78 protein-coding genes (2 of these 78 running past the window's edge) are annotated in these 108,284 nt (G+C 45.6%); 70 read left to right on the top strand and 8 right to left on the bottom strand.

The genetic code is table 11. The features are described 5' to 3' along the window. The 35 genes from csaB to EKN16_RS26090 form a co-directional block, all read left to right on the top strand. A protein-coding gene (csaB, locus tag EKN16_RS25930) for a polysaccharide pyruvyl transferase CsaB (RefSeq protein ID WP_125666694.1) crosses the window boundary here: on the top strand, positions 1 to 306 show its end. Its footprint begins 924 nt before the window's first position; only the last 306 of its 1,230 coding nucleotides appear in the window; the start codon falls outside the window, past its left edge; the stop codon is at positions 304 to 306. Between the two features lie 13 nt (positions 307 to 319). Next, positions 320 to 1,093: a WecB/TagA/CpsF family glycosyltransferase gene (locus EKN16_RS25935; protein WP_125663704.1), complete on the top strand. Its 774-nt coding sequence runs from the start codon at positions 320 to 322 to the stop codon at positions 1,091 to 1,093. Between the two features lie 103 nt (positions 1,094 to 1,196). Next, a complete protein-coding gene (locus EKN16_RS25940; protein ID WP_125663706.1) occupies positions 1,197 to 2,330 on the top strand; it encodes a glycosyltransferase family 4 protein in 1,134 nt (377 codons plus the stop codon). 271 nt (positions 2,331 to 2,601) lie between these two features. Next, entirely contained in the window at positions 2,602 to 6,837 is a 4,236-nt protein-coding gene (locus tag EKN16_RS25945) for an S-layer homology domain-containing protein (RefSeq protein WP_164522998.1), read from the top strand. Between the two features lie 495 nt (positions 6,838 to 7,332). Then, positions 7,333 to 10,350 carry an S-layer homology domain-containing protein gene (locus tag EKN16_RS25950; protein WP_125663710.1) on the top strand — a complete coding sequence of 1,006 codons (3,018 nt, stop codon included), beginning with the start codon at positions 7,333 to 7,335 and terminating at the stop codon, positions 10,348 to 10,350. 126 nt (positions 10,351 to 10,476) lie between these two features. Beyond that, on the top strand, positions 10,477 to 12,960 hold the full coding sequence (locus EKN16_RS25955; protein WP_125663712.1) for a hypothetical protein: 2,484 nt from the start codon (positions 10,477 to 10,479) through the stop codon (positions 12,958 to 12,960). A gap of 23 nt (positions 12,961 to 12,983) precedes the next feature. Further along, positions 12,984 to 13,529 carry a hypothetical protein gene (locus EKN16_RS25960; RefSeq protein ID WP_221226624.1) on the top strand — a complete coding sequence of 182 codons (546 nt, stop codon included), beginning with the start codon at positions 12,984 to 12,986 and terminating at the stop codon, positions 13,527 to 13,529. 91 nt (positions 13,530 to 13,620) lie between these two features. Further along, complete coding sequence (locus EKN16_RS25965; RefSeq protein ID WP_125663716.1) at positions 13,621 to 13,899, top strand: alpha/beta-type small acid-soluble spore protein; 279 nt, start codon at positions 13,621 to 13,623, stop codon at positions 13,897 to 13,899. A 216-nt stretch (positions 13,900 to 14,115) separates the two neighbouring features. After that, positions 14,116 to 15,318, top strand: coding sequence for a methionine adenosyltransferase (gene metK, locus EKN16_RS25970; protein ID WP_125663718.1), 1,203 nt, complete (start codon positions 14,116 to 14,118; stop codon positions 15,316 to 15,318). A gap of 158 nt (positions 15,319 to 15,476) precedes the next feature. Next, positions 15,477 to 19,880 carry an Ig-like domain-containing protein gene (locus EKN16_RS25975; RefSeq protein ID WP_125663720.1) on the top strand — a complete coding sequence of 1,468 codons (4,404 nt, stop codon included), beginning with the start codon at positions 15,477 to 15,479 and terminating at the stop codon, positions 19,878 to 19,880. A gap of 185 nt (positions 19,881 to 20,065) precedes the next feature. Continuing rightward, entirely contained in the window at positions 20,066 to 22,828 is a 2,763-nt protein-coding gene (locus EKN16_RS25980) for a stalk domain-containing protein (RefSeq protein ID WP_232016025.1), read from the top strand. 72 nt (positions 22,829 to 22,900) lie between these two features. Further along, positions 22,901 to 24,061 (top strand): sensor histidine kinase, encoded by a 1,161-nt coding sequence (locus tag EKN16_RS25985; protein ID WP_125663722.1) that lies wholly within the window; start codon positions 22,901 to 22,903, stop codon positions 24,059 to 24,061. Between the two features lie 6 nt (positions 24,062 to 24,067). After that, entirely contained in the window at positions 24,068 to 24,796 is a 729-nt protein-coding gene (locus EKN16_RS25990) for a response regulator (RefSeq protein ID WP_125663724.1), read from the top strand. A gap of 327 nt (positions 24,797 to 25,123) precedes the next feature. Then, positions 25,124 to 25,714: a hypothetical protein gene (locus tag EKN16_RS25995; RefSeq protein WP_125663726.1), complete on the top strand. Its 591-nt coding sequence runs from the start codon at positions 25,124 to 25,126 to the stop codon at positions 25,712 to 25,714. Between the two features lie 167 nt (positions 25,715 to 25,881). Further along, a complete protein-coding gene (locus EKN16_RS33570; RefSeq protein ID WP_260182438.1) occupies positions 25,882 to 26,013 on the top strand; it encodes a hypothetical protein in 132 nt (43 codons plus the stop codon). Between the two features lie 14 nt (positions 26,014 to 26,027). Continuing rightward, positions 26,028 to 28,325 (top strand): ATP-dependent helicase ComFA, encoded by a 2,298-nt coding sequence (locus EKN16_RS26000; RefSeq protein ID WP_232016027.1) that lies wholly within the window; start codon positions 26,028 to 26,030, stop codon positions 28,323 to 28,325. 33 nt (positions 28,326 to 28,358) lie between these two features. After that, positions 28,359 to 28,535, top strand: a complete 177-nt coding sequence (locus EKN16_RS33265) for a hypothetical protein (protein ID WP_232016029.1) — start codon at positions 28,359 to 28,361, stop codon at positions 28,533 to 28,535. A gap of 118 nt (positions 28,536 to 28,653) precedes the next feature. After that, the gene (locus tag EKN16_RS32510; RefSeq protein WP_164522999.1) at positions 28,654 to 29,208 is read left to right on the top strand and encodes a ComF family protein; all 555 of its coding nucleotides are present in this window, start codon (positions 28,654 to 28,656) and stop codon (positions 29,206 to 29,208) included. An 87-nt stretch (positions 29,209 to 29,295) separates the two neighbouring features. After that, entirely contained in the window at positions 29,296 to 29,718 is a 423-nt protein-coding gene (locus EKN16_RS26010) for a TIGR03826 family flagellar region protein (protein ID WP_125663730.1), read from the top strand. A 112-nt stretch (positions 29,719 to 29,830) separates the two neighbouring features. Further along, the gene (flgM, locus tag EKN16_RS26015; RefSeq protein WP_125663732.1) at positions 29,831 to 30,094 is read left to right on the top strand and encodes a flagellar biosynthesis anti-sigma factor FlgM; all 264 of its coding nucleotides are present in this window, start codon (positions 29,831 to 29,833) and stop codon (positions 30,092 to 30,094) included. Positions 30,095 to 30,125: 31 nt separating this feature from the next. Then, positions 30,126 to 30,623 (top strand): flagellar protein FlgN, encoded by a 498-nt coding sequence (locus EKN16_RS26020; RefSeq protein WP_125663734.1) that lies wholly within the window; start codon positions 30,126 to 30,128, stop codon positions 30,621 to 30,623. 14 nt (positions 30,624 to 30,637) lie between these two features. Continuing rightward, positions 30,638 to 32,203: a flagellar hook-associated protein FlgK gene (gene flgK, locus EKN16_RS26025; protein WP_125663736.1), complete on the top strand. Its 1,566-nt coding sequence runs from the start codon at positions 30,638 to 30,640 to the stop codon at positions 32,201 to 32,203. A gap of 22 nt (positions 32,204 to 32,225) precedes the next feature. Continuing rightward, positions 32,226 to 33,146 carry a flagellar hook-associated protein FlgL gene (gene flgL / locus EKN16_RS26030; protein ID WP_125663738.1) on the top strand — a complete coding sequence of 307 codons (921 nt, stop codon included), beginning with the start codon at positions 32,226 to 32,228 and terminating at the stop codon, positions 33,144 to 33,146. Between the two features lie 20 nt (positions 33,147 to 33,166). After that, positions 33,167 to 33,733, top strand: coding sequence for a DUF6470 family protein (locus tag EKN16_RS26035; RefSeq protein ID WP_125663740.1), 567 nt, complete (start codon positions 33,167 to 33,169; stop codon positions 33,731 to 33,733). A 57-nt stretch (positions 33,734 to 33,790) separates the two neighbouring features. After that, complete coding sequence (gene fliW / locus EKN16_RS26040; protein ID WP_164523000.1) at positions 33,791 to 34,213, top strand: flagellar assembly protein FliW; 423 nt, start codon at positions 33,791 to 33,793, stop codon at positions 34,211 to 34,213. A gap of 2 nt (positions 34,214 to 34,215) precedes the next feature. After that, positions 34,216 to 34,446, top strand: a complete 231-nt coding sequence (gene csrA, locus EKN16_RS26045; protein ID WP_125663744.1) for a carbon storage regulator CsrA — start codon at positions 34,216 to 34,218, stop codon at positions 34,444 to 34,446. A gap of 67 nt (positions 34,447 to 34,513) precedes the next feature. Continuing rightward, positions 34,514 to 35,518 carry a Gfo/Idh/MocA family protein gene (locus EKN16_RS26050; protein WP_125663746.1) on the top strand — a complete coding sequence of 335 codons (1,005 nt, stop codon included), beginning with the start codon at positions 34,514 to 34,516 and terminating at the stop codon, positions 35,516 to 35,518. Then, entirely contained in the window at positions 35,515 to 36,624 is a 1,110-nt protein-coding gene (locus EKN16_RS26055; protein ID WP_125663748.1) for a DegT/DnrJ/EryC1/StrS family aminotransferase, read from the top strand. Before EKN16_RS26050 ends, EKN16_RS26055 begins: the two co-directional genes overlap by 4 nt. A gap of 20 nt (positions 36,625 to 36,644) precedes the next feature. Next, entirely contained in the window at positions 36,645 to 37,139 is a 495-nt protein-coding gene (locus tag EKN16_RS26060) for an acyltransferase (protein ID WP_125663749.1), read from the top strand. A 38-nt stretch (positions 37,140 to 37,177) separates the two neighbouring features. Continuing rightward, positions 37,178 to 39,094, top strand: a complete 1,917-nt coding sequence (locus EKN16_RS26065; RefSeq protein WP_232016031.1) for a TPR domain-containing glycosyltransferase — start codon at positions 37,178 to 37,180, stop codon at positions 39,092 to 39,094. A 122-nt stretch (positions 39,095 to 39,216) separates the two neighbouring features. Next, positions 39,217 to 40,014, top strand: a complete 798-nt coding sequence (locus EKN16_RS26070; RefSeq protein WP_125663754.1) for a flagellin N-terminal helical domain-containing protein — start codon at positions 39,217 to 39,219, stop codon at positions 40,012 to 40,014. 57 nt (positions 40,015 to 40,071) lie between these two features. Further along, positions 40,072 to 41,124, top strand: a complete 1,053-nt coding sequence (locus tag EKN16_RS26075) for a glycosyltransferase family 2 protein (RefSeq protein WP_125663756.1) — start codon at positions 40,072 to 40,074, stop codon at positions 41,122 to 41,124. Between the two features lie 70 nt (positions 41,125 to 41,194). Then, the gene (locus EKN16_RS26080) at positions 41,195 to 41,578 is read left to right on the top strand and encodes a flagellar protein FlaG (RefSeq protein WP_125663758.1); all 384 of its coding nucleotides are present in this window, start codon (positions 41,195 to 41,197) and stop codon (positions 41,576 to 41,578) included. Between the two features lie 6 nt (positions 41,579 to 41,584). Continuing rightward, entirely contained in the window at positions 41,585 to 41,968 is a 384-nt protein-coding gene (fliS, locus tag EKN16_RS26085; RefSeq protein ID WP_125663760.1) for a flagellar export chaperone FliS, read from the top strand. Beyond that, entirely contained in the window at positions 41,965 to 42,333 is a 369-nt protein-coding gene (locus EKN16_RS26090; RefSeq protein WP_125663762.1) for a hypothetical protein, read from the top strand. The genes fliS and EKN16_RS26090 overlap by 4 nt, the downstream gene beginning before the upstream one ends. A 56-nt stretch (positions 42,334 to 42,389) precedes the next feature. Here EKN16_RS26090 and fliD read toward each other — a convergent pair whose 3' ends face one another. Together fliD and EKN16_RS26100 are read right to left on the bottom strand one after the other, a co-directional pair. After that, positions 42,390 to 44,207: a flagellar filament capping protein FliD gene (fliD, locus tag EKN16_RS26095; protein WP_125663764.1), complete on the bottom strand. Its 1,818-nt coding sequence runs from the start codon at positions 44,205 to 44,207 to the stop codon at positions 42,390 to 42,392. A 106-nt stretch (positions 44,208 to 44,313) separates the two neighbouring features. Further along, positions 44,314 to 46,269 (bottom strand): glycosyltransferase, encoded by a 1,956-nt coding sequence (locus EKN16_RS26100; RefSeq protein ID WP_125663766.1) that lies wholly within the window; start codon positions 46,267 to 46,269, stop codon positions 44,314 to 44,316. A 227-nt stretch (positions 46,270 to 46,496) separates the two neighbouring features. Here EKN16_RS26100 and EKN16_RS26105 point away from each other — a divergent pair, with 227 nt between their 5' ends. The 5 genes from EKN16_RS26105 (at position 46,497) to ltrA (ending at position 49,535) form a co-directional block, all read left to right on the top strand. Next, entirely contained in the window at positions 46,497 to 46,694 is a 198-nt protein-coding gene (locus EKN16_RS26105) for a cold shock domain-containing protein (RefSeq protein ID WP_125666700.1), read from the top strand. Between the two features lie 243 nt (positions 46,695 to 46,937). After that, entirely contained in the window at positions 46,938 to 47,486 is a 549-nt protein-coding gene (hpf, locus tag EKN16_RS26110; RefSeq protein WP_125663768.1) for a ribosome hibernation-promoting factor, HPF/YfiA family, read from the top strand. A gap of 167 nt (positions 47,487 to 47,653) precedes the next feature. Beyond that, positions 47,654 to 47,902, top strand: coding sequence for a hypothetical protein (locus tag EKN16_RS26115; protein ID WP_125663770.1), 249 nt, complete (start codon positions 47,654 to 47,656; stop codon positions 47,900 to 47,902). Beyond that, positions 47,892 to 48,182: a hypothetical protein gene (locus tag EKN16_RS26120; protein WP_125663772.1), complete on the top strand. Its 291-nt coding sequence runs from the start codon at positions 47,892 to 47,894 to the stop codon at positions 48,180 to 48,182. The genes EKN16_RS26115 and EKN16_RS26120 overlap by 11 nt, the downstream gene beginning before the upstream one ends. Before the next feature lie 24 nt (positions 48,183 to 48,206). Continuing rightward, complete coding sequence (ltrA, locus tag EKN16_RS26125; protein ID WP_125663774.1) at positions 48,207 to 49,535, top strand: group II intron reverse transcriptase/maturase; 1,329 nt, start codon at positions 48,207 to 48,209, stop codon at positions 49,533 to 49,535. 80 nt (positions 49,536 to 49,615) lie between these two features. On the opposite strand, the gene EKN16_RS26130 is transcribed toward ltrA, so the two are convergent. Next, positions 49,616 to 51,079 (bottom strand): IS1182 family transposase, encoded by a 1,464-nt coding sequence (locus tag EKN16_RS26130; protein ID WP_197719110.1) that lies wholly within the window; start codon positions 51,077 to 51,079, stop codon positions 49,616 to 49,618. Positions 51,080 to 51,461: 382 nt separating this feature from the next. On the opposite strand from EKN16_RS26130, the gene EKN16_RS26135 reads away from it, so the two are divergent. The 11 genes from EKN16_RS26135 to argH all read left to right on the top strand — a co-directional run bounded on the left by EKN16_RS26135 (position 51,462) and on the right by argH (position 70,660). Next, positions 51,462 to 57,272 carry a beta strand repeat-containing protein gene (locus tag EKN16_RS26135; RefSeq protein WP_125663776.1) on the top strand — a complete coding sequence of 1,937 codons (5,811 nt, stop codon included), beginning with the start codon at positions 51,462 to 51,464 and terminating at the stop codon, positions 57,270 to 57,272. 181 nt (positions 57,273 to 57,453) lie between these two features. Beyond that, positions 57,454 to 59,961 carry a preprotein translocase subunit SecA gene (gene secA, locus EKN16_RS26140; protein ID WP_125663778.1) on the top strand — a complete coding sequence of 836 codons (2,508 nt, stop codon included), beginning with the start codon at positions 57,454 to 57,456 and terminating at the stop codon, positions 59,959 to 59,961. 54 nt (positions 59,962 to 60,015) lie between these two features. Next, positions 60,016 to 61,123, top strand: a protein-coding gene (gene prfB, locus EKN16_RS26145; protein ID WP_125663780.1) for a peptide chain release factor 2 whose coding sequence is annotated in 2 segments (ribosomal slippage) — positions 60,016 to 60,087 and positions 60,089 to 61,123 — 1,107 coding nt in all. Because the reading frame shifts where the segments join, the coding sequence is not laid out codon by codon here. A gap of 136 nt (positions 61,124 to 61,259) precedes the next feature. Next, positions 61,260 to 62,189 carry a YitT family protein gene (locus EKN16_RS26150; protein WP_179955645.1) on the top strand — a complete coding sequence of 310 codons (930 nt, stop codon included), beginning with the start codon at positions 61,260 to 61,262 and terminating at the stop codon, positions 62,187 to 62,189. Between the two features lie 166 nt (positions 62,190 to 62,355). Next, positions 62,356 to 63,405: an N-acetyl-gamma-glutamyl-phosphate reductase gene (gene argC / locus EKN16_RS26155; RefSeq protein WP_125663782.1), complete on the top strand. Its 1,050-nt coding sequence runs from the start codon at positions 62,356 to 62,358 to the stop codon at positions 63,403 to 63,405. A gap of 98 nt (positions 63,406 to 63,503) precedes the next feature. Next, positions 63,504 to 64,745: a bifunctional ornithine acetyltransferase/N-acetylglutamate synthase gene (argJ, locus tag EKN16_RS26160; protein WP_125663784.1), complete on the top strand. Its 1,242-nt coding sequence runs from the start codon at positions 63,504 to 63,506 to the stop codon at positions 64,743 to 64,745. A gap of 35 nt (positions 64,746 to 64,780) precedes the next feature. Then, positions 64,781 to 65,569: an acetylglutamate kinase gene (gene argB, locus EKN16_RS26165; protein ID WP_125663786.1), complete on the top strand. Its 789-nt coding sequence runs from the start codon at positions 64,781 to 64,783 to the stop codon at positions 65,567 to 65,569. Between the two features lie 18 nt (positions 65,570 to 65,587). Beyond that, the gene (locus EKN16_RS26170) at positions 65,588 to 66,832 is read left to right on the top strand and encodes an acetylornithine transaminase (RefSeq protein ID WP_125663788.1); all 1,245 of its coding nucleotides are present in this window, start codon (positions 65,588 to 65,590) and stop codon (positions 66,830 to 66,832) included. A 30-nt stretch (positions 66,833 to 66,862) separates the two neighbouring features. Next, on the top strand, positions 66,863 to 67,819 hold the full coding sequence (argF, locus tag EKN16_RS26175) for an ornithine carbamoyltransferase (RefSeq protein ID WP_125663791.1): 957 nt from the start codon (positions 66,863 to 66,865) through the stop codon (positions 67,817 to 67,819). A gap of 148 nt (positions 67,820 to 67,967) precedes the next feature. Next, complete coding sequence (locus EKN16_RS26180; protein ID WP_125663793.1) at positions 67,968 to 69,206, top strand: argininosuccinate synthase; 1,239 nt, start codon at positions 67,968 to 67,970, stop codon at positions 69,204 to 69,206. Positions 69,207 to 69,244: 38 nt separating this feature from the next. After that, positions 69,245 to 70,660, top strand: a complete 1,416-nt coding sequence (gene argH / locus EKN16_RS26185; RefSeq protein WP_125663795.1) for an argininosuccinate lyase — start codon at positions 69,245 to 69,247, stop codon at positions 70,658 to 70,660. A 221-nt stretch (positions 70,661 to 70,881) separates the two neighbouring features. Here the strand turns inward: argH and EKN16_RS26190 are convergent, their stop codons facing one another. Then, positions 70,882 to 72,444, bottom strand: a complete 1,563-nt coding sequence (locus EKN16_RS26190; protein WP_125663797.1) for a VanW family protein — start codon at positions 72,442 to 72,444, stop codon at positions 70,882 to 70,884. A 305-nt stretch (positions 72,445 to 72,749) separates the two neighbouring features. Between EKN16_RS26190 and ftsE the strand changes: the two genes are divergently transcribed. The 5 genes from ftsE to EKN16_RS26215 all read left to right on the top strand — a co-directional run bounded on the left by ftsE (position 72,750) and on the right by EKN16_RS26215 (position 78,641). After that, on the top strand, positions 72,750 to 73,436 hold the full coding sequence (gene ftsE, locus EKN16_RS26195) for a cell division ATP-binding protein FtsE (RefSeq protein ID WP_125663799.1): 687 nt from the start codon (positions 72,750 to 72,752) through the stop codon (positions 73,434 to 73,436). After that, the gene (gene ftsX, locus EKN16_RS26200; RefSeq protein WP_125663801.1) at positions 73,426 to 74,334 is read left to right on the top strand and encodes a permease-like cell division protein FtsX; all 909 of its coding nucleotides are present in this window, start codon (positions 73,426 to 73,428) and stop codon (positions 74,332 to 74,334) included. Before ftsE ends, ftsX begins: the two co-directional genes overlap by 11 nt. A gap of 12 nt (positions 74,335 to 74,346) precedes the next feature. Beyond that, entirely contained in the window at positions 74,347 to 75,519 is a 1,173-nt protein-coding gene (locus EKN16_RS26205; RefSeq protein WP_125663803.1) for a murein hydrolase activator EnvC family protein, read from the top strand. A gap of 174 nt (positions 75,520 to 75,693) precedes the next feature. Continuing rightward, positions 75,694 to 77,163, top strand: coding sequence for a S41 family peptidase (locus EKN16_RS26210; RefSeq protein ID WP_125663804.1), 1,470 nt, complete (start codon positions 75,694 to 75,696; stop codon positions 77,161 to 77,163). Positions 77,164 to 77,339: 176 nt separating this feature from the next. Then, on the top strand, positions 77,340 to 78,641 hold the full coding sequence (locus tag EKN16_RS26215; protein ID WP_125663806.1) for a PDZ domain-containing protein: 1,302 nt from the start codon (positions 77,340 to 77,342) through the stop codon (positions 78,639 to 78,641). A 144-nt stretch (positions 78,642 to 78,785) separates the two neighbouring features. Here EKN16_RS26215 and EKN16_RS26220 read toward each other — a convergent pair whose 3' ends face one another. Next, positions 78,786 to 79,571 carry a flagellar motor protein MotB gene (locus EKN16_RS26220; RefSeq protein ID WP_125663808.1) on the bottom strand — a complete coding sequence of 262 codons (786 nt, stop codon included), beginning with the start codon at positions 79,569 to 79,571 and terminating at the stop codon, positions 78,786 to 78,788. Further along, positions 79,555 to 80,349, bottom strand: coding sequence for a flagellar motor protein (locus tag EKN16_RS26225; protein ID WP_125663810.1), 795 nt, complete (start codon positions 80,347 to 80,349; stop codon positions 79,555 to 79,557). Before EKN16_RS26225 ends, EKN16_RS26220 begins: the two co-directional genes overlap by 17 nt. Positions 80,350 to 80,636: 287 nt before the next feature. Here EKN16_RS26225 and uvrB point away from each other — a divergent pair, with 287 nt between their 5' ends. Together uvrB and uvrA are read left to right on the top strand one after the other, a co-directional pair. Beyond that, positions 80,637 to 82,640 carry an excinuclease ABC subunit UvrB gene (uvrB, locus tag EKN16_RS26230; protein ID WP_125663812.1) on the top strand — a complete coding sequence of 668 codons (2,004 nt, stop codon included), beginning with the start codon at positions 80,637 to 80,639 and terminating at the stop codon, positions 82,638 to 82,640. Between the two features lie 84 nt (positions 82,641 to 82,724). Continuing rightward, a complete protein-coding gene (uvrA, locus tag EKN16_RS26235) occupies positions 82,725 to 85,610 on the top strand; it encodes an excinuclease ABC subunit UvrA (RefSeq protein ID WP_125663814.1) in 2,886 nt (961 codons plus the stop codon). A gap of 184 nt (positions 85,611 to 85,794) precedes the next feature. Here uvrA and EKN16_RS26240 read toward each other — a convergent pair whose 3' ends face one another. Then, complete coding sequence (locus tag EKN16_RS26240) at positions 85,795 to 87,405, bottom strand: nitrite/sulfite reductase (RefSeq protein ID WP_125663816.1); 1,611 nt, start codon at positions 87,403 to 87,405, stop codon at positions 85,795 to 85,797. Positions 87,406 to 87,695: 290 nt separating this feature from the next. Between EKN16_RS26240 and EKN16_RS26245 the strand changes: the two genes are divergently transcribed. Both EKN16_RS26245 and EKN16_RS26250 read left to right on the top strand, forming a co-directional pair. Beyond that, complete coding sequence (locus EKN16_RS26245) at positions 87,696 to 87,911, top strand: hypothetical protein (protein WP_125663818.1); 216 nt, start codon at positions 87,696 to 87,698, stop codon at positions 87,909 to 87,911. A 143-nt stretch (positions 87,912 to 88,054) separates the two neighbouring features. Then, a complete protein-coding gene (locus EKN16_RS26250) occupies positions 88,055 to 89,923 on the top strand; it encodes an S-layer homology domain-containing protein (RefSeq protein ID WP_125663820.1) in 1,869 nt (622 codons plus the stop codon). Between the two features lie 56 nt (positions 89,924 to 89,979). On the opposite strand, the gene EKN16_RS26255 is transcribed toward EKN16_RS26250, so the two are convergent. After that, positions 89,980 to 90,948 carry a sugar phosphate isomerase/epimerase family protein gene (locus tag EKN16_RS26255; protein ID WP_125663822.1) on the bottom strand — a complete coding sequence of 323 codons (969 nt, stop codon included), beginning with the start codon at positions 90,946 to 90,948 and terminating at the stop codon, positions 89,980 to 89,982. Between the two features lie 373 nt (positions 90,949 to 91,321). Between EKN16_RS26255 and EKN16_RS26260 the strand changes: the two genes are divergently transcribed. The 10 genes from EKN16_RS26260 to ligA all read left to right on the top strand — a co-directional run. Then, on the top strand, positions 91,322 to 92,434 hold the full coding sequence (locus tag EKN16_RS26260) for a S1C family serine protease (RefSeq protein ID WP_375782105.1): 1,113 nt from the start codon (positions 91,322 to 91,324) through the stop codon (positions 92,432 to 92,434). 43 nt (positions 92,435 to 92,477) lie between these two features. Continuing rightward, positions 92,478 to 94,367, top strand: a complete 1,890-nt coding sequence (locus EKN16_RS26265) for a copper amine oxidase N-terminal domain-containing protein (protein ID WP_125663824.1) — start codon at positions 92,478 to 92,480, stop codon at positions 94,365 to 94,367. A gap of 147 nt (positions 94,368 to 94,514) precedes the next feature. Next, the gene (locus tag EKN16_RS26270; protein ID WP_125663826.1) at positions 94,515 to 97,100 is read left to right on the top strand and encodes a U32 family peptidase; all 2,586 of its coding nucleotides are present in this window, start codon (positions 94,515 to 94,517) and stop codon (positions 97,098 to 97,100) included. Positions 97,101 to 97,342: 242 nt separating this feature from the next. Beyond that, positions 97,343 to 98,842 carry a transposase gene (locus tag EKN16_RS33835; protein ID WP_375782107.1) on the top strand — a complete coding sequence of 500 codons (1,500 nt, stop codon included), beginning with the start codon at positions 97,343 to 97,345 and terminating at the stop codon, positions 98,840 to 98,842. A 235-nt stretch (positions 98,843 to 99,077) separates the two neighbouring features. After that, positions 99,078 to 100,895 carry an AfsR/SARP family transcriptional regulator gene (locus EKN16_RS26280; protein WP_125663829.1) on the top strand — a complete coding sequence of 606 codons (1,818 nt, stop codon included), beginning with the start codon at positions 99,078 to 99,080 and terminating at the stop codon, positions 100,893 to 100,895. After that, a complete protein-coding gene (locus EKN16_RS26285) occupies positions 100,886 to 103,024 on the top strand; it encodes an ATP-binding SpoIIE family protein phosphatase (RefSeq protein WP_125663831.1) in 2,139 nt (712 codons plus the stop codon). Before EKN16_RS26280 ends, EKN16_RS26285 begins: the two co-directional genes overlap by 10 nt. A gap of 22 nt (positions 103,025 to 103,046) precedes the next feature. Further along, positions 103,047 to 103,412, top strand: a complete 366-nt coding sequence (locus tag EKN16_RS26290; protein WP_125663833.1) for an STAS domain-containing protein — start codon at positions 103,047 to 103,049, stop codon at positions 103,410 to 103,412. A gap of 78 nt (positions 103,413 to 103,490) precedes the next feature. Further along, positions 103,491 to 104,216: a heptaprenylglyceryl phosphate synthase gene (gene pcrB, locus EKN16_RS26295; protein WP_125663835.1), complete on the top strand. Its 726-nt coding sequence runs from the start codon at positions 103,491 to 103,493 to the stop codon at positions 104,214 to 104,216. 233 nt (positions 104,217 to 104,449) lie between these two features. After that, positions 104,450 to 106,795, top strand: a complete 2,346-nt coding sequence (pcrA, locus tag EKN16_RS26300; protein ID WP_125663837.1) for a DNA helicase PcrA — start codon at positions 104,450 to 104,452, stop codon at positions 106,793 to 106,795. A gap of 31 nt (positions 106,796 to 106,826) precedes the next feature. Beyond that, positions 106,827 to 108,284, top strand: partial view of an NAD-dependent DNA ligase LigA gene (gene ligA, locus EKN16_RS26305; RefSeq protein WP_232016034.1) — the 5' portion only. The gene runs 588 nt beyond the window's last position; 1,458 of the gene's 2,046 nt are visible here — the first part of the coding sequence; the start codon lies at positions 106,827 to 106,829; the stop codon falls past the right edge of the window.

Here is a 108,284-nt window from a genome sequence, read left to right on the forward strand (position 1 = left end):
GTCAGCCGGTGTGACGCGCTGCTGGGCATGCGCCTGCACGCGTTGATCTACGCGGCCAACCAGTCAGTTCCCATGGTTGGACTCTCTTACGATCCGAAGATCGACCAGTTCCTCAGCCGGATTGGCATTAAGCCGATTGGCACGACGGAATCGCTCGATTCAGCTAGCTTCGTAGTCGAGATGGCTCGGCTGCTGGACGATCCCGCTGCATGGCGAGCGCAGCATCAACAAGCGATTAACCAATTAAAGCAAGAAGCACGCATGCCAGCGAAACAAATTGCTAAGCTGCTGCGTTTAAATAATTGAGGTGACAACAAGAATGAGCCAAGCTGCCATTCAGAGCGTACCTACCGTTTCGATATACGGTATTCGCTTCTCCAAACTAAATATGACCGATACCGTTCAATATTTGATCAATCGGGTGGAACGCCGTGAACCGACTCAGGTCATCACGGGTAATCCGATCATGGTCATGGCTGCGCTGGAGCAGCCGAATTTTCACCGAGTCATGTGTGATGCAGAGCTCGTCGTACCTGATGGTACCGGTGTGGTTTGGGCTGCCAAGCATATCGGCCAGCCAGTTACAGAACGTGTAGCTGGATACGATCTGCTTCACCGATTAATGCAGATTGGGGAGCAGCGCAGCTGGCGCGTTTTCCTACTGGGAACGACACAGGCAATTATTGAGCAGACCGCGATCAAGCTGCAGGAGCAATATCCGGGCGTAACGATAGTGGGCTATCGCAACGGTTATTTCGGTCCTGATCAGGATGAAGAGGTTGTCCAGTACATACGTGCAAGCGAGTCGGATCTCCTATTCGTTGCACGTTCTGTTGATACACAGGAGCCTTGGATAAGTAAGTATAAAGAAGCTTTTGGGGTTCCGGTTATTATGGGTGTTGGCGGTAGTTTTGACGTGATTTCGGGCAATCTAAAACGTGCCCCCAAGATTTTTCAGAAGATGCGTATGGAATGGCTCTACCGGCTTCTTCAGCAGCCATCACGGTACAAGAGAATGTTCGCTCTGCCGAAATTCGTAGTCAAAGTGATGCGAGATAAAGAAAACGTCGGGAAACATCGTCCAACCACCTGAAAAGTTGGATAAAATCGCTGAAAATGCTTGAAAATGAGAGTGGTATTTCTTTTTCAAACAGCGTATAATTCATTCCGGCGGTAGCTTTGAAAGGGAGATGGAGATGACTGAGGTCGTTCTTTATGTGGTAGGGTTCATAATTTCGCTTGTTCTTGCACTTGTACTTACTCCATTCGTTATTAAATTGGCTTACAAAGTCGGGGCTATAGACAAGCCCAATCACCGTAAGGTTCATACGCGTATTATGCCGCGCTTAGGCGGACTTGGGATATATGCAGCATTTATTGGCGCTTATTTCGTCATTAAACCGTTCATTCCAGACGGTTTGCTGCGCAACTACGATACCAACTTAATTAATGCCATGCTTGCCGGGGGATCCATTATCATCGTTATAGGTGCTTTGGATGACCGGTTCGAATTATCAGCTAAAGTAAAACTGCTCGGCCAAATCATTGCCGCGTGCGTTGTTGTGCTCGGCTTTGGCGTCAAAATCGACCTGCTCAACATCCCGTTCGGGGAAGCGATGCAGCCGATTGCTTCATGGATCAGTATTCCGCTGACGATTTTATGGATTGTGGGCGTAACGAACGCGATCAATCTCATTGATGGATTGGATGGCCTGGCAGCGGGTGTCTCTGCGATTGCGATCGGGACAATTATGGTCATGGCGGCTATCATGGGCTTCGCACCTGTTATTCTGCTTAGTGTCCTGCTCCTTGGAGGAATCATCGGTTTTCTCGCCTACAACTTCCATCCTGCCAAAATCTTCATGGGCGACACCGGCTCCTTATTCCTAGGGTTCAGTCTCGCAACGCTCTCCATGCTTGGATTCAAGCAGGTAACGATTGTATCCTTCCTCACACCGCTTCTTATCATTGGTGTACCGCTTTCGGATACATTCTTCGCCATCGTACGTCGCTGGGTGAATAAGAAGCCAATCTTTGCCCCTGATAAGGGTCATCTGCATCATTGCTTGCGTGAACTGGGCTATAGCCATCGGAAGACTGTGCTAATCATTTATGCGATTGCAACCTTCTTCGGCATCTGTGCGATTCTGCAATCCACCATTGTACAATCGACCGCAGCCAACTGGATCACGTTCGCTGTTATCCTGGTGCTCGTCTTTGTTTTACAAATTGGCGCTGAACTCATTGGGATCGTCGATAAGTCTCGCCGACCTGTACTTAGCTTCATTCAGCGTGTGCTTATGCGTACAGAGCAATCCCGTTCCAAATAACCAAACCAATCTAACTGGTAAAATAAAACTCCGCTTCCAAACTGGAAGCGGAGTTTTTGATGTTTTCATTGGGTATGAAGGTAAACCCAAGCCTTAGCTATTAATTGAAAGGAAAGTGGATTACCTTTACGGCAAGGTTATGACAACAGGATATCCTTAGTGGCAATTCATCCAGCTATTTCTCATTGTAATCTAAACTTTTACCATTTTAGCGCCGATAACAAGAGTACAGTAAACTATGAGATTGGTACTCAAGTGGAGGAGGCATATCGTGATTAAGAAATTAGGTACATGGTTCATTTTATTAGCCTTAGTCATCCAACTACTGCCTGCCAGCGGTATCCAGACAGCTACAGCAGCTACAGGGAATTTCACATTCCCAAGTGAAAGTGATCAAATTGGCTCGCCGCGTGTTACTACAGACGAGCGAATAACACTCACGGGTACACTTAATAATGTGGATCCGACATCAATATCTTATAATGTCTATCAGATTATCGACCCTTCTACAGAAAAAATCGGAAGTAAGAGAGAAAATCTGACGAGTAACGTTTCAGTGGCTGGATTTTCTGTTCAAATATTCAACATTCAGCTTTTCCCTGGTTTGAACAAAATCACATTTAAAGGAACACAAGGCGGCGGTGAGGTTACTAACTCCATCTACGTTGAATATCGGAATGGACCTATGCTGTATGATCTTACCGCCAATCTGGACGGTAACAATTTTCCAATCTTAGAGAATGGAACTACAGTTGTTCAGTCCAATGCTTCTAAAGGCCGTTCTACAGCTGATATAAGTATTACAGGTAAAGCACCTAATGCACAATCTGTAACCATCGTTGTTAATGGTAGCAGTAAAACCTACTCTGTTAACAGTGCCAATGGAAATACGTTTGCAGCAGCGCCGATTACTTTGCAAAAAGGGAAGAATTCCGTAAAAATCAAAATATCAAATGGAACACAGGTTATAGAAACTACACGCGATATAGCTTTTTATAATGGCAGTGTAACGTTCTATGATGTGAATTTGAATGAAATCGATTCAGCCAATGCAACAGCCCAGTCACAAGCACTTGAGTATAGTCCTAATTTTGTTTATTCGGATAATGCGAATACACTGACGGTTACAGGTAAAGTAATTGTGCCCAACAGCTATCATGAGGTAGTGACAGACCCAACTACAACTCCACCAACAAAGAAGTTCTTTCCACATCCAGATCCGTATTCAGCTGCTACTGATGCGAACAACTTGAAGGCATCGCTTAAAGCTTCAATGAAACTCGTGAGCGCAGCTCAGTATGATGATCTTACTGGAAGTATTGCGAGTATATCAGTTGTAGGTACACCAGCGGCGACAGACTTGTTCTTTGTTTATGATTATAAAATCAATTTAGGAGCAATAAGTGCATTATCAAAAGATGCTTTGTATAACTTTAAGCTGTCAGCAAGAAATGAAGTTAATGCTCATTTGAATCTAACCCCGACTGAGGAAGGTACTAATAGTTTGTATTTCTCTCTAAGAGACGGTACAAAAGCTTTCATAAGCGATATTAACTACCTGCCAGGATATAAATCCACTTCCTATGAGGGAATAGAAGGCGTCTCTCTAAATGGCAAGAACCTCTACGGTCTTCCTTTGGGTGTTGAAATTCTCGTAGGAAATCCTGCCGGGGGTAGCCAAACTGTTAACGTTGATCGAATCGAGGATTTATATGGCAAGCATATGGACAGCGGAACCCCAGGTACAATTCCTTCAGGGACATATGTTATCAAGCCTGTTAGTCAACCTCTAGTAACCAAGATAGTAAACGGTCAGCTAAAAACGTTCCAGCGTGTTATCATTGAATTTCCTAAGATGCCTTATGAAGGAACACAAACAATCACATTCAGTGTGGCTGGCGGTGCAGGTCCTGAGAAGACGAAATTCACACTTTTGTATGGTCCTTATGTGAACTTCAAAACAGTTTATGATCATATGGAAGTCAAAGATGATTCGACAAAAGCGATTGGTGATCGGATCAACGAAATAATTGGTGGTAACTCTGCAATTATTTCGAAGTTCAACTTATTTGAAGGTGAATTGCAAAACATCAATGACACTAGTGAGATTAGATATAAGGCAGATCCAACAGCGGGACCGCGTACTATGTATTTCTATATTAATAATGTTCCTTTTCAAATAAAAAATGTTGACAGTAATGATATTCATGATACACATTTTACGCTGGATATACCTGATGTTACAGATGCAACAGGGAGATTAACAGCACTAACTTCAGTGATGAAGGCCCTTTATAATGGTGAGAATGTCATTAAACTGGTATTTCAAAGCTCCAAAAGCTATTATGAGAAAATTGTTCGTGTTAATGTAATACCAACCAATCTGCCAATTATACCTGCAGATACAACTGGCGTTTTCCCGTTCACATTTCAAGAGGGCATTAGTGATATTAAACCTATTTACAATGATCCTAAGTTCAAAAAGCAAGGTGCCATATACACAACGAATGAAGCATTCATGAACATTTATGGTACATTTGACTTTATCGACCTCGGAAAGACTTATCAAGAAGTAGAGAGCAAAATGCAATTATTATTAACTGATGATGATCTGTCACCTTCTGTTACTCATCTTCCAGCTAATGATTATATTTTCAAAATTACTGGTGCAGGACTTACATCTGATATTACATGGAGTTTATCTCAACCTTTCATGGTTGTTAACGGTGACGCTAATGTTGGGATTTATCCAAACGGTGGTGCAATCAATGGTAACCTTGTCGTTCGATACGATCTGGCTACACAAGCATTCTCTTTCCTATTGAAGAAACAAGAATTGAATGCCGATGGTAGTTCGAGTGTATACCTCTTTAATGTTTTTAACAGTGGTCTATATGGTCCAAAAGCGACCTACCGCTTAGAAGTTGATCCAACGACTTTACCTTATAAAATTCTTCGTCCTTATTTACCTGCAGAGGGTATCACGAATAAGAACTTTGTAGATGTGATTATTAATGCTAAGGGCGCTGAAAAAGTGACCATTAATAAGCAAGTAGCGGATAAATTCGCATATGATTCGGATAATAATCCCCAGAATGGGATTGAATATCCAAATGCTTTTAAGACGACAGTTACTGGATTGAAACCAGGGCTAAACAAAATTAGTTTCACAATTGAAAGTGCGACTAATAAAGTAAGCAACTACTTTGAAATTAAATACACACCAACTAATATACCTGGTGCAGAGTTTTTAGATGATATGAAGAGTTCAAATAAAGTCTTTGATGGCGCAGTTAGCCTAACGTTCCCAAAAGGCACAGCGCTAATTCGGAGAGACTTTAACGTCCCTGCTAATTTGAAGAATCAAGTGTTTACAGATCATAAGCTCTTGTTTGCAATTGCCAATCCAGAAGATGGTGTAGTGGATCGGCGTGAATATGATAGTCCGCCGGCAGACTTTGACTTAATCATGCAGAACTTTGGTACAAGATTTAAAGTGTCATTCCCGACCCGTTTTGCGAAATCCAGTCCTGTATACTGGATTGACGCAGGTCTTGCTGATGATCCAAGCACATCTGGTTATGATCCATTAAAGATGGGTGTAGATCCTTATCAATATCCAGGGGCTAAGGGACCGGGTGGCACGAAGATACCGACCTACGATGATCGTCCAGATGACAGAGAACTCATCGTATCCAAACGAGGTACATTAACACTTGCATTTGATCCGAATATGCGTGAAGGTGTAGGAACAATTGTTACGGTGTACCGTTATGACGTGAAGAATAAATTCTGGGTAAACTTGGGTGGAACAGTGGATCCCAAGAAGAATACGATTACTGTTCCTTTCGATCAATTCGGTTATTATGTCGTTGCCAAAATGACTTATTCTTTCGCGGATGTAACGAATCATCCGTATGCACGTAACTATATGGAAGCTATTTTCTCTAAGGGTGTCATGAATGCCGCCAATTTCGATGATTTTGGTGCAGACATGTACACAACTCGTGGTGAATTTACGCGTATGGTCGTTAAGGCGCTGAATCTGCCGCTTAACTATGAGCTAAGCAAGCCGCACTTTGACGATGTTCCTCCAATTATTAACCAAGACGCATTATGGGACTTCAGCTATATCGAAACAGCGGCACGCGAAGGTCTTATCCGTGGGACACAGCCTAGAGCATTTGAACCAACGGCCAATCTTACTCGTGGTGACGCAGCAGTCTTCCTTGCTAGGGCATTAAATCTCAAGCTTGAGACAGATCCGGCTAAGATCGATAAGGGCCTGCAGAAGGTCTTCAAGGATTATTCGGATATCAATTACTATGCTAAAGCTGCTGTTCTGGCAATAGCTAAAAAGGGTTACATTCAAGGAGTGCCGATTGATGCTTCTGATTTGAAGAAAGGTTACGTATTCGAGCCCAAGTCAAGTCTTCTTCGTTCTGATGCGGCGATTATTATGGGTAAAGTGCTTGTAGACCTGAAACGACTTCCAAAGATGAATTAAATAGTTGAGCATGGAGGCTGCCCATGATGTTCTGGGCAGCCTCTTCCATTAAAAGGAAGAGGCGTTTAATGATGCTCTTTTCACTTGGGAAATGTTTTCTATCGACGTTGATGAGACTTTTGGGCTATACTTACATTCGTGCTGGACAAGTAGGTAGAAATAGATTTGTCCTCGCAGGATCGACAGAATAGGCGACATAATAAGGATTGAAAAAGTTTTTTTAACAACAACGCAACTTTTTCGAACCTACTGCGTTTAAATACATGTACATAGCGGTAAGAATGAATGGCCCGTGTATTTTTGGAACATATTCACAAATAGCTCTTTACGCTAGAATTAGCCCATTGTATAATATTAAAGTGGCTTTGCTAGTCTACCAATTTTTACAAACTTCTTCTGTTTACAAGTTTCTGCGACAACATTCCACAAGGATGAACGGATCGCAGACATCTTATACGAAATCTGCTCAACTCTGGGAAGGGGGTGAATCGGCTAATGAGACAAAAGGGCAATCAATATTTCATTCAAACATCTCAACAACCGAAGCATTTTAGAGGAGGAGAAACAAAGGTTATGAAAAAAAGTTTATCACTATTAGTAGCTATTGCTATGGTTTTCTCAATGTTCGCTTCCGTAGCATTTGCTGCTGACGCTACAACAACTGCAACTGAAAAAACAACTCAACAAAAGTTTGACGAATTGAAAGCAGCAGGTGTCTTCACTGGTTATCCAGGAGGCGGTGCTGGTCTTGAAAACGAAATGACTCGTGCAGAATTTGCAAAAGTTCTTGCGAAAATTGCTAATCTTAAAGACAACGCAGCAGCTGCTAAAAATTACAGCGACGTTTCAAAAACTCACTGGGCAGTTGGTCAAATTGGTTCCGTAACTGAAGCTGGTTTCATGACTGGTGTAGGCGCATCTAAATTTGCTCCTACTGGTAAAGTAACTCTTGAGCAAGTAGCGAAAATCGCAACTTTGGTTGGTGGTATTCCCCAACTTGACAAAGCAGTTACTGGTAAAGTATCACCTTGGGCAAAAGGTTATGTAGCTGCTGCAATCGAAGCAGGCCTGCTTCCAGAAGCTCCTAGCTACCAAGTAAACGCTAAACGTGGAGCATTGGTAGACGTTGCATACAAACTTTACAGCACTCTTTCTGTAACTGTTAAAGAAGCAAAAGTTATCGACGCTAAAAACATTGAAGTAACTTTCACTGATGGTGGCGTAGTTAAAAAAGCTCTTGACACTGCTCTTGTAGCTGGTACAGCAACAAAAGTAACTGTTGAGTACAATGGTACTAAATATGAAGTTACTGTAACACTTCAAGCTTTGACTGCAACAGCTACTGTTGTAGGCGCTAAAAAAGTAGAAGTGAAACTTAACCAAGCAGTAGATACTGCTAAAGTAACTTTTGAAGTTAAGAACGCTACTAACACTGTAGTTAACGTTGCAAAAACAACTTTCTCCGACGACAAAATGACGGCGACTCTTGAATTTGCTACTAACCTAATTGCTGGTGATTACACAATCGCTGCTAAAGGTGCAACTACTGATGCTTCTGCTAAAATCACTGTTGTAGCAGAAAAAATTGCTAAAATTGAATTTGTAAACGACAAAGCAGTATTCTCACGCACTGATGCTAAAGTTGTTACTTCCACTGTTAAAATCTCTAACCAATATGGTGAAGATGTAACTGCTGCTAAATCTGGTCAATTGACAGTAACAGCTGGTAAAGGTGTTGCGTCATTGGCTACTTCAGGAGTATTGACAATTGATAATAATACTGCTGCTGGCATTGCAGCATCTAACACTGTCTTCGCAAAAGATGAGAAAGTGGCAGTCAGTGCAATTGACTCCGCTTCTAACACATTTGCTTCAGTAGTACTTACTGTTGCTGATAAAGCTCAAGTTGCTGAAATCGCAATTGAAAAATTGTACAATGCTGATAATGAAACTTTGGCTGTTGGTTCAACTGCAGGTAACTTCAAACTTGTAATTTCAGCTAAAGATCAATACGGTAATAAAATCAGCAATGCTACAGATTTTGCAAATGACACAGTTCTTACAATTGCTAACCCTACTGTAACTAACGTTGTTGGTGGTTCTTCTACTCCAACTTATGGTTGGGATGCTAACATTGATGGCGGTAAATTGACATTGACATTGGCTGGTACGCCAGGAGCTGGTACTTCCAAAGTCACTATCATTTCAAAAACTTCTGGTAAACTTGCTTCCTTTGATGTAGTAGTTAAAGAAGCAGTTAAGGTTGACGTTCTTACGTTGAGTGCTCCAGCTGTTGCGGTTGCTGGTGCTGATATTGAAATCCCATTCGTTGCGGTTGATCAATTTGGCGTAGCAATTACATCTGCTAGTGCTCTTAAATCAGCAGGCGCATTGCTTAGCTTGACTTCAAGCGCTGGGAATCTTGATTTCGTACAAGATTATGTTAAGAAAACAGCTAAACTAGTATTGTCCAATGTTACAACTAAAGGTACAGTTGTTGTTGCAGCTGTAACAGGTACTGGTAAAGTTCAACAAGTTACTATCTCTGTTGTAGATGCAGCTGTACCAACAGTTATCTCCGCAACTAAAGATCTAACAACAACTCTTGCAAAAACAGCTGTTGTTGATTTTTCTACTGGTAACGTTGTGGTTAAAGACCAATATGGTCGTGATATTACTCCAACATGGGGTGGAGCTAACTACTCCCTTGATGTAACTAGCTCAGATACTGGGAAAGTAACTTATGCTTCTGGTAAACTAACAGCTGTTGCTAAAGGATCTTCAACAATTACAGTTAAATTGCTTAAAAACAATATTGAAGTAGCGGGTAGCGCATTTACTTTCACTGTTAAAGTGGTAGAAAAAGGCGATATTCAATCTTATGAAGTACCTGATCTTGGTACATTGCTTGACAACGGAAATACTGATCATGATCGTCAAGTCACTGTGAACGGTGTTCTTGCTGACGCTACTAAAGTTGCGGTTCCTAATGATTTCTTCACAGTAGATACAATTACTTCTGGACTTTCAACAACAACACCAACTTCTAACAAATTGCACGCTAGTTTGCCTGGAGCAACTCCATTCGCTAATGGCGATGTAACAGCTACTTTTGTAGTAACTGTTACTGGTGGTAATGGTGAAGTAATCAGCAAAACAGTTAAAGTTTCTAATGCAGCTTCTGTTGCGGATAAACTTGAACTTCAAACTGCTGGTGCTGGCACTAAAGAAGGCGATTTAATTCTTTCTGCTGCTAAAGGTTCTGTTGATACAGTAGCTGAAGTGAATGCATTGGCTACAGCTGTTGTTAAAACTACTGACCAATACGGTGTCGCAATTACTCCTAGTGTATTCACAAAAGTTTACATCACTAACATTTCAAACGGCCACACTATCACTGATGGTGTTGCTCCAGCACCTGTATCCACTATCGCTGCTGGCGACACATTCAATGTTGTTGCAATCACAGCAAACGGTAAAACAATTACTTTCCAAGTAGTTGTAAAAGCTTAGTCTACGACCTTAATAAAAAGCTGAACCGAAGAAATTCGGTTCAGCTTTTTTGTTATTTAATTTCATTGAAACTTTTTGTCAATATATCCGTCTATATCAATAGAACAATAAAAAGGATGATGATAGATGCGATTTATTCAACGTGCTGGCTTCTCCATAGTAATAGCTTCAACAGCACTTCTGCCAATTACACAATTATCATTTACCCCACAAGTTTCGGCAGCGGCCACAATCTCAACTACTACTACATTGAAGGCGTTTAACCTTGGTGGCTCAAGTTCAGCTCAGGTAACTGATTTACAATTCTTGTATGGAAACGAGAAAACAGCTTACTTTACAGTTTCTGTGTATAATGGTTCTTCTAAAGACCTCAATTTTATGGATTATTGGGTTGAGCTCTGGACCAAGAGTGGCAATAAATATACAATTAAGTTAGATGATACAGATGCGAAGAATAGTAAAGTTATTCCTAAATCGACAAAAGACTTTCATTTCTCAGCTAAGGTGAATATGAACTCAAGCTTAACGGATTTTAAGTTCAAATTAATTAAATGGGATTTCAGTCAAGCGTCTTATACCAGAACACTTGGTGAGGTATCTGTTCCGATCGGTTATAATCAAGTTGTAGCGGCAGGCGCAGGAAAAGTCGTAAAATATGATAATAAGAAAATGAGCAGCATCCTCTTGCGCTCTCAATTTGCAGTAATTGGGGGGCAACTTGAAGGTGCCCTTGTATATCGATTAACGAATTATAGCGGTCAAACAATTTCTTTAGCAAACCTTAATTATTACATTAAGCGTTCTGGTGGAACTTTGAGTAAAATGAACGTTGATGCAACTGGTGATCAGCAGCTCTACCCAGGTGGCAGCAAGGAGATTCAACTCTTCGGTAGTCTCCCAATAACTAAGTTAGACCCTAATATGCAGCTTATTGTTACAGCTACTAATCAAGAGTCAAAGGCAGAGACGCCAATAGCTACATATACGATTAAACCTCTTAGTCAACAAGAGATATTTGTTAAACCGAATACAGAAGGTAGTATTTCTATCGATGGTGTGAATATCAAAACGAAGATTAGAGATACGTTCTACGATAGTAACTCTGATAATGAAGCGGTATCGATGTATCTTTCATTAAATAACGGGGGTAAACAAACTGTTAATTTGCCAGCTTACAGTTATTTTTTAATGACAGCTGGAGGGGCCTTATATCCTGCGAAACTCACGCAAACAACTCCAGTAGAACTAGCTCCATCAATTGTAAAGGAACAGTACCTTCAGTTCAGTCTGCCTAATGGGACTAAAATAACTGATCTAAAGCTTGTTATACGTAAAACTAGTGAAGAAAATAAAAAAGGTTATGTAGTTGGATTATTCCAAGTCCCATCTCAATCAACCGATCAAAACGCCAGTCAAAAAGCTATTAAATATGTAACACAACAAGGTCTATTCGAATTCTCAGTAATAAGTGGAGAACGACTTCCTTGGGGCGAGCAAGATTTGGTGAATGCAGTTATTACAATAAGAAATCCGCAATTAAATACAAAATCCTTACCCAATATCAAGGCTTCTTTACTGTTAAATGGATTTAAAGTAGATGACAAAGACATTCAACTCATACCTGTTGATAATACAGTCGCAATAGCGGGTAGTACATATTTTCAATATATCGTAAGCACCAAGGTTCCATACACTTATAATACAAGCGATATAACCGTTGTTTTATCAGAAGCCGCAGGTGCAGATGGTGCTGCTTCGACTCCAATTGGTCGTTTCAAGCTAAGTGGGAATAAAATGATATTACCAGTCTTAAAGCCAACGGATACTATGGATGTTAAAGGCGTTGGTAGAACAGCAGTTCTTATGATAACTCAAGTGAATACTTACGTTGCAGACAATTCTAAGATCTTGTACGCTGAGTTTGACTATAAGAATTTAGAACAACGTTTTGCTAATTTAGCAAATTTGCAAGCTTATTTTAAGACAAAAGATGGAAACTATATTCAGGCAAACTTCCAAAATATTAAAGATAAAGTAAGTTCAAGTAAAAGTTCATTAGTTATGGCCTATGCTAAGTTTCCAGAAAAAAACTATGATTTAACAGGAGTGGAGTTGTGGGTTGGTCAAGGGGTTACACAAGGTAAGTTTACAACAGCCGATGGGATAGCTGATGGTTATGTAAATGCTGTTAATTATCATATGCCTGTAGAAAAAACAGATGTGCAAACAACATTTGATAATCTTAAAATTAATCCTTATAAGATAACTATTGATAACATCTCACAATCACTACAAGATACTTATAAAATCAATTTTGATTTCAAATATGATTTATCAAAGATAGCGGATTACGAGAAAGTAGCAGGTAATCATCAGCTTGTTATTGAATTGGTAGATAAAGATAATAAATTCGAACAGAAATTCGAGTTGGAGAATGGTAATGATGCCCTTAAAATTGGTGAAGATATAAAAGCTTCTGTAGCTTTTGAAGATCAGAAGCTGTGGGGAATTATTTACAGACAATATACTCTAAATATCTATGATGGTTACCAAGGGCATAAGAAACTACTAGCTACACAAACTATGAATAAACCTTTTAGTAATGGTTAGTAGATTTAGGAGGTAAGTCAATTTTGAATGGCAAAATAAAGACGGCGGTTGTAGTTGCAACTCTAGGTGCAGCTATACTTCTGGGTACTGTATTATCTAACCGGGTTGAAGGAGAGGGTGATACCATCACTCCAGGTTCCGTCAACGACCCAGTCGTAACCAAGAGCTACATCGACAAGCAGGTTGCGGACATTGTCAAATCGGAGCTTTCCAAGCAAGGTGTTGACCAGCAGAAGCTTCAAGCTACACTGGACGGGTTCCGTAAGGAGCTAGATAAAGGTCAGAGCGGACAATCGGTTGAAGTGGTCAGTGTTCCGCTCACGAAGCGATTGGTCGCTAAGGATGGCGCTGAATTTGTCGTAAGGGCAGGCAAGGCAGTTGCTTACAGCTCCGATGCGAACGGCATCTCTGATCTTACAGATGGTGCAGATATTACTAACGGTAAGTCCGTACCGAATAATCACCTTATCCTGTTTCCTCGTGGAGGACGTGGCGTACAAGCTGCTGAAGGTCAAAAGAGTGGGCTAACGGTGCTTGTGCGCGGTGCTTATGAACTTCAGCAGCAATAGTTAATTTTACCCGAACTGACAACATATTATGAGCGTCGGAATCATCAGATCGACACATGCTACAAGTATCACATCAGGAGGTGCTTGCAGCATGTCGAATCGTTCAAGGAAAGTCGTTCCTGCTTGTAGCGAAGCATTGAATCAGATGAAATACGAAATTGCTGCTGAACTGGGTCTGACTAATGGTGTCATCACGCAAGATCGGTTCGGTGATACGGAGTTCGCTATGGAATTGGGCGCTTCGGAACCAACAGCAACCCCCGGAGGGGTACAGTGGTCCAAGTTAGCCACGAGGGATGCTGGTTCGGTCGGCGGTCTAATGACACGTCAGCTCATACAACGAGCTGAGGAAGTGTTGAAAGGTTTGTAAAGCAAGTCTGGTGCCATTGACACAAAGCGACAGATTCGGTATCATACTGTTTTAGAGAGTTGTCATGGACCTTTTCCACCTCGGAAAAGGTTCATTTTTTGGAATCGACACGTTCAACGTTAGTTCTTTGGCACGTTGATTTCTTTATAATTCCAGTCTTAAGTGTGTTTTATCCATCATACTTAGATTAATTCAGATGTAGGAGGTTGATGAACAATGTCGTTACAAAAACGTCATTTGTTTACTTCGGAGTCCGTAACAGAAGGACACCCGGATAAGATTTGTGATCAAATTTCTGATGCGGTACTCGATGCTTTTCTTGAAGCTGACCCGTATGCCCGTGTAGCTTGCGAAGTATCCGTAGCTACTGGTTTGGTATTAGTTATTGGCGAAATCAGCAGCAGTGCTGATTATGTTGATATTCCAGCCATCGTACGCCGTACAATCAAGGATATCGGTTACACGCGTGCCAAATATGGTTTTGACTCCAGCACATGTGCAGTTTTGACATCCCTTAACGAACAATCCGCAGATATCGCTCAAGGCGTTAACGCTGCATTAGAATCACGTGATGGTAAAGATGTTCAATTAGAGAATGAAGATATTGGTGCAGGCGATCAAGGGCTGATGTTTGGTTTTGCTTCTAATGAAACACCTGAGCTTATGCCGCTTCCAATTGCACTAGCACACCGCATTTCTCGCCAGTTGTCTGAAGTACGTAAGAACGGTACACTAGACTACCTTCGCCCAGATGGTAAAACACAAGTAACAATTGAATACGTTGACGGAAAACCGAAACGCGTCGATGCGATCGTTGTTTCTACACAGCATGCAGAAGAAGTTACACTTGAGCAAATTCAAGCGGATATTCGCGAGCATGTTATCAAGACAGTGGTTCCAGCGGAATGGCTTGATGCAGAAACGAAATACTTCATTAACCCAACAGGCCGGTTCGTTATTGGCGGACCACAAGGTGATGCTGGCTTGACTGGTCGTAAAATCATTGTTGACACGTATGGCGGCTATGCTCGTCACGGCGGCGGTGCTTTCTCCGGTAAGGATCCTACAAAGGTTGACCGCTCTGCTGCTTATGCTGCTCGTTACGTAGCGAAGAATATCGTTGCTGCTGGTCTTGCTGACAAATGCGAAATTCAGCTTGCTTATGCAATTGGTGTTGCTAATCCGGTATCGATTAACGTCGATACTTACGGAACTGGCCGTGTAGAAGAAGAGAAGCTCGTTGAAGTGATTCAAAAGAACTTTGATCTTCGCCCAGCGGGTATTATCAAAATGCTCGATCTTCGTCGCCCAATCTACGCTCAAACGGCTGCATATGGCCACTTTGGACGTACGGACATTGATCTGCCTTGGGAACGTGTAGACAAAGCAGATAAGCTTAAAGCTGACGCACTAACTTAAATTAATTTATTGCAACTTTATTTTGAAGCCGTCTCTCTAGGGAGGCGGCTTTTGTTGTATACTTTTTATACAATGGAAATTAGTTGTGAGCCCTTCATTTATGAAGGGGATTTACCGAAAAATAGAGTACGAGTGTCTTAATTAGGGAGTGGATATAGTTGGTCCGAAATCATCGCAAATGTATATCTTATTTATTAGTTGTTATTTTAATGGTTCAATTCGGAATTGGTGGCTTCACGTTCAGTCCCACACCAGCAGCAGCAGCGACGGCTGGACCCGTCGTATTAAGTACGTCGCCATCTACCAGCTCTACCAATGTCCCTACCAATGCTAAATTAATTCTGACCTTTGATGAAAATGTGAAAAAAGGAACAGGCCCAGCTACATTAACGATTAAGAGATTGGGTGATAATCAACTCTTTCAATCTTACGTAGTTTCATCAGATAGCAAAGTTTCAATTGGAGCGAGCAGCAAGAACGTAGTAACGATAACTCCTAGTACTAGTTTTGACTTGAATACTAGCTACTATGTGACCATCGATGCCGGTGCGTTCATCAATGAGAGCAATAATGCGAACTATGCAGGAATGAATAGTACCTTGACATGGAATTTCACTACGGTGGCAGTTGCAGATATCATTGCGCCCACGCTTGCTAGCAAGTCGCCTTTTACACCAAGTACAGCTTCAGTCAATACACCACTGACACTGAACTTCAGCGAACCTGTATACGCAGCTAACGGCAGTATTACAGTTACTAATATGAGTGTACCAGGTGACGTTCAATCTATACCCGTTGTTTCAAGTAATGTTACTGGTAATGGTAGTGCTACAATTACGGTGAATCTACCAGGTTTGCTGCAGGGCAGCAGCAACTACGAGGTGATTGTTCCAAGCGGAGCTTTCCAGGATGGGGCAGGAAATAATTTTGCTGGTGTTTCGTCCTCACAATGGCGGTTCATAACGGATGCTCCACCACTTGGAACACCTATTCTTTCACCACTTACTAACTCTTTCTCTGTTAACACAACGGCTAATTTGGTTCTAACGTTTCCCTCTGCGGTTGTTATTAATACAGCAAGTACTGGATCGATTAGAATCAATAAGATTTCTGATAACAGCACGGTACAAACTCTGCCTGTTAACTCCAGTTATGTAACAGTTGATGCGACAGGAACGATTGTAACGATAAATCCTCCAGCTGATTTAGCTGCTAACACGGGATTCTATGTGCTAATTGATTCTGGTGTTTTCAAAGATAAAACAGATAGCACGATTCTTTATCAAGGCATCATCGATGCGACAGCTTGGCATTTTACAACAGATCCAGGCAATGACGTAACGCCGCCAACACTGATTGATCGCAAACCGCTTAATGTGCAGGCTACACCGACCTTGAACCTGGAGATGAATTTCAGTGAGCCCGTCTATCCAGGCAGCGGGAACATTGTGATTAAATCACTACCATCTGGCTCTGTGTTTACGACCATTCCGGTGACCTCTTCTAAAGTGAAAGGCGGAGGTACAAATAAAATAACAGTAGTGGATGCGAATCTTTCGTTTGTTAATAACACGAGTTATTATGTCGAGATTGGCGGACAAGCCTTCCGTGATGCGGCGGGCAATAATTACGCAGGTATTGCAGGTTCCAACGGTTGGTCCTTTATCATAACCCAGGACTCGGTAAAACCAACGCTAACTACTCAAACACCGGCAAATACAAGTATCAATATAGGAATCAATGGTGTTGTGTTAGAAGCTCTTTTTAGTGAACAGATACAGCTAGGTGCTTCAGCTAGTACGGCTGTAAAGGTGAAACGAATATCAGGGACAGGAAACTCACCTCTTTCTACTACGTTATCGATCGACCCACTCAACAACCGGAAGCTGCTCATTGCCATCAATGGGGATATGGCTGCTAACACGGATTATTATGTTGAGATGGCAGAGGGCACTGTTACGGATATGGCGGGCAATCGCTTTGATGGAATTCTCAATCAGTATCAATGGACCTTCAAAACGACGAACACCGCAGCGGGTGCTCCCGTTATCTCCAAAGCGGAAATGGTCGGATACATAAAGGTTAATCTGACCTTTAATAAAGCACTCAATACCAATTCAGTTCCTGTACCAGCCAATTTCTATGTGACGGTAAATGGCTCGGGACGCGCTGTGTCAAGTGTTGCCGTCAGCGGGACTGTAGTCAGCTTGACGCTGCAAAGCAGCGTATCTTACGGCCAAGCGGTTAAGGTATCCTATTCAGCTGGATCGAATGCAATATTAGATTTAACGGGTTTAGCAGCGGCTAATTTCTCGAACCGCGATGTAACGAATGTGCTTGATAATACCCCGCCTGTACAAGTTAGTGGAAGTATTAGCGGTAATCTCATTGTTTTATCCTATAGTAAAGAGCTTGCTGCAGTGAGTCCTTATGCTTACAGTCAGTTTACGGTTTATTTGGATGGCTCAGCTAGAACGGTCACTCAGGTGACAGGAAGCGGAAACGTCTTATTCTTGAACTACAGTGGCAACCCCGTTACGAATGGACAATCGGTCTATGTGTCCTACTATGCATCCTCGTATCCGATTCGGGATCTGGCGGGTAATGCGGGAGCTTCATTCAGCAGCTTCTATATCCAGAATGGACTGGATACGAAAGCCCCATTAATTCAAAGCGTATCTGCGCTGAACAGTCAAATTACTTTGACCTATGATGAAGCGCTGAACTCATCTTTGATTCCGAAGGCTAGCTCCTTCTACGTGCTTGTAAATGGTACAAATAGATCGGTTAGCTACGTCAGCGTATCGGGTACGCAGGTTATTCTTAATCTGGGAGCAGCATTAAACGCCAGTGATAATGTTATTGTTACCTATCTGGGTGGAACACCTGCTATTGCAGATAGCGCAGGTAATGCTGCGGCAGCTTTTAGCGGAATGACAGCGACGGCAGGCGGAAGTTCTTCGGGGATCTCCCTTAATGGTGCTGTGGCTAAAGCAAGTATGATAACCCTAACGTTCTCTACGATTCTTAACCCATCATACGTGCCTTATTCATCTCAGTTCACGGTGAAGGTTAATAATGTTACTCGTCCCGTATCGAACGCGACGATAAGTGGTTCATCCGTTATTCTTACTCTTTATACGCCGGTCGCGATAGGCGATACGATTAAAGTCAGCTATGCCTCCTCGGGGCTATCGCTGCGAGCGTTGACAGGTGCGCTGGTAACGGCCTTTACGGATACCAACGCAGCGAATCAAACGACATGGTCAGATAATATGTCGGGGGATTTTGAAGCTGCTGATGGCGGTGGATTGTCCATCAAGCAAACAGCAGTGACGAAGGTTAATGGCGTATCTCCTGCTGGAAAGTCAGCGAATCAATATGTACTATCGGCTGAGAAAGTGGCAGCTGCTTTCAATACGGTTCGTTCTGTCTCAGGCATGTCGCCGCGTGTCGTATTCACAGTTCCTACTACCGAGAATGCTGGCTTGGTTGCCATTTCGTTAAGCGCATTGGAAGATGCTAAGAAAACGGTATCGAACGGATCGATTGCTATTGTTTATAAAGATACTTCCTATGAAATTCCGCTAAGTGCGCTTAATTTCCCGCAGCTCGCGCAATTGGCGAATGCCAGCAGTGCAGTCGGACAGCTCTATGTGTCAATTGATATGAATGCAACAAATTTAGCGGCACCGTTAACGGCTGCCCTGAATTCCGCGAATGCCCAAATGCTTGTGAGCCCAGTGAGCTTTGACCTGAGCGTGAACAGTAACGGACAATCCAAGTCACTGGATACTTTAAGCGGATTTGTTACACGTACGATCAAGACCGCATCAAATTTGGATGCTAGGTCTACAGCTGTTGTGTGGCTTGATCCGCAAACGAATAAGCTAACTTACGCACCAACACAAGTTGCCCAAGTGAACGGTCAGTCGGTTGTAACCTTCAAGCGTAAAGGCAATAGTGTGTATACCGTGATTAAAGGGGCGGTTAATTTCACTGATATTACGAATCATTGGGCGAGGAATGATATCTTGCTCCTTGCAAACAAATATATCGTTGAAGGTAGCACGTTAACTGCATTCGCACCGGAGAAATCAATTACACGCGGTGAATTCGCGATGTTTATTGCCAAAGGTCTTGGATTAAATGGAGATAAGCAAGCAGCTGCGAAGTTTAAAGATGTGAATACATCAACAACGCTGGCGGCCTATATTGGCGCTGCTAGCAATGCTGGTATCGTTCAAGGGATGACAGACGGTACATTCAAACCGAATCGTACGGTTACACGTGAAGAGATGGCATCAATGATGGTTCGTGCTGCTAGCGCGGCAGAAGTGCAGATTACACTCTCACAGAACGCAACAACGATTTTGAAAAAATTCAAGGATAGCAACAAGATTGGTACATGGGCACAGACCGATGTAGCGAAGGCTGTTCAAATGGGAGTTATTAATGGCTTATCTACCGGTGCGTTCGGTGGCCAAACGGCTGCATCACGCGCACAAGCTGCTGTTATGATCAAACGTCTTTTGGATTACTTGCATTTCATTAATGTGTAAGGTGTAAGGTGTAAGTTGTAGTCATCTATATAGGAATGGAATGAGAAGCTATTTGGTCCTTGGACCAGATAGCTTTTTCTTTTCGCCAAAGCGATATTGATAGGACTCTTCTATCGGACGTAACTTTTCCCGTCGTTTACTAGTCTAATTCTAATAGACTTCAAGATGGGAGAGTTGCTAGAAAGATGCGCAATCTAGAAAAGAACGACCAGAGGTTCATGCTGACAACGGTTAAGAAGGCTATTCATACGAATGTTTACCAACCTACATCTAAACGCTTACTCGTCCTGACATTGGGGGCAACACTGCTTCTTCAGCCCTTATCTATAGTAATACCGACTCTAGCAGCCGCTGCAAGCAGCGAGGAGACTTCGACAGGGTCACAAGCAGCGACGCAGGCCTCGCAGCAGCAGCAACTTGTACAGGTCTCTGAAGAGATGGTTACAGCAGGCGCGAAGCGTATCGATTTTAAGTGGGCGAATAAAGCAGGCACTGGCGCCAAAATCTCAAATGTTCATGTCATAGAGATCGATCTAACCAATCCGTATGTAAAGCTTGACGTCATGAACGGTAAAGCGGGCTCGGTAACGGGCGTAAGCTCAGTTGGCAATATGGTGAACAAGAGTGGAGCCATTGCTGGTGTTAATGCAGATTTCTTCAACGTATCCAGCGGTAAAGGCACACCTATCGGTGCAGAGGTTACAGGTGGGAATCTAACAACAAGTACATCCCAACTGACAGGGATGTATGCCTTTGCTGTGACGAATGATCGCAAACCCATTATTGACTCGTTCGGTTTTGAAGGGAATATTACTGCAGCTGATAGTTCAACCTTTGCCCTGTCAGGTATTAATAAAGCGGCTTACTTAACAGAGCCAGGCAATGGATATAGTCATGCTGATGCGATGTATATATATACGAGCGCATGGACGGTCGGTAGGCCCGACGTGAACGATAGCGCGACGACTCCGACCGAGGTGCTCGTTCAGAATAATGTCGTCATGCAGATTGCAGTTAATTCTATGATTCCTGGTACGCCGCCGGCGGATGGTTACATTCTGAGAACTCATGGTAAAGCGGCTCAATTTGTTCGTGATCATTTACAGGTCGGTCAGACCATTAAGGCCAGCTACAACCTCATCGCTCAATCCAGTGGTGCGAAGGTGGATCCAACAACGCTTCAAATGCTAGTAGGCGGACATACAATACTTGTCGATCAAGGGGCTGCAGCGAAGTTCTCGAGAGATCCAAGCAGTATTAGCCCTGCGAGTAATCGCGCGCGCACAGCTGTGGGTTACTCTAAGGACGGCACGAAGGTGATGCTAGTTACTGTAGAGGACAGCAGCAGCAGCAAGGGAGCGACACTTGTGGAGCTTCAGCAGCTATTGGTGCAGCTGGGCGTTTGGCGGGGTATTAACCTCGATGGAGGCGGTTCGACAACTATGGTTTCGCGTCCATTAGGAGAGACAGGCATCCAGCTCTCATTCCCAACGGAATATGGAGATACGCAGCGTCAGGTTGTTAACGGCATTGGAGTCTTTACGACTGCACCGCAAGGTCAGCTGAGAGGCATAAAGGCCAGCGGCAGCGCAACGGTATTCATTGGTCAGCAATCCGCCTACGCGATGAAGGCTTATGATACCTACTATAACCCTATCGATCCAGGTACCCTATCACCCGTTTGGAAGACCAGTGAAGCACTAGGTACATTCTCTGGGAATACGTTCACTGCAACGAAATCGGGTCAGACAACAGTTACGGTTCAAGCGGGGGCAATAAGTGACAAGCTGCCGATTGAAATCATAGCAGGTGATCAAATTGCGCAGATGACCGTTGATTCAAGCTCGCTGGTATTGGAAGCAGGCAAGACGTTATCCGTTCCAGTCCGGATCACCTTGAAAGACGGACGGAAGCTAACAGTGCCTGCAGAGTCGGTAAAATGGGAACTGCGCGGCTTTACAGGAACAGTAGCGGGGAATTCACTCACGGTTGGCACCGTGAATCCTGCTTCAACGGTTGGATATGCAATCGCACGTTATGATGGTTTCTCCGCGATGGCGATTCTCGCTGGCGGCACAGATAAGAAATTTGAGGATTTTGAGAAGGTCACCTACCCAATTTCGTTCTCAGGTACGAATGGTGTATTGGGCTCTGCAAGTGTTGTGACTGGATTGCCAGGAAATGAAAGTTCAAAGTCGCTTCAGCTTACCTACGATTTCTCGGCGGGTACGGGCACCAAAGCCGCTTACGCCACGTTGAATGGAACGGGTCAGAAGATTGACGGGAGTCCGTCTGCAATGATGATAAGTGTTATGGGTGACAGCAGCTATAACTGGCTCCGTGCGGAGTTCATCGATAAAGCAGGAAAGTCTTACCTCGTTACACTAGCTGATCAGGTTAATTGGTCGGGCTGGAAGCAGCTGAAGGTGAATTTACCGACGGGTACCGCTTACCCTCTTACCTTGAAACGTATCTATGCAGCTTCTCTCGCCGAAGGACAGGATGAGCGGTTGCTGATCGGCTCGCTTGCTTTTGACAATATAAGCTTTCAATACCCGGCGAACGTCCCTGAGCTGCCTAAGACGACCATTGAACTGAAAGTAGGCTCCAAGGTAGCTAAAGTTGCTGGTAAAGCGTATAAGCTCGACGTAGCGCCTCTGGTGTTGAGTAATACGACATACTTGCCCCTTCGTTTCGTAACGGAAGCATTGGGTGCGCAGATTGACTGGGAGGGCACTCTGAAGAGGGTAACTGTTCTGCGTGGGGATAAGCTGCTTGAGATGTGGCTTGGGCGCAATGAATTTATAATAAACGGGACTCGATTGAAGTCTGAAGTCGCACCTATTTCTCGTGGGGATCGTACATTAGTCCCACTTCGTCTTGTATCGGAGCAATTAGGCCTATCCGTAAATTGGGATGGAAAAATGGGCACGATTACCGTCGAATGATATGGACGCGACTGGGCTTTTCTGTGATATGATAGATTAGCAGATTTATGAAGAAAGTGGGCCGAGCCGAACGTGGATTATCGCATAACTGACATTGATCGCGTTATCAAAAATGCTGTCCTTGTGATGGAAGAAAGCAAATATCAAGTCTATGAGATTTGCGAATCTGCCCGTAAGGAATTGTTCGCGCTCGGTCAGGAATTGGCTCAAGTGCTGCGTGAGGCAGCTGAAATTATTGAGAAGGTCGACAAGCTGGAACTCGATTATCGACGGGCGCGGATACGATTAACTGAAGTGAGTCGTGACTTTATCCGATATAAAGAAGAAGATATCAAAATCGCCTATGAGAAAGCCACGCACCTCCAGCTGGATCTAATGATTTTCCGGGAAAAGGAAGTTTATTTGAAAGCTCGGCGTAATGATTTGCAAAAGCGCGTGCGCAATGTGGAGCAATCCATTGAACGGGCGGAGACGATCGCTTCTCAAATTAATGTGGTGCTCGAATATTTATCAGGTGATTTGAACCAAGTAACGCGAATATTAGAATCTGCTAAGAATCGGCAGCAAATAGGTCTAAAGATTATTTTAGCCCAGGAAGAAGAGCGTAAGCGAATTGCTAGAGAGATCCATGACGGTCCTGCTCAGTCACTAGCTAATATAGTTCTTAGGACGGAAATTGCAGAAAGAATGTTGAGTAAGCAGGAATTTCAATTAGTGCAAGAAGAATTAATAGACTTGAAGGGTCAAGTGCGTTCTGGCCTGGAAGAGATTCGCAAAATCATTTTTAATTTGCGGCCTATGGCGCTAGATGATCTGGGATTAATCCCGACACTGAGAAAGTACATCCAGGATTTTGAAGAAAAAAGCAAAATTCGGACGACATTCGACACGTTTGGCAAAGAAGCTCGGCTTCCATCCGCAATGGAAGCCGGCGTGTATCGAATGGTTCAAGAAGCATACAGTAATGCCTTTAAGCATGCGAATCCTTCTTATGTCTCGCTGGAAATAACCTTTCAGGCTCAGATGGTGAAGATTGTTGTAAAGGATAACGGAGTCGGCTTTCATGTTGATCTCATCGAATCCAGAGCCAAGCACAGCACGCATTTCGGTCTTATTGGAATGCGCGAGAGGGTGGAGCTGTTGGAAGGGAGGATGGAGATCGAATCGGCGATTAATGAAGGCACCAAAATTACGATTCATATTCCCATCAATGCGGAGCAACGAAAGGAGTAAATAACGATGGACCTGAGAACGACGAGCCCCAAACGCAAAATTAAAGTGTTAATTGCTGACGATCATCAGCTTTTCCGTGAGGGACTTAAGCGGATCTTGAATATGGAAGATGATTTGGAAGTAATCGGTGAATGTAACGACGGCATACAGGTGCTTGAGTTCTGTAATCAAATTCAACCTGAGGTCGTACTGATGGACATTAACATGCCTATCGAGAACGGGGTTGTAGCTACGGAGCGTCTGCGTGATATTTTCCCGGATGTGAAGGTTATTATTCTATCCATTCATGACGATGAGAGCTACGTATTCGAAACCTTACGCAAAGGTGCATCCGGCTATTTACTGAAGGATATGGAGGCAGAAGCTTTAGCGAATGCCATTCGTTCGGTTGTTAGCGGCTACGCTTATATCCATCCTAAAGTAACAGGCAAGCTCATTAACCAGCTTCGTCGCATGACGTACCTCGATGAGATTGGTGCAAACTCCGGAGCAGCTGCTGGCCGGGAAGCGGGCGTGAAGTTCATTCCAAGCGAGAACAACCCGTTAACGCGCCGCGAAGCAGAAGTGCTGCGGCTGATGGCCGAAGGAAAAAGTAATAAAATGATTGGTGAGTTTCTATTCATCAGTGAAAAAACGGTCAAAAACCACGTCAGCAGCATTTTGCAGAAGATGGAAGTGGATGATCGGACGCAAGCGGTTATTAACTCGATTAAGTTCGGTTGGGTAACGCTGTAGGGGTGTTTATGGAGTATTAAGGATTTATCAAGAATGAAGGAATGTTTACATAGTTTAGGGGCCTCCGCTGATGCGGGGGCTTTTTTTTGACACGCGGCCCTGAAAAGAATACTAGCTGTACTTTGCATGCAGCTGTATAGGATGAAACTGATTTTGCACCTTGTGAATGATTCAGAATCAGATACGATAAACTTTCATAGCAGCTGTTCAATTGAAGGATAGGTGATTCTCCTGTTGACCAATGTCCATTTTTGCGACTTGTCCGTTAATGACCAGCACCCATAGGCTTCAAGCGGCATATGATGTCACAAAAAGGAGGTGGCTGCCATGATTTCAGTCCTGCTGTGGATTGTTGGTTGTTACGCCTTGGCGGCGGCAGCTGTGCACGCGGCTTCTGCGTTAACCTCAAAACGGGAACGCGATGAGAGGCATTTTGTACTTATAGCGGGTAATGAGCAATTGCAGATGGAATGGTATATGAGGTCGCTGCGTCGCTTTTCTTATTTTACAGGTACAGAAGTGAAGGTGACCATTGTCGACGGTGGTTCAGAAGATGAAACGATGGGAATTGTCCGGTTTTTTGCAAGGAATGGAATGAAAGTGGACATAAAGTCGGGAGCTCCGATCGAAGCAAGCATGAATAGGGTGGAGGATGCAAAACAGGGTAATGTGCAAGAGCGTAAGGACGACTTATCGGATCAAGCAGCATCGGAATCCCTTGTTAGTTCGAAATGGCAACGCTTCCTAACAGGATGGGGACGTAAAAAGTGGAAGTCAGTTCATGATAAACAAATTGGGACAGCTGAACCGACTCATATGATGTGGAAGCTTCAAGCAGAAGGTATTATTACACGTTCAGAGCACGCTGTGCTTATTGATTTAAGAGATCCTGCGGATTTATCAAAGCTGCCACTCTGACGATAAAAAGGGTGATTGCTATCTTCGAGGAGGGCGAGGTATAATCGTATTAACTACATTAACGGACGAGTGAAGCACACCCGTAATTCTGCCTTGAGGCAGATTGCGAGTGTGCTTTTTTGTGTCTAAAGGGGTGTGTATGGAACGAGTGGGGATGGTTAGGGTCGGTGTTCGAGATGAATGAGGGTGAAGCTCAGAACAAGGTGCGTGTGAAGCGTGGTGAGCTTCCCATGGTTCCAAAGGCTGTCGTTAAATCGTGCTTGAAGAGTTTGTTAATGATTGCGTTTCTGGATGAGTGACTGGGGGGAGAGTATTGAAGGTTACTTTGTACGTCATTGCAGGGAAAAGAGAGTCAAAGGTATTATGGTCGATTGCACCTGAGATTGATTATGCTTATTGGCTGGATGAGGTGTTTAGGGCTGAAGTGGAGCAGGAGTTAGAGCAGTTTATGCATAGGAAGCACGGACTGACGGGTGGTTGTGATGGAGCTGGTCAGCGTGAAGATAGGAAGCGGGGTGGGGTGGCTGGGAATCAAGTGCTTGGGAGGCATGGACTGAAGCGCGGTAGTGATGAAGCTGGGCAGCGTGAAGATAGGAAGCAGGGCAGGGTGGCCGGGAACCAGGTGGATGGGAGGCATGGACTGAAGCACGATAGTGATGAAGTTGGTCAGCGTGAAGATAGGAAGCGGGGCAGGGTGGCCGGGAACCAGGTGGAGGCCTATGGGGATGTGGGTGATCGAGACTCAGAGCGATTAAACGAGCAAGTGGCGGTTGCTGCTTGGTCGGAGCCATTGCCGCTTGGTATGGCGAGTGATATAGCGGGGCGGTGGCCGAGTTCTGGCGGCCCGGTGAGTGTGGAGGAAGCGCGTGAACGACTGACGCGTTTGGTGAGCGAAGCGGTGGAGGCTGACGCAGGGCGAGGCTTCATGGCGAAGCTGAAGCCGCAGGCACATGCGATGCATGTGCGGGAGCCGTCCGCGAGAATTGCCGCGGACGGGGCTAGGGCGCTGGCGGCGGAAGCTTGCCGCGCCGCTGCGCTTTTGCAGGGCCGAGCGCTGCTCAGCAGCGAAGCGCTCGCCCTGCTCGCGGCCGTAGGCGCGGCAGCACCGGCCGGCGCTGCGCCGCCGGCTTGGAGCGCGGCGGCCCGCGCGCTCCAGCTGGCCGCGCTGCTCGGCCAGCTGCGCCTAGGCGGCGCAATCGCCCCGCAGCCGCAGCCGCCGCTGCTGCGGTGGCGGCAAGCCCTTGGCGCCAAGCCGCGCCAACAGCTCCGCTGCCAGCGATGCGGCAGCGCGGCGGCGCGCATGCGCCGAACGCCATGCGCCGCATGTGGGCGCGCATGCGCGTACTGCGAAGCATGCCTCACGATGGGCCGCAGCAGAGAGTGCGGCCTCCTCATACACGGCACACCCAACATGGGCGCTCCAACAAGAATCAGCGCCCCAACCCCATCACGCCTAACCGCCGCGGATAATCTCGCGGCCCGTTTAGAGCCATGGAAGCTGAGCCCAGCTCAAGAGGCTGCAGCATCGGCCGCGCTTACCTACATAGAAGAAGGTCCAGCTGCTAATCCTCCCTCATGGTGGCGGCGTCTTGTTAGCCGCCAACGTAACACCCCTTCTGCCGCCACCCAGCGCCGCTTCCTCCTCTGGGCCGTAACCGGCGCAGGCAAAACGGAAATGATGTTTCCGCTTGTCGAATCCTGCATAAAACGAGGTGGCCGGGCGTTAATTGCTACGCCCCGGCGGGACGTTGTACTTGAGTTAGATCCAAGGATACGTCGTGCATTCCCGCAAGCGACCGTTGTTACCTTGTATGGCGGCAGTGAGCAGCGATGGGAGTACGGTGATATCACGCTGGCAACAACGCACCAGCTTTTTCGCTTCCGTCATGCGTTTGATTTGGTAGTAATAGACGAGTTAGACGCGTTTCCCTACCACAATGATCCTATGCTCCACTATGCCGCTGACCAAGTCGGCAAGCAAGAAGCAGAGACAATCTATCTATCTGCTACGCCTCCAACCGCCATGAGAAAAGAGGCCCAGCGCGGCAAGTTAGCCCATGTACGCGTCCCAGTTCGCTTTCATCGGCATCCGCTCCCAGTCCCGAATCAAGTTACAATCCCGCCGGTCCGTCAGATGCTGCATAAGCGCAATTTGCCGCGCACGCTTATATCTGCCTTGCAAAGATCCATTAGCCGCGGTGCCCAACTATTTGTTTTTGTTCAGCAAATCCGGGATGTCGAGCCTCTCGTTCGTCGACTAAGAATCGTTTTTCCGGCGATTGTTATTGAGGGCACATCCTCCAAGGACGATGAACGCAGCGATAAAGTTCTCCGTTTTCGTGATCGAAGTATTCGGCTACTCGTTACAACTACAATTCTTGAACGTGGCGTAACCATAGCTAAGAGTGATGTCTTCATCTTGGATGCAGACGGCAAGCTTTTCGATGACGCATCATTGGTCCAGATGGCTGGTCGTGCTGGGCGTTCCATGGATGACCCTGCAGGAGTCGTCTACTTCTTTGCCTCAGCTCGAAATCGCGCACAGCAATCTGCGATCAGACAAATTCGCGGAATGAATCGAATCGCTCGTAAGTGCGGATATCTCCTATAATCGAAGGGAAGGCCGGTAAAAGATGACAGCCTTTTGGAGCAAGCTTCAACGAACGTTGCCACGGGCAATAAGCAGTATGAGCGCCCTATTATCACCCTCTGCTGCCGTTTGTTTAGTCTGCGGCAAATCAGAATATCAAGCATCGAGAACAAACTTCTTGTCGCTATGTTCGAGCTGCAGCCGAGCTATACCATGGATTACACATATTAAATGTTCCATTTGTGGTCGTCCTGAGAGTTGTTCCGATTGTATACGGAGACAGGACACTTCATTCCTACTCAATCGGAGTGCGGTTCGATATGACTCGCTAATCCGTGAATGGCTAGCTTTGTACAAATACCGCGGTCATGAAGCACTCGAGCCCCTGCTATCTGAGATCCTGTTGGCAGCCTACCAGAGACTTCTTCAGGACTTGCGCAAGCGAAATTCATCCTTTCAGATGGATGCTTTCATCCCCGTACCTGTTAGTGAGGAGCGCCTGCTGGAGCGGGGCTTTAACCAAGCGGAACGAATGGCTGCTTATTTGTCCGGGCGAACCGAGACCCAAGTCCATGAGGTCTTGCGCCGAACACTTCACAGCGACAAGCAAAGCTTCAAAACCCGAGGTGCTAGACTTCGTGATACTCAGAAACTATTCACAGTGGACGATCAATCGATTCTGTCTATGTTAAGTGCAATAGATAAACGCGCAGTCTCTCATCAGTCTTCTAATTCTCGTTCAAGTTCACTTGCTCCACCAATCCTTCATCTTCTGATCATCGATGATATCTATACGACCGGAAGCACCGTGAACGCATGTGCAGCAGCAATCTCCGAATCTCTCCAAGCTCTCTGCCTAGAGGTACAAACGGATATTTTTGTCCTTACGCTAGCACGCTCTTAAATACGAACGAAAAAAAGAGTGAATTTTGTCTATTTATGAGTTAATATGGAGAAACCAATCTGCTACCTGGAAGGGAGCACTAGACCTATGAATTTGGATAACTGTCCACGCTGCGGCAAGCTCTATGCGAAGAATTTCCGTGATGTCTGTCCTGCTTGTATGAAATCAATCGATACGGAATATCAGCTTTGTTCTGATTTTTTGCGAAAGAATAAAGGCGCCGATATTACTTTTCTGTCTGAAGAAACGAATGTATCCATTAAACAAATCACCAAATTTATTCGCGAAGGACGTATTTCGCTCATTGGTGTACCCAACTTAATGTATCCGTGTGAAGTTTGTGGAACACTAATCCGTGAGAATAACATGTGTATTGGCTGTAGATCTAAGCTCATACAAGATGTGAATAAGTCGAATAATGCCAAGAGCGACAAAGCTAAAGAAACAGAAAAGGTACCGCCCTCAGCTACGGCGGCTTACCGAATTATGGATCGCCGCGAACGTAATTAGGCGTTTTTTGGGGTGTATTACGATTTCTATACATTTTTAAATAAAAGTGCCGATAATACTCTTATAGAGTTATCGGCTTTTTTATATGGCGGTGGACGTTGGAGGGATTAAGATGAAAATTAATGAAACGCAGCGCATCGGCGCAGTGAATCCTTATCAGAAACAAAATGATAAGCAGGCAGAGAGTGCGAGTCGCAAGCGGAAAAAGGATGAGGTTCAGATCTCAGCGGAAGCGCAAGAGATGCTCTCGTCCAGTCGTGAGAACAGCACAGATCGAACCAAGCTAATAGATTCTTTGAAACAATCGGTTAGCTCAGGTACCTACCATGTGGAAGCGGGCAAAATCGCGGAGAAATTGCTTCCTTTTATTAAGTAAAATCTTGGACAAGAATAGGTGAAACCTCATAATGGTGGAAGCAATCGTTGAAACGCTGGGGAAGCAGGCCCTCTTGTATAGCCAATTATTAGTACTAGCTAAGCAAAAGACGCCCCTACTTGTGAAGAATGAAGTGGAACAGCTTAATGCCATTATGCAGAAAGAAAAGAAACTTCTAAAACAGGTGGAGGAGCTTGAGCAGTTAAGAATGCAGCTGTCTGGGCAGTTCTTCTCCAGTCTCGGGTTGCTTCGCTACAGGGGCGGTAGATTAATCGAGATGATTCGGATAGTAGCCTCTGCACAAGATAAGCAGAAGCTGACGGAGCTTCATAGTGAGCTGACGGAATTATTGGGAGAGTTACAGAACGTTAACGAGTTGAACCAGCAGTTAATCGAACAATCATTGAAATTTATCGATTATTCCATCGATTTAATGGTCGAAGACCCTAATGAAGATATGACCTATCAGCACCCGCTCAGTCCAGGTTATGGCAATGCGCGTAATGGATTATTTGATACAAGAGGATAGGGAGGCAACGCCAAATGAGTTCTACTTTCCATGGAATAGAAACAGCTAAGAGGAGTTTGTTTACTCAAACTGCTGCATTAAACACGACCGGACATAATATCTCTAACGCAAATACAGCTGGGTATTCTAGGCAAGTTGTTAATATGACTGCTTCGAAACCAATGGAATACCCAGGTCTAAACAGGTCCAACATGCCTGGGCAGTTGGGAACGGGAGTAGAGTTTGCTTCCATTACTCGTATTCGTGAGACTTTCCTAGATGATCAATATCGGAATGAAAACAAATCACTTGGAAGCTGGGAAATACAAGGGAATACGCTGAACAAGCTCCAAAGTATTATTAACGAGCCTTCAGATTCTGGTTTGCGCACTGTGCTGGATAACTTTTGGAAATCATGGTCTGATTTAAGTAAAGATCCAGAGAATGTAACGGGACGAAAAATTGTACGTGAGAATGCTATTGCTTTGACAGATGCTTTGAATCAGACCAGCAAACAGCTGAGCGATTTGAATTCTGATCTAACAAACAATATCCAAGTAAAGGTAAATGTTATTAACTCCACAACTACAACCATTGCAAATTTAAATCGAGAAATTCAGCGGGTTGAAGGATTGGGAGACAATGCTAACGATCTAAGAGACCAACGGGATCTGTTAACAGATAATTTATCCAAAATAGTTAATATATCCGTAGCGAACACGCCTCAAGGGTATAATATCTCCATTGGTGGATTAAACCTGGTAACAGGAGGAGAGGCTACGGCAACCTCAGTAGATGCGCTCACCTCTGCGTATGGTGCTGGAGACGGGACCGGAGATTTAAATAATGGTGAGGTATTCGGGCTGCTAGTCTCAAGAGAGAAATATGTGACTGACTACCAGAATCAACTGGACGTGTTAGCCAATACGATTGCGAACGGAGATATAACAGTTACCATTCCGGCAGGATCGGTGATCCCAGATGGTACCACATTGAACAATATTACTTATACGGGTGCGAACAGAACATTAACATCGGACATCAGTGTAACGGTTAAAGGACTTAATGGACTTCATAAATTAGGATATACCTTTGACACTCCTGCAAAAACAGGTGAAGATTTCTTTACAGCTATATCAGGGAATATAACCGCTGGAAATATTCAATTGAATCCCAAGATAGCTGCTGACTCCAGTTTAATAGCGACATCGCTAAGAACAACCGGAACAGGAGTAAGTGAAGTAGCTGTCAAAGGAAATAATACGCTAGCTGTATTACTTGCGAATTTAAAAGATACTTCTTTTCAGTTTAATGCAACAGGCAATGGTGTAACAAACGGAAGTATTGATGATTATTTCAGATCAGTTGTAGGGCAATTGGGTGTCCAAGGGCAAGAAGCTAACCGACAAGTTAATAATCAGCAAACACTTGTGGACCAAGTGGATTCTCAACGTCAATCTGTAAGTGGAGTATCGTTGGATGAAGAAATGTCGAATTTGATTAAATTTCAGCACGCATATGGTGCGGCTTCTCGATTTATGACGACGTATGATCAAATTTTGGACAAGCTTATTAACGGGACAGGTTCGGTAGGACGCTAATTTAAGTTAGGAGGAGATTATATTGGCTTTAAGGATAACTCCAAGTATGATGCATTCTCAGATGCTTAGAAACGTAAATAATAACCTAAGTCGTATGGATACGAATCAAAATATTCTTTCAACCGGAAAGAAAATAAATCGCCCTTCCGATGACCCAGTTGGTATCACATATGCGCTGCGTTATCGCAGTGAGCTTTCAATAAACGAACAATACCAGAAGAATATAGACTCCGCGAAATCATTTGTTGACCATACCGATACTGTGTTATCTCAATTGTCTGATATTCTTCAACGTGCTACCGAGCTGACTACTCAAGGTGTAAACGGTACTAATCCTCGGACTGCATTAAATGCCATCGCACAAGAGATGGGGCAAATTTACGAACAAGCTGTAGCCATTGGCAATGATAAGCTAAGTGGCAAATCAATCTTCAACGGACAAATTACGAATAAAGACCCTTATACTTCGGCCGGAGCGGCTACAGAACAAACGGATACACAAAAAATTTCATATCAATTTTCAGCGGGAATTACCATTCCGATTAATGTTACTGGAGATGAAGTATTCGGCGCAGCTAATCCTGCACCACCAGCAGCGGCCACAACTCCTGATAATCTTTTTTCTGTATTAAGCGGTTTACAGAACGCATTTGCTACAGGAAATCAAGCACAAGCTAAAATATTGATGGGACAATTAAGCAGTAGATTAGATAAAGTATTGGATGTTCGTGCCGAGGTAGGGGCAAGATCCAATCGCATTGATTTGATGGATAGTCGATTGAAAGATTTGACCCAAAATATTACGGAGTTAGATTCAAAGACCGAGGATGCCGATATGGCAGAGACGATAACGAAATTAAAAGAAGATGAAAATGTTTATCAAGCTTCCCTATCTGTCGGAGCCAAAATAATACAGCCTAGCTTATTGGATTACTTAAGATAATCCGAAGTGGGGGGATACCTTTGGAATTTTTACGATTATCGATCCATCAAACAAATGCTCAGATTGGCATACAGACACAATTAGCTGGCCAAGACATTCATTCGCGAGCTGGAGATTTGTCTATTCAACAACCCCCAGCTAAAGTTGAAATGGAATCACCTGCAGGTGAGCTGGAGATTGACTCCTCTGAGGCTTGGGCAGCATTAGGTAAAGGTCCTCATTTGGAATGGCTGAATTCTATATATAGCCAAAGTAAAAGTGTAGCCCTTCAGGCCATCGCGAAGATGGTGGAAGATGGCAATAGAATGGCTCAAATAACCAATCATCAGAATGCGTTTGCTGATCTTGCGCAAGATGTTTATCAACGTAAGAATCCAATTGAATACGCGGGAGAACCCTCCTATTTTAATGTGAAGGTGCATTACCAGTCCCATTCACCAATTATTAATATTGAACCGCAAAAAGCCGAGATCCAATACTCACCTAATAAACCTGAGGTGCAGTATAATCCAGGTTCTGTGGATGTGTATGTAAAGCAAAAGAACGCTATTGATATCCAGGTGAGTCAATATGACTGGTACAAATAAATAATTTGAAATGCTATAGCGCAAGCTATAGCATTATCTGTTAGAGGAGGTATTTCTTTGCTCGATTTCTTGCAGGGCCAGGTCATTCAATTAAAAGGGAGCATTCTCGGGTTCGAGAATTGCAATGCGTTTTCGATATCAGTCGTAGAAGAAAATAGGCATTTTGCTCATCTGCAAAGCATGGAACAGGGAGACATCGGTTTTCTTGTTGTTTCTCCGTTTACGTTCTATCCGGAATATTGGCTCGAAATTGAGGAGAAGGATAACAAGCAGCTTGACATTCAATCGCATGAAGATGTCGTGGTGCTGTCCATTGTGACAACCGGGAAGACCTTTTCGGAATCAACGATGAACTTGCTTGCCCCGATCATCTTGAACATCAGCAACGGCCGAGGCAAACAAATCGTTCTTCCTCCGAAGAGTAAATACGGAACCAAGGAACCACTCTTTATTGCAGCACGAAAGGAGAACGGTGCTTAGACATGCTAATTTTGAGTCGAAAAAAAGGGCAGTCCATTATCATTAACAACAACATTGAAATTGTCATTTCCTCCATCGATGGTGACCAGGTGAAGGTGGGGATTAATGCGCCGATCGAAGTGAACATTTTGAGGAAGGAGGTTTACGACGCCGTACAGGAAAGCAATAGACAGGCGCTGCGAACGAGCATGAATCTGGAGGAATTGAAAAAATGGTCAAATATGGAAAAATAGTAAGATACACTTTTCTTCTGTAATTTCCGATACTAGTTAACATAGCCTAATAGAATGGGGGACTATCATGAAACAACTAGCCGTCGGTGTCATCGGAGCTGGAAATATGGGCATTCACCATATCCGAAACTATTATTATCATCCCAAGGTTCAATTCGTTGGTGTTGTTGACCGGGATGCAAAGAAGCTTTCTGACATCCAGAATAACTTCCCGGTAGATGTATTCTCCGACTACAACGCTATTATCGATCAAGTTGACGCGGTAAGTATCGTGACGCCTACGTCCACTCATTTTCAAATAGCTAAGGAATGCTTATTACGGGGCAAGCATGTATTGCTCGAGAAGCCTATGACATCAAACATGCAAGAAGCCGAAGAACTGCTGGAGTTGGCTGAGAAGAATAAAGTCGTTCTGGCAATTGGTCATATCGAGAGATTTAATCCGGTCATAGGCGAGCTGCAGCATGTACTACAGGGAAACCGTCCTTTGTTTATCGATATTCATAGAGAAAGTCCCTATGATTCTCGTATCTTTGATACGGACGTTATTTCCGATTTAATGATCCATGATATCGATCTACTGTGCTATCTATTAGATGATCCAATCGACGTGAAGTCCGGTTATGGCATCCAGGTGCGTTCGAATGCAAGCGATTTGGTGAATGTGCAGCTTGTTACGACCGGCGGTACGCTTATTAACATAACAACAAGCAGAATAACGCAGCAGAAAATTAGACAATGGAGAATTATATTCAACGAATCTCTGGTCGAAGCGGATTTACTGGAACGAAAGCTTCAGATCATGAGAAAGACTTCGGTCGAAATGGAGCTCTTAAGCAATAAAACCGAAATCAAATACAGACAGGATCAGCTTGTGGAGAAGGTTCTGGTTCCTCATTACGAGCCGCTGCAAATGGAAATTAACGATTTCATAGATTCGATTCTTAATGGTCGCCCTCCCCTTGTCAGTGCTGTGGAAGGTATTAAAGTGCTGGCGCTAATTGAACAGTTGAAACGAAAGATGGTACAAACAAGCAGGTACTTCAATGCTTTGGAGGCACAGACGATATGATTTCAATTGCGAATCCGCGCATAGAAGAAGATGAAATCCAGGCTGTTGTAGAAGTGATGAGGACGGGACAGCTTGCCCAAGGCGAGGTTGTCCAGCGGTTCGAGGATCAATTCGCGGCTCATTTCGGTTATGACTGTGCATCGGCCGTTAGCAATGGAACAACGGCACTTCATGTCGCTCTTCTGGCTGCCGGCGTGAAGCGGAATGATTTGGTTTTAACGACGCCATTTTCGTTTATTGCCACAACGAATGCTATTTTGTACTGTGGAGCTATACCTTGCTTCGTAGATATTGATGGAGATACCTTCAATATAAGTCCTGAGAGGTTAAGAGAGAGCATCAGCAAGTGGCCTTCAGCCAAATATTTGCTGATCCCGCATTTGTTTGGCCTTGCTTGCGATATGGGAGCGATTATGGCCATTGCAAACCTGCATGGTTTGATTGTCATCGAGGACTGTGCTCAGGCCCATGGTGCTCTTTATAACGATCAGCCGGTTGGTTCGTTTGGTTTAGCGGGAACGTTCAGCTTCTACCCGACTAAGAACATGACCACGGGCGAAGGCGGGATGATCGTGTCCAGCGAATTGGACTATATTCGTCTGTGCCACACGTACATTAATCATGGCTCGACGGAACGATATGTGCATGAAGTGACGGGATTCAATTACCGGATGACCAATATGGCCGCGGCGATTGGCATTACACAGCTTTCCAAAATTGATCAATACAATCAAAGACGTAAACAAAATGCGCGGTATTTCTTGGATAACATGAACAATGAATTTATTCGGATGCCGGTATTCGCTGCGAACGCCGAGCATGTTTTTCATCAATTTACGGTAAAAACCGAACATCGGGAAGCATTGATGAAACATTTGTCCAGCCGTGGAATCGGTTATGGCGTCTACTATCCGATTCCTATTCATCTTCAAAAGAATGTCATCGATTATTTTGAAGGCTTAACTCAAACGGCGGAGCTGCCATCATTGCCGGTTACGGAAAAAGTCTCCAAAGAAGTGCTGGCTCTTCCGGTTCATCCCCATTTGGAAGAATACCAGCTCGAACAAATTGTTGCCGCGATTAATGATTTTGATCCAGAATCTTAATTATCGAAGGATGTCATGTCATGGAGACTTATATACACCCCACTGCTGAAATTCATCCGTCATCGCGGATTGGACAAGGAACTAAAGTATGGAACTACGCGCAAATCCGAGAAGATGCTATCATTGGGGAAAATTGTGTTTTAGGAAAAGACACGTATATCGATAAAGGTGTTTCAATTGGTTCAGGTGTGAAAATTCAAAATGGCGTTTCGATCTTTCAAGGCGTTTATGTAGAGGACGACGTGTTTTTAGGCCCCCACATGTGCTTTACAAATGACAAAGTACCAAGAGCCTTTAACAGCGATTGGAAGGTTACGCCTACCTATGTGAAGCAAGGCGCTTCCATTGGCGCTAACGCGACGATTGTTTGCGGTATCGAAATCGGGGAATATGCAATGATCGCAGCAGGCGCTGTCGTCACGAAAGATGTCCCGCCTTGTGGGCTTGTTATGGGGAATCCAGCTGTTTTGAAAGGCTATGTAGACAAAGAAGGAAACCGCGTCATCGTTCGATAATAGGAGGATTTGTCATGCAGCCCCTCATTTCTCTTTGTATGATCGTTAAAAATGAAGAAAAGGTTTTAGAGCAATGTTTGAGCAGCGTTCAAGAGTTGGCGGATGAAATCATTATTATAGATACCGGCTCAACGGACGGTACCAAAGAAATTGCCCTCAAGTACACGGAGCAAGTCTTTGATTTTCAGTGGATTAACGATTTCTCGGCCGCAAGAAACGAAGGCATCAATAAAGCTACCGGCAAATGGATTCTTATTCTGGATGCGGACGAGTACGTAAAGCAAGATGAAGTTGATTCGTTAAGGAATATGCTTAATCTTACGGAAACGGACAAACCTGTCGGCATCGTGGTGGATGTCATGAATTTAACGGGGAATTCCTTAACGAGTACAACGGGTTTCTATCAATCAAGCGGCACAAGGATTTTTACTAATGGACATGGCATCCACTATGAAAATAAAATCCATGAACAGGTTATCTGCCAGGATATTATGGCGCAGTTCAAGGTTTCCTTTACGGTTTTCCACTCCGGATATGTCACACAAATTGCGGAAGAGAAGAAGAAATCGGATCGTAATATGGAAATTTTCAATGAATTGAAAAAAACCGGCAAGAAGTCTGGGCCCTATGAAGATTTCACGATAGCTAATGAGCTGGCAGCTGCAAGGAAGCTCAAAGAATCGGTATACTACTATAGTAAGTGTATTAAACGTTCCAAAATTACTGATCCCTGGTATTCGCATTGCTGTTACCGATTAATAATCATCTTTAAGATTTTAAAGCGCTACAATGAGGCTTATGCCTATATAGAAAAGGGTCTTCAATTATGGGGGCAATATACGGACTTCCATTATCTCAAGGGAGCAGTGCTTAACGAATTTGGTATGTATGAGCAGGCGGTGAAGGCTTTTGAAACCTGCTTAGCAATTGCTGAAGAAAATGGTAAACAAAATAAGCAGTTCTGGTTAATCGATACCGATACGTGCCGACTCTTCCCGTTTATTTCTTTGGCAGAAATTGCATATATGCGCAAAGACATCGGCAAAACCGTATTTTTCTTAACGAAGGTTTTGCAAGAAAACTCCAAAAGCTTCATTCATTTATACCGTTTAACCAGATTGTTGCTGCAATCAGAGCCGCCGGATGAAATTTCAAGGCTCTTGGAGCAGATTTACCCGCAAAATCAACCGTTTAATTGTTATATTGTGTTCAAAGTTTTTTTAGAATTAGGTCACGAATTATTAGCCTCCAAGTACCTTGACAATTGCAAGGCATTGAACTTGTCAATGGAGGCAAACGATATGGTGCGCTATGCACTCTTAACAAGGAACGAGAAGATCGCGAGTGAATGGTTGGAAAAACTCCCTTCGAATTCTGATAGCATGTATTCCAATGCGCTTATTGCAGCGCTTGCTTCTAAAAATCCGAGCTGGATTTATCAATATGTGAAAGATTCGAGCCAACCGTATTATGATATCGGCCAATACGTGATCTGTATTTTAGAGCAAAATCAGGTTGAACAATATGCCGGCAATCATCAGGATCAGCTATATGCTCTTATTGTTGATTTGTTCAAACTGGGTTACTTTGAAGAATTCGATCAGTTGATGAATCTCGTGGAAAACGAAGCGTTACTTAACAAAGTAGCAGATTTTTTCTACGAAGAAAACCTGCTTGAAATCGCGATTCAATACTATTCGGCCCTTATTAATCAAGAAGCACTTTCTGCAGCAGGGTACATGAATGTAGCCAACCTGTATTTGAGCCAGAATGAAGAAGAAGAAGGACTCATGTTTATGCAGAAATCCATTGATATGGATCCAGCAATTGACAGAATACCTTACTTGATTTCTCTTTTGTCCGATACTGAATTAATCTCAGCATATCAAGATAAGTTTGCGGATTTACATGCGGGATATAACCAACTTCCTTTTATTAAGAATTTAAATGCCTAAATCTATCAAAAAAATTTCGATTTGATCTAAACTAATGAAAGTCTTGTCCCGATATATATTATAAGGCTAACAGCCTGATCCACATGGAAGTGGAAAAACAACATTCAGGGAGGAAATTATTCATGATTATCAACCACAATCTTAACGCAATGAACGCACACCGCAACCTTGCTTTCAACAACACGCAACAAGGTAAATCCAGTGAGAAATTGTCTTCCGGATACCGTATCAACCGTGCAGCTGACGATGCAGCGGGTCTATCGATTTCCGAGAAAATGCGCGCTCAAATCAAATCTTTGAGCCAAGCACAACGCAATACGCAAGACGGTATTTCCCTCGTTCAAACAGCTGAGGGCGCAATGAACGAAGTTTCCGATATGCTAACTCGTATGAAAGAACTTGCTACGCAAGCAGGAAACGGTACTTACAACTCCACTGACATCACGGCTATGAACAATGAGTATCAAAAATTGGCAAGTTCGATCACGAATGACATTACTGCTAACACGAAATTCAACGGTATTACTTTGCTTAAAGCTACAGCTGCTATCACGATCCAAACTGGTGATAATATTGGTGACCAAGTTTCTATCGACTTGACTAAAGCTGATATCTCCGGTCTGAGTTTCGGTACGTTGGATAGCACTGGTGCAGAAATGGCTAAAGTTGATACTGCAATTGAAACAGTTAACACTGGACGTTCCGAGCTGGGTGCTGTTCAAAACCAACTTGAGCACAGATATAACAACACGGCTTCCACGACTGAAAACCTGCAAGCTGCTGAATCCCGTATCCGTGATACAGACATGGCTAGCGAAATGATGACGTATAGCAAATTCAACATCCTGCAACAAGCTGCTACAGCTATGTTGGCTCAAGCAAACCAAGCTCCTCAAGGCGTGCTTCAATTGCTTCGTTAATGATAACTGGAAAAAGCCCATTGATATTCAATGGGCTTTTTTTTATGGGAGGTCAATATGCTCGTAAGCGTATGTATGATTGTTCGAAATGAAGAGGGTAATCTGGAACGCGCCTTATCCAGTATACCGGGATCGTTCGAAAAGGTTGTCGTCGACACAGGATCAACAGACAATACCGTAGAAATAGCGAAGAAGTTAGGGGCAGCCATCGGCTATTTCGAATGGGTCAATGACTTTGCAGCTGCGCGGAATTACAGCATTTCTCTTGCGACAGGCAAATATGTTTTAATTATGGACGCGGACGAGGCTCTACCGAGCGGTATAGATGAGCACATAGAGCGGTTTCTTGCTGCTTATCCGAATCAAGCAGTTGCTTTCAACATTGCCAATGAAATTAAGGGAGAAATCCATCGACATACAAGCTTGCGTTTATTTCCGAACAATCCAGCTTTTGCCTATCACGGAAAAGTGCATGAGATGGTCCATTATAACGGCCAACTTTCTGAATTTGTTTTGTCAGACTTGACTATGCACCATTACGGTTACGAGGAAGAACAGTATAGTGACGGCAAGAAAGCGAATCGATATCTGGAGCTCTATCATAAACATCTAGAGGCAAATCCTAACGACGGCTATATGTTGTATCAGTTAGGCAAGCTGCATTATTCGATTGGACAGATGAACCTGGCATTGGAAGCCTTCGAACGCTGCCTTGAATTGAATGAAAGGGGACACCTTTATTACCCCGTTATGCTCGTGATGTTGGGTTATGTATTAAAGGAGATCGGACAAAGTCCAATCGCCGAAGAGCTGCTCGTTTCTGTTCAGCCGGATTACCCGCAATTCCCGGATCTTCCATTCTTGTTGGGACTGTTAGCGATGGAAACAGGCAAAATGGCCGATATTGAAATTCATTTTCTACGAGCATTAGAAATAGGTGAAACGAAGAAATTCTCGTCAGTAGAAGGCGTCGGTTCCTATAAAGCAAAGTATAACCTGGCTGTTTATTATGAAATAACCGGCAGTATAGATAGAGCAATTCAATATTATAAAGCCGCTGCAGAGGCTGACTATTTGCCGGCGAAAAAAAGAATATTTAAATTATCTTGATTGCATCTAAAAAAAAGTGTGCACATATACGATATTATATAGAGAACCTTTTTTAAGGATGGTGTAGGGGATGGATGTCAGCAACCTTAATCAAAACAATTACACGGGTGTAGTTAAGAGTTCATCTGAGAGTTCAAACGAAGCAAATCTGGGTTCAGCAGCTGTGAATGCAAGCTCTAATCATTCCTACATAGATACGAAGCAGAAGCCTGATTATGAGCTTTCCATTTCGGAGCAAGCCGTATTAAAAGCCGTTGATCGGGCAAACAAGGCAAGAACAGGCGATTTAAGCCATGTTGAATACAGTGTTCATAAGCCGTATGGGGATATCATCATAAAAGTTGTGAATACAGAAACAAAAGAGATTATCCATGAGTATCCACCTGAGAAAATATTGAATTTGCTAGATAAGCTCCAGGAGATTAACGGCACAATTGTCGATGAAAAGAGGTAGAAGCCGATGAATGCTCGGGCGCAGAATATGTATATCAATACGCAAGTCAACACGGCCCATCCAGGTGAGCTTACCTTGATGCTTTACAATGGCAGTCTTAAATTCATGAGGCAGGCGATGGAGAATATTGAGAACAAAAACATTGAGGCTCGTAACAATAATATTAAACGAGCGCTGGATATTATTGACGAGCTTCAAATTACGTTAAATATGAAGTATGAAATTTCCCAAAACTTGTTTAGCTTATATGTATTTATGAAAGAGAAATTAACTGAGGCGAATATGCGGATGGATAAAGAAAGCCTTCAGGTGAGTATGAATCTAATGGTGGAGCTCCGAGACACTTGGATTCAGGCCTTAAAGCAAGTGAAGAGCCAGAATACCCAATGAACACAACAGAATCGATAAGAGAGTTGTTTTTATTATTGGAGTCAATGGCAATAGAGATTTTACAGCTTAATTTTGAGGAAGATGCTGCGTCTGCCAAGCTGGAAGAACTGCAGTCGGTTCAACTTGTCACGAGGCAGCGAATTGACGATATCGCTAAAAGTAATTCAGACGTAGATATGGGAGCTGTGAAAGATTTAATCGTTCAATGTTACTCACTTGAACAACAGATAACGATTAAACTATCTGACTATAGTGATGTGTTGAATGGTCATATCCACAAATTCAAAACGGCTGAAATTGCTAGAAACAAATATCAAGCCGGGTACACTTATGCAGAAGGTTTCTTCTTGGATGAGCATCAATAGTAGTTGCAGTCATAAAGAATGACCCGCTCTCTGAGAGAGCGGGTCATTTGTCTACTTTATTTAGGCATCATACCTTGGAGCCACCCAACTTGAGCATTACTGTTGGAAATGGCATTATCCATTTTAGAAAACATTTTGTAATAATTATCTTCTTTTGTACTCAGTTTGTTTTGCAGTGTAAGAATCTTAATATTAATATCGCTAATTTGATGGCCGAGCGTATTTGATATTTTATCGTATGCATCAGATCCGGAGCCGGCTGTTTTAATGATATTCGTGATTGTAGTGCTCGAAGAAGTATATAACTGTTGGAAGACACCTTGTTCAGATGTCTTGTTGGTTAAGGATTGATTCGTGAATAAATTAATGACACCCTGCGGGTCACTGGCAATTGCAGCTTTAAGCTTGCTTGAGTCAATTTGAAGTTTGCCGGCATTTGTAGAATCCCCGAGGGTGTAGCTTTGTCCGGTGATTCCGACTTGGAAGAGTGCATTCGTGTTTGATGGTAAAGTGCCAATTGAGCTATAAGCGATCTGCCGCATATTATCGCGCAACTGTTGGAGATTGCTATCTCGGTACAAAGTACCGCTCTTTGCCTTATCTTCCCAGTTTTTAATATCGGTATCGCTCATCGCTTTTTTTTGATCATCCGTAAGCGGCTGGAAGGAACGATAGATAGGCTCATTTAATTTCGTGTTCAGACTTGTCATTAAATCATTGTATTTGGTGACAAAATCTGAAATCGCGTTATAAATTGAGTCGGTATCTTGATTGACATTAATGGAAACGCCGGAAGCGTCCGTTTGGCTATTTAAGGTGTAAGTGACGCCGTTTGAAGTTATTGTATTAGATGCGTAGGTACCGTTAATGCCATCGATCGATGCAATCGCATTGTTGCCATTCTTGACGACGGCAGTATCCAGTTTAAACGTGTTCAGGAAGGCGCCGCTTCCAAAGTTAATTTGAGCGGTGTCACCTGTGCTCTTGCTCGTGACACTGATCTTGTCTGTGATGGAGTCGTAATACATGTTTACGCCAGCAGCAGAATTGTTGACTCTGGCCATCACGGAATTCAAAGTATCGTTTGCTCCGATCGTAAAGGTTTGTCCATTAATATCGAAGGAAGTTCCTGTTAAATTAACGCCACCCAACTTCGAAGCTTGCGAAGAGAGGATAGCTGTATTATCCAGCTTATACGATTGGCCGGCTGTCAAACCTAAATCGGTTAAGCCGGTATTTCCGTTTACAGCGCTGACCGACAATTGCGGCAGAAAATTCGTATCTCCAAGTGGAGAGAGCTTCAACGTACCTCCGCTTAAGTCCACTTTGACCTGATTGGCACCGAAAGCTTGATCCACAGCCGATTGAATAGCCGATTCAAGCCCGTTACCCGAAGCATAATTTCCGTCAGCTATCGCGATCGTTTTGGTTGTCCCGTTCAGAGAAAGATTGAATTTGTTATTGTTGCTTGCAGCGGCAATCGCACGTCCGGCAGATAAGTCTACAGTGCCTTGAAGAGAGGTCGATTGCGTAACGGCGGATACGCTGACAGCAGAAGCACCCGCTGCCAATTTGGTGACGATGATTTTATGCGTGCCGGTAGTTGCAGCTCCCGTTGAGGAGACACCTACCTTCGAAGAATCGGAAGAGGTTGAAGTCGTTTTTGCCCAGTTGCTTCCGAAACGCAGCGAAGATAGTGAATCGCGAAAAGCTGACATCTTAACGTTAATGTCTCGATAGGCTTGGGCCTTCCACGTTAATTTCTGATCCGTTTGATTTAATTTATCCAACGGGGCTCTCTCTGCTGTCATTATCTTAGTTACCATGCTGTCAATATCCATGCCAGAGCCTAAACCTGCAATTCTCATGACCATAATCCATAACCTCCCTAAAATCGTTATCTCATTGTTGCTACTATATATTATCGAACTCTTGGGACCTTTTTGTTAATGTTAATGCTTTTAATTCTGTAAAAACTTTCTACATGGAAGCTATAAAGGGCAGATCATTAAGATGAGGAATCTTATGTAACAATGACTTCTTGTAAAATTCTTTTTTGGCAGCATCCTCCGAGTACCTGCAGAAGCTGATGTATAAAGCTGCCTTGTTTGGATTCAATGCTACGGCCTGCTCCAGGAAAAGCAGCCCTTGCTCGATTTCTCCCTGATTCAAGTGCAGATTGGCCAAATTTTCATAGCCGCTGGCGTACAGGGAATGATCCTCCAGGAGAATCGAGTAATAGTTCAGTGAGAGCTCGAGTTGATTATTCGCGAAGAAATAATCAGCAATTGCATTCAAGGCTTCTATTCCCGTCAGGTGATTCATCAATAAATCGAAAGCTTCGAAAGCATGCAAGTTAAATAAAGTGATAAGAAAATCAATATATATCGACATGTCTTCTTCGACGATCACTGCAGGTGCCGCGCCTATTATTAGGGCATGTATCGATTGTCCTATTCTGAAAAGAGGATTACCTTCAGGCGCTATTGAATTTGCAGGCACTTCAGGTGCTCCCCATAATAAAGTGCCGATGAGCAGAAACTTGTAGGGCGGCGGCGACGTTGGATCGGTTGCTATCCGATGCTTGTTAACGGTTTGCTGAAATAAAGCTTGATTTTGATTCAATAATGCAAAATGCAGCAGTTCATGCTCACCGAGCTGAACATTGATTTCCTTTAGCTTCTGATAATAATATTGCGCGAGACTGGCAGCGGCGGAAATCAAGGACATACGGAATAACAACAACAAATTCCCAGGCTTGGCGATAGGGTAGATTCTATCCAGAAATGCAATAATGGAAGAATCGGACTCTGCTTGAGCAAGGATCGAAATGAGCTTATGTAAAGAAGCCGTATCTTGGGGGGCGTGATTCAGAACCTTGGACAAGTAATGCACGGTCTGAATAGTGTCGCGCTGGCCTCCGTAAATTTCCACAAGTTTTTGGGACGGGAATACATTCGCGAGATTGGATTTGACGATGGCCCCGTGTTTATCCGAATGGCTCGCTTCTTCACCAAGCTGTATCGCCATCAGAAAGGATTCTTTCGCAAGGTCATTGAAGCCAAGATTTTGATATAGAAAACCCAAGTAAGCATGGTGATCGCTATATGTTCCCCAACGTTGAAGTCCCACTTGAATATAGTTGAAGGCATGGTTGAACCCACCCATCAACAAATAGCTGGAGACCAAAGAATCGACGCATTTAGGCATCCAAGCTACCTGTGCATCGGCTTGGTTATACGCCTGCTCGTAGTAAGAAACCGCTTTTTTGTAATCGCCTAAATTAAAGTATTCATTGCCCAGCGTGTAATTATTATAGGGATCCAGAGGCTGATTTATATAGGTTTGGCTCTGCGCAATGATTTCCAGGTTCCGTTGGGACTTTCCTTTATCTTGTTTGGCATCTTCGGTATAACCGGAATGAAAGACGGTTATGTCTAATGAAGTGCAGGCTAAATGTCCGGCTGAAGTGATTAATTGCTCGTGTATAGGTCGCGAATAATAAATATCCCTTGAATTAGAAATGAGTCTCACGGAAGGAGAAGGTAGAAATCCTGACATGTTGCTTTCGCTTTCTCCTACGATGTTTAAAACGTTGAAGATAAATCCTTGAGGGACTGAAGGGTCAGCACGCAGCAAGCTTTCTTTAAGCCGGGTGTGTTCTTCTTTTTGCATATATTCATCGGCATCCAATATAAGAATCCATTTCCCGGTTGCTTTTTGGAGGGATTCATTCCGAGCAACGGAAAAGTCATTTACCCACGTGAAATCATAGAGTTTAGCTTCGTATTTTTTTGCAATCTCCTTGGTAGTGTCTGTCGATCCCGTATCAACAATTATTATTTCGTCAACCAGACCTTGTACACTCTCGAGACATCGTGCCAAAGTGCGCTCTTCATTTTTGACAATCATACAAAGGGATATTAAAGTAGTCATAGATCCTCCTGGGTGTGTGTAGTAACTATGACTAGTATCGTCATTTTGAAATTATTATTATATACTCAACTGGATTATATTTGGGGCCTTTTATAAATTCAGTTAAATAGATGAAATGTATTCGCTTACAAAATATATTGACAATATTGTGAAGTCGATGTTATATTCGATTTGTGGGCCACACAATGTGATCTCGCAGCTATTTGAAGATGAAGGGAATGTTCTGGATGCAAGGTAAAGTGAAATGGTTTAACGCTGAAAAAGGTTATGGATTTATCGAAACTGAACAAGGCGGCGACGTATTTGTTCATTTCTCCGCAATTCAATCCGAGGGCTTCAAAACGCTCGAAGAAGGTCAATCCGTTGAGTTCGACATCGTCGAAGGCGCGCGTGGACCACAAGCCGCAAACGTAAATAAACTGTAATCATCTGGCTGTTAAGCGGCCACATCATACATGGTACACGCTTAACCAAATGCAAACAGCAGCAGCCCTGGGTAACCAGGGCTTTTTGTTATTTTCACAGAGAATTATATGTGTGAACTTTATATGAAAGGAGCTATTAAATTATTGATAGAATTATCAAAAAATTCTAAATATGCAGAAAATAGTTTTGAGATTGGTCTGCAAGGTGTGTTATAATAAGAACATGTAAAGGGAGGAATGCACATGGAATACAACATTCGAGGTCAACACATTCAAGTGACAGACGCAATGCGCGATTATGTCGAGAAGAAGTTAAACCGCCTAGAAAAGTATTTTGAAGCGCCGATCACCTCCGAAACAACAGTAACAATGTCTGTTACGAAAGGTAAGCATGCAGTAGAAGTAACGATCCCACTATCGAGCGCTATGCTCCGTGCAGAGGAAAAAAGTGAGGACATGTATGCTTCCATCGATCTGGTGGTAGATAAATTAGATCGTCAAATTCGCAAACATAAAACAAAAATAAACAGCAAATTACGTAAAGAAAGTGGAATTAGAACCTTATTTAAAGATGATACTGCTCCTTCTGTTCGTGTACTTGACGAGGAAGAAGATTATGAGTTGGTTCGTACTAAGCGTTTTCTTTTGAAACCGATGGATGTTGAAGAAGCGATTCTTCAAATGAATATGGTTGGTCACTCGTTCTTTATGTTCGCAAATTCGGATACAAAAGAAGTGAATGTGGTATATAAACGTAGTGATGGCAGGTATGGATTGCTCGAATCCGATTAAGGGTTCCAAGGACTTATACTATAAATCAGAAGAGGCTGTCCCAGAGTCATAAATATGACAAAGGGACGGTCTTTTGTGCGCTTGGCAGCGCAACCGACTAAGGAGTGAAAGTCTCCAGCATACCGCGAGGTGGCGGAAGTGCATAGCTGACAGGCAGTGCGTAGTTCGTGAGGATGCGTGCGGAGGGTCTGAAGGCAAAACCCGGAACAGGCGGCATACCAAGTTGGCTGACGAAGTCGGATTACCCTGCAAGAGAAGGGGATGTCCCATACCACCAATGGCTTCGGAAGTTAGGAGGAACTGGATTCGGGGGAAAGTCGGTTGTCGTAACCCAAGGAGATCTCATCGTTTCCTCTGAAAGAGGTAACCTTTTTTTTCAAGACCGTGACGGTCAAGGGGAAGGCTATGAATGGTGAGAAGTCAGACGTAGGGATAGTAGCGAAAAAGCTTGCCAGAAAGGCCGCAAAGGCAAGTGAATCGGCGCTTTTTTTTTCGCCGATACAAGCTTCGACCCAAAAGGCGAAGACTTGTGTGAAGCCCGAAACCAGGAAAGAAGAGTTATTGCGTGAAGCCATGTGCCAGGCAGGAGCCGGTGAGCCACGAAGTGCGAAGAACCGGGGAATGAACAAAAGGAGAAGCCGTCTGGGGCGAGTACCGACAGCGAATCGGAGATTGCTGAAAGGCTACAAACCGTGAAACTGGAAGGGAAGGAGAACGAGCATGGGGGAACAAGAGCAGAACAATGACTCACGTGAAGGAGTAAAGAAGCAAGAAGGACGAAAATGGTACAGCCTAATCGACAAGATCTGGGCAAAACCAAACCTGGAGGAAGCTTTTAAAGAGGTGAAGCGAAACCGAGGTGCGGCAGGAATCGATCAAATGACTATAAAGGCATTTGAATCTAAGCTCGAACACCATCTAGAAGTGCTTGAGCAGGCGCTCAAAAGTAAAACGTATCGGCCAAAGCCGGTCAGGCGCGTCTATATTCCGAAAGCAGACGGTACGCAAAGACCCCTAGGCATACCTACCGTAGGAGACCGAGTCGTTCAAGCGGCGGCAAAACGTATACTGGAACCCATCTTTGAAGCGAAGTTTATGGACTGCAGTTATGGATTCCGACCTGGGAGAAGTGCTCACATGGCATTAGAGAAAATCCGACAAGATTTAGATAGCGGATTTCGCTATGTCATAGACGCTGATCTAAAATCGTACTTTGACACGATTCCTCACGAAAAGCTGATAGGAATGGTGAAAGAAACGGTGGTTGATGGAAGTGTACTGGAACTGCTAAAGCAATTCCTGAAAGCAGGTGTGCTAGAAGGTGGCAGTTTCCAGATGAATGACCATGGGACGCCACAGGGAGGCGTGATCAGTCCACTATTAGCCAACATCTATCTTCACCCACTCGATCAAATGATGAGTGAACGAGGGCATCGACTAACCAGGTACGCTGATGATTTTGTCATCTGTTGTAAAACGCATAAAGGGGCCGAACGTGTGTTGAAGTCAGTGGTTCGGTTACTTGAAAGAGAAATGGGACTGACGGTTCACCCGGAGAAAACGAAAATCGTGAACAGCAAGCGGGAGGCATTCGTGTTCCTTGGGCATGAATTTAAGCCAGGCAAATGGATGACTCCTTCAGCAAAGGCGATGGGGAAATTTAAAGAACGGGTGAAGACGATCACGAGAAGGAACCAAACGGTCGATGTGAAAAGATTGGTGAAGAAGGTGCTAAACCCGTACTTGCGGGGATGGGGAAGATACTTTGGAACAGGTGATGTGAGGAACCGATTTCGAGACCTCGATGCGTGGATAAGAAGGCGACTCCGCTCTGTACAGCTACGAAGTTGGAAGAAAGTGAGAAAACTCCACCGCGAAATGCGAAGACGAGGATGGGATAACAAAGAGTTACCCGGTCTCCGAATGACAGCGTGGAGAAGCTCACATTCCACTTACGCCCAGTATGCCATGCCGAATACATGGTTTGAAGAAATAGGTCTAAGTAGTTTGCTTGCTATTTACAAAGAACTTCATCCCCAGCGGGGATAGTGACTGGAGGAGCCGGATGCGATGACCCGCACGTCAGACTGTCTAACAACTGATTGCTGAGTACTCTTTAAAACGTGGATTCATGCTATTTTGCTCAAATAAACGTTATACATTTTTAAAATCAAAGGAGCTCGGTCTCTTAAGAGACGTATGAGCTCCTTCACACCTATTATTTTGATTATTCTCTTTAAATTATAGGCAAGACAAATCAAATTGGTCTCAGTACCTACTGATGCCAACCCTCGTGTTAAAAAGTATGTATAGCCCCAGTGACGTTTTATCGTCCCGAAAGGGTGCTCAACAATTTGCCCTCTTTGCTTATAAATATTACTTTGTCTACGCGTATTTTCGGTAATCTGTTCGATCACTTCTTCGTCACTAAGCCTGGTTACCGCCCTTCCGCCTTTGGCAGAAGTACAGGACTCTTTTTGTCCGCAAAAATCGAAGGCTTCGCAAGTGTAACGCTTATACTCTTTCCCATCTTGTTTTCCATTCCATTTGAAAGGTAATTCATAACCCAACGGGCAAATATATCTATCGTTTATGGAATCATATTTAAAGTTCGCTTTATCAAATCCACTTGCCACTTTGGTTTGCTTTCCCTTTTGCGGCTTAATTAAGAGTTCTGTGCTTTCGTCGACAACGTCGATGATTTCAAGATAATTATAATAGCCTGTATCGGCGACAATTGTAGTTTTTTGATCAGGAAAAACCTGTTTTGTTTTATGCGCCATATTAGACAACTGCCCTTGGTCGTTGACATCATTGACCGTATCGCAGTCCACGATTAGTTTATATTTGCTGTCCACTGCAGTTTGAACATTGAAACAAACTTCATGCTTTCCGTTGTTTTTCATTGATTTGGCATCTGGGTCGGTAACACAAAGCTGGTTTTCACCTGTTTCCTTAAGTTCTTCTTTAATTATCTGCAACTCATGCATTCTCTTCTGATAGACCTCTAACTTATCAGTGATTTCCTGTTTTTTTTGGCGATTATCCTCCGTTAAAAAGTCACGCAAATATGCATCTATTTTTTCATCGATATGCTCTAATTTCTTGCTGACAATATTGGCATTAAAGTGTTGCTTTTTAGAGCAATTTGCCTTTATTTTTGTGCCGTCAATCGCGACAAGTTGGCCATCAATCAACCCGAAACCTTTTAACATTAAGGTGAACTCTCTAAACAGCTTTTTTATGGCTGCTTGGTTATTCCTCATGAAAGCAGATAAAGTGCCGTGGTCTGGCTGGAGCTTGCTAATTAACCACATCAGTTCAATATTTCTTTTCGTTTCGGTTTCCATTTTACGAGAAGAACGAATACCATTTATATAACAGTAAAGATAGAGTTTGAGAAGATCTTCCCGACGATAAGGTTTTTGGCCCGCTCTGGCTCCCGAATACACCTGAAACCCCAATTCTTCCAAAGCCAAACAATCGACGTAAGCGTCGATGACTCGTACAGGACTTTCTTCTTCGACAAAGTCATCCAACGTATTTGGAAGTAAATGAATTTGATTTCTATCTTCACCTTTGATAAAAGGCATAAACGCTCATCTCCTTTTATATAGAGATTCGACAAAGACCATTCATTTCCATGCCAACAACAAAGATTTATTAATAATTGTTAGACAGTCTGACGTCCGGATCTGTGAGAGGCCCATGCAATTGCGCATGGGCCTACTCGATTTTGCTTGTAAACGAAGAAAGAAATCTCTCTTTAGTAAACTTTAAGAAGATGTCTCCTGATGCACTTGATATTCCATGCTGCGAACGCGCTGTTGTAAGAAATAACATCATTCCAATTCGCCAAATTTCTACAGATTCTTATAAATAAACAATTTACATGTGAAAATATACCTAAATAATTTGGAAGCACTTTCCGATAGTAATAGTAGTTAACTACTACTACTGTGGAGGCAAAGCCAAATGAAATTAAAGCCAAAGTCAAAAGTTCAGCCGAAGGCTAAGTCCAAGTCTATTAGACTAGCAACAGGATTGTTAGGCGCAACATTACTATTATCAACAGTGAGCCCCGCTATTGGATTCGCCGCTGGAACAGCTTCGCCATTAGCAGCATCCATTACTGTCGCCAACAATAAGGCAGGAGTCAATGATACGGTGAAAGTAACCGGTCTTGCTGAAGGCGATGTTGTGAAGGTATATAACGCAGCAACAGCAGGTACACTTCTGGGCTCAACAACGGTAGGAGCCGGTACGACAGAAGCAATTGTCTCCATTAGTCAAATTGGTAGTGCGGCCGGAAGTATATATGTCACGGTAACAAGTGGCAACGGAACGGATACTGAAAGTACGCGTGTCGTTAAAGCTTATGATTCCGAAACTTCTGTAGCACCATTGGCAACGGCAATCACAATAAATAATGAAAAAACAGGTAGTGCCGATACTGTTAAAGTTACAGGTGTATCCGTAGGTGACGTAGTAACCGTTTATGGGGCTGTTGTTGAAAGTGCAACAGTTGTAGATGGCCAAACGGAAGTTACTGTTTCCAAAGCAGATCTGTTAACGCCAACTGGTGGAACTGCACAGGTTTCGGTAACGAAGGTAAACAAATTGGAAAGCTTGCGTACATCAAAAACATATTTGAGTGAACCTGTATCTACAGTGCTGGCGGCTGGAACTATCAGCATTGCTAACAATAAGGCAGGTGTACAAGATAAAGTAACTGTAACCGGTCTAGTTGCAGGTGATGTTGTAAATGTGTACAAAGCAGCGACAGGCGGCACAACGATTGGAACAGCAACGGTAGCGGATGGAGCCACAGAAGCAACTGTTACGATTGACCAACTTGGAGCAGCAGCAGGCAGCGTGTATGTAAGCGTGAAGAGCACAGACAAGCTTGAGAGCGCAAGAACGCTTAAAGCGTATGATTCAGAAACGTCTGTGGCACCAGTAGCAACAGCCATCACTGTAACTAACAATTCAACAGGTAGCGCAGATACGGTGAAAGTAACTGGCCTAGCAGCAGGTGACGTTGTGAATGTATATAACGTGGCGACAGGCGGTACCGTTCTAGAAACAGCAACTGTAGCAGATGGAGCAACAGAAGCAACAATCTCCAAAACAGATCTGTTAACAGCAATCGGCGGAACGGCTTATGTAACAGTAACAAAAGCGAACAAACTGGAAAGCGCGCGTACGGCGAAAGCCTATGTGACTGAACCCGTATCTGCAGCCCCAGTAGCAGCGAACATTACGGCAACGAATAACAAAGTCGGCGTAGATGATAAAGTAGTTGTAACTGGCTTGGCAGCTGGCGATGTCGTGAGTGTGTTCAAAGCAGCAACAGGCGGTACAGCGATTGGAACAGCAACCGTAGCAGAAGGTGAAACGACAGCAACGATCACGATCGAGCAGCTTGGAGCAGCAGCAGGCAGCGTGTATGTAAGCGTGAAGAGCACAGGTAAGCTGGAGAGCGCAAGAATAACTGATGCTTATGATGCAGAAATCACTACAGCCCCAGTGGCAACAGCTATTACTGTAACGAACAATGCAACAGGCAGCGCAGATACGGTGAAAGTAACTGGCCTAGCAGCAGGTGACGTTGTGAATGTATATAACGTAGCAACAGGCGGTACCGTTCTAGAAACAGCAACTGTAGCAGATGGAGCAACAGAAGCAACGATCTCCAAAACAGATCTGTTAACAGCAATCGGCGGAACGGCTTATGTAACAGTAACAAAAGCGAACAAACTGGAAAGCGCACGTACGGCAAAAGTTTATGTGACTGAACCTGTATCTGCAGCCCCAGTAGCGGCAAACATTACGGCAACGAACAACAAAGTCGGCGTAGATGATAAAGTAGTTGTAACTGGCTTGGTAGCTGGCGATGTTGTAAGTGTGTTCAAAGCAGCAACAGGCGGCACAGCGATTGGAACAGCAACCGTAGCGGATGGAGCAACAGAAGCAACTGTTACGATTGACCAACTTGGAGCAGCAGCAGGCAGCGTGTATGTAAGCGTGAAGAGCACAGGTAAGCTGGAGAGCGCAAGAATAACTGATGCATATGATGCAGAAATCAGTACAGCTCCAGTGGCAACAGCCATTACGGTAACGAACAATGCAACAGGCAGCGCAGATACGGTGAAAGTAACTGGCCTAGCAGCAGGTGACGTTGTGAACTTGTATAACGTGGCGACAGGCGGTACCGTTCAAGAAACAGCAACTGTAGCAGATGGAGCAACAGAAGCAACAATCTCCAAAACAGATCTGTTAACAGCAATCGGCGGAACGGCTTATGTAACAGTAACAAAAGCGAACAAACTGGAAAGCGCACGTACGGCAAAAGTTTATGTGACTGAACCTGTATCTGCAGCCCCAGTAGCGGCAAACATTACGGCAACGAACAACAAAGTCGGCGTAGATGATAAAGTAGTTGTAACTGGCTTGGTAGCTGGCGATGTTGTAAGTGTGTTCAAAGCAGCAACAGGCGGCACAGCGATTGGAACAGCAACCGTAGCGGATGGAGCAACAGAAGCAACTGTTACGATTGACCAACTTGGAGCAGCAGCAGGCAGCGTGTATGTAAGCGTGAAGAGCACAGGTAAGCTGGAGAGCGCAAGAATAACTGATGCATATGATGCAGAAATCAGTACAGCTCCAGTGGCAACAGCCATTACGGTAACGAACAATGCAACAGGCAGCGCAGATACGGTGAAAGTAACTGGCCTAGCAGCAGGTGACGTTGTGAACTTGTATAACGTGGCGACAGGCGGTACCGTTCAAGAAACAGCAACTGTAGCAGATGGAGCAACAGAAGCAACAATCTCCAAAACAGATCTGTTAACAGCAATCGGCGGAACGGCTTATGTAACAGTAACAAAAGCGAACAAACTGGAAAGCGCACGTACGGCAAAAGTTTATGTGACTGAACCTGTATCTGCAGCCCCAGTAGCGGCAAACATTACGGCAACGAACAACAAAGTCGGCGTAGATGATAAAGTAGTTGTAACTGGCTTGGTAGCTGGCGATGTTGTAAGTGTGTTCAAAGCAGCAACAGGCGGCACAGCGATTGGAACAGCGACCGTAGCAGAAGGTGAAACGACAGCAACGATCACGATCGAGCAGCTTGGAGCAGCAGCAGGCAGCGTGTATGTAAGCGTGAAGAGCACAGACAAGCTGGAGAGCGTAAGAACGCTAAAAGCGTATGATACAGAAACGACTGTGGCCCCATTGGCAACAGCGATTACAGTCGTGAACAATGCAACAGGCAGCGCAGATACGGTGAAAGTAACTGGCCTAGCAGCAGGTGACGTTGTGAACTTGTATAACGTGGCGACAGGCGGTACCGTTCTAGAAACAGCAACTGTAGCAAATGGAGCAACAGAAGCAACGATCTCCAAAACAGATCTGTTAACAGCAATCGGCGGAACGGCTTATGTAACAGTAACAAAAGCGAACAAACTGGAAAGCGCACGTACGGCAAAAGTTTATGTGACTGAACCTGTATCTGCAGCCCCAGTAGCGGCAAACATTACGGCAACGAACAACAAAGTCGGCGTAGATGATAAAGTAGTTGTAACTGGCTTGGTAGCTGGCGATGTTGTAAGTGTGTTCAAAGCAGCAACAGGCGGCACAGCGATTGGAACAGCAACCGTAGCGGAAGGTGAAACGACAGCAACGATCACGATCGAGCAGCTTGGAGCAGCAGCAGGCAGCGTGTATGTAAGCGTGAAGAGCACAGACAAGCTGGAGAGCGTAAGAACGCTAAAAGCGTATGATACAGAAACGACTGTGGCCCCATTGGCAACAGCGATTACAGTCGTGAACAATGCAACAGGCAGCGCAGATACGGTGAAAGTAACTGGCCTAGCAGCAGGTGACGTTGTGAACTTGTATAACGTAGCGACAGGCGGTACAGTGATAGAAACAGCAACCGTAGCAGATGGAGCAACAGAAGCAACAATCTCTAAAACAGATCTGTTAACAGCAATAGGCGGAACGGCTTATGTAACAGTAACAAAAGCGAACAAACTGGAAAGCGCACGTACGGCAAAAGTTTATGTGACTGAACCCGTATCTGTAGCCCCAGTAGCGGCAAACATTACTGCAACGAACAACAAAGTCGGCGTAGATGATAAAGTAGTTGTAACTGGCCTGACAGCTGGCGATGTTGTGAGTGTGTTCAAAGCGGCAACAGGCGGCACAGCGATTGGAACAGCAACCGTAGCGGATGGAGCAACAGAAGCAACGATTACGATCGAGCAGCTTGGAGCAGCAGCAGGCAGCGTGTATGTAAGCGTGAAGAGCACAGACAAGCTGGAGAGCGTAAGAACGCTAAAAGCGTATGATACAGAAACGACTGTGGCCCCATTGGCAACAGCGATTACAGTCGTGAACAATGCAACAGGCAGCGCAGATACGGTGAAAGTAACTGGCCTAGCAGCAGGTGACGTTGTGAACTTGTATAACGTGGCGACAGGCGGTACCGTTCAAGAAACAGCAACTGTAGCAGATGGAGCAACAGAAGCAACGATCTCCAAAACAGATCTGTTAACAGCAATCGGCGGAACGGCTTATGTAACAGTAACAAAAGCGAACAAACTGGAAAGCGCACGTACGGCAAAAGTTTATGTGACTGAACCTGTATCTGCAGCCCCAGTAGCGGCAAACATTACGGCAACGAACAACAAAGTCGGCGTAGATGATAAAGTAGTTGTAACTGGCTTGGTAGCTGGCGATGTTGTAAGTGTGTTCAAAGCAGCAACAGGCGGCACAGCGATTGGAACAGCAACCGTAGCGGATGGAGCAACAGAAGCAACTGTTACGATTGACCAACTTGGAGCAGCAGCAGGCAGCGTGTATGTAAGCGTGAAGAGCACAGACAAGCTGGAGAGCGTAAGAACGCTAAAAGCGTATGATACAGAAACGACTGTGGCCCCATTGGCAACAGCGATTACAGTCGTGAACAATGCAACAGGCAGCGCAGATACGGTGAAAGTAACTGGCCTAGCAGCAGGTGACGTTGTGAACTTGTATAACGTGGCGACAGGCGGTACCGTTCAAGAAACAGCAACTGTAGCAGATGGAGCAACAGAAGCAACAATCTCCAAAACAGATCTGTTAACAGCAATCGGCGGAACGGCTTATGTAACAGTAACAAAAGCGAACAAACTGGAAAGCGCACGTACGGCAAAAGTTTATGTGACTGAACCCGTATCTGTAGCCCCAGTAGCGGCAAACATTACTGCAACGAACAACAAAGTCGGCGTAGATGATAAAGTAGTTGTAACTGGCCTGGCAGCAGGTGACGTTGTGAACGTGTACAGTGTGGCAACAGGCGGCACAGCGATTGGAACAGCAACCGTAGCGGATGGAGCAACAGAAGCAACTGTTACGATTGACCAACTTGGAGCAGCAGCAGGCAACGTGTATGTAAGCGTGAAGAGCGCAGGCAAGCTGGAAAGCACAAGAACTGCAAAAGCATACGAAACAGAAATTACAGCTCCAGCAGTGGCAGCTAATATCGTTGTATTAAACAATGATGGCGCATCGGATATTGTGAGAGTAACAGGCTTAGAAGCTGGTGACGTAGTAACAGTATACAATGTTGCAACTGGAGGAACTTCAGTTGGAACGGCAACAGTAGCTAACGGAAAAACATCTGTCAATGTTCTTATTGACCAGCTTTCCGTGAATGCAGGCAAAGTATACGTGACCATCACAAAAGGCAATAAGGCTGAAAGTACACGTGTAGTTAAAGATTATATTGCAGAGTAATCATTACAAATACTAGTTCACCTCTTGGCTTCTGTATAATCTACAGAGGCCAAGTTTTTTTTTTGACTCCAGACATGCAAATCAAGGAAATTAATAGCTTCTACTTATCACTCACATTGCGAGAACGGCCTTAAACTGATACAATTTATGCAAACAGGCGTAATATCGAAAGGGGAAGGCCATGCTCGGACTTGTGAAGAAATTATTCGGAGACGCCAATGAACGAGAGATTAAGCGTTTGCTCCGCACCGTAGAGGAAATTAATGGACTAGAGCCACAAATCTCGCAGCTTTCGGATGAAGCACTTCGAGGCAAGACGGATGAGTTTAAAGCTCTTCTCGAAAAAGGCGAGGATATCGATTCACTGCTCCCAGAGGCATTCGCCGTCGTACGGGAAGCATCTAAGCGAGTGCTGGACAAACGTCATTACGACGTTCAGCTCATCGGTGGTATGGTGCTTCATAATGGCCAAATCTCAGAAATGAAAACCGGGGAAGGGAAAACACTTGTTGCTACCCTTTCGGTTTATTTGAACGCACTGCTTGGTAGAGGTGTTCATGTTGTTACAGTCAATGATTACCTAGCCCTTCGTGATAGCGAGCAAATGGGACAGCTATATAATTTTCTGGGTCTGACTGTAGGCTGTAACATGCATGGCCTCAGCCATGAACAGAAGCAAGAAGCGTACGCATGTGACATCACATATGGTACGAACAATGAGTTTGGTTTCGACTATTTACGCGATAATATGGTGCTGTACAAGGAACAGATGGTACAGCGTCCACTTTATTATGCTATCATCGATGAAGTGGATTCCATTCTCGTGGATGAAGCACGGACGCCGCTTATTATTTCTGGACAAGCTGCGAAGTCGACGGAGATGTATTTTGCCGCTGACCGCTTCGTGAAGCGCCTTAAAGAAGAAGAAGATTACACCATAGATATCAAAGTTCGTTCCGTTACAATTACGGAAGCTGGCGTTGAGAAGGCAGAGAAAGCTTTTGGCATTGAGAATTTATTCGATCATGCGAATGTGCTGCTCTACCACCATCTTCAACAGGCGCTCAAAGCGCATGCGATTATGAAACGTGATGTCGACTATGTCGTACAGGACGAAGAAGTTATCATCGTTGATGAGTTCACTGGTCGTCTCATGTCAGGTCGTCGTTATAGCGATGGCTTGCATCAAGCGATTGAAGCAAAGGAAGAGATAAAGGTTCAGAACGAGAGCATGACCCTTGCGACGATTACCTTCCAGAACTACTTCCGTATGTATCGTAAGCTTGCCGGTATGACGGGTACAGCGAAGACAGAGGAAGAAGAATTCAAGAAAATTTACGGTCTTGATGTTATTCAAGTCCCAACTAACCGCCAAATGGTCCGTAATGATATTGCAGATGTCGTTTACAAGACGGAAAACGGCAAGTTTAAAGCGGTTGTTGAGGAAATCGTAAGTCGACATAGCAAGAAGCAGCCTGTTCTTGTGGGTACGGTATCCATCGAGAACTCAGAGCGTTTGTCTGAGATGCTGAAAAAGCGCGGCATAACGCATAAGGTACTGAATGCGAAGTATCATGCGGAAGAAGCAGAGATTATCTCGCGTGCGGGAGAATCCGACTCGGTTACGATCGCAACGAATATGGCAGGCCGTGGTACAGACATCCTTCTTGGCGAAACGGTTCAATCACTAGGTGGCCTTCATATTATCGGTACTGAGCGTCATGAAAGCCGTCGTATTGATAACCAGCTGCGTGGTCGTGCTGGACGTCAAGGAGATCCGGGCTCGTCACAATTCTATCTATCGCTAGAAGATGAGTTGATGCGCCGTTTCGGTTCTGAGAATATTATGGGAATGATGGAGCGTCTTGGTTTCGATGAAGATCAGCCTATTGAGAGCCGCTTAATCTCGCGTGCGATCGAATCTGCTCAGAAACGGGTGGAGGGCAGTAACTTTGATCAGCGGAAAATCGTCCTGCAGTACGATGATGTAATGAACCAGCAGCGCGAAATTATTTATAAACAGCGCCGTGAAGTGCTCTACTCGGAGAATATCCGTCAGATCGTAATCGAAATGATCACACCGGTTATCGAGCGTATCGTGTCAGCACACTGTCCAAGCGATGAAGTGCCAGAGAACTGGGAGCTTGAAGAGATCGTCGATTATGCACAAGGTAATTTCCTTCATGAAGGCATGATTACGAAGGATGATCTATGGGGCAAGGAAAAAGAAGAGATTATCGAATTCCTTAACACAAAGGTGCTTGAATTATACGACCAACGTGAAGAGGAAATCGGTGTCGATACCATGCGCGAATTCGAGAAGGTTGTCGTATTGCGTGCGGTAGATAGCAAATGGATGGACCATATCGACGCGATGGATCAGCTTCGTCAAGGGATTCACTTGCGGGCATACGGCGGTACCGATCCACTGCGCGAATATCAATTTGAGGGCTTCGAGATGTTTAAGGAAATGATCGAGAATATCCAGGAAGAAGTTTCCAAATATATTATGAAAGCACATGTGGAGAGCAATCTAGAGCGTCAAGAGGTTGCTAAAGGGCAAACGGAATCTGGCGGAAGCAGTGAGCCGCAGCCGAATCGCCCCATCAAGAAAGACGATCGTATCGGCCGCAACGATCCATGTCCATGTGGCAGCGGCAAGAAATATAAGCAGTGTCATGGACAATAATGCTGCCTCCCGCATAGGGTAGGGCAGAATACGATTTTGAGGTGAAGCTCAGTCATGATTGATATATCAGTTAAGCAAGATCTGCGTGAAATGACGAAGCGGCTCCAAGAGCTTAGGGGGTCACTTTGACTTAGATATTAAGAACGAGATGATCGCCAACTTCGAAGAGAAGATGACGGCTCCCGATTTCTGGGATGACAATGATCGGGCACAAAGCACAATTGCTGAGCTGAATGCAGTCAAATCGGTTGTTGATCAATATGAACGAATGGCAAGCGAGCGTGAAGATTTGCAAACGATGCTTGAGCTGGCGGAGGAAGAAGACGACGAGTCGTTGGAAGCCGATATTACCAAGAGCGTGAAGGGTCTCGTAAGCAAAGTTAACGAGTTTGAGCTTCAACTGCTGCTCAATGAGCCGTATGACAAGCTGAACGCGATTCTGGAGCTTCATCCAGGTGCAGGCGGAACCGAATCGCAGGATTGGGGTCAAATGCTTTACCGGATGTACACACGCTGGGCAGAGAAGCATGGCTTCAAGGTGGAGCTGCTTGATTATCTGGCAGGTGATGAAGCAGGTATTAAGAGTGTGACGATTTCGGTCAAAGGTTATAATGCCTACGGCTATTTGAAATCAGAGAAAGGCGTCCATCGCTTAGTTCGGATCTCGCCTTTCGACGCATCGGGTCGTCGGCATACGTCATTCGCGTCATGTGATATCATGCCAGAGATTGATGACACGATTGAGATTGATATTCGCTCGGAGGATTTGAAGGTGGATACGTATCGTGCCAGCGGCGCGGGAGGTCAGCACATCAACAAAACCGAATCGGCTATCCGGATCACACATGTGCCGTCAGGCATCGTCGTTTCTTGTCAAACGCAGCGCTCGCAAATTCAGAACCGTGAACGGGCGATGCAGATGCTGCGATCTAAGCTTTATGAGCGTAAGATCGAAGAACAGCAGAAGCATCTTGCAGAGATTCGCGGTGAGCAATCCGAGATTGCTTGGGGAAGCCAGATTCGTTCGTATGTTTTTCATCCGTACAGCATGGTGAAGGATCATCGGACATCGGTTGAGACCGGCAACGTAGGTGCAGTTATGGATGGCGATCTGGATTTGTTTATTGATGGTTACTTACGTAACAAAATTCGCCACGAATAATTGGATAATCAAGCAAGACTCATGCATAGGTAAAGGGAAGAGTTCCTACACTGTAAAGGTGTGGGAACTCTTTTTTGTATATGGGAAGGGCGATGAAACAGAGATGGCAGATAAATCAGATCGAAGTGCGGATCAGATGGATAAAGAACTAACGAATCAGCTGAATAAAGAACTAACGGACCACCAAAGGCATGAAAGCAGCGCAAAGGATAAACGCCAGCGTAAAGTTAACCCGCGCTTGGAAACCATATTCAGTATTTTATTACTGATCTTGGGGTCGTTCCTTATTGCGGTGAGTTTTAATGTCTTTTTGGTGCCGCTCGGCATCGCTTCAGGCGGTGTATCAGGGATTTCGATTCTGGTGAACCGGATGACGGGGTTTCCGCCTGCTTATATGCAGTGGGCGATTAACGTGCCGCTTTTCTTTCTTGGTCTCTGGCTGCTCGGTAAACGTTTTGCACTCAAGACAGCGCTGGGCTCCTTCCTTCTGCCGCTGCTTGTGCTGCTCACGTCGCACTTCAAGCCGCTAACAGATAATGCCATGCTAGCCTCCATATACGGGGGGATTGGTGTAGGGGCCGGCCTTGGTCTTGTTTTCCGCGGACGCAGCTCGACTGGCGGTCTGGATTTGGCCGCACAGCTGCTTCATCGCTATACGGGTCTCCGGCTTGGACTTGCTGTTGCCTGTTTCGATGGCGTGGTTATCGCCGCGGCAGGCATCATAATCGCTCCAGAAAATGCACTTTATGCACTTGTCGGCTTATTCGCAACGACGAAAACGATTGATTTTGTACAGACGGGCCTGGCTATTTCCAAGGTAGCTTTTATTATTTCGGATCGACCGGCTGCCATTACGGAAGTGGTTCTGCATGATTTGGATCGTGGTCTGACCCAACTCGATGGTCGCGGGGGTTATACCGGAGAAGCGCGAACGGTACTGATGGTTGTCGTTGGAAGAGGAGAAGTTTCGAAGCTTAAACAGCTAGTCCGAGCTGCAGATAGGAATGCTTTTGTCATTATTAGCGATACGGCGGAGGTACTGGGTGAGGGGTTTAGTTTGCCGTAATGGAGCCAGGCAGACGAGGGAAAGTCAACGATTTTATCATTGAATTTATATGAATACATATGTATAATAATACAAAGTGAAAGCTGATTTCTCTATCCGACAGAATCATGTACAATGAAGGATGGCAGGAAAAAGCTAGCAAGTTACGGATGGGAGAGAAACAGGTATGAGTTCGAAAGTGAAAGTAGCGATTATCGGATCGACCGGATACGGTGGCGTGGAGCTCATTCGGCTGCTCGCTAGTCACCCACAGGCAGAAGTGACATCGGTCATTTCATCTTCGAGTGCAGGCGCGCCGATCGCGGAGGGATTTCCGCATCTAACTGAAATTCGCACCGACTTGTTGGATGATGTTAACCCGGAGCTGATTAAGAGCAAAGCTGACGTTGTTTTTATTGCAACACCGGCAGGGATAGCAGCTAAATTAGTTCCCTCTTTGCTGGAAGTAGGCTTGAAGGTTATTGATATCTCCGGCGATTACCGCTTGAAATCACGTGAACAATACGAGATGTGGTATAAGAAGGAAGCTGCGGATCAAATTTATATTGACCAAGCCGTATATGGATTATCGGAGATTTACGGTGATGCAGTTCGCGGGGTTGATTTTGTATCCAATCCAGGCTGTTTTCCAACAGCTACACTGCTTGGCCTTGTTCCAGCGGTAAAAGCAGGCTTTATTGATCCTTCGACAATTATTATTGACGCCAAGACTGGCGTGTCCGGTGCAGGGCGCGGAGTGAATCTGGGTACGCATTTCTCAGAGCTCAACGAGAACTTTAAAGCTTATAAGCTAAATAAACATCAACATATACCAGAAATTGAGCAAGTGCTCAGCGATGCTGCAGGCAAGCCTGTGATTACAACCTTTACTACGCATCTCGTCCCAATGACCCGGGGGATTATGAGTACGATATATGCCTCAGTGAATGGTACGCTTACAGATGAGGATTTTGTATCGTTATATCGCAATTACTATGAAGGTCGCCCTTTTGTTCGTGTCCGTAATACGGGTACGTGGCCAACTACCAAAGAAGTGTGGGGCTCCAACTATTGTGATATCGGCTTCTCGGTGGATGAGAGAACGGGACGCGTCACGATCATATCCGTAATCGATAATCTGGTTAAAGGCGCAGCTGGGCAAGCCATTCAGAACTTAAACCTCATGCTGGGCTGGGATGAAACGCTGGGCCTTAAATTTGTACCTACGTATCCTTAGTATCGCTCTTCCTAATTTCAGCTTTCATCGTGAGTGTGATTTGCAGCAAAAGCAATTATGCCTATCTATCTAGTTGTCGAAGGAGACTTGAGTGAATAATGGGACAGGGGAATTTTACACCGGCCTACATAGTCGTGCCGGAAGGCTCGATCACGACCCCGAAGGGCTTTAGTGCCGGCGGTTTACACTGCGGTTTGAAGAAAGCGGAGCGTCATGATCTTGGTGCTATCGTGTGTGAGGTGCCGGCAAATGCTGCCGGTGTTTACACGACAAACGTGTTTCAAGCTGCACCGATTCAAGTGACGCGTGCTAGCATTGAAGCAGGCGGCGTACTACGCGCAATTATCGTGAATAGCGGTAATGCTAACGCATGTACAGGTAAGCAGGGCGAAGCAGATGCTTATGAAATGCGTAATAAATTCGCTGAAGCGATCCATGTGCCAATAGAGCATGTAGCGGTAGCTTCAACGGGTGTAATTGGAGAATTACTTAAGATGGACCGAGTAAGAGGTGGAATTGCAGAGCTTCCAGCACGGTTATCGTCCACTTATGAGGCTGCGGATGACTTTTGCCAATCGATTCTTACAACGGATTTGGTCAAGAAAGAGGTATGTGTCTCTGTAACTGTTGATGGGAAAGAGGTTCATATTGCAGGCGCATCCAAAGGCTCTGGTATGATACACCCGAATATGGCGACAATGCTCGGTTTTGTTACAACTGATGCGGCAATCGGCAGCGAAGCGCTGCACCGTTTACTTCGCAAAGCAACGGACTTGACCTTCAACATGATCACTGTCGATGGTGATACAAGCACGAATGATATGCTGGTAGCGATGGCTAGCGGACTGGCCGAGAATGAGGAGCTTAATGAAGCACATTCCGATTGGGCAGCTTTTGCAGAGGGTCTGCGTTATGTATGCGAGGTGCTTGCCAAAGCGATTGCTCGTGATGGTGAGGGCGCAACTAAGCTCGTTGAAGTGCAGGTACGGGGCGCTGTAACAGATGAAGCAGGGCAAGCAATCGCGAAGACGGTTATTGGCTCGTCGCTTGTGAAATCGGCTATATTCGGTGCAGATGCGAATTGGGGCCGTATTATCGCGGCAGTTGGACGTGCAGGACAGCCGGTCAATCCAGAGACAGTCGATATTCGCCTTGGTGATATCGTAACGCTTTCGCAGTCCCGTCCGGTTGCATTTGACGAGGAAGCGGCGCTTGCCTATTTGAAGGGCGATACGGTCATTATCCACGTCGACCTGCATATGGGAGAAGGAACAGCTACCGCATGGGGTTGTGACCTGACCTATGACTATGTACGAATTAACGCAGCTTACCGTACTTAATTCGAACTAAAGCGGAGAGGACGGATAAGGAACATATGGAACAGCGGTTTGTTATGAAATGCGGCGGCAGTACGCTCGCAGCGCTGCCGGCATCCTTCTTCGAGGATCTCAAAGGGCTGCAGGAGCGCGATGTGAAGCCAGTAATCGTCCACGGCGGCGGTCCAGCAATCTCTGAAACCTTGACGAAGCTTGGCATTGAGAGTGAGTTTGTGAACGGTCTGCGTAAGACGAGCGACGAGGTGCTCGATGTCGTAGAGATGGTGCTTGCCGGACGTATTAATAAAGAAATCGTACGTAAAATCCAGCAAAGTGGTGCCAAGTCGATCGGTTTATCTGGCGTGGACGGAAAGCTAATCGGTGCCAAGCCTGTTGCAAATTCAGCAGAGATTGGTTTTGTTGGTGACGTAACGGATGTGAACGTCGCAATTATCGAGGGCATCATGGGAATGGGATACATCCCTGTAATCGCTCCAATCGGCATTGATGCTGCCGGACAGCGATACAATATCAATGCTGACACTGCAGCGGGAGCTGTTGCTTCGCAGCTAGGTGTAGAGCGGATGATTGTTGTCACGGACGTGCCTGGCATTATGAAGACCATTGACGGTGTGAAGCAGGTACTTCCAATCGTTACGGTTGAAGAAATTAATGCGATGATTGCCAGCGGTGAAATCTACGGCGGTATGATTCCGAAGGTTCGCGCAGCGATCCAGTGCATCCAAGGAAACGTTCGTGAAGTCATAATTGTGAATGGTGATGAGCCGGGCGTTCTGAGTAAAGCGGTTCTAGAGAGTGGAATTGGCACACGTATTGTGCAAGCCTAATAAGAGAGGTGATTGATAATGAACGACCTCAATAAACAAGCATCAGCATCCGTATTGGATGGCGCAATATCGGTGTCCGCAGGTAAGAGCGGTGGAACAGATAGCGCGAAGAGCTCGCTTTTTCCCACGTATGCTAGATATCCCCTTGCACTTGTAAAGGGTGAGGGCAGCTATCTTTGGGATGATCAAGGGAACAAATATTTGGATTTCATGAGCGGCATTGCGGTTACGAACCTCGGACATTCGCCCAAGCGAATTAAGGAAGCGCTCGTGAAGCAGTTAGATGAGCTGTGGCATGTATCTAACCTATTCCACATTCCTAATCAAGAAGCAGCCGCGAAGCTGCTGACGGATAATAGCCATGCAGATCAAGTGTTCTTCTGCAACTCGGGTGCGGAAGCGAATGAAGCGGCAATCAAGCTTGCCCGTCGTTATCACCAGAAGGTGCTCGGTAACGGCCGATACGAAGTTATTACATTCGAGAAATCCTTCCATGGTCGTACATTAGCTACGCTTACGGCTACAGGGCAGGAGAAGGTTAAGGAAGGCTTTGGCCCATTGCCAGAAGGCTTCCGCTACGTACCACTTCATGATAAAGCGGCGCTAGAAGCGGCGATTACCGATAAGACAGCGGCGATTATGATTGAGATGATCCAGGCTGAAGGCGGCGTAATTCCGGTAGATCCGGCATTTGTCCACTTTGTTAACAAGCTTTGCAAGGATCGCGGGATCCTCTTGATCGTCGATGAAATTCAGACGGGTATGGGACGTACGGGCAAGCTGTTCTCCTTTGAGCATTATGGCATTGAGCCGGATATCTTCACATTGGCAAAAGCGCTCGGCAGCGGCTTCCCGGTCGGTGCTATGCTTGCAAAGGATTTCCTGACTGAAGCATTCAGTGCTGGAAGCCACGGCTCGACATTCGGCGGTACGCCAATCGCGACTGCTGCTGTAAAAGCGACCATTGAAACGATCGTGGGTGATCGTGTAGCTGATCGTGCTGCTGAGATGGGCGAATATCTAATGAAACAGCTTCGTGAGAAGCTAGCTGGCAACCCGGTGGTCACTGGCATTCGAGGCAAAGGACTTATCGTAGGCATTGCCTGTACGAAGCCAGTTGCTGATATAATTAAAGAGGGTCAGAAACGCGGACTTCTTGTTGTCAGCGCAGGACCTGAAGTTATTCGTCTGCTGCCAAGCCTACTTATTACCCCTGCGGAGATCGATCAAGCGGTCAGTATACTTGCGTCCATTATTGCTTAATTGATGTGCAGAAAGGAAGGAGTTCTACCTATGACATCTCTATTAAATAAAGAGCTCGCGATCAACCTGAAGGGACGGGACTTCATCGAGCTTGCCGATTACACGCCCGAGGAAGTACGTTACCTGATTGATCTTGCTATTGAACTGAAGACCAAGCAAAAAGCGGGGGAGATCTTTCATCCGCTGAAAGGCAAGACACTCGGCATGATTTTTGAAAAGTCCTCTACGCGTACTCGGGTATCCTTTGAGGTGGGCATGTATCAGCTCGGCGGGCATGCGCTGTTCCTGAGCGGGAATGACCTGCAAATCGGCCGCGGTGAAACGATCTCGGATACGGCTCAGGTGCTCTCTCGTTACTTGGACGGCATTATGATCCGTACGTTTGCACATCGCACGATTATTGAGCTTGCTCGCGGTGCGACGGTTCCTGTTATAAATGGGTTGACGGATCTTTCCCACCCTTGCCAAGTGCTTGCCGATTATCAAACGGTACTGGAGCACAAAGGACGACTTGAAGGCTTGAAAATCGCTTATATTGGCGATGGCAACAACATGGTGCACTCCCTGATGATGGGCGCAGCAAAGCTGGGCATGCATATGTCCGTAGCAACGCCAGAGGGTTATGAGCCCGATGAAGAAACGGTTCGTCAGACGAAGGAGAATGCTTCGGAGACAGGCTCGCGCATTCATGTGTGCTATGATCCTAAAGAAGCGATTGCAGATGCAGATATTGTGTATACGGATGTGTGGGCGAGCATGGGCTTTGAGGCGGAGCAGAAGGAGCGGGAGATTGCTTTTGCAAACTACCAGGTCAATGAAGAACTCGTGAAGTATGCGAAGAGCGACTATCTCTTCCTGCATTGTCTGCCGGCGCATCGCGGCGAAGAAGTGAGCGAGGGTGTAATTGACGGCAAGCACTCGATCATTTTCGATCAAGCGGAGAACCGATTGCATGCACAGAAAGCCATCATGGCTGCGATTATGTAGCCTTTTTATTCGCTATAGATATCGAGCGAGCAGCTATATGAACCTTTCATAGATGGATGCTGCTCCTCGGATTTTACAGCTAGCTAGAAGATCTAATAAGCGGCGGTAAGCCGACATTTTATTTATACAAGGAGCGTTAAACAAGAACATGGCTAAGGAAAAAATCGTACTCGCCTATTCGGGCGGTCTGGATACATCCGTTATTTTGAAATGGTTGAAAGAAACCTATGATGCTGAAATCATCGCATTTACTGCTGATATCGGTCAAAAGGACGAGCTGGACGGGCTTGAGGCTAAGGCTCTCGCAACCGGCGCATCGAAAGTATACATCGACGATCTGCGCGATGAATTTGCTCAAGATTTCATCTACCCGATGTTCCAATCGGGTGCTTTGTACGAAGGGCAGTACCTGCTCGGAACTTCGATTGCTCGCCCGCTAATCGCGAAGCGTATGGTTGATATTGCTCGCGCAGAAGGCGCAACGGCTATCGCTCATGGCGCAACTGGCAAAGGAAACGACCAAGTGCGTTTCGAGCTGACGGCAGCAGCGCTTGCTCCCGACATTCAAGTGATTGCGCCATGGCGAAGTGAAGAGTTCCGTGACCAATTCCCTGGTCGTGCGGAGATGATTGCTTATGCAGAGAAGCATAACATTCCAGTGCAAGCCTCGGCTGCGAAGCCATATTCGATGGACCGTAACCTGCTGCATATCAGCTTTGAGAGCGGCGTACTGGAAGATCCATGGTTTGATCCAAGCTCTGACGAGAACAAAGGCATGTTTGTTCTGAGTGTGGCGCCTGAGGATGCACCAGATCAATCCGAATATGTTGAGCTTACCTTCGAAGCGGGTAACTGCGTAGCCATCAATGGCCAGAAGCTTAGCCCACTTGCAGTTATGGAGAAACTCAACGAGCTTGGCGGCAAGCATGGAATCGGCCGCGTTGATATGGTTGAGAACCGTTTTGTCGGCATGAAGAGCCGCGGTGTCTACGAGACACCAGGCGGTACGATCCTATTCTCCGCGCATCGTAAGATGGAGTCACTCACAATGGATCGCGAAGTGATGCACCTGCGTGATTCCCTTATTGCCAAATACGCAACACTTGTCTACAACGGCTTCTGGTTTGCGCCAGAGCGTCTTGCTCTGCAAGCACTCGTGTCCGAGAGTCAGAAGAACGTCAGCGGCGTTGTTCGCTTGAAGCTGTACAAAGGTAATGTAATCGGCGCTGGTGTTAAGAGCCCAGTGAGCCTATATAACCCAGACATCGCGACAATGGAAGCTGATCCTTCCAAAGCGTATGATCAAGGGGATGCAACTGGTTTTATCCGTCTTAACGCATTGCGCCTTAAAGTATCCTCCGGGGTGGAGCAAAGCAAGAAGCAATAGTATTCGTGCGAGCAGCGAAATAAAGGAGTGTACCAGAAGTGAGCAAATTGTGGGGCGGCCGGTTTACAAAGAAAACCGACCAATTGGTAGAGGAATATACAGCTTCCATTTTATTTGATAAAGAGCTGGCCGAAGAAGATATACAGGGCAGTATCGCGCATGTAACGATGCTTGGCAAACAAGGTATTCTGCCGCTGGATGACGTGGAGAAGATCAAGGATGGTCTTCACCGTGTCCTGCAGCGGATTAACCGCAATGATATCGAATTCTCGATATCTGATGAAGATATCCATATGAACATTGAGAAAACGCTGATCGATGATGTAGGTCCAGTTGGAGGCAAGCTTCACACTGGACGGAGTCGGAACGATCAAGTGGCGACGGATATGCATCTGTGGCTGCGTAAACGGGTGGTTGAGTTCGTGGATATGCTGCATAAGCTGCAGTCCGCATTAATCGAGCAGGCCAAAGCCAACCTGGATACGATTTTACCAGGCTATACGCATTTGCAGCGTGCGCAGCCCATTCTATTCGCCCATCATATGATGGCGTATGTCTCGATGTTCGGCCGTGATATTGAACGGCTTCAGGACAGCTACAAGCGGATCAATATGCTGCCGCTTGGTGCAGGTGCGCTTGCAGGAACGACATTTCCGATCGACCGCCATTTCGTGGCAAGCCAGCTAAAATTTGACCGCGTGTATGAGAACAGTCTGGATGCGGTAAGCGATCGTGATTTTATTCTGGAATTTCTCTCTCATGCGTCGATTATTATGATGCACTTGTCGCGGATTAGCGAGGAGCTGATCATGTGGTCAAGTACCGAGTTTCACTTCATTGAGCTTGATGATGCCTTCTGTACAGGGAGCAGCATTATGCCGCAGAAGAAGAACCCGGACGTGCCTGAGCTTGTCCGCGGTAAGACTGGCCGTGTATACGGCAATCTAGTAGGTCTGTTGACCGTCTTGAAATCATTGCCGCTGGCCTACAACAAGGACATGCAGGAAGACAAAGAAGGCATGTTCGATACGGTTCGTACGCTGCAAGGCGCGCTTCAACTGTTCGCTCCAATGATCAAGACGATGAAGGTCCACAAAGACCGGATGCGTCAAGCGGTGAATCAGGACTTCTCGAATGCGACGGATATCGCAGATTTCCTCGTTGGCAAGGGCTTACCTTTCCGTCAAGCGCATGAGGTCATCGGCAAAACGGTACTTTACTGTATCCAGCAGGGCAAATATTTGCTTGATCTGACCCTGGAAGAGTTCAAGCAGTTTTCTACCCTGTTTGATGATCGAATCTATGACGTGCTGCAGCCAGAAAATGTCGTGAACGCCCGTAATGTTTACGGCGGTACGGCGACTTCACAAGTTACGGATGCCATCGGACGCGCCGAGCTTGAGCTCGAGAAAACAGCCCTTTGGACGAAGGAATACATCGAGCGCAGCAGATAAGGAACAAAATATCCCATCAGCAGCATCAAAAAGGCTGTCTCTTATTCAACCTCACCGTTGAATCGAGACAGTCTTTTCAGATTGTCCGTTATTTAGATTGTCTGCTTTTCAGATTGTCCGCTAACAAGGACAGCGAGCACAAGTCCAGCTTCCTTTGGTAGCAGTCTTTTATTAATGGATGCTGTTTAGAAGAAGCTTACTCCTATTTCAACTTCAGCAGCTCACTCCGCGACTCCATCCTCAAGCAGCTTTTTGCCGCTGTTGCTATCATTCTTCCCTGCCCCAGCATTATTTTTTAGCCCTTTATCCTCTACAGACACCCCGTAGATGACAGGCTGTGGCTTATAGGTATCTCGCGAAATACGCTCTCGTGATACTTCTTTTCCATTCTCCAGCTTAGTCCGATAGGTTTCCACAACGAAGCCCGGTTTACCAGCAGTCAGCAGCAGTCTACCTCCTGGTTGTACGACAGCATTCGCTACTTCCTTTATCGGAGGCTCAATGGTTGTAACTGTTGTTGAATCAATCTTGTAGCTAACAGAGGAGGACATCGTGCCGAATAATTTCACGGTCAGCTGGCGATCTTGGACGACGGTTCGAATGAGAAGATAGTGGCCAGTCGTATTCTTGAAGCGGAAATTAATTGCTCCTTCCGCGAAGGTAGCATCCTGTCCTTTGGGCAAATAGGAAACGGGAAGGGAATGATTACGCCGCTCCACCATATTAAGGCCTGCCAGCAGAGCAGCGTTATATAGCGTACTTGAAACCTGACAGATCCCGCCGCCGATGCCTGGCACAAGCTCTCCATTAAGAATAACGGGTGCTTCGCGGAAGCCGTATTTCCTGCTAGTCAGGGAGATTACCTTGCTGTAGTCAAACACTTCACCGGGGGCAAGCTCCCAGTCATTCAAGGTCTTCGCTGTCGTACTTACATTATAGGCTCGCCCCGTACCGCTTGTTCTGAAGTCGGTAGTGAACGAGGTGATCTTCCGATCGATGCCCTCTGCTTTTAACCGCTCCAGTGTGATGTCTGGATGAACGACGCGCATCGCAAGCGGCAGGGTGACAGCCTGTTGCCCTTCTATGCCTCCAGAAGCAGAGGCTCCACCTGCACTTGCTCCCCAGTCTTTGGCGATAATAGCCTCCACAGCTTGCTGAGCTTTGCTGAACATGGCCTCCGCATCAAGGCGATAAGCATCCGAATGCGCACGATACACTACCTTGTCATCGGCTGTTATCGAACGAGCTGCATTACTCGGTTCATTGGCATTGAGAAAGCCCCACTGTCCTTTAATTTTGCTTAGGAAGGTTTGCTTGTTCCATCTTATTTCTATAAGGAGCGTTTCTGGAAATTTCATGCGAATCTTCATTTTATCCCAAATACTTCCTTCTTGAAGCTGGATAATCGCGGCTTTTGCAGCTTTTGTATCCAGAAGAATGCCGAGCTCAGCTAACGTCCATGTATGCTGCTGCCCAGCCTGCGAATTGACTTCTATAGTCAGAGGTATATTTGCCAGTGTTTCCTCCCGTTGTGTAAGCTCCAGCAGTGCATTTTTGATCGATAAACCCCCAATGGCAAAGGAAGCTTTACTGTGCAGAACCTGTTCATTCTTGCCAGCAGCAGTGCCGGAACCATTGACCAGTGGGTCACTGTTAGAGGCGTTAATTCGAACACCCTTCGGTATCTCATCGCGTGAAGAATAAATCCAAATCAATCCCCAGCCAGCCGAGCTTACAAGGAGAAGGGAAGCGGTAATAATTATGATCAAATGCAGTTTCTTCATGAATTCACCATCACCTCGAATTGCTAAGTTGATAGATGTATATGCACTAGGATGCTATTTTCTGCCTACGAATGTTTGTCCCTTCATTTTGGTTTGGATAAAATCGTAAGTTCCACTCTGAATATCGACAAAGTAGAATTCCAACATTTGTCGAATCCGCTTCAGGTCCCTAATTAAATGTGAATAAATGTGAATAAGTACGGATGATTAGAAATATGAAAAATGCAGAATGTGGGACTTTCGTAGAGGATTTGCCGTAATCATGTCGAATACATAAAAGCTGACTACCTACAGGATGTGATAATGTGATCGAGTTGCAAGATATTTGGAAAACGTACACGGATGGCACGCATGCACTGCGTGGCGTTTCTGTTCTTATAGACCGTAATGAATTTGTCTATTTAGTCGGTCCCTCAGGTGCGGGGAAATCAACCTTTATGAAGCTGATCTATCGTGAGGACATTCCTACGAAGGGTCAAATCTCTGTCAACGGCTTTAATATCGGTAAACTAAAGCCTCGCAAAATCCCTTTCGTTCGTCGGAATATAGGCGTTATTTTTCAAGATTATCGGCTGCTTCCCAAGCTGACCGCGTATGAGAATATTGCTTTTGCCATGGAAGTCATTGAAGCGCCTCGCCGCATCATCAAGAAACGGACGATGGAGGTACTGGAGCTGGTTGGTCTAAAGAATAAGCAAAACAGTCTCCCCCAGCAGCTATCCGGCGGTGAGCAGCAGCGTATTGCCATAGCTCGCGCCATCGTCAATAATCCAGCTGTTATTGTTGCGGATGAGCCGACGGGGAACCTGGATCCAGAGACGTCATGGGGAATTATGAATTTGCTCGAAGAAATTAATTTTCGTGGAACGACAATTGTAATGGCTACTCATAACAGAGAGATTGTGAACACGCTTCGCAAACGAGTTATAGCGATAGAGAATGGTGTCATCGTTCGTGATGAGGCAAGAGGGGAGTACGGCTATGAAAATTAGCACGCTTCTCAGACATTTGCGTGAGGGTATCTTGAATATCGTTCGAAACGGCTGGATGACCTTTGCTTCAATTAGCTCCATCGTTATCTCTTTGTTCATTCTGGGTGTGTTCCTACTGATGGCGCTGAATGTCAATAATTTGGCTGACCAGATTGAGAATGAAGTTCAAATACGTGTCTTTCTTCAACTGAATACAGATCAAGCCAAGATTGATCAGCTTAAGAACGCAATCGGCAACATTCCAGAAGTGAGCAAAGTAACCTTTGTCTCCAAAGCGGAAGGCTTGGATCTGCTGCGCAAGAACATAGGAACAGACTTGCTCGAGGGCTACAATGGTACGAACAATCCGCTTCCGGATTCTTTTACTGTAGAGGTCTTTGAACCGCAGAATATCGCTTTTGCAGCTAAGAAAATCGATGCTGTCAATAAAGCAGATGGCACCAACCCCATCAAGAGCGTCAAGTATGGCAAAGGCACGGTTGAATCCTTGTTCAAAATTACCAATGCTGTCCGTAATATCGGACTTGTCATCGTAGCCGGACTTGCCATAACGGCGATGTTCCTCATTTCGAACACCATTAAGATCACAATCATCGCGCGTCGCCGCGAAATTGGAATTATGAAGCTCGTTGGAGCAACCAACAACTTTATTCGCTGGCCGTTCTTCATCGAGGGTGCCCTAATTGGGATGTTAGGTTCAGCTATTACGGTAGCACTGCTATTATTCGGGTATTCACAGCTTGTGCAGGTTTCCCAATTCCAGCTTGGCTTGATGATGATTAAGCTTATTACGATTAAGGAAGTCGGATTCTATATTTCCTTACTTCTGTTTGGACTCGGTACGATTATTGGGATATGGGGCAGCACCTTATCCATTCGTAAGTATCTAAAAGTATAGGTGGGTGCAAACGTGAAAAAAGGACTGGCCGTCTTAGTCGTTATTCTACTAGCAGGGTATATTTTCCAACCATTTAATGGAGAAGCTTCATCGCAGGTGGATAAGATCAATCGAGAGCTCGAGAAGGTCAAGCAAGAGATGAGCGCGGCTTCCCATAATCGTAACCAAGCGGACAAAGACAAACAGTATGCGCTTGCCATGAAAGAGAAAACCGCGCAGTCGGTTAATGAAATTCTCGCCCAAATTAACGAGGTTGGCACGCAGCTAAGCAACGTGCAAGGACAGATTGATAAGACGAAAGAGAGCTTGCAGCAAGCCGGCGAAGATCTACAAGCTGCGGAGGAGCGACTTGTTTCACAAGATAAACTGCTCCAATCGCGAATTCGGTTAATGTACACCGATGGCTTTGTTTCTTATTTGGATGTTCTAATGAGCTCGACGAGCTTCAGTGATTTCCTTGATCGAACCGATTCACTCCAATCGATTCTTGGCCAAGATCAGGATATACTAGATAATCACAAAAAGGACAAGGCGCTTGTTGTAAAGAAGAAGCAAGAGATTGAAAAGTCACTTAACGATGTGAAGCAGATGTATGCCAAGCTGGGCGACTTTCAATCCCTTCTGAAGGATAAGGAAAACGAGAAGGAAGTCATGGTTCTCAAGTATAAGAATAAAGCAGAAGAGCTGGAGGAGATTAGCGACGAGCAAGAAGCGCTTCTCATTAAGCTGGCGAAGAAGTTCTCTGACCTTGAGAATAAGAAGAAAGCGATCAAAACTTACTATACAGGCGGCAAGCTCGGTATGCCGCTTCGCGCGGAGTATCGCCTATCTTCTCCTTTTGGCTATCGCATACATCCCGTATCCGGCAAGAAGAAGCTGCATGCAGGTATGGATATGGCCGTACCGAAAGGGACGCCAATCTATGCAGCAGAATCGGGCATTGTAATCGTTGCACAATGGTGGAATGGCTATGGTAACTGTGTCATTATCAACCATGGAGGCGGTCTATGGACCATATATGGTCATATCCGTGAAGGCGGTATTGAAGTAGAAAAGGGACAGACAGTGAAGCGTGGTCAGAAAATCGCGGAAGTCGGCAGTACCGGCATCTCGACAGGGAATCATTTGCACTTCGAAGTCCGTATGAACGAGAATCCAGTAAACCCAGCACCCTATCTAAAATAACAGCGGCAGAATAAGATGATATTCTCCGCAACTGACAATGCCGCACCCAACATGCAAATAATTGGGTGCGGCTTGTCATATACTAGGAGAGTTGTGGTTTTCGCTTACATAGGGGTTAAGCATATGTTTTGTAAGGATCGGTCATATGCTCATTTTGTTTGAGGTGGTGTGAACATGCAGTTCAAAGGACGTACGGTGGCGGCTTTTATGTTACTTACAATGGCGGTATCCGTACTGGTGACGCTAACGGTAGAGGACCGATGGGTAGCGCTTGGGAGCAGTGGATCTCCAGCTGGAGCAGCTGCATCAGAGACAACCGGGTCACAAGGGCTGAGCCAGAAGGAGCTCGGTAAGCTGAACACGGTCATGTCTCTGATTGAGAGTAAATATTTTCGCGAGATTGATCGTTCGAAAATAGTTGATGGTGCGATTACAGGGATGATGAGCTCCCTTGGTGATCCCTACTCCGTCTATATGGAGAAGGAAGTAGCACAGCACTTCTCAGAGACCATTGAGGGCTCTTTCACTGGGATTGGCGCTGGCGTAGCGCTTAAGGATGGGAAGATCACGATTGAATCGGCTATTAAAGGCTCACCCGCTGAACGTGCGGGTATCCTCCCGAACGATGTGCTCTTATCCGTTGACGGTGAGAAGCTTGATGGGATATCGCTAGCTGACGCCGTAGCCAAGATTCGTGGGCCCAAGGGCTCCAAAGTGAAGCTGACGATCTCTCGCGAAGGCGTGTCGCAGCCTGTGCAGCTCACGATTGTACGGGATGATATTGACTACGAGACGGTGTATGCTCATTTGCGCAGCGATGGAATCGGCGTGATCGAGATTCGTCAATTCTCATTGAATACGGGAGATCGATTCTTGGAGGAGCTAGCGAGCCTTGAGAAACAGGGGATGAAAGGGCTTATTATTGACGTACGGGGCAATCCAGGTGGTGTACTGCCTGTTGTTGTTTCGATCGCACAGCCCTTCGTAGCGAAGGGAGAACCCATCGTGCAGGTCGAGGACAAGAGCGGACATCGTGAGAAAACCTTGTCTACGGGCGGAGGGAAAAGCTATCCGATTGCAGTTCTGATGAACAAAGGAAGCGCCAGTGCATCCGAGGTTCTAGCAGGTGCGCTCAAGGAAGAAGCGCATGCGCTGCTTGTTGGCGACACCTCTTTTGGTAAAGGAACCGTGCAGGTTAGCTATGAGAAAGTGATGGCTGATGGCAGCCTGATTAAGATGACGATTGCAAAATGGTTAACACCGCTTGGTAATTGGGTCCATGAGAAAGGGCTTAAACCAGACGTACAGGTGCTCTTGCCAGACTTCTACAACGTTGTGCGTATGTCGAAGACCAAGACACTTGTGCGCGATACGATTGAAGCAGATACGAAGAGTCTGCAAATCATGTTAGGTGGTCTTGGCTACAAGATTGACCGTAAGGACGGTTATTATAGTGCTGTAACCGAATCGCAGGTTAAAGCCTTTCAGAAAGATAACGGATTAGCGATTACCGGTAAAACGGATAAAGCGACGGCTGTTAAAATCGAGGAAAAGCTGAGCCAGACCATAAAAGACGAGAAGAATGATATCCAGCTTAGTAAAGCGGTAATTGTTCTCCAGCAGAAGCTTGGTGTCGCTCGATAGAGCAGGCAGGATTTTGCAAGGCTGATGTCGAATAGGTAGAAGGTTGATACTGCGAAAGCAATCGCGGTGCAGCCTTCTTTTTTTTATGATCTATTTCGGAGGGGATATTACTCGCCATCGCTGGTAAAGAGGACACGAACCCCGTGCTGCTTCTCAGCCTAGAAGGAGTGAAAACGTTGGATATCGTATTAGAATTGCTCAGGCAAGCAGGCTCTGCAGTCGTTGGACTTCTTCTATCACCGTTCTACTATATCGCAGTGCTTCTTATTATGCTTCAATATATGAGGCAAACGCGTCTTGAAAGAAAGCTATTCCATGTGAAGCTTCATGCTTGGCCGATGGAACTAGGCAGGACGATATTGGCAGGTCTTGTCGTTGGTTTAGTGATATCTTGTGCAGGCTTGTTCCTTGGAGTTACAGTGACCGGAGAAGCCGTTCTCTGGATGTGGGGGACGGCAGCCGTGCTTGCTATCGTGCGGGTTCGATATTTATGCTTCGCTTATGGCGTTGGGCTGCTAGGCATTCTGCAATGGATAATAGGTTTCACACCGCTTGCAGAGCGTAGTGACTGGTTTGGCCATATGATGACATCGCTGAGTCAACTGGATATACCGGGTCTTCTTTTTCTCGTTGCGATTATGCATTTGGCGGAAGCCTTGCTAGTTCGCTGGCAGGGTGCGAGGTTTGCAAGCCCGCTGTTTCTGGAGGGAAAAAGGGGTAAGCTGGTAGGCGGCTATGCCCTGCAGGGTTATTGGCCAGTGCCAATGTTTATGCTGGCTCCTGCAGCTGCAGGCAGTGGTGCTCATATGATGCTTCCTTGGTCAACCTGGTTTGGAGACAGCTCAATGTGGAGCAACGGATTCACGATGATCGGTTTCCCGATGATGATAGGCTTTACGGAATTAACGCGGACGATGCTGCCGCAGGCAAAGGCGCGTATCGCCTCGCAATCATTGCTTATTTATGGTATTTGCTTGGGAAGTATCGCAATTGGTGCTGTTTACTGGTCACCGCTTACACTATTAGCAGCACTTTGCTCTTTGCTTCTTCATGAAGCCATTATTCTATGGAGCAACTTCAAAGAGACAACAACGAGTCCTTTCTTTGTTCATGATGAGCGAGGATTGCGCATACTTGCTGTTATTCCAGGGACACCAGCGGAATCTATGGGGATCAAGGTCGGAGAGGTGCTTCAGAAAGTAAATGGTATGCGAGTTCGTTCGAAGGAAGAACTCTATACTGCCCTTCATATCAATTCAGCTTTCTGCAAGCTTGAGGTGTTAAATCTGGAGGGACATGTGAAATTCGTCCACCGTGCGCGGTACGCAGGCGAGCACCATCAGCTTGGCGTTGTCCTCGCTCCTGATGATCAGGCAGACTATTATGCGGCATCCGCTAATGCATCCTTGCTCGATATTATCGGGCGCAGACGTACGACAAGGCAGAGAGAAACACCTTCAGTCCCAACATCGCTTTAAAATCATATGAAATAGTGAAAAATGGATCGGCATCCTCATTAAAGCAGATGGCGATTCATTTTTTGAATACACTCTTCTATACAAAACAGACGAACCATTCACCAATGGTCCGTCTGTTTTTACATTTAAATGTTCGTCCTCAGTTTACTTGAAATCCAAACTGCGTAATACGGTAATTTCGACACGGCGATTCTTTTGTCTATTCGCATTCGTTGTGTTGGGCACGACTGGACGTGTATCTCCATATCCGGCGATTTTAAATTTCTTGGGGTCGATCTTAGCTTTATCAACAAAATAACGAAGAACGGATAAAGACCGCCCTGCAGAGAGCTCCCAGTTATCCTGGAATACCCCGCCTGGCTGAATGGCCAGATTATCGGTATGGCCCTCAATGCTAATCGTGTTATGCAGGGTTGAGAATAAGCTGGCCAGCTTGCCAAGAACGGGAAGCGCATTGTCCTTCAGGTTCGCCTTCCCTAGATCAAATAGAAATTGATCAGACAATCGAATGGCGATTCCTTCTGAGGTATCCGCAACAAAAATTTTATTTTCCAAATGATTTTGCTTAATATACGATTGGATGACCTTCAATAAATCCTGAAGATTTTGCTCCATCTGTCTTTTTGCTTCTTCTTGGAGCTTTTCTTTATCCGGTTTATCCACCTTCTCGGAGGTTTCGGCAGGTTTCGGCTGCTGCGCTCTATCTAAAGAACCGGTTACACCGGAACCCATCTCAATAACAGTGTCGGATTTGCGGAATTCAAGCTGGAGGGACTGTGCCAGCACTTCGTATTTCTGCGTATCGATCCGGCTCATCGCATAGAGAATAACGAAAAAAATCATGAGCAGCGTAATCAAATCTGCATAGGTAATGAGCCAGCGTTCATGACTTTCTGGAGCGGCTGGTTTTTTTCTACTCCTTCGGCGCATCGACGTCCACCTTCTTTGCCCGCGGATTTTCTGATTCCAGCAGCATGAATGAGTTTAGCTTTTTGCGAATAAGTTGAGGATTTTCACCAGCTTGAAGGGCGAGAATCCCCTCAAGCATCAGCTCCATCATATGAACGATTTCTTGATTGCTTGTCTTTATCTTGGAAGCGATTGGAAGGTAAATCAAGTTTGCGCTCGCGACACCGTATAGTGTAGCCGTAAAAGCGACTGCAATGGAAGGACCCAAAGAGCCAGGGTCGGCCAGATTGCTTAATACATGAATGAGCCCCATAACTGTACCGATAATCCCCATCGTTGGTGCAAATCCGCCTGCGGCCTCGAAGATTTTGGCCTGCTGTTCGCGCATTCTCTCTATTCCTTCAATTTCAAGTTCTAGAATTTGCTGCGTCAGCTCTGGATCCGTACCATCCACGACCATGAGCAGACCGTTTCGTAAAAAGGGGTCATTCAGCTCATTGGCCATATTCTCAAGCGCCAATACACCTTCTTTGCGTGCGATTGTCGCCATATCGACAATACGGTCGACCATCGCATAGGGGTCCTGCTCTGTCTTGCGAAAGGCATGGCGAAGCGCATCCGGTATCATTTTTAGCTTGGATAATGGAAAACTAACTGCGGTTGCTGCAAAGGTACCCCCGAATACAATGAGTAAGGCAGTCTTTTCGAAAAGGCTTTCTGGATGTCCGCCTTCCCAAATAAAACCGAAAAATAAAGCTAGAATACCTGCAATGATACTTACAACTGTTGTAATGTCCATCTGATCCGTTCACTCTCCGTCTCTTGTTATCAACAAAAACCTTGGAATTACTTGCGGGTTACTCAAGCTGACAACAACCTCCGATTGCATCATACACACAAAATCTGTATAATTAATGGGAACACATATTCTTATGCATCCACACTTCGACCTTTTGGCCGATAGTGGTCTAAGATGGATAATATTTGATTTTATAACAGACCTCTGTCTATTTTATCGGGTTAATTGGGTATACAAATTAATAGGCCTTTATTCATAGAACGAAGAGGATTGGGGTGTAAAAAGGCATGGTCGAGAAGGAAATGGAGCAAGGCAAGCTGTTTAATCTCCAATCCGATTATTCACCGCAAGGTGATCAGCCTGTAGCGATTAAACAGCTCGTAGAAGGGGTTAGAGCAGGCGAGAGGCATCAGACTTTGCTGGGTGCAACGGGGACGGGCAAAACCTACACGATAGCGAATGCTATTGCGCAGCTTAATCGTCCGACGCTTGTTATTGCTCATAACAAGACTCTGGCCGCGCAGCTTTGCAGTGAGTTTAAGGAATTTTTCCCAGATAACGCAGTTTCCTATTTTGTTAGTTACTATGACTACTATCAGCCTGAAGCTTACATCCCTTCCTCAGATACGTATATTGAGAAAGATTCCAGCATTAACGAAGAGATTGATAAGCTTCGCCACTCTGCCACCAGTTCACTCTTCGAGCGTCGGGATGTCATAATCGTAGCCAGTGTTTCCTGCATCTATGGTCTCGGCTCACCGAAAGAGTATGGAAGCTTAGTGCTTAGCTTGCGAACAGGCATGGAGAAGCCGCGTGATCAAATCCTGCATAAGCTGGTCGATATTCAGTATCAGCGGAATGATATTAATTTTGCACGAGGCACTTTTCGTGTGCGTGGCGATATCGTGGAGATCTTCCCAGTTGCCAATAATGAGCGAGCGATCCGCGTTGAGCTTTTTGGTGATGAAATTGAACGAATAACCGAAATTGATGTGCTTACAGGTGAAATCGTCGGTGAACGTGAGCATGTAGCTATATTCCCGGCTTCTCACTTCGTTACCCACGAGGACACGATGAAGGTGGCTCTCAAAGATATAGAAGCAGAGCTCGAGGAACGCCTTGCAGAGCTTCGAGAGCAGGGGAAACTGCTGGAATTACAGCGATTGGAGCAGCGGACTCGCTATGATTTGGAAATGATGCATGAGATGGGCTTCTGTTCGGGAATTGAGAACTATTCTGGACCTCTTACTTTCAGGGAGCGCGGCGCTACACCTTACACACTCATGGACTATTTCCCTAAAGATATGCTTGTTGTCATTGATGAATCCCATGTGACACTTCCTCAAGTTCGAGCGATGTATAACGGAGATAGGGCGCGGAAGGAAGTGCTGGTCAATCATGGTTTCCGCCTTCCATCTGCGATGGATAACCGACCACTCCGTTTCGAGGAATTTGAAGAAAAGGATAACCAAATTATTTATGTTTCGGCAACGCCTGGTCCTTACGAACTAGAGAAGTGTCCGACGATGATTCAGCAAATTATTAGGCCGACGGGGCTGCTCGATCCTGTTATCGAAGTGCGGCCGACGAAGGGGCAGATTGATGACCTGCTCGTGGAAATTCGTGATCGGATCGCGAAGGATGAGCGTGTGCTTGTTACGACCTTAACGAAGAAGATGTCTGAGGATCTTACGGATTACTTGAAGGAAGTTGGCATTAAGGTGCGCTACCTTCACTCCGATATCAAGACATTGGAGCGGTTGGCGATTTTGCGAGACCTGCGTATAGGTACTTTTCATGTGCTTGTTGGTATCAACTTGCTTCGGGAGGGTCTGGATTTACCGGAGGTTACACTTGTTTCAATTCTAGATGCGGATAAGGAAGGCTTCCTCCGCTCGGAGCGATCCCTTATTCAGACGATTGGGCGGGCTGCTCGGAATTCAGAAGGCCGCGTTATTATGTACGGTGATAAAATTACAGATTCCATGGCGAAGGCGATCAGTGAAACAGAGCGCCGCCGGACGATTCAGATTGCCTATAATGAGAAGCATGGCGTTACACCGCAGACCATTCGCAAGAAGGTACATGCGATAATAGAAGCTACGAAGGTAGCGGAGCAGAAGAGCGACTACTTAACAGGTATCGGCACGGACAAAATGTCGAAGAAAGATCGTCATTCACTCGTGCAGCGTCTCGAGGCCGAGATGAAGGATGCAGCGAAGAACCTGCAATTCGAACGAGCCGCCGAGCTGCGTGATGCCCTGCTGGAGCTCAAAGCCGAGCTTGGCTAGAAACGCCTTCGATGAGAGAATTGACTGAAACTAGAGCCGCTGAGCTCACACGCATAAGGGTTGCAATATAGGAGGGATACGAAGTTGGCTATAGATTCGATTATTATTAAAGGGGCAAGAGCCCATAACTTGAAAAATATCGACATTACGATTCCACGCGATAAATTCGTTGTACTGACAGGTCTTAGCGGATCGGGTAAATCATCGCTTGCGTTCGATACGATCTATGCAGAGGGGCAGCGTCGTTACGTAGAGTCGCTATCCGCCTACGCCCGTCAGTTTCTTGGACAAATGGAAAAGCCGGATGTCGATTCCATCGAAGGTCTTTCGCCGGCAATTTCGATTGATCAGAAGACTACGAGCCGTAACCCGCGTTCTACGGTTGGAACAGTAACGGAGATCTATGATTATCTGCGTCTGTTATTTGCTCGGGTCGGCAAGCCTCATTGTCCGGAGCATGGTATCCAGATTACTTCACAGACTGTAGAGCAGATGGTTGATCGGATTATGGAATATCCAGAGCGAACGAAGCTTCAAATTCTGGCACCTATTGTTTCGGGTCGCAAGGGTGAACATACCAAGCTTCTAGCTGACATTCAGAAGCAGGGCTTTGTTCGGGTACGTGTCAATGGCGAGCTTCGTGAATTAAGCGAGAAGATTGAACTGGAGAAGAACAAGAAGCATAGCATCGAGGTCGTTGTTGACCGAATCGTTGTGAAGGACGATATTCAGACTCGGCTTGCGGATTCACTAGAAACAGCACTTAAACTGTCTGGGGGTCAAGTACTCGTCGATGTCATGGAGAAGGAAGAGCTGATGTTCAGCTCCACACTCGCATGTCCAACTTGTGGATTTAGCATAGATGAATTAGCACCGCGAATGTTCTCATTTAACAGCCCCTATGGAGCATGTCCGGAATGTGATGGCCTTGGTGCCAAAATGATCGTTGACCCGGATTTACTTGTTCCAAACACGAGTAAAACGATTGAGCAAGGTGCTTTTGAGGCATGGGCGGGCAGCACCTCTAACTATTATCCGCAATTTATGGATGCGGTTTGCTTGCATTTTCAGATTCCCAAGGATGTTCCGGTCTCTGAGCTGACTGCCGAGCATATGAAGAAGCTTTTGTATGGAACGGGTGGCGAGCGTGTTCGATTCCGCTATGAGAATGATTTTGGACATTCCAAAGAAGCATTGGTGCCATTTGAAGGTATCATAAACAACCTGGAGCGTCGTTACCGAGAGACAGCCTCGGACGGCATTCGGGAGCATATTGAGCAGTATATGAGTGCGAAGCCATGCGCAAGCTGCAAAGGTCATCGGCTTCGTAAGGAAAGCCTGGCTGTTACGATTGGCAAGGAAAATATTGCACATGTAACCGCGCTTTCGATTGGGGCAGCAGAGCGTTTCTTTGAAGCGCTTGAGCTCAGCGAGAAGGATCGGACGATTGCTAACCTGATTTTGAAGGAAATAAACAGCCGTTTAGGATTTCTTGTGAATGTCGGTCTTGAATACTTATCTCTTAATCGTGCCGCAGGAACCCTCTCTGGTGGAGAAGCGCAGCGTATCCGTCTGGCCACACAGATCGGTTCTAGTCTGATGGGTGTTCTCTATATTCTTGATGAGCCAAGTATAGGTCTCCATCAACGGGATAATGACAAGCTTATTAAGACCTTGGAGCATATGCGTGACCTTGGTAATACGCTCATCGTTGTCGAGCATGATGAGGACACTATGCTCGCCTCCGACTATATTATCGATATCGGTCCCGGCGCGGGTATTCATGGCGGCCAAGTTGTCTCCATGGGGACTCCGCAGGAGGTGATGGCGGATGAGCATTCACTTACAGGTGCTTATCTCAGCGGACGTAAATTCATTCCAGTTCCACTGCAACGTCGGGTTACAAGTGACAAGTGGTTAGAAATCCGAGGGGCCAAGGAAAATAACCTGAAGGGGATTAACGTGAAGATCCCGCTAGGTGTCTTTTCAGCCGTAACCGGCGTATCAGGGTCAGGCAAATCGACACTTATAAATGAGATTCTATACAAAACGCTGGCACGTGATCTGAATAAAGCAAAAACACGTCCAGGAGAGCATAAAGAAATACGTGGCTTGGAGAATCTGGAGAAGGTCATTGAAATCGATCAATCACCGATCGGCCGAACACCGCGTTCTAACCCTGCCACGTACACAGGCTTGTTTGATGACATACGTGATGTGTACGCGACAACGAATGAGTCCAAGGTTCGTGGTTATAAGAAGGGAAGATTCAGCTTTAATGTTAAGGGCGGACGCTGCGAAGCTTGCCGAGGTGACGGAATCATTAAAATTGAGATGCACTTTCTTCCGGATGTCTATGTGCCATGTGAAATTTGCAAAGGCAAACGCTATAACCGAGAAACGCTTGAAGTGAAATATAAAGGCAAAAGTATTGCTGATCTGCTGGAGATGACTATCGAGGATGCCTGCGAGTTCTTTAAGAATATTCCTCGTATCCATCGCAAGCTTCAAACCTTGTTTGACGTCGGTCTGGGATATATGAAGCTTGGCCAACCGGCGACGACGCTCTCAGGCGGCGAGGCGCAGCGTGTGAAGCTTGCGGCGGAGCTGTATCGTAGAAGTACGGGGAAGACCTTATACATTCTCGATGAGCCTACGACAGGCCTTCATGTGGATGATATTGATCGCCTGCTGGTTGTCTTGCATCGTTTAGTTGATTCGGGCGAATCCGTTCTTGTCATTGAGCATAATCTGGATGTTATCAAAACAGCAGACTATATCGTTGATCTTGGACCAGAAGGAGGGAATGGCGGCGGCACGATCGTAGCTACGGGTACACCGGAGCAGGTTGTAAAAGTCGAAGCCTCTTACACAGGGCGCTATATGAAGCCAATTCTGGAGAGGGACCGTCAACGAACGATCGGGCAGCAGCATGCGGCTGAGAGTGTAGCAGCAGGTATAGCGGAATAAACTTAAAGTGAATACAGATTTGATTGGATAACAAAACGACCCCCTGATGCTATTGCCTAGGATTCTAATTCCAGCATTAGGATAAGGGGGTTGTTTATTTTGTTTAATCAAGTTAAGCAGCCTCGATCTACAGCAAGACCCGGCATCAACATGGACGCCGGGTCTTGTATCTTTACCGTTTCGATTAAACTGCTAAGATGGCAGTTAACTTTTCTTGGAATGCAGGAACGCCAACACGAAGTACATATTGGTGGAAGCTCTCGCCCGTTTCACGTCCGTCTTTGTAGAAATGAATCAATTGAACGAGAACGTCATTCAAATCATCGCCTTTAACACGGCCTTTGAGTGCTTGGTTGAACATAGCCCCAGGTCCTAGAATACCGCCGACTGCAATATCGAACGCATCGACCATGCCTTCTGGTGTTTTGACAAGTGCGCCTTGCAGACCGATATCAGCGATATGCTTCTGACCGCAAGCGTTCGGACAGCCAATGAAGTGAATACGAATTTTCTCATCCAAATCCACATGGTTATCCAAGTATTCAGCTACACGTCGTGCGCGTTCTTTGGTTTCAACAACAGCTAGGTTACAGAATTCATTACCCGTGCAGGAAACCGTACGGCTCATGAATGGTTTGGCTTTAGGAGACAAACGCTGTAGGATAGGTGCTTGAAGCACTTCTTCAATCTTATCTGTTGGGATACCAGCAAGGATGATATTTTGGGACATTGTTGTACGAATGGTACCATCGCCGTATTTGTCCGCGATATCAGCCAATTGTTCTAATTCATCCGAATTGGTACGACCCACCGGTACATTTAGACCAATAAAGTTCAAGCCTTCTTGCTTTTGTGGGTAGACACCGTCGTAATAAACAGCGTTCCATCCGGCAACCTTGCTCTCGCCTTTAGATGGCATTTCGCCGATGATATCGACTAGTTTCTCTTTAAATTTCTCTGGACCCCAGTCTGCCATGAGGAATTTCAGTCTTGCTTGGTGACGCTTCTCACGATAGCCATAATCACGGAAAATTTGCGTAACACCGACAGCAACCTTTAATGTATCTTCTGGACGTACAAACATATCAAGCTCTTTGGCCAGATGTGGTTTAGCCGACAAGCCGCCGCCAACGAAGATGTGGAAGCCAATTACTTCTTGACCGTCGATAACTTTTGTAGCCGGAACATAAGCAAGATCGTTAATCTCTGCATGTGCATTGTTATAAATGTTAGAAGAGATGGACATTTTATATTTGCGGGGCAGATTGGAAAAATCACGGTTCAATAGGAAGAAATCATTAATTTCTTCTACAATCGCACGAGTATCCATCAATTCATTTGTATCGATACCTGCAAGCGGGTTCCCAACAATTGTCCGCGGGCAGTCGCCGCAAGCTTCAAAGGAGTACAAACCAACCTCTTCAAGACGTTTGAATATGTCAGGTAGATTCTCGACACGCAGCCAGTGATATTGGATAGCTTGACGTGTAGTAACATCGATGAGGTCACGTCCGTAATCACGTCCAATTGAAGCGATTGCACGAGCCTGCGCAGATGTAAGGATACCTGAGTTGATACGAATACGCATCATAAAATGGCCGTCACGAGGCTTTTGCTCATATACGCCGGCCCACTTGAACCGATTCATATCATCTTCGGGAATGGAATCATAGCCTTCATTTGAATATTTATCGATAATCGTGCGAATAACATCCAAACCGTCTTTTTCCATTTTGACAAACTCAAATTTATTCAATTTGGATGGATCATTCATCCAAACAGCTTCGTACGCCATCAGTTTATGCCTCCTTATATTGACTACCGTTGTTACGCCGTAAATTCCGATAATTAAGGTATGAATATTCTATAAGAATGGTATCATATTTAGTTGTATCGAACAATGTCAAGGTGTTAGTTCATCTATAAGAATTTATTATGCCTTGCATATACAATGTTTATAATGAAAGGTAATTTGTGAAATGGTGACAAACTTGTTACGATTCTTAATAGATACTTGCATCGAGAGCGTGATGAGGATAACATAAGCTAATATAGGGTACGTGCGAAATTTAAGGAGGTCTCACCATGTTTCTTGCTGAAGCAGCTGCATCCACACTTTCAAAGTTTGATCCAATGGATATTTTCATGTTGCTATTTACGGTTGTCATCTTTATCGGCTGGGTTCGCCTGTTAATGGCACGTCCGAAGAAAAATCTTTTTGCGATCGGGTTCGCTACTGTTTCATTGTTGGTGTTCCTTTTTGCTAACTACGTAATGATTTTCAAAGTATGGTTGGCGTAGTTCCAACCTCTCATCCGTTTACATGAATAAGTGAAGTCTTTCAAAGCCGTTTAGATCTTGAGCACTCAAGATTTAGACGGCTTTTTTCGATATATACAGTGAGGCTGCGAATACCACTATAATTTAAAGGGGATTTAAAGAAAATGAAAACGGGGAAGATGAAGGCACTACTTGCTGCTGTATGTATTGCTGCTTCAGTTGCGACAGTTACAACTGTAGTCATGGCGGCTAGCGATGTGCAGACGACAACTGAGGGGCGAAGTAAGGCGGACATTATTCAAAAGTGGCAGCAATATAAGCCAATGGCCGTCGGATTTGATTATATGAATGGGATGAATATCTACGAGGAGCAGCCAAGTCTCCAAGCTCCTTACAAAGCAGGGAAGTTGAAGAAGGAATACATCCTTGATGGGATTAAGGCGGTTAACTTCATTCGATACTTGGCTGGGCTGCCAGATGACGTAAAACCTGACTGGAGTCTGGAGCTGCAGGAGCAGACAGGGGCGCTGGTTAATGCTGTGAATCAAAAGCTTACTCATACACCATCTAAGCCTGCAGATATGGACGAAGCTCAATATAAGCTGGGTTATGCGGGAACTAGTTCCAGCAATTTATATGCGGGTGATCCAACGCTGTATAGTAATGTGCTTGGTTATATGTCAGATAGCGATACCAGTAATATCGATCGGGTCGGTCATCGCAGGTGGATCATTAATCCAACAATGAAACAAACAATGTTTGGGTTCGTCTACTCCAAAACAGAGAATGATTATATGTATCCGTACGCAGCTCTGCATGCATTTAATCGGGAGCGGCCCAAGGATGAGGTCTCTTACAGCTATGTAAGCTGGCCAGCGGCGGGATATTTTCCATCTGAAGTGTTTGCACCTCAGGATGCATGGTCCGTTTCATTAAATCCTGATAAGTATGATAAGACGAGGGTAGAGGAAATACACGTAACCTTGACAAGGGTCAGTGACAATAAGAGCTGGAGCTTCGACAAGACCAATACAGATAAAAAGGGACGATATTTTAATGTGGAGACCGGTGGATATGGGATTCCCTTCTGCATTATTTTCAGACCGGATGCACTTGAGGCCATTAACAGCAATGATCAGTTCCGTGTAGATGTCTCCGGTATCTATGATAAAGGTGGAAGAACGACTTCTATCCAGTTCGAAACAAATTTCTTCCAGCTCATTCAGCCGGTTCAGTTCCGCGCACAATCATTATTGCTTAAAAAAGGGGAACAAATTCAATTGCAAACGGTTCAGCCGTCCTCTGTTTTAAGCAGTAATATAGATGGGAAGCTATATTCGGACCATCCAGAAGTCGCATCCATCAACATCACAGGTCAAGTTACCGCTTTGAAAGCTGGAACGACAGAAATACGCTATAAGAATTACTTTCAAGAGGAACAACGCGTGTCAATTGAAGTCGTGAACTCGAACTCTTCGGAAAAAGTGAGCGAATGGGCCATGGAAGCCTATACGAAGGCCAAAGGGAATGGAATTATAGGCAATTATCTGGATCGCAACTATCAAAAGCCGATTAACAGATTGGATTTTGCACAGGCGGCGGTTGACCTTTGTGAGAATATACTAGGCAAGCCGCTTGAAGGTATGGATTCACCCTTTAAGGACATAGATGATATCTCTGTTGGGAAGGCCGTAAAGAATGGTCTAATACAAGGGACCTCAACAGCTGCCTTCTCACCCTGGGAGACACTTACTAGGCAGGAAGCAGCATCACTTCTTATCCGCTTAAATGATAGGCTGAATCAACTGCTGCATAAGGATGGTTTCCCCACGGCCTCAACTAACTCCATCGCTAAATTCGCGGATGACTCGCAAATTACGGGTTGGGCTCGTGATAATGTATATAAAGCTGTTCAATTAGGTTTGCTGGGTGGGGTAGGACAAGGGAACTTTAACCCGCGTGGTCATTTGACACATGAGCAGACGTATATCATTCTAGAGAATGTATTTGAACGATTCATAACTAAAGCGTAACGGTTGATTCGAAAAAAATAACCTCCGGCCCTAGGGCTGGAGGTTATTCGTTATGGTTACACCCACCACATCTCGCCAATCGGCTCGCGGATTAGGATTTGTTGGAGATTTTGAACGGCTTTTGTGAAGCCCTCATCTACAGACATTAGTCCATCTTCGTGCTCAATGCTCACAACATAGTCGTAGCCTACGAGACGAAGTGCACTGATGATATCTGCCCATACTTTGAGGTCATGTCCATAACCTACTGTACGGAACTGCCAAGCGCGATCCAGCATCAGGCTGTAAGACTGCATGTCCGTAACGCCATGACGGTTAATGTTGATCGGATCAATGGATGTGTCTTTAGCATGGAAATGGTGAATAGCTCCCGCACGTCCAAGAATGTTGATTGCTTGTACCGGATCGATACCTTGCCACCACATATGACTCGGATCAAGGTTAGCTCCAATAGCGTCGCCGGCTGCTTCGCGCAAACGAAGCAAAGTCGCCGGGCTGTGAACCGAGAAGCCGCCGTGCAGCTCAAGGCCGATCTTTACATTGCTTTCTGCTGCGAACTTGCCGATTTCAGTCCAATAAGGGATAACTTTTTCTTCCCATTGCCATTTAAGGATATCTTGAAAATCATTCGGCCATGGGGCTACAGGCCAGTTTGGATATTTGGCATCCTCATGATCGCCGGGACATCCAGAGAACGTATTTACAACAGATACACCTAGCTCAGAAGCGAGCTCGATCGTTTTACGGATGATGGAATCATGCTCGATGGAAATTGCTTTTTGCGGGTGAAGCGGGTTGCCGTGGCAGCTTAACGCGCTAATAGTCAGGCCGCGGGAATCGATAGCTTGCTTAAAGGCTTTGAGCTTCCCTTTATCAGCGAGCAATGTATCAGGATCACAATGAGCGTTACCAGGGTAACCGCCAGTGCCAAGCTCTACGGCATCCAGACCTTTGGAAGCAATGTAATCGAGGGCCTCTTCAAACGGCTTTTGTGCAAATAGTACAGAGAATACACCAAGTTTCATAAGGTTTAATTAGCCTCCCATTATTATAAGTAGAATTTAATGAACCTATTATAGCATGGGCAATTAGGAAGGGTAACATTCGAATGTCCAAATAACAAAATTGCATATAAACAGGACACAAAACATGAGAGCAGCAATCCCCCACCAAATGAAGGGTTTCATCCTCATTGAATATCCCTGTTAAGAAACATAAAGAGCAAAATGAAATCAATTGTAATGTGAATTAATACTATCAGAACAATAAATTAATATTACTATAAGCTAATAGTTGGAATTTTTGGTTGTTAGAATCCCTAAGATATAGTAGAGTAATTCTAGTTATTCTAGCATTTTTTTCTAATACATTTATTGGATATTGGACGGAGGAAGAATATTGAGAAGAAATTGGTTGCGGTTTATAGCTCTAACTGCGATTGGAGCTCTGTTAATGGCTGGATCTGCAATTGCAGCAGGTACTGCAGGATCGACCCTACTTGACGCTAAGGTCATTAACGGAGAAGTCTACGTAAAGGCAAGCTCGCTCACGAAGGCGCTCGGCGGCACAGGAGTTTATGATGCAAAGGCAAACAGCTATGCGTACACGCCAGCATCGCAAGTGCCAGATGTAATTAAGAAAGTGTCCCCCTCTGTCGTAGCCATAATTGGCAAGCCAACAGACAGCAACAGCTCTGATCGATACGCATTGGCACATGGCACAGGTGTCGTGTGGAAAGCAGATGGTTGGATTTTGACGAATGCCCATGTTGTAAAGGATATGACGAATATTGTCGTGGTGACAGCTGACGGCAAACAATATGAAGGCAAACGTACGAATGTGGATGAGACTAGCGATCTGGCTCTCGTAAAAATAAGCGCGACGAATTTGAAACCAGCCACCTTTGCTTCCGTTCCGCTGCAGCTTCAAGTCGGAGAAACGGTTATTGCGATCGGTACACCGGTGTCGTTCACCCTTCGTAATACAGCAACCACTGGTGTTCTTAGCGGGATGAATCGTTCCATTGCATCGGCCTACAAGCTGCTTCAGACGGATGCGGCGATTAACCCAGGCAACAGCGGAGGACCGCTCGTCAATATGAAAGGCGAGGTTATTGGCATCAATTCATTGAAATTTGTCAGTTCCGGTATTGAGAGCTTGGGTTTCTCTATTCCAGCAGATACGGTTCGTTACGTAGTTAACCAATTTTTCAAATATGGCAGAGTTATGCATCCTTCCCTAGGTCTCGAGCTTGAAGAGAGCTGGTCTGCTATTGTGGGGCTGCCGACTACGGAGCCTTTGAAGGTTACATCGCTTACCAGCGACTCAGCGCGTAAAGCGAATATTAAGCCTGGAGATTTACTCTATTCGGTAGCTGGCAAAGCCATTACATCTGCCGTTGATCTTAATGAGCTGCTGAAGGCGTATCTTCCAGGACAGTCCATTGAAGTCACACTGCAATCCGGCGGAGATATCATCACACGCAAGCTCACACTCATCGAAGCCAAATAAGAAAAGTTATAGCGCTGCTAGCGCAAGGGAGAGAAATGTAGAAATGATGAAGCGATTAATTGGTATATTCACAGTGTTAAGTATGTTCGTTGCACTACTTCCTGCAGTTGTAGGTGCTGCGGCAGAGCCGCTTGAGATTAAGCTTGCGATTGGCAGCCCGACTCTTTCCGTGAATGGAGTAACATCGACCATTCAACAGCCTTTTCAAGTTAATGGAACTACACTTGTTCCGCTCAGTGTCATAACAAAGGCCTTCGGAGCTGGTCTAAAGCTGGAGAACAATAAAATCATTACACTAACGTATAACAAAACCTCTGTTATATTGACGATTGGCAGTAAAGTTGTCAAAGTTAATGGCGTTCCTTCAACGCTTGCAACGGAAACTAAGGTTGTGAATAACACAACAATGGTTCCGCTTCGCGTCATCGTTTCATCCTTCGGTGCAAGCATCCAGGCCGTGGGCAAGCAGATTACTATTAAAGGTGCTAAAGCAGATTCATCAGGTGGCACCAATGGAACCAATACAGGTGGAATTAACACAGACGCTGGTAAAACAAAGGTCGGAGACAGCTACTATGGTTGGTCCTTAGACTACCCGAGCGATTTATCACTTGCCTACCAGAGTGATAACGGGAACGGTACGGTATGGGCTGATGGTTCTGGGAATGCAAGCATTGAAATAACCATACATGATGTGGATCAATCTTATACTCGTGAAGAGCTTCGCGAATTTATGATTAGCTTTTTCAAGGACAATGAATTTGTAGTAGAGAAAAAGTCGGTTACTATCGGTGCTGCCACGTTTGAGAAAGTGGTAAGTCGTGATCGTGATGGCTGGTATTACGAAATGCGTGGCATTCAAAAAGACAATCGGATTTTTATTATCCTGACTTCTGTGAAGTCGAATTCACGTGATAGTCTCAATAAATACCAAACGCTGCTCGATAGCTTCAAAACTTCTTTTTCCGCGGGAGACAGTACTCTCAAGGATATAACCAAAGTGAAGAATGGTGTCATGACTGTTTATGACATGGACTATGGACTAGGCGTTCAATTACCAGCTGATTGGCTTCGTGATGACAAGAGCGACAAGCCAAGATTCGTTAGTGACGATGGCTATATGGATTTCTCTATTAGCTCCTTGAAGCAGGGTGAGACTGTTGATCAATGGCTAAAGAGAAATCGTCAGGATTTGGAAAGTGAATTTCAATCCGATTATTACCGAAATGTAACCGAATCAACAATCAAGCTCGTCAATGGTACGGCACAAGTATTAACCTATGAATATACGTGGGATAAAAAAGAATGGTACAAAGAGTATCAAGTATTCTTCGTATCAGGCGCGCATAAATATGAAGCGGATTTTTATTATTCGATGGACAATGCGAGCAAAGGTGAATCCTTGTTCAATCAAATCATGCCGACAGTAAATATTAATACAGCGTATGTAGATGCAAATTTCAGTGAAATTGAAGATGATCTGGATCTTGAGAATTTAACAGTTACGAAAACAAGTAAAAAGTATGGGTATTCTATTGTACTTCCGCAATCTTGGTACGGAGTGAAAAAAGATTTCGAGAAAGAAGAAATCTCTTATAACAGTAGGTACAGTTATTTCTTTCTGAATGTGGTTGAAGGCGTGACAGCAAGTGAAGCTGCGCAAAACATGCAGCACTATGCAGAGCAGGATAAAGATATGATAGCATCAAAAGCAAAGGTCACAGAAAACACCTCGATAACGGTAGGGAATAAAACCGGTTATAAAGTAGTAGTTGATGTGCCAGGCGAAGATACTCCTTATACATCCCTTTACTATATTTTTGAAAAGGGCGGTAAAGTATTTGCACTAACCATAAACATCAATACAGCTAACTACACAGAGAAGAACCGCAAGCAAATCGAGCAAGTTGTTGCTTCCTTTACACTTAATTAATGGAATAACGGATAGGATGGCACCGCAGGTTTCCGGTATATTACGGAAACCTGCGGTGTTTTGCCGTTTGAGGTGGATTCGCAGTTGTTGCTCTGGTACACTTAATACAAAATAAGCGATTGATAGATAAGGATGGCGAAAGGCTAGATGGGAACGATTAAACGGCAAGATGTTGAGCTGTTGGCACCTGCGGGCGATTGGGATTGTATGCGTGCTGCTGTTGCAAATGGAGCGGACGCGGTTTTTTTTGGTGTGGAGAAATTTAATGCAAGGGCAAGAGCCAACAACTTTCTGACCGATGAGCTGCCAGAAGTTATGGCTTTTCTGCACAGCTACGGTGTCAAGGGGTTTCTAACCTTTAATATATTAGTGTTTGAGAATGAGCTAGAAGAGGCGAAGCGGCTTATTGAAGCCTGTGTGGATGCAGGTGTTGATGCTGTTATTGTGCAGGATCTTGGCTTAGTTAAGCTGATTCGAGAGCTGTCGCCTGATTTCCCGATTCACGGTTCCACTCAAATGACAATTACCTCTCCAGAAGCTGTGGAATTCACCAAACCATTTGATATCGAACGGGTTGTGCTTGGACGGGAGAATAACCTGAAGCAAATTAAGACAATTGGCGAACAAGCGAAGCTTCCGATGGAGGTATTCGTACATGGCGCATTATGTGTGTCTTATTCTGGCCAATGCTTAACGTCCGAAATGTGGGGCGGCCGCTCGGCTAACCGCGGTGAATGTGCACAGGCCTGTAGATTGCCTTATGATCTGATGGTCGACGGTGAGCAGAAGCTGATGGGAGATATCACCTATTTACTCTCCCCCAAAGATTTAGCGGCGGTGGAGCTCGTGCCTGAATTGATCGAAGCGGGTGTAATGTCTTTCAAAATCGAGGGTCGTTTGAAAAGTCCAGAGTATGTCGCTAACGTGGTCAGCAAATACCGGACTGCGATTGATAAATATTTTGACGGTGACCGTTCCGCACCCTCTAAAGAGGACATGCGCGAGCTTCAACAAAGCTTCTCTCGCGGTTTTACTCATGGTTTCCTTGGAGGGACGAACAACAAGCAGTTGGTTGAGGGTACGTTTCCTAAGAGCCGCGGCGTATATCTGGGACGGGTGGAGAAGATTCTTCGCGATGCGATTATATGTCGGGTGGAAGCGCCGATCAAACGTGGTGACGGTATCGTGTTTGATGCCGGGGATCCGACGAAGAAAGAAGAAGGCGGCCGCATTTATGATCTGCGCAGGCAGGGAACTAAGCTGGAAGGCGAGGCTCAGGAAGGTACGATACTTGAGCTGGTACCTGGGCGCAATGACGTTGATCTGCGCCGTGTTCATGTTGGCGACCGGATATGGAAGACCAATGATCCGGCACTTGATCGTAGGCTTCGTGCGACCTTCGAGACCGAAAAGCCTTATCGAGTGTTTCCGCTTAGCGTGAAGGTAAGGGGATCGCTTGGTCAACCGCTTCACACTTGGTGGACAGACGTGCAGAAGGGAACGACTGTTGAGGTCTTCTCGGAGCTAGAGCTGGAGTTGGCTCAGAAGCGGCCGATGGATCAGGCGCTGCTCGAGGAGCAGCTTGGCCGACTAGGCGGTACCGTTTATCAGCTCGAATCGCTGGATGCGGAGCTGTACGGTGATTTGATCTTGCCGATGCGCGAGCTGAATCGGATGCGCCGCGTGGCTGTAGAGCAGCTCGCGGGTGAGAGGCCGAAGCCACCCGTGTATGTGAAACGGGAGGTTAGTGTTTACGCGGACGTGAGAACCGGCGCAGCCGCAGATTCAGCGCTGCAGCAGCCGGCAGCAGCGATGGATTCGCCGCTGGCGCAGCCGCGTAAGGCGGATCGCGCAGAGGGCGCGACCGCAGGTGCGAAGCTAACCGTGCTTTGCCGCAGCTTGCAGCAGCTGGAGGCTGCTGTCCGCTCCGAGGAAGTCGGCATGGTTTATGCCGATTTTGAGTTCATTAAGCAGTTTCCCGCTGCGATGGCACTTGCGCGGAGCGCAGGTAAGCCAATCGCGCTTGCAACGCCGAGGATTCATATGCCAGGAGAGAATGGCTACCATGCGAATATATTGAAATTACAGCCGGATGCTGTATTGATACGCAATACCGGAGCGTTGTACTATTATTTGCGAGCACATGCAGCAAAGCCAAATGAACCATTCCCGCAGCTAATCGGGGACTTCTCTCTTAATATCGCGAACCATAAAGCAGCGGATCTCTTCGTCGATGCAGGCTGCAATCTCATTACACCTTCGTATGATTTGAATGTACAGCAAATGTTCGATCTATTGCGTAATAGTGATACATCGAAGATGGAAGTTGTCATTCATCAGCATTTGCCGATGTTCCACACGGAGCATTGCGTATACTGTACGTTCCTAAGTGAGGGTACAGATTTCACGAACTGTGGTCGTCCATGCGAGGATCGTCGTGTTTCCTTGCAGGATCGAATTGGTATGTCTCATCCTGTCCGTGTTGATGAAGGCTGCCGCAATACGGTCTATAATGCAATTGAACAATCAGGTGCCGAGTATGTCAGACAATTTGCAGATCTTGGTGTTGCTTCCTTCCGAATCGAATTTTTGGAGGAAACAGCCGAGAAGGTGGATGAAGTTATCGAATTATATAGCAATGCGCTTGCGGGACGGATTACCGGTACGCAAGTATGGCGAAGCTTGAAGGCTATTAATCAGCTTGGCGTAACCCGTGGTCAGCTAGTTAAATAAAGGAATACGCTAAAGAGAGATCCGCTAAAGGGTCTCTCTTTTTTAATGCCTCCGGTTAAACGATATTTCCATTCCTGAATAATCATGACTTATGCAGTTCATTCCAATCGTTGGAAAACGATCAATAGTCATAGAAATGTAAACTAAAACCCGGAAAATCCCTTGACTTTTTGGAATCACCCCGATAATCACGAAGAATACCTTTTCTACTGGGTATACCTTCGAGATAATAGGTGATTTTCGTGAAACAAACCCTTGAAAATCCACGATTTCGTAAGCTTTCACAAGGCGAATGCGCGGGAGCGCCGGTCTTGCGATCACTTTGGGAAAAGTTCGACTTTTCTTTGCTCTTGATGCAAGCTGGGATATTCAAACGAAGCGGAGCTCCTTCATGGATGCTTTGCTTTATGTACATCATCGGATTGATCTCTGGATGCTCATCGGTTGTACAAATGAGCGAACTGGCTGGGAAAGATGCTCTACTTGAACTCATGTTTAAACCCTACAAACTCGCACAATACACGCTCAGCCGGTTCTTCACAGTTCCCCATGCATGGCTGACGTTTGGGAAAAAACGGGTTGCCAGGCTTCAGGAAGAACGGGAAACCGCGCTTCAAGAAGGCGATATTATTAATCTCGACGATACACATAGCGCCCATCCCTATGCAAAGAAACTGCCATTCCTGTGCTGGCTCAGGGACTCTTCATCCAAATCCTATAGCTGGTGCATGAACCTCGTTGTCCTTCAGGCCGTGCTCCGAAACGGACTCGAATATCCGTTGTTCTACCGCGTTTGGCGCAAAATGTCTGACGAGGAAACCGGCTTGACCAAGTTTGATTTAGCCAGACAAATGCTGCTCATGCTTCGCGAGTCGGTCACTTGCCGCCTCTGGGTAGCGATGGACCGATGGTATTTATGCAAAGACTTTTTCGTTTTCTTGCAAGAGCATTCCTTTGACTGGGTAACTAAAGCTAAGCGCAATACTGCACTGCATCGAAAGATTACAGTCCCCGGACGTCGTGATCGGTATGTACCTGTTACGGCGCGACAGCTTATTCAGGATACATACAAGCGCTTATCTACATCCAGCAAGAAGGGAATCTTCGCCATTTCAGTATCTGATATTTATATGAAAATACCTTATCTTGCTGAAGGGCGGAAAGGGCAACTTGTAACGAAACAACGCTTCGTTCCCCTTGCTGCCGTTGTCGCTATGCGGCTTAAAGAAGACGAGGAAAGCGTTGATGTGAAGGAAGATTCACCAGATGAACCGGCAACCTACAAAGGAGCCTACTTGATCATTAGCAACCGACATGATGCGCCAGATAAGGCGCTTGAAGTGTACGGAAAGCGTTGGCGTATAGAGGTGTTTTTCCGCGCGGCCAAACAAGAACTTGGCTTTGAAAAGTGCCACTCTACATCCGAAGCACATCAGCACGCGCACATGGAGTTACTTTTTGCTGCGGAGACGCTACTTGCCTATGCGTTATGGCAAGTAAACAAAGAAAAAACGAGTGATGAGAGCCACACCCACGGCGAAATGGTTCGCGGTCTCTTCCACACTCGTTGCCAGGTTCGCACAAGAAACCACAAGGGTTTAAAGCGAATCTACATCGATTTTGACATAGAGGCACGCCGTTTTGCAAGCCTTATTTCCGCATATTGGCCCAAAAATCTCTCCATGACCATGTGGCCGGTGCATTCAAGCATAGATTCTCACAATTACCGATTAATCTCATGAACTGCATAAGTCATGAATAATAAGTATATTAAGTTATTTATCAATTAATTAGAAAATATAACCAATAAAGTTTAAATATATAATATAATATTTTGTTAAAGGTTTTAAACTTTTAGAAGGGATTTGGCGAAATAAGGCGAATACTAGCACATATTAACTCTAATCACTGCAATGGGTATGCGTTCTTATTCGTCTATCGATTGGCAGTAAAAGGTGATCGTGGTGAGCATGCAAAATGAAGCAAAATGATAAATTATCGACACAGCAGGATATTCAGCTAATGGAAATATTAGCGTTGGAACAGATAATCTTGGATGGTCATATGCCTTCAATGGAGCAACTTTTTGTTGTTCCTGCGGAGATAAGAATGAAATCTCCCTTACTGCTTCGCGCAGAATGCGAGAATGGACTGCTGGATGGTCGGCTGCTCGAAACTCAGCAGCTGCTGGAAGCTGCACTGAAGGGCTTCGCTGCCCAAGCTGACGAAGCCTCCATGCTTGCTATGATGGGAATGCTCGGCTTACTTTATGAGCAGGTGGGCGATCGGCAAGAATCGCAGCCATTATTAGCGCTGCTTTGGCAAGAGTGGAGCCGAACGCCAGAATATTGCAGCGGGTTTGTTCCTTGGGCATTAGCAAGAGCTATAGCCAACGGCAGCCTGAAACCGGGTGAGCTTGAAGCTGCTGGTGCTGAAGAGCTTTTCCAAGAGGCGGCTGAGCGGTTCCGGCAGGAAAGAAAACCGCTTTGGGCAGGTTTTGTTCTACTGGACCGACTACTTTTTAATCCTGATCGTCTGCAATCTAATGATCCGGATTGGCAGCTATGGCTGAACTGGCTCAACCGACATCTAGGAGAACAACCCTATGGCAAAGCCTTATGCGAGGTATTGATGAGTCCACACCCAAGCATCGAAGCCTATGAAGCACTGCCCCTGCGATACTCCTATTTATGTAAAGCCATTTTAATGGATGTAGGTGAAGAGACGGTACCGTCTTCACTTGCTGGAGATATTGAAGTCCAATTCTATGCGTCATCTTCCAAGATAAAGCGTTTACTTGACAGCGATAATATTGAAGAAGCGGCTCATCTTCTTGAGATGCTCAAGCGTTATCATAAACGAGTTTCTACGCCAGGAACCGTTCGAGTTCTGCTTATGCTGCAGAAGAATTACGCAGCGCTGACTGGACAATCATCATTGAAGGTAGAAACGATAGCAACCCCGATGCCTGCAAGCAGCGCGGATAAAGAAACACGCCAAAATCAGAAGGAAGCTCCACCTAGTGCCGTGCATGCACACACAGGATTTCCCGCAGAGAAGTGGCAGGTCAAGCTAATCAACGGTATCCGGTTCATAACAGCGAACGATACCATTGTAGAACCCGTTTGGAAGCGACGAAAAGCAGGTGAGCTCTTAGTCTATTTACTGCTTCAGCCGAATTATAAATCGAACCGTGAAGAGGTGGTTGAGCGGGTTTTCGGAGAAGGAGAGCCCTCCAAGCGCTCCAACCAGCTTTATGTAACCCTGCATGACCTACGTCATTCCTTGAAAGAACTTGGAATGTCGGAAGATCTCGTTTATGCCAAGCGCGGCCTTATCGGGATTGAGGAGCATCATTTCACAAGCGTTGATGCCGAGACCTATTTAACGCTCTCTAGAGTTGGTGACCAGCTTTGGATGGATGATAGGGAGGCGGCGTGCCGCCTTTACGAAGAGGCGATGCCCCTATACGGCCAACTAGGCAAGGAGCTTCCTCATGCTGATTGGCTGGAGCGTGTAAAGGAACAGCTTTTGGATCGACAGACCGTTATGCTTAAACGGCTTGCGGTGTACGATATGGAGATTCATAACGAAGTACGGGCGGAACAGCGTCTTACGGATTGGATTTCCTTGCGACCTGATCAGGAGGACGCCTATGAAACTTTGATTCGACATTGTTTGAACCTCGGACGCAGGTCTGAGGCAATCGGTTGGTATAGACGGTTGGAAAAGATGTGTCTGGAAGAGCGGGGTATTGAACCACTTGAGGAAATTAGGCTGTTGATATGGAAATAAATGAGCAATCGCTGCAAGCTCCGTTATTTATCAGACGAAATGTGATGAATCGACTGCTTGTGGTGTACACGTTATCTTTTCTTGTAGGTATATGTGTTATGCGTCTGGAGCACGTGTATATTGCCGATTTCACTTTTCAGGATGTGCTGACTTTCCGTTTTCCTGCCATCATATTAGGTTCAGTTCTACTACTTCTTATGCTCTTGCTGTTCTCTTATTGGCGGCTCGATCCTGTTAGGACCCTGCTCAAGAACGGCCAATCTGAAGGAGATAGCTATATAGCTTTGAAACGCATTTTTCGATTGCCCTACGAGCTCTTAATTGTGCTGCTTACGCTGGGCTTCCTCCTATCGATAGGTGTTCATTTCATGGATGTCTGGAAGGCTGAGCCGAGGGACTGGCCGTTATTACTTGGAACAGTGGCAGGGGAGCAGAGCGCGATACTGAGTGTGGCCATTTTTGTATTCATATCCGTTCGTTGGCTTTTTCGGCCCCTTATTCTGCAGCTTAAGCCCTTGGCAGGTGATTTCTCCAAACGAGCTTCGATTGCGCAGCCGCTGCTTGTTACGTATGCGGGCACCTTTCTTGCTGCGATTCTGAATTTATTTGAGCTGGCGATACTGGAAACGGATCAGAATCGAACGATCAATCCGTATAAATTCGCTAGTATCGCTGGGTTCTATTTTATAATGGGTTTCTGTCTTTTCTTCTATGTCACTTTGCAATTCAGGCATGAGCTGCGTGGTCTCATTCGGAATATTCACAGCTTAGTTGGTACTCGGAAGCAGCTTAGCGGTACGATGCCTGTTATCTCGCATGATGAGGTCGGTGAGCTTGCAGTGGCGCTCAATGAACTGCAAGGCAGGGTAAACCGTGATTATGAATCATTTGAGAAAGAACTGAAGCTCGCTTATAACGTACAGCAGAAGCTTCTTCCGCCTGGTGATCTGACCATTGGCTCTTATCGAATTACCGCGCGCTGTCAGCCTTATCGTGAGGTAGGCGGGGATTTTTTTGACGTCGTGTCACTCAGTCCCAGTCGTTTTGCCGTTATGATCGGAGATGTCTCTGGAAAAGGAATGCCTGCCGCATTGCTCATGTCCGCGCAGCTGCTGCTCTTTCGCTCTGAAATAAGAAGGAATGGCAGTCCGGGGGAAGTACTAGCTCGGATGAATCGGCAGCTGTGCGAAGCGATGGGTGAAGAGGGCTCCGTCTCCATTGGTGTAGGTGTCATTGATCTATCAGCAGACACGGTGCTTTACGCCAGTGCAGGTCATCTCTCTCCTTATATCGTGACTAAAAATGGAAGCTTTACAGCCGTCGATTGCAGCTCGCTTCCCATTGGATTTGATGCGGAGGCCCAATATGAGGAGAAATGCTTGCAGCTTGCCTCGGGAGATCGATTCGTGCTTTATACAGATGGTTTAATTGAAGCAGAAGACGATAGCGGTAGGATGTATAGCTTTGAAGGACTCGAAGCGGAGCTGGCCACTTGGGAAGAAACCGTTGATATGGCGCAGTTGGTTGATGACTGGCTCTTGCGGATGGATGAGCGCTGTGGACCAGGAAATGATGATCGGACGGTGGTTATACTGGAGCTCGCTGGTGAATATCGAAGTGCAATGTCGAAGCTTGATGTCGCTGTATCCACCTCGGAACAGCCTCATGCTGCTGCTTTTTTCCAGAATCAATTTATGTCACGGGAATGGACATTCCGAAGTAAATTAGGAGAAGAACGTCAGGTAGCTTTGCAGCTTGGCAGGTGGATTGAGGAGAAGTGGCCGGAATCAACGGTACGCGATGATGTCCAGAGCGCGGTTGCCGAGGCCATGATTAATGCAATCGAGCATGGAAACAAGCTGCAGCCCAATTCTTATGTGACCGTTTTGGCTCAAATTGGGAGTATGCTATCTGTTTGCAAAATATACGACGAGGGCGGGGGGTATTTCCCACGTGTATCTCGGGATGAAGATGAAATGCTTAAGAAGCTGGAGTCCGATGATCCTCGTGGCTGGGGGCTAGTCATGATTGATTCCCTGGCTGATTATTGGGCGACGGGTCGCGATGATCGTGGATTTTATACCGAGCTGTATTTCATGCGCAAAACCAAATCTTTCGAGGATGAGTGATAAGTGAGAGGAGTGGTAGCTGATGGAACAACCATTTTCACTGGAAACAAAGCAGTTTCCCCATGGTTTGGTACTTAAATTATATGGAGAACTGACCAGATCTGCAGAGAAGGAATTAATAGGAGACTTTGCAGGAAGCAGCGATCTAGGATCAAGCATTCGCTTCCTTGCACTTGATATCTCGCAAGTTGCCTATATTAATAGTGGTGGTATGGCCTTACTGATCCGCCTTGCACGAATGGGGCGCAAAGCAGGCGCTCATACCTTTGCTTGGGGGGTCACGCCCCACTACGAAAAGCTGTTTCGGATGGTGGGTCTAACGGAATATCTGATGCTGTATCCGAATGAATTTGCAGTCTTAGAGCGTATTGATGCATTAGAGCTTTAAGAGGAATGTGATTCCATTGACATTGCTTAGGCGGTTGAATAGACTTTTTATAGGAAATGCAATCGTAGTACGGAGGTCATGATGCAGCAGCAATCGGCAATTTATGGACAATGGAGACATGTATTTAAGCTGGACCCTGACCGTGAAATAAGTGATGAAGCGTTAGATGCCATATGCATGTCGGGTACGGATGCCATTATCGTTGGCGGTTCAAGTGGCGTTCACTATGATAATACGGTAGATCTTATGTCTCGCATTCGGCGGTATGAGGTGACTTGTGCACTTGAGGTATCTAACGAAGAATCAGCGGTACCGGGATTTGATCATTATTTCATACCGCTCGTACTGAATACGGGAGATGCGGAATGGATCGCGGGCCGGCAGATTCGAGCGCTGCGGAAGTTTGGTGCATTTATACCGTGGGAGCACACGTCAGCAGAAGGTTACTTGATTTTGAATCCGGATTCCGTGGTGGCAAGGCTGACGGGTGCGCAGACAGACCTAGATGCGGATGGTGTTGGGGCACATGTGTATATGGCTGATCGGCTGATGCGATTGCCCATTGTCTATCTAGAATATAGCGGGAAGTTTGGTGATATGGAGCTTATTAAGCGTGTTGGCCGTATGCTGACAAGCGCGCAGCTTTTCTATGGCGGAGGCATTGATACAGCAGATAAAGCGAGACAAGCGGCGCGAATAGCCCATACGGTCATTGTGGGAAACATCATTTATGACAGTCTTGAAGCGGCGCTTACGACGGTACAGGCTGTACATGACATAGCGATAGGCCAGTTTCACGAATAAGAACAGAACAACACAAACGCAGAGTATCGACATAAGCGGTTTTCAGAATGAATCGAGTACGCATACACGGTTCGTTCGGAGAACCGTTTTTCATTGAATCGTTTCCTAAAATAGACATCTTATATTCTTGTGGGATTCCCTGTAAAATCGATGTTTTTAATTGACACAGCAAGGCCTGATGTCTAGACTTAAGCTAGGCGAACAAATGCGAACAAAGGAGTTAAACCCACTCTATGTTAAATGAATTTAGTATCGATCAAGCAGTAAAAAAGCTTAATCCTCCCCAGCAGGCAGCGGTTCAAGCGACGGAAGGACCTTTGCTTATAATGGCGGGAGCGGGCAGTGGTAAGACACGCGTGCTCACACACCGCATTGCATATCTAATTGAGAAAAGACGAGTGGCGCCATGGAGCATACTGGCGATTACCTTCACGAATAAAGCTGCACGTGAGATGCAGGAGCGGGTTGGCGCATTAGTAGGCCCATCTGGACGAGATATATGGGTTTCTACTTTTCACTCCATGTGCGTCCGTATTTTGCGTAAGGATATTAATCGAATTGGATTTACGAATAGCTTCTCTATTCTTGATTCCTCTGATCAGTTGTCTGTTATTCGCAATTGTATGAAGGATCAGAATATTGATGTGAAGAAGTTTGAGCCCAAGAGTGTGCAGGCGGCCATTGGCGCAGCGAAGAATGAATTGATCTCACCCGAGCAGTTCGAGCGCAAAATCGGTGATTATTTTGATCAAATCGTAGCCCAAGTCTATACCTCTTATCAGAAACGGCTTAAGAGCAATAATTCACTTGATTTTGACGATTTGATTATGAAAACCATTCAATTATTTAACGATGAACCGGATGTGCTGAAGTTCTATCAGAATAAATTCCGCTATATTCATGTAGATGAGTATCAGGATACGAACCGGGCGCAGTATATGCTCTGTAACATGCTGGCGGACAATCACCACAATATTTGTGTTGTTGGTGACAGCGATCAATCGATCTATCGCTGGCGTGGTGCGGATATTACGAATATCTTGAACTTTGAGAGTGATTATCCGGAAGCTAAGGCTATACTGCTAGAGCAGAACTATCGGTCGACGGCGAATATTCTGAATGCGGCGAACGCAGTCATCAAGCAAAATTCGGGTCGGAAGGATAAGAAGCTGTGGACGGATCAAGGTGAAGGCGAGACGATAACGATCCATCAGGCGGATTCCGAGCATGAGGAAGGTTATTTTGTAACGGGTAAAATTCGTGAGCATGTGTCTAAGGGCCGCAAGTTCAGCGATCATGCGATTCTTTATCGCGCGAATGCGCAATCAAGGGTAATAGAGGAAACGCTCATTAAATCTGATATTCCGTATCAAATTGTTGGCGGCGTCAAATTCTATGATCGAAAAGAGATTAAAGATTTACTTGCCTATTTGCGTCTCCTATCCAATCCAGACGATGATATATGTTTCGAACGCATTGTTAATGTTCCTAAACGGGGAATAGGTGACACGACCGTTGCCAAGCTATCAGGAGAAGCGGGGCTGCGCGGCATTTCAATCTTTGCACTGCTTGAGCAGCTTGATTGGCTGGAACTGTCTGGCCGCGCTCGAACTGCACTCAGGGAATTCCACGATATGATCGACAATTTAACGCGGATGGTCGAATATTTATCTGTAACGGAGCTTACGGAGAAAATTCTTGAGCTGAGCGGTTATCGGGATGAGCTGAAGCGTGAGAATACGCTGGAATCGAAGGCTCGGCTTGAGAATATTGATGAGTTTTTGTCCGTAACGCAAGAATTTGAGAAGCGTAATGAAGATAAAACACTTCTTAGCTTTCTAACGGATCTTGCTCTTATTGCGGATATTGATTCTATGGGTAAGGATGAGCCTGAAGAAGGCATTAAGGATGCGGTTGTGCTCATGACCATGCACAGCGCCAAAGGTCTCGAATTCCCAGTCGTCTTTATCATCGGAATGGAGGAGGGTCTATTCCCTCACAGCCGGACGCTGATGGATAACGATGAGCTAGAGGAAGAACGTCGTCTGGCCTACGTTGGCATTACAAGAGCAGAAAAGCAGCTCTATATGACCTGTGCAAGGTCACGTACCTTATATGGTCGCACCAGTATGAACATGCCATCGCGGTTTCTTAAGGAAGTACCGGATGAGCTTAAGACAGAAGCGACTCGGGAAGGCTTTGGATATCGCGGAGGATCAGGAACAGCCGCTGGCAATCGACCAGGATTCAGCGGACAGTCGCCTATCGGCGCAGGCAGACCAGCTATTGGCTTTGGAGCTAAGGGGGCTGCAGGACCGATAACTGGAGGTAGGAGCAGCAGTGGAGTCCAGGTTAGCACACCACTGGATGCCGCCAAAGCAGCTGGAGCTGCAGCGGGTGGAGGAGAAGCTAGCAAAGACTTTACTGCAGGTGACAAAGTTTCGCATGCGAAGTGGGGGATAGGCACCGTAGTTTCCGTACGCGGTGCTAATAATGATAAGGAACTGCAAATTGCGTTTCCAGCTCCAGTAGGACTTAAAAAGCTGCTTGCCAGCTTTGCACCAATAACGAAAGTATAAGTGACGTGAGTGAGAGAGGAAGAGTGGCCCAATGACGACTGCAATGGAGCCTGAACATACTATACAGCCGGAGCAGCTTGCTCGGATGCATGAGCTTGTGAATCAGCTCGAACAGCATAACTACAGCTATTACACACTGGACCAGCCGACAATCAGTGATAAGCAATATGATGTCTTATATGACGAGCTTATTCAGCTAGAGCAGCTAACGGGCTATATACTGCCGGATTCCATAACGCAGCGGGTTGGCGGTGATATTCTCAAGGGCTTTGAGCCCCATCGTCATCGCTCTCGCTTGTGGAGCCTTGATAAGGCGCAGGATCAAGAAAGTGTCTTAACTTGGAACACGCGTGTGTGCAAGGCTATCGCTGACTATAATTCCAAAAATCCAGAGCTTCAGCCATTACCAGCTCCAAGCTATGTGATTGAACTGAAGTTCGACGGATTAACACTTAACCTTACCTATGATGAGGGCCGGCTTGTTCAGGCTTCCACCAGGGGGAATGGTGTCATTGGAGAAGGTATACTCGCACAGGTAAAGACAATCAAATCGATTCCGCTAACCATACCTTTTTCCAATGGGGTTATTGAGGTGCAGGGCGAGGGCATTATGAATTTATCCGTACTTGAGGCGTACAACAAGACTGCGGTGGAGCCACTTAAGAATGCACGGAATGCAGCAGCGGGCGCTCTTCGTAACCAAAATCCTCGAATTACAGCGGAGAGAAAGCTGAATGCTTTTTTCTATAATATTGGCTACGCCGAAGGTGTTGAGTTCGAGAAACACCAAGAGATGCAGCAATTCTTGCGTGACAATCGCTTCAAGATCAATCCATATGCCATCTACTGCGATACGATCGAAGAGGTTCAAGCGGAGCTGGAGCGGGTAACGGCAATGCGTGGGGATCTTGATTATCTCATTGATGGTGCAGTTGTGAAGCTGACGGATATACGCACCCGAGATGCGCTTGGCTACACGGACAAATTTCCGCGTTGGGCGGTAGCCTTCAAATTCGAGGCTGAAGAAACGACCACTGTACTCGAATCTGTGTCATGGGAGGTTGGACGTACTGGCAAAATAACACCGTTAGCGCGTCTGGAGCCAGTCGAGCTGGCAGGTGTGACTGTTCAGAACTGTACCCTCAACAATGTAGGAGATATTGAACGTAAGAATTTAAAATATGCGCTAGGCACACAAGTGTTCATCCGTCGCTCGAATGATGTCATTCCCGAAATTCTAGGTAAAGCTGATGATGAGCCAGGTGGGGAAATTGTAACACCTGTTGTGTGTCCGTCCTGCGGCTCCGTTTTAGAGATGAAAGGCGCTCATTTGTTCTGCCTTAACAAGCTAGCATGTAAGCCCCAAACGATCGGGAGAATTACACATTTCTCCTCTCGTGATGCAATGGATATTGAATCATTCAGTGTCATGACGGCGGAGCAGTTGTTCGATGAGTGTGGGGTGCGAGACCCGGCTGATCTATACGAA

The sequence above is a fragment of the Paenibacillus baekrokdamisoli genome (genome assembly GCF_003945345.1).
GTDB lineage: Bacteria > Bacillota > Bacilli > Paenibacillales > Paenibacillaceae > Paenibacillus_Z > Paenibacillus_Z baekrokdamisoli.

Excerpts from the sequence above, each read along its gene's own strand:
- EKN16_RS25935 (WP_125663704.1), top strand. The coding sequence starts at position 320 with ATGAGCCAAGCTGCCATTCAGAGCGTACCTACCGTTTCGATATACGGT.
- EKN16_RS25940 (WP_125663706.1), top strand. The coding sequence starts at position 1,197 with ATGACTGAGGTCGTTCTTTATGTGGTAGGGTTCATAATTTCGCTTGTT.
- EKN16_RS25950 (WP_125663710.1), top strand. The coding sequence starts at position 7,333 with ATGAGACAAAAGGGCAATCAATATTTCATTCAAACATCTCAACAACCG.
- EKN16_RS25955 (WP_125663712.1), top strand. The coding sequence starts at position 10,477 with ATGCGATTTATTCAACGTGCTGGCTTCTCCATAGTAATAGCTTCAACA.
- EKN16_RS25965 (WP_125663716.1), top strand. The coding sequence starts at position 13,621 with ATGTCGAATCGTTCAAGGAAAGTCGTTCCTGCTTGTAGCGAAGCATTG.
- metK (WP_125663718.1), top strand. The coding sequence starts at position 14,116 with ATGTCGTTACAAAAACGTCATTTGTTTACTTCGGAGTCCGTAACAGAA.
- EKN16_RS25980 (WP_232016025.1), top strand. The coding sequence starts at position 20,066 with ATGCGCAATCTAGAAAAGAACGACCAGAGGTTCATGCTGACAACGGTT.
- EKN16_RS25990 (WP_125663724.1), top strand. The coding sequence starts at position 24,068 with ATGGACCTGAGAACGACGAGCCCCAAACGCAAAATTAAAGTGTTAATT.
- EKN16_RS25995 (WP_125663726.1), top strand. The coding sequence starts at position 25,124 with ATGATTTCAGTCCTGCTGTGGATTGTTGGTTGTTACGCCTTGGCGGCG.
- EKN16_RS26010 (WP_125663730.1), top strand. The coding sequence starts at position 29,296 with ATGAATTTGGATAACTGTCCACGCTGCGGCAAGCTCTATGCGAAGAAT.
- flgM (WP_125663732.1), top strand. The coding sequence starts at position 29,831 with ATGAAAATTAATGAAACGCAGCGCATCGGCGCAGTGAATCCTTATCAG.
- EKN16_RS26020 (WP_125663734.1), top strand. The coding sequence starts at position 30,126 with ATGGTGGAAGCAATCGTTGAAACGCTGGGGAAGCAGGCCCTCTTGTAT.
- flgK (WP_125663736.1), top strand. The coding sequence starts at position 30,638 with ATGAGTTCTACTTTCCATGGAATAGAAACAGCTAAGAGGAGTTTGTTT.
- csrA (WP_125663744.1), top strand. The coding sequence starts at position 34,216 with ATGCTAATTTTGAGTCGAAAAAAAGGGCAGTCCATTATCATTAACAAC.
- EKN16_RS26050 (WP_125663746.1), top strand. The coding sequence starts at position 34,514 with ATGAAACAACTAGCCGTCGGTGTCATCGGAGCTGGAAATATGGGCATT.
- EKN16_RS26055 (WP_125663748.1), top strand. The coding sequence starts at position 35,515 with ATGATTTCAATTGCGAATCCGCGCATAGAAGAAGATGAAATCCAGGCT.
- EKN16_RS26060 (WP_125663749.1), top strand. The coding sequence starts at position 36,645 with ATGGAGACTTATATACACCCCACTGCTGAAATTCATCCGTCATCGCGG.
- EKN16_RS26065 (WP_232016031.1), top strand. The coding sequence starts at position 37,178 with ATGATCGTTAAAAATGAAGAAAAGGTTTTAGAGCAATGTTTGAGCAGC.
- EKN16_RS26070 (WP_125663754.1), top strand. The coding sequence starts at position 39,217 with ATGATTATCAACCACAATCTTAACGCAATGAACGCACACCGCAACCTT.
- EKN16_RS26075 (WP_125663756.1), top strand. The coding sequence starts at position 40,072 with ATGCTCGTAAGCGTATGTATGATTGTTCGAAATGAAGAGGGTAATCTG.
- EKN16_RS26080 (WP_125663758.1), top strand. The coding sequence starts at position 41,195 with ATGGATGTCAGCAACCTTAATCAAAACAATTACACGGGTGTAGTTAAG.
- fliS (WP_125663760.1), top strand. The coding sequence starts at position 41,585 with ATGAATGCTCGGGCGCAGAATATGTATATCAATACGCAAGTCAACACG.
- EKN16_RS26090 (WP_125663762.1), top strand. The coding sequence starts at position 41,965 with ATGAACACAACAGAATCGATAAGAGAGTTGTTTTTATTATTGGAGTCA.
- fliD (WP_125663764.1), bottom strand. The coding sequence starts at position 44,207 with ATGGTCATGAGAATTGCAGGTTTAGGCTCTGGCATGGATATTGACAGC.
- EKN16_RS26100 (WP_125663766.1), bottom strand. The coding sequence starts at position 46,269 with ATGACTACTTTAATATCCCTTTGTATGATTGTCAAAAATGAAGAGCGC.
- EKN16_RS26105 (WP_125666700.1), top strand. The coding sequence starts at position 46,497 with ATGCAAGGTAAAGTGAAATGGTTTAACGCTGAAAAAGGTTATGGATTT.
- hpf (WP_125663768.1), top strand. The coding sequence starts at position 46,938 with ATGGAATACAACATTCGAGGTCAACACATTCAAGTGACAGACGCAATG.
- EKN16_RS26120 (WP_125663772.1), top strand. The coding sequence starts at position 47,892 with ATGAATGGTGAGAAGTCAGACGTAGGGATAGTAGCGAAAAAGCTTGCC.
- ltrA (WP_125663774.1), top strand. The coding sequence starts at position 48,207 with ATGGGGGAACAAGAGCAGAACAATGACTCACGTGAAGGAGTAAAGAAG.
- EKN16_RS26130 (WP_197719110.1), bottom strand. The coding sequence starts at position 51,079 with ATGCCTTTTATCAAAGGTGAAGATAGAAATCAAATTCATTTACTTCCA.
- EKN16_RS26135 (WP_125663776.1), top strand. The coding sequence starts at position 51,462 with ATGAAATTAAAGCCAAAGTCAAAAGTTCAGCCGAAGGCTAAGTCCAAG.
- secA (WP_125663778.1), top strand. The coding sequence starts at position 57,454 with ATGCTCGGACTTGTGAAGAAATTATTCGGAGACGCCAATGAACGAGAG.
- EKN16_RS26150 (WP_179955645.1), top strand. The coding sequence starts at position 61,260 with ATGGATAAAGAACTAACGAATCAGCTGAATAAAGAACTAACGGACCAC.
- argC (WP_125663782.1), top strand. The coding sequence starts at position 62,356 with ATGAGTTCGAAAGTGAAAGTAGCGATTATCGGATCGACCGGATACGGT.
- argJ (WP_125663784.1), top strand. The coding sequence starts at position 63,504 with ATGGGACAGGGGAATTTTACACCGGCCTACATAGTCGTGCCGGAAGGC.
- argB (WP_125663786.1), top strand. The coding sequence starts at position 64,781 with ATGGAACAGCGGTTTGTTATGAAATGCGGCGGCAGTACGCTCGCAGCG.
- EKN16_RS26170 (WP_125663788.1), top strand. The coding sequence starts at position 65,588 with ATGAACGACCTCAATAAACAAGCATCAGCATCCGTATTGGATGGCGCA.
- argF (WP_125663791.1), top strand. The coding sequence starts at position 66,863 with ATGACATCTCTATTAAATAAAGAGCTCGCGATCAACCTGAAGGGACGG.
- EKN16_RS26180 (WP_125663793.1), top strand. The coding sequence starts at position 67,968 with ATGGCTAAGGAAAAAATCGTACTCGCCTATTCGGGCGGTCTGGATACA.
- EKN16_RS26190 (WP_125663797.1), bottom strand. The coding sequence starts at position 72,444 with ATGAAGAAACTGCATTTGATCATAATTATTACCGCTTCCCTTCTCCTT.
- ftsX (WP_125663801.1), top strand. The coding sequence starts at position 73,426 with ATGAAAATTAGCACGCTTCTCAGACATTTGCGTGAGGGTATCTTGAAT.
- EKN16_RS26210 (WP_125663804.1), top strand. The coding sequence starts at position 75,694 with ATGCAGTTCAAAGGACGTACGGTGGCGGCTTTTATGTTACTTACAATG.
- EKN16_RS26220 (WP_125663808.1), bottom strand. The coding sequence starts at position 79,571 with ATGCGCCGAAGGAGTAGAAAAAAACCAGCCGCTCCAGAAAGTCATGAA.
- EKN16_RS26225 (WP_125663810.1), bottom strand. The coding sequence starts at position 80,349 with ATGGACATTACAACAGTTGTAAGTATCATTGCAGGTATTCTAGCTTTA.
- uvrB (WP_125663812.1), top strand. The coding sequence starts at position 80,637 with ATGGTCGAGAAGGAAATGGAGCAAGGCAAGCTGTTTAATCTCCAATCC.
- EKN16_RS26240 (WP_125663816.1), bottom strand. The coding sequence starts at position 87,405 with ATGGCGTACGAAGCTGTTTGGATGAATGATCCATCCAAATTGAATAAA.
- EKN16_RS26245 (WP_125663818.1), top strand. The coding sequence starts at position 87,696 with ATGTTTCTTGCTGAAGCAGCTGCATCCACACTTTCAAAGTTTGATCCA.
- EKN16_RS26250 (WP_125663820.1), top strand. The coding sequence starts at position 88,055 with ATGAAAACGGGGAAGATGAAGGCACTACTTGCTGCTGTATGTATTGCT.
- EKN16_RS26255 (WP_125663822.1), bottom strand. The coding sequence starts at position 90,948 with ATGAAACTTGGTGTATTCTCTGTACTATTTGCACAAAAGCCGTTTGAA.
- EKN16_RS26265 (WP_125663824.1), top strand. The coding sequence starts at position 92,478 with ATGATGAAGCGATTAATTGGTATATTCACAGTGTTAAGTATGTTCGTT.
- EKN16_RS26270 (WP_125663826.1), top strand. The coding sequence starts at position 94,515 with ATGGGAACGATTAAACGGCAAGATGTTGAGCTGTTGGCACCTGCGGGC.
- EKN16_RS26280 (WP_125663829.1), top strand. The coding sequence starts at position 99,078 with ATGAAGCAAAATGATAAATTATCGACACAGCAGGATATTCAGCTAATG.
- EKN16_RS26285 (WP_125663831.1), top strand. The coding sequence starts at position 100,886 with ATGGAAATAAATGAGCAATCGCTGCAAGCTCCGTTATTTATCAGACGA.
- EKN16_RS26290 (WP_125663833.1), top strand. The coding sequence starts at position 103,047 with ATGGAACAACCATTTTCACTGGAAACAAAGCAGTTTCCCCATGGTTTG.
- pcrB (WP_125663835.1), top strand. The coding sequence starts at position 103,491 with ATGATGCAGCAGCAATCGGCAATTTATGGACAATGGAGACATGTATTT.
- pcrA (WP_125663837.1), top strand. The coding sequence starts at position 104,450 with ATGTTAAATGAATTTAGTATCGATCAAGCAGTAAAAAAGCTTAATCCT.